Source organism: Butyrivibrio fibrisolvens (genome assembly GCF_023206215.1).
GTDB classification, from domain to species: Bacteria; Bacillota; Clostridia; order Lachnospirales; family Lachnospiraceae; genus Butyrivibrio; species Butyrivibrio fibrisolvens_C.
In genome coordinates, this window is the sequence record NZ_CP065801.1 from 1 (window position 1) to 115,343 (window position 115,343).

The following is a 115,343-nucleotide window of genomic DNA, read 5'->3' on the forward strand; positions in this document are numbered from 1 at the left end:
CAAAGCGGTTGTTTCGCGCAAAGTTACTCTAAAACGGAAAGTTGTATGAGCTTTTTCTCCATCTTTTTGGCTTTTTCTCTCCAAGTATCTTTGCAATGAAGTTTGCTGCTGATGCTAGGTAAAAGAACTTCATCTGTTTACATCCGCTCTCCTCTGAAACAAACTTCTTAAAATCTGTTAAAGCTGACTGAGCCATTCCCAGAATGTAGCACTCTCCTTTTCCCTTATCCGCTGCTCCAATGAGTCCGTCAGCCAGATTTACATCACACAGATTAAAGCTTCTTGTCAATTCCGGTGGGCATCTCACCATTGATGATATCAACCAGAGTCTTTGTGGTCTCACCATTGCAAAGTCCTCAGGTCCGAGGATTCCTGAAGGGTGAACTACACATGCATTGCCCCCTTCCTTGCAGCCTTGCACCACATTTGTTGCCATGCAGCCTTTGACAATGAGTAGCAGCCTTTGATTCTCTCAGGATCAAGTGGGATTGAACCTTCACACTCTCTTATGGTTCCTTTTTCTTCCTCAGGTATTGCTCCTGTTGATGAGCAATAGACAAGCTTTGATACTTTGTGCTCTTTGCACATCTCATGATGTTTTCTGTTCCACTGACATTTACATCCATGACTTTCTGACTGTAATCAGGATTTACTGTTACGATGCTTGCTATGTGGAGCACAATTACTTCCGTATCTTCAGGCGTCTCAAAGAATCTCTCCAGGTCATCTTTACAAGATCGTATACGGTTCTACTTCTTCCGGAAGATATGCGGCTGACTTATCACCTTCAAGGACAAATGCCCTTTACGCGTTTCTTTCAACAAGCTTTCTCAGACTGTGCTTCAAGAAATCCTGCTGCTCTGTTACCAAAGATACATCTTATTTGTTTGACTCATTTATCTTTACCTCTCTTATTTTCAATTTGTTTTCTTGCTCTCTGTTTTGAGCTTGAAGTCATTATAGAAAAATGAGCCTGCAAAAGAACAACACTTTTTACAAAATGTGTTGATTTAAGGATCCACAGGTCCCGACACGTTTGTAAAAAGTGTTGATTTATAAGTCCGATATACTGTTTTTACTGCTCTATGGCTTGATGATACACTTCTGTATAACGCTTATGATCTCATCTTTGGATCAACCTCGTACCCACTCAGTGACAACTCCGATCCTTCCAAAAGCCGTACTTCCTCCTTGAAATCATTCAGAGGACATCTTGTAAAATAATAATAGCTACCGTCTTTATGTTTCGAATTATCAAAATTAAAATCGGGTTTTATCCCTATACTGCGGATGTGCATCTGCCCAATCCTGCAGGTATCTCTTCCCCTGAGCACTCATATGTATAATCCCTGTTGAACCATATCTGGCCGTAATATCCAAAAGATGTTCCGAGTAGGGCATATACTCAAAGCGATTCATTAATTACTGCTTTCAGAGTTTCAGATGACTTCAGTAATGCCTCTTTTTCCTGCTCACTAAGTCCCCGATCGGCACAGAACCTTCAACTCCACCTCTTCCGATAATTACAGGCATGCTGAGCGCCACTCCATCAATACCGTTTTCACCATGCTGCATGCTCGATATAGGCAGAACTGATTTTTCATCACGTATTATAGCCTCACGAGATACGTCTTACACTCATGGCAATTCCATAATAGGTCGCGCCTTTTTCTCAATGATCTCATAGGCACTGTTCTTAACATTTTCAGCAATCTCTTTCATGGCTTTTTCATGTTCAGTGACCTCTCATCTCACAGAAATCATGAATTGGAATCCCTGGGAGACATTTGCACTGCTCCATGCTGCAATCTCACTGTCCCCATGCTCACCTATGATAAACGCATGCACTGAACGGCTGTCCACACTCAGGTGTTCGCCAAGAAGATATTTGAATCTTGCTGTATCAAGGACCGTTCCTGAGCCAAACACCCTGTTCTCAGGGAAACCGCTGAACTTGACTGCGGCATACGTAAAAATATCAACAGGATTCGCCACGATAAGAAGTATTCCTTCTTTGTTATACTTTGCAATCTCAGGAATAATAGACTTAAAGATACCTACATTCTTTTTAACGAGATCAAGCCTGGTCTCCCCGGTTTCTGTCCGCACCTGCCGTAACAACTACAACAGCAGCATCGCCTGCATCTTTATAATCACCGGCATATATCTGCATTGGCTTTGCAAAAGGAAGTCCATGGCTGATATCAAAGAGCTTCCCCCCTCAGCCTTCTCTTTATTTACATCTATCAGCACCATCTCGGAAAAAAGCCCGCTTTCCATAAGGGCAAATGCTGATGCTGAACCAACAAATCCACAACCTACTACTGCTACTTTTCTTTCGTTTAATGTTGCCATAGTGTGCCTCCTTATCTTTCACTATATTAAGTATAAGCTCTCTTCCCTGAGGCTTTCGCAAAAAAATGTTTATTGGGAAATTTAATCAATTACCTCACCGTTACGTGAGATAGTTACAACCTGCCAGGGAAGGAACTTTCCACTGTTCTTTATTACCTCCTCTGCGGCTCTGCAGGCCTCCGCAGCATGGAACTTCCATCCTTACTATGGTCACGCCGGCGATATCATTATTTGATATAATTTCCGTCAGTTTTTCTGTGTAATCTCCCTCATCCAGTTTTGGGCATCCTATCATTGTAACCTTACCCTTCATAAACTCTTCGTGCATGTTTGCATAGGCGTATGCTGTGCAGTCAGCTGCTATGAGGAGCTTGGCCCGTTATAAAAATCCGCCTGTGTTGGAAGTAGTTTTATCATGGCAAGGCCACTGCATCAGTCTTGAGGGATGTGAGCTCATTCTTGAAATCATGTCCTGACTGATCATTGTCTTCCTGATTGCTTCTCTTAAGCGTCATAAATTTTGACCCTGGGCATCCATGTCCAGCATGTTGTTCCATTTCATTCATCATCTTGTTCTCGCACTGATGCATATCTTTTACCATTCCTTTCTTTTCCTGCGCTTCCTTTACCCTTACTTCATCATAAGCAGGCGCTTCCCTTTCTTCAAAAGAAATCGCTCCCATAGGGCATCCCGGCAAACAGTCCCCAAATCCATCACAGAAGTTCTCTCTTACCAGTTTTGCTTTTCCATTCACAATATCAATAGCCCCTTCCGTGGCATGCACTGGCACAAATACACAGCCATTGCACTTTTCTTCGTCGATCTTTATTATCTTTCTTACCATCTTTAAACCTCTCTGTTCTTTTTGCTTTATCCTTGTTCTGATGGTGTCAGTATAATATACTATCCTCAACAAGTATGTTGTTTAAACCACATTTTGGAGAAATTATTTAAAAAATCGTAACCACGCCAGAAACGCAGCTACCCGCCATCTCAAAAATCTTTATCAATATATACTTCTCTTCAGAGTATCCGTCCGGTATATGATTTGCCGGATTATCTTTTCTCTCAAGCGGTTCCCTGATTGGTTCTCCTGCCCTCGGTGAATATCAATATCAGGCCTCCGGTTATCGTTATCTTCCCTAAAGTCATACTTATACATGAAGTTCCGCACAGCCTCATTTTCAATGAGCCAGTGGAGCTGGTTGATCTTTCTCATACTCCTACCGGCCACTCAGAGCCAGCATCTAAATCATTCTCCGTAAGCCAGTCATCTTCAACTGTCACAAAACTTCTCATTTGCATTATCCACAAAGAGTAACTGATACCTTAGGTTTCTGTCCTGGCTGTAATTCCTCGCAGCCATAATCTCCATCAAATATCCATATCTTCCACATAAGCCTCAGTCCAAATCCTCCACATCAATCATCTTTATTGAAGTTTCACTAACCATCTGCGCAAATACTCTTTTACCATCTGTAATTTTCCTATGTCTATAGGCCTTATAACGACTTAGTAAGTCTATAGTCGCAGCAATCGTCACCTTCCGCTACTGATTTTGTCCTCTTATAATTAACTCCTCTAAAGCCGTTCATGTATTCTTTATCCATACAGCAGATCATCTGGACAGCTTCCGGAGTACCAAGTTCTAAAGCCTTATCATAAAGAGGGTAGCATTACTACATCCATAAAGCACTTTTCTTTAGTAATTTCAAGATTTTTATAAAAGCGTTAATCATTTATTTTGTCTTATTATCAATAAAGGCAATCACTCGATCAAAAGCTTCTTTGGCAGTCGAATCCACTCGTTCAGCTGCAACGAAGCAGTGCTGCTTTTCTTCACCTTTTTCTGCTAAAGGATCTATCAAAACATTTTCTACAGCAACTGCATCAAACTGATCATGCATCACATTCATATCGTGACGATACTCACTTCCAAGCATAATAGCTGGAGGATAATCTGCTGTCATATATGGGATGCAGTCATATCGTTCCAACTCACTTTTTGCTCAAAGAAAATTGATCCTTTGACATAATTTCCAACCAGGATTTTGCACGCAAGTGAAAAATCTTCGTATATGAGAGGAGCATCATCTACAACTATTGCGCTAATCTGCTCTTTTTTCAGAACAGGCTCTATTCCAAGGAGTTTTGCATATTCAGGATTGCTTACCGCAGTTCCTATCTGAGAAACCATGATTGCTCCTGCAGATGATCCCATCAGAACAATTTTATCTGTATTCAAATGATACTCTTCACCATGCTCCATGATATATGCAAATGCCTGATTTGCCTGAATCAGAGGATCCGGAAAATGTCCTTCGGGAACCAACACATAATCCACATTTACTATGTTATACCCCTTTGCACAAAGATCATCGATAAGATAAGTCGCTTCACTGGCTGCAAGCGGATCACCCATGTTCTTGCTCCCTGCAAAAAAGCCTCCACCATGAAAGTAAAACAATGTTGGTCTGTCCGCTTCAAAATCATCATCCGGATAAGTTATATCTAAAAAGCTGTTAGGGTAATCGCTTCCATAATTGATCTCACTGATAAGATACTGCCCATTTTCCTTTTCCCCATTGACCGGATCATACAAGGGTTCATAAGAATTGAGAGGTTTGCCATTAACCATAGCTCCCTTCTGGATAATATCAATGACTATCTGTGTATGTGTGGCAAGATAAAAGGCTCCTCCTACGATACTAAATGCAAAAACTGCAAAAACTATCAGCAATATATTTAGCCCTTTATGCTTCTTTTGCCTTCTTCAAATCGTCCATTTATATCACCTCTTTGACTTTTGAAAACAAACATGTTACTTTATGGGTACAATTGTACCTCATGTTTTCATTCGGTCAATATCCCAATAAAAAAAGGTACAAAGGAGGACTATTTGTACCATGAAAGAATCAACCAAATATGTTATGGATAAAATCACCTTTTCCCTCATTGAGCTAATGAGGAAAACACCTCTAGGCAATATATCCATTTGTGCCATCATAGAAAATGCAGAGGTAAGCCGTAACTCATTTTACCGCCATTTTCAGGATAAAGATGATATACTCCGATATTACATTTCTTCAGAAACAGAACAGTGGCTGGAACAAACAGGTATAAATTATCTGAATGTTCCATCTCCACAGGAGTATATCGTTTTTCTTTTGAAGCATCTTTACGAATATCGGGATATCATCGATCTTCTTATCCGTGATAATAAGATGAACCTTCTGGAAGAAGAATTTGACAGGCGTTTTAATGCCATTCTATCCAGCATTACTGATCCATGGCATATAGCCTTTACTATTGGCGGCTTCTATAAGCTCTTTTGCTACTGGGCAAAAACCGGATATGAAAAAGACACCTGAAGAAATTGCAGCCTATATTAAGTAATCTTTGTTCACATGTGACAAAGCTGCTGTATAGCGCTTAGCAAAGTATAACCAATTCATGCACCCATTCCATCATTTATATATGCACTGTCAACACCTGTAATCTCCGTATCCCTATCGCATCTGATTCCATATATTTCTGTGAATTGTGATAAATCCATCTGTTTAATCTGTGTTCCTTTAATATCCAGATAGCCAAGTTCAGTGTTATTAGTTAAATCGATGTCCTTTATACCTGCACAATTGCTACATGACAGATGTCTAAGCTTACTATTTTGTGAAAAGTCTGTATCACTTATATCTGTATCTGAAATATCAAGATACATGAGATTTTTATTATTACTGACATCAATCTCGTTTATCCGGCTCCCTGCGCAAATAAACGTTTCCAGATTTGGCAAATCAGATAATTCTACCCTTGTTATGGCTGATTTACTGCAATCCAGGTATTCAATAGATTTATTTGATGAAAGATTGATTGCGCTTATTTCTGTGTTCTGAAATACGAGTTCGGTTAATTTCTTATTCTCTGACAGATTCAGTCCTGTTATTTTGGTCTCGAACACTTTAACTTCTGCAAATTGACGTTATGTGTGACAAATCAAGTTTTTCTATCGCTGTATCGTTGCAATAGAGTTTTTCAAGCAACTCATTTTTTGACAGATCAATGTCTTTGACCGACGAACCACAACAATCAAGATACTTTAATTCAGTAAGGTATTCTATCCCCGCAAGACTCGCCATATTTCTACATCCCTGGTCACAATTAATCTTATAGTCTTTCAGCAAGGCCGATCTCATCACCTGACAATATGTTATTTTTATCCATATCGAATTTTTCTTTCAGATAATTTCTGAAACACTCGTCAGGAAAGTATTCTTCATTAAGCGGAATACTTTTATGATTTTCAGAATCCACTTTTTCTGACAGATGATTATCTATCAGATCATCATCTGTCACCTTATAATCACCATAATTATCAATACTATAAGTAGTCTTATCATTATAAATAACCCAGTCCTTCAGTATCTTATCATAGATAAACCAATGCTTTTTCTTTTTGAGATCTTCTTCGGATATTCCATTGCTTTTAAACCAGTCCATTATCTCTGCTTCACTGTAGTCAATATCATTGCCATCTTCACCGTATAACACCTTACCATTTTCAATCTTATACAGATGTATTTTGTCGAATGAGAGTGTGGAATCTGCCAGATCATATCTGAAGTACATGTAATACCTGCCATTATCATATTCTTCACATAATTCAAATGATATATACCTTGGTTTTTGGTAATAATATATGACTATATCCTGATTTGGATCCAACTCATCATCTCTGTATTCGGAGGTGATTAATCCATATTCATGTAAATTGCGGTATTCTCTTTCAGGATCTTCATATTTAAATTGAGGCAACTTATCATATACAGTCTCCTCTGCTTTAAAAGTAGCAAATACAGGTTCTATTTTATGCTGTCTTTCATAGTACATTTCATCGAATATATTGCTTTTTGTTTTCTGTGCAGGCATGAACAATTTTGCTGCAAAAATAAAACATACCACTATTACTGCGGTTACAATTATGTGTATAGTCTTCCTTTGCATATCTTTCGCCTTCCTTATCCTTCAGTTTTTTCTATATGTTCATGACCTGTAAGACTTATACTTCAACATCATTAAATGAAATAAACAATAACCTCCTCATGCGTAACTTATTTTTCCCTAATGATATTGTTACAGCCTGTTATGAATTCCTGCAGATCATCATAATACTCTTTGCTGTTTGCGCCATCTGAAGTGTCATAATCCTTAAGTGTAAAGTATTTTGCATACATATCAGCTATGTTTATCGCACTAATACTGTGTTCAACGCTTAATATTGTATCACACATGCTCCATATATAAAAATAGAGGGCTGTCGCTTAGATAAGTTCTAGAGGTACTGTAAGTTGATAAGGCATTTAGAAGATTGTTGATATGTTGCCATGCAACAAAATCCGGACAATTCCTATAACAAACAAGTGTACCGGATAGTAGAAATAAAACAGCCACTTCATGCCCTTCCACTCACCACGCTTTCCGTTATATTTTGCCAAAATCGGAATCGTGAGGAAAGTAAACATCTGAAGTATTCCATAAGGCTTATCAAAAACAGAAAATATACCGAGGCATAGATTGCTGACCATAACACAATATCTCGTGCCTGTGCCTTAAAGTTTCCTCTATGAAGATACAGATAAAAAGGACACATCGCAGCTATGCTTGACCAATCTGATTAGAATTTAATCCCGTTTTTAGTCTCCATTTTTTAACCTCATGTCGCGAGCAAAGCGAGTGATTTAATGGTTCAAATTGATGGAGCTCGCGTCATCAATTTGGGTTTGAAAATGGAACATTTTCAAACTTCAGTCCTTCCAATTCGTTGGTACTATTTTTGCACCATTCAAGAAGCATAGTTTCAAAGGATTTCCAAATATTGCATCTTTACGACATTTTCATTAAAAATATAAATGCCTTGTGTGATAAATCTGCTATAGGATTATAATGGAAAATCATAATAAAACATATACCCAAGGCAATGGTATAACTAACCAATATAGGCCATATCTTATACGTTAATTTTATTTTTTATTCAATAAATCTATAATCAACGGAATAATCATTATGATTGCAAAAATAGCGCTAACTATATTATTTATTAACCTTCCCGCTTCTGTATAACATACTGCGTTCATAGTACCATCGCCAAAATCTACCGAAAGTGAAGGTTCCTGAAGATTAAATCCATAAAAAAAAGATATAAATATAAAACCATAAATAATAAATAATAATAATTTCTTTCTCATCATGTCCTCTGGCAATTTGAAGTTATCAAGCTTTTCGCTTATAGAAGAGCCCTACAAATATCGATTAAAACTTCCTTTATACTAACAGCCCCAGACTACCTACCAACTTTCTTAATGGCACGCATAGCTAAAAATGTAGGTATGCTAAGTTCATGAAGACGCCCTTCTCCGTTGGTATCTTCATACAGATCAAGAAGAGTAAATCCTGCTTCAAGCTGCCCACCAATCTGTTCTTCAAGAGAATGTGAAAAACTGCATTCCGCAATCAACTTCTTCTAACTGTTTTCTTTGCTCTTCATTGGTCAGTGGGTCAAAAGGAAGGCTGTTCACAATCTCTTTTTCCTCATCATCGACTATGTAGTTAATGTAGTGATCAACTCAGAAAGTAGTATTCCTCCTGCCTTTAAGACTCTGAAGCACTCTTTCCAAATTGGTTTTACCTCTTTAACATAACAATTAGATACAGGATGGAAAATCAGATCGAACTCCCCATCCTCAAAAGGCAATCTCTTAGTCATATCGCCTCTGATAATCCGAATGTTATAGCCTTCGCGCTGCGCCACAATTCTTTCACTTTCTATCTGCTTCTCTGAATAGTCCAATACTGTGCATTCAGCACCCAACGCTGCAAAAATAGGCATCTGCTGACCTCCGCCGCTTGCAAGTCCAAGTATTTTCTTGCCCTTTAGTTTTCCAAACCAATCGTGTGGCACAAATTTAGTTGGTGTAAGCTTAACGTCCCATTTTCCATTTATAGCATTTACATATTCTTCATGGCTAAGCGGTATTCCCCATTCCCAGCCTTCTTCAATCCATCTATCGATGGTTTCTGCATTTATATCCTGATAATTCATATATACCTCTTTCTACCTGATATTCATTTGTAAGTTTTACTGTAATAGAACCTTCTTACAAAACTCAATTATTTCTTGTTTCCTGGGTTCTACATTCTCTTTATACTCAATTGATGTTAGGCCAAGATGACCTGCGCACTCAATATGCAAATGACCATAGAAATGCTCAATGCTCTGAATAATCCTGTCGCACTCATGCATGCCTTGTTCTGTTCTAAGAGCAACTGAGTATCCCTTTTGCCTTCTTTGATTGAAGCATGCGGTTCATGTGTATCGCACCAAGGCGTGCATCTGTCGATAAATGCCTTGTACTGTCCTGGAATATCAGCCCAGTAGGAGGGTGATACAGATACGATGACATCTGCATTTCTTTGATGATACTATATTGAAGCGCAAGAAAAAAGAGGTTCTCACGAATTACTATCGTAAAAACCTCTCTGCGACTCTTTTCTGACATGAATCACGCATCAACTATGTATTATTACTTCCCAATCAGCTTAAGGAATTTCTTATCATTCATCTGCTCGTTGGTCACGTACTCGCCATCACAGAAGAAAGAATATGTTGTGATAGGAGTAGGTGCGTTCTGAGCTTCATCTCTGCTCTGGATCTTAATTGCTTTGAATGGAATGCTGTTCTTCTTGGCGGTTTCTTCCAAGACAGGAACATACTTAGCATTGAATGGACACTGGTTTGTGTAATAAAGCACATAGCCTTTTCATCTATGTGTGGATGCTTGGCACATTCCTTAAAAGCTGGCTTGCCAGCCTTCTTATCAAATGGCAGGTACCAAAGCTGAATACCATTATCAGCTTCATCGCATACTTCAAAGCCTTTATATTTCAAGAACTTAGGATCCGCAAGGAATGGCTTTTTCTTGGCTGAAGAAAGAATGCAAAGACCTTTCCTACCCTTTTCCTTACTGTCAGCAATACAGGCATCCAGAAGCTCTGTGGAATAGCCATGTCCTTTAAAAGAGCCAGAAACCCACAGGCAATCTATGTACATATAACCATCAGCCTCAATAGGGACCCATGCACTCTCAGCAGGAATGTACTCAATAAAGCACTTGCCACGCTCTGCGCTCTTAAAAAAACAAGTCCTTCGTCAAATCTGTCTGCAAGCCAGGCTTTCTTTGATGAAACCTGAACATCTTTATTATTGGATATAGCGCAGCAAATGTGCTCTTCCTCTAAATTGTCCTTGGTAACTCTAATATATTCCATGATTAACCTCATGTCGCGAGTGAAACGAGTGACTAATGGTTCAAATTGATGGAGCTCGCGTCATCAATTTGAGTTTGAAAGTGGAACACTTTCAAACTTATTCCTCCAATTTATTCTTCCATCAAGGATTATGTATTACATTTCTCTTTCCACTATTGGCAGTTCCTCTTACTTCTTCGTGGTAAAAGTAATCTACGATTGTTGATGTCCTTTCTACTCTCTCATACGGAGTTTCATTATCAACAAACCTGCAATCATACTTTTTAGCCAGCTCTTCTGCTTTCTTTTCCAGCGCTTCAAAATAGCTGCGGTTCTTTTTGTTATAAATTTCGTCATACAGCGGCACCAGATCCGGATGTTTATCGGAAATGTATTTCATGATATCTGCCTTAAAACCTCCGCGAAGATTCAGATTCTCAAGCCATACAAGGTCACACTGATCTTTTGTCCTGTCTATGATTGCTTCTATATCCGTAATCCCTGGGAACACGGGTGAAATGAAGCAAATTGTACGAATGCCTGCCGCATATACCTCTTTCATTGCAGCAAGCCTTCTTTCTATGCTTACTGCCGCATCCATATCATCTTTAAACTCTTCATCGAGAGTATTGATTGACCATGATACTGTAAGTCTGCTATTTTCATTGATCTCTTTTAGCAGATTCAGATCTCTTAGTACAAGGTCTGACTTTGTGCAGATAAGTATGTCCGCACCACTGTCCTTTAGTTCTTCCAGAAGTCTTCTTGTATTTTTATATGTTTCCTCTAGCGGATTATAACCATCCGTAACTGTTCCAATGATCACCTTCTGGCCGGCATACTTCTTTGGATTCTTTATTTCAGGCCAGTCTTTCACATCCATGAAAGTTCCCCATTCCTCCGTATGCCCTGTAAAGCGTTTCATAAAAGATGCGTAGCAGTATTTACAGGCATGGGGACACCCCACATAGGATTCACCGAATATCCTCCAATAGGAGTATTCGATTTTGTCATTACACTTTTTGTTTCTATATGATTTACTTTGATTTCTGGTTGTTCCATATCCTCTGTTCCTCCAGCACTTTGTTAAAAGCATCCGGCATTTCCTGTATCATTTCTTCTCCCATAATCGGAACAAGATCTTCTTTCCAGAATACAGGAATGTTCAGTTCATGAGCCTGTTCTGTCAATGAATAAGCCCACCGGGATCTGTTTTAACAGTCCTGCTCTTTGCACCTGTCATGGTTCCCACCACAATCCAGTCAATGCCTGTAAGATCAACCTTACCCGGATCATCGAACAAAGGCTCAAAGGTAACATGATATTTTTTTGCCTTTACATTGCTCCGCAGTGCATCAATACGCCATAACTCAGACTTTCTCGTAACTGTAACGCCAAACCATGCATTATCAAGATCTGTTTCAAAAGACAGAAGATCCGGTCGTTTGGTAAGAAAAAGAAACTGGTGCTGAGGATTCTCTGCTATCTTTTTAAAGACTTCCTCTCTCCATTCCTCATGCCAGCCCGAGAGATCGCTCATGCCGGTCAGCAGAAAATTCTGCGGCTTTTTTCTTTCCATCATACGAAGCTTTCCTTGAAAAAACTGTGGTTTTTCAAAATCATCTATGATGTGATAACGCCTCGTATTGTTTCTGGCATAGCAGTACGGACATCCAACAGTGCACCTATAACAAGATTCATGTTCTGAATCTGATCTTTAATACAGATACTCATTTGTCACTCCATTCCTCAAGGTTTACCCTGATGCGGTTAAGATACTCTTCAAACTGAAGAATCTCTTTATCCGTAAAATCACGATAATAAATATTCCCCATCTCATTGGATACGGAGTCATAAGCTTCTTTAAGTTCTTTGGCTTTATCTGTGAGGAACAGAAGAGTTTTTCTCTTATCAGCTTCATCCGTTTTGCGGCTTATCAGTCCGTTTTTTTCCATCCGCTCAAGCATGGTCGTAAGTGAAGTAATTGCAAGTCCGCTTTTCTCGGAAATAATTTTAATAGGAACACCATCTTCCTGCCATAAGACATAAAGAATCCTTCCCTGAGCTCCGTTAAATGCATCAATGTTTTTTTCTGCCAGTATCCTTTCAAATATACGATCACCCAGCTGTTTTTTATTTTTGTAACAAGAAATCCACCATTTGTCTTCATAATTAAATACTCCTATATCGTAGTTTTATACTACGATATAGGAGTATTTTTGTCAAGCACACATATCATAACTTCGGAGATAACTTACTACTGTTATCCTGGAATATAATAAAAGTTGAGAAAACTAATACTATTTCAATTTTACACTGAATGTATCGAGCATATCCTCATCTTCTTGTTAATCGTCAGAACGCCCCACGCCTTCCGGTTTGCAGGAGATGCAGGCGGAATGAATACAGCCTCGCTTATAACGCTACTCTCTACCCTGCCAAGGTTTGTTATACAATGACCGTCACGCTTTTCATAGCCAAACATCTTGCTACCGACAAATCTACCGGCCTTGCTTTCAAAACTCCCAAGAGTCGATATTGCTATGGCATCAAGAAGTTCCGGATCCATATTGAAATAACACGAGAGAACAAGCATTTCCTTATCAGGCTTACTCATGATGCTCCTGACTTCATGATCTACAGCCTTGGCAAGTTCCATGATCTCAGATCTTTTCTTCTTAACCACCACTCCGAAGGCAGTAGCATAGTTTCCAAGAGCACCTTTCTTATAGTTTTTGATTTCATTCCTTATGTCAGAAGCTATGACCACCTTATCCGTACCCTCATTTATCATCATCTTAGCAACAAGATAGTCATTGAGTGATACCCCATTTTTCCTGCATAGATCAAGGAGAGAATCAAGTTCTTCTTCGTCAATCTTCTTTATTTCGCGCTTTATATCCTGTTTTGAATCATGATCACGTTCAAACCTAAGATACTCTTCGTAGCTGACCGTATGCCCTTCACCGCGCCACTTCTTATTGGCATACTTTATAAGCACCTTGCTGATAAACCCAAGGTCGCTGCCGCTCGGAAGGTCATCAAAACTTTCCATAAGCTTCTCATCAACTGGGTGCGGCTTAACATCGTTCACATAAAGATCTGCAAACTCCTGCATCAGCTGAAGAAGTCCTCTTCCGTCACAAAGAAGATGATGAGTTATAAAAAGGACTCTCGTTCCGCTCTCTGAAGGATAAGCAAAGACCTTAAGTAGTGCTTTCTTTTGAACGTTCCACCCGGCAGAAGATACCGCCTCATAATCAGTCTGCCAGTCATCGTTTGCTTTTTTGATTGTTACCGGGATTTCAAGTTGCGATTGTTCCTCATAATATATTCTGGCGCTTCCTGCTCCTCGGCTATCAGACTTCTCATAAGCGGATGAGCTGATTTTAGAACACCAATGCTCTCGATGATCCTGTTCGCATCAAACTCTGCCCCAATCTCCGCCACGATGCCAAAGTGCATATTGGGGCACATGTAGTGCGCCCTTTCCGTATATAAATACTTCTTCTCAGCCAATATCGTCCCCTTTATGCAGATAGATTATTAAGTTCTCCTTACTCTCCCAGTATACAATCATTGAACTTCGCAAAATTCTTTAGTGTACGCTCCAACGCAGCACTAAGCTTTTTCGTCTGACGGATTCCGTCTTCCCACCATAGTCCTTTGACTCTCAAAATTCCCTCTTTGCGATCCGGTATGGCTTCAATACGCCCTACGAACTTATCTCCGTAGAGGATAGGCAATGTGTAATAGCCATATTTCCTTTTCACAGCCGGAGTATATATTTCCCAGGAATACTGAAAATCCCACAAAGCCTTTATAAGCGCTTTGTCCCACATTAGCGGATCAAGCGGAGCTATGAAAGACATTCGGGGCTTAAGATCAGCATCTCCTTGAAGCACCTGCTTCATCAGCTCTTCATCTTCTACGCGGTAATAAAATAGCGGCTTAAAGCCTTCCACAATTACCGGAACTATTTCCCCCTCAGTTGTCAGCCTATCAAGTATCCCTTTACGCTTCTCAGCATTTATGTTTATTCCAAGAAGTGCTGTACTGTTTTTATCCCACAAAAGACCTACCGCACCGATTCTGCGAAGAACACGCCACGTGATAAAATCGTCTTCATTTTTGCATGGATTATCTGCATTCAGAATTTCCTCAGATATATGACTTTTAGCCAAATCATAGTACTTTCGGCTGCCCTTTTTGTGATGTATAACAAGCTCACCGTCTGTATATAACTGCTCCAGTACAGATCTGGCAGCCTGGGACTTTTTATGCCAATTACCACTCCAGTGCATCGAGGAATGCCAGAATATCTCTCCTTCAATAGGCAGAGTATCGCTGGACACAGGACCGTTCTCTTTTATGTAGGAAATAGCCTGTTCCTCTAGTTCAGCCAGGCCTTCAAAGGTATCTCCCAGCTCATTACTACGATCCCTGTAAGAAGAAAAATACGGCCAGTCTTCCGTAGGCCATATGGATAACTCTTTGTCCGCATAGTCCACAAGTTTGCGGTCTTTATACAAAAGATCCTGCAACATAGATTTCTTAAATCCTTTGACTCTGGACTGCAAGGTCAGCTCTGCATTTTTCCTGCAAACATCCACAGGATCATACTGTATGCAGCCTGCCTGACGCACATACTCATATGCTCCATCTTTTCCTATAAACCGATATGTTCCTATCAGTCCCTGTTTTAAAAGGATAAATTGTCTTGCTTGTTCATTAGTAATTGTTTTCATCTATATTCTTTCCCGATATTTGAATCAATAAAGACCATTCGTTCCGAATCAAATTCCAGGTCCGTTCCAACCGGCAAATCATATATAGCTAAAACTGCAGGCTCTATTTAAACAAGCCTGTCAAAATCTACCTACTCCAACGATCCAATCCTCTATATACTTCGCCGATTATTCTGAAATATATTCCGGTTTACTGTTCCAACACTTTAAGATCAGATCTCTCATATTTGTTTTGACCTTTGAGGCTCTTCTTATACTTCCAGCATCTTATAGCATCATCCAGCGAAGCACCTTTGTTATCTGCAAAGAAATCCCTGATATAGGTATTATACTCGAACTGCTTTCCAATAACGGTCTGCCCCTGCTTTGCCGTTCTCTTGATTTCATAATAAGCATCAATGGCATTACCATATGTTTTCCCAGCATTCGCTTTGAGCCATTTTTGAAATGTTACATTGAAAGAAAATGACTCCCCTATTTTGCTCAGAAAAGGTTTCATACCCTTATATCTTAATAGTTGAAACAAATAAAGAAAAGCCTTGTCATCAAGGCCTTTCTATTATAAAATCCATCTTTACGTGATACCTGTACAGTTCATTACCTGGGTGCGGACCGTCAAATTGAAGGATGCGCTTGGTTTCAACATGATAATAGCCTATTCCTGATCCTCTTCCGCCCTCGAACTTTTCGCAGCCACATTGCTTCATAAGTGCCGATATTTGGTCTTCGAATACTTTTCATGTGCTGTCAAGACCATTTATCTGCTTGTTTGTGTAGATATTTGGTCTTTTGCATGATATAAAGATATTACATAGTATATCCTGATAAGGAGATTTATGCGAAGTTAAATGTACTGATTCTGCATATGTTGTGTCTGCAGATTATGAGAAAGAACTTATTAACAAAAAGTCAGTATTTAAAGATATGACAAATACAAAAAACGCGATAAAAATCACCCTTATTTCAGCAAAAGGGACTTCCGGAACAGCGCATATGGGACATATATCAGAAGTGCTTACGCTTGATGATCTCTTCTTGCCGCTATGAGTATATTAAACAGCATAGAAGAAGATAAATATACTAAGCAGCATAGAAAAGGAAAGGAGCGGCAACTCCTGTCCTTTTCGCTAATCTCAGAAAACAAGTCAGAAGATGAACTGATATCCGGCCTAAGGAACAACCAATATCAATTTATTATCCTTTCCCATCCATGCAAAGACTTTGGGGATGCCGGCCCGTCCAAGTGGGAAGTTTTAGTACTTTTAATTTTATATTCATTACGCTCCGCTCGGATAACGCTGAAAATTTTTTAACAAGTAACAGGTGTGTAGAGGCCTAATTTCTCACAGGCATTATATATTCCATTTTTATCTACATCATCTGTTACATAGTCAGCCAGTTCTTTTAATTCAGGTATTGCATTGCCCATTGCTACTTTGGTCCAATCATCTTTAAACATTGAAATATCATTTCCTGAATCGCCAAATACTACTGCATCTTTGTAATCTGCACCAAAATAATCCATTACCTTTTTATTCCAACAGATTTATATGAAGGTTCAACAAACAAGTAATTTTCATGAAATCTATACCAAGGAAGATTTTTCAAAGATTTAAGTGTTTTCTCTTCTTCTATACTGCATGCCACATATGCCTTATAAATATTCTCATAATCCTCGGGATCAAGCCCTTCTACAATTCTTTGTTTCATGTAAATATCATGTGCGACTTTCTGAAAGCGGTCATCCGGAACAGTTCTTGTAGCAGAATTATCTATCTGTATTCCCCAAGGAAATCCCTTTTCCTGGCATTCTCTAATTAGTGCCACTATCTCCTTTTTAGGAAGAGGTTTAATACCAATAAGAGAGTTGTTGATTGTTACACCGTAGCCACCATCACTAACCATATTTTCAAAGCCAAGGTCTTTCATTGTATCTATTGCAAGAGCTTGTGCTCTTCCAGTAGCAATACATAGAAAGTGTCCTGCTTTTTTTAGCTTATCTATCGCCAATTTAGCTGAATCCGGTATATAGAAATTTTCATAGCCGCCTGCAGCAAGGGTTCCGTCGATATCAAAAAACAAGTATTTTTTCTTACTCATAAAATATTCCTTTCAATAATCAATTGAAGTATATAGATAATACCACGCAAATAAACACAGTATAATGTTTTTTGATGTTTATTTTTGGCGTTTATATGGTATATTATTGTTAGATTAAACATTTATCAGAAATGTGGGTTAAGTTTGAAAATGTTTTATTTTATTTTCAAACCCAAATTGAAAACGAAAGTTTCATAAATTTGAACCATTAGTCACTCGTTTTTCTCACGACATGAGGTTATCTATGAATAACAAAAATGAACTTACAGGCATAACACGAAGAGCCCAGATCTATGAATTATTAAAAGAAACATTAACAGTAAATGTCAAAGAATTAGCTGCCAGATATGGAGTGTCCGATATGACTATAAGAAGAGACCTTCATATCATGGAAGACCAGGGAATACTAATCTCGCATTATGGGGGAGCTACACTCCGCCACCCTTCTTCCTCGGTATATGATTTCGATATTCGAAAAGAAAAGTTCTACTCTGCCAAGGTTGCTATTGCTCGCCGTGCTTGTGAACATATAAAAGAAAATGATGTGATCTACCTGGATCAAAGTACAACAGTTCTACTCATGACTCGTTTTCTTCCGGCATTACATCATACAGTAGTGACAAGTTCTCTATCTGTAATGCATGAATGCGCCCACAATCCATATGTGAATCTGTACATTGCTCCAGGTAAATATAATGAAACCACCGGCGGTGCTATGGATATTGATACCATGACATACTTATCAACATTTCATTTTAATACAGCATTTTTGGGAACAGGATTCATAGATACCAAATATGGAGTTACAAGTACAGAAATGGACAGCTCTATCAAGCAGCTCATCATGAAGAATTCTGAGAATAACATCCTTTTAGTCGACCATTCCAAATTTGGAAAACATGTTATGAAAAAATTTGGGAATATCAGAGATTTTAATACTATTATTACTGATTCGGGCATTTCTGCAAACGATGAGAAAAAAATTTTAAGTGAAAATGTCACACTTAATATATGTGATATAAAAAGTGGAATTTAACTTCCACTTTTACATCTCTATCACACTTTACATAAAAAATCATCCAGTCAGGATCAATTGTAGAAAAATATTTTTCTCATTTTCAAAAATAGTCGTTTACTATGAGCCACCATGGCACGATCAATACTTGACATCATTTTGAAAACGAGACAAGTGTTCGAAAGGAAGAATAAGCCGCCCTCTATAAAGGCCGCAGCCATCGTTGATAAGACTATTATTCACTGCGCTGAACATATTTACATCTACCTTTGACAGATCCAACTGTTGCAAAAGCATCCCTCTTTCATATGCCTCATCAAAATATATATTTTCTCCAAGCGGTATTGCATTCCTGCGGCTTCGCTCTTTTTCCTGCCGCTTCTCATATCCAAGATGGTTTGCAGGGCCTATCTCTGCATTATCATCCATCTTTTTTGTTCTTAACTGCACCTCCACGAAGCTTCTTGATTCATTATCATATAAGGTAATATGAAGCGACTGATATCCATAGGCCCCGGGATTTTCAATATAATCCTTAAAGTATGGTCTTACTGATTCACTAAGTCTTCCTGATTCAAGCTTTGCTCCCCCTGTTGAGATCTCAACGCTAAATCCCCGCCTTTCAAGAAAATCCGGAAGCATATCAGATATCTCATAAAGATACTTTATCTCTGCTTCTTCTCTTTCATTTTTATCTGCAACATGACATCTTGGCATAGACACGACAATTCTATACGCTATCAGATCCCTGAAATGATCTATACTGTTTTTTATCTCAGATGGACCTGGGTAACTTTTGCTATCTTTGTATTTTTCATAAACTATTTTCAAAATATAAGCATTAAACTTTTCTTCTGCACGAATAAGTGACTTGATCCTTCCCTTAAAAGTAAATGCCAGAAACGGATATTCATCTGTCATGTACTTATACAATTCCCTGATACGCTGCGACTGTGATGTAAGAAAGTCATTATGTATGAGGAGTTCTTCCATTCTCAGAAGAAAGTTACTATGAAAAAGATCTACCGTATTCCCTGTTTCGATAGATGATTCTTTTAGTGCTTCCGAGTACTTTTGTATTATTCTAAGAACTGTATCCCCACTATAAAGATAATCATTCAAAGTTACCATATCCACCTCCGCAAAAAGGCAGGCAAAGACGCTCAACAAAAGCGCCTTTGCCTTCATAGATAATAATAACATATTATTTTGACTTTTATCTTATACTATAAGTATTATTGCTAAATTTGTTCAAGCCATGTATTTACACACGCGTCAGACGGCATTCTTAAATCGCCTCTTGGAGATACTGCAACAGATCCAACTTTCGGGCCATCCGGAAGACAGCTGCGCTTAAACTGCTGCGAGAAGAATCTCTTATAAAAAGTCTTCTCCCATTTAAGGATAACATCTTCTGTGTACACATCAGCAAAAGCCAGTTTTGCAAGCCTGTATATCTTGGAAGGACTTTGGGATAGTCTTAGCATATGATAAAGGAAAAAGTCATGAAGCTCATATGGACCTACCAGATCCTCAGTTTTCTGCATGATCTTATCACCGTCCGGAGGCAACAATTCAGGTGATACAGGTGTATCTAAAATATCATATAGCGTCTTTTTAAGATCTAAGTTATCTGACGTATCAGCATAGTACTTCACAAGATAGCGCACCAAAGTCTTTGGAATAGAACAGTTCACCGCATACATCGACATGTGATCGCCGTTATAAGTTGCCCATCCAAGTGCTAGTTCTGATAGATCACCGGTTCCTATCACTATTCCATTTTCCTTATTGGCAATATCCATAAGTATCTGGGTTCTTTCTCTTGCCTGGCTGTTCTCATAAGTAACATCATGAACATTTTCATCCTGACCTATATCATCAAAATGCTGTCTTACCGCCTTACTGATATTCACGTCTTTAAATGAAGCTCCGATCTGCCTGATGAGCATTACTGCATTATCATATGTTCTGTCTGTAGTTCCAAAACCAGGCATAGTCACAGCAATTATACCGATGCGTTCAAGATCAAGATAATCAAAAGCCTTTGCTGTTACTAAAAGAGCCAGTGTAGAATCAAGACCGCCTGATATACCGATAACTACCTTCTTACAGCCTATATGCTCTATCCTTTTCCTAAGTCCCATCGCCTGTATAGTAAGGATCTCGTTACATCTGTATTCCCGTTCCTGTTCTATGGAAGGCACAAATGGGTTTGGATCTATATATCTTGATAGCCTGGTCTCTTCAATATTTAGCGTGAATTCGATCTTGGTATATTGACTGCTGCAATCAGGTTCAAATGTTGTCATCCGTCTTCTTTCAGATTCGATATACTCAAGGTCAATATCTGATATGGTCATGTTCTTTATAAATCGCTCAGACTCCGCTAAAATAGTCCCGTTTTCGGCTATCAGATTGTGGCCTGAAAAAACAACATCCTGAGTGGATTCTCCCGGGCCTGCAGATGCATACAGATAAGCGCATACAAGCCTTGCAGACTGAGCACTTACAAGGCTCCTTCTATATCTTCCCTTACCTATTATCTCATTGGAAGCTGACAGGTTGACTATTACTGTAGCACCGGCTTTACAGTGCTTTATACTCGGGCTTTCCGGAACCCACAAATCTTCACAAAGCTCGGATGAGACCCTAAGAGATGGCATCTGCCTGCACTCAAATATAATATCTGTGCATGCTCTTACTTCCATCTCGCCTATCCTTATCATGGTATTTAAGTCTCTTCCTGAGTGAAAGTGTCTTGTCTCATAGAACTCGTTATAACCCGGCAGATAGGTCTTTGGTACAATTCCAAGGATCTGTCCATTACATATAGCTGCAGCTACGTTGTATAGCTTTCCTTCTATAACAAGCGGTAATCCTACAAAGATAAGAGCGTCAGCGCCCTGACTGTGCTTTACTATTTTTTGAAGTCCTTCCAATGCTCTTTGCAATAACTGATTTTGGAAAAAAAGATCCTGGCAGCTGTATCCTGTTATGCAAAGCTCCGGGAATACCAGTAGCTTAACCTTTTTTGCCAGAGCTTCATCTATGCAATTACATATTTCTTTAGTATTAAACTCCACATCTGCAACTCTTACCATAGGAGTAATAGTAGCAACTTTCAAATAACCGTCCTGCATTATTTGTTCCTCATTTCTTTTTCTTTTCAAAATACAAAAAAAGCAAAGTGCGCAAACTATCTGTAAGCGCCTTTGCTTTAGCTATATGATATCACACTTTTATGAATATTGTTTTTAAATGTAATTGGAGTTTAAAGTCCCGATTCCTCACAGGCATTAAAATGGAACCACCTTACTGTTTGACTGCTCCGTCGGACACTCCGGCCACCAAAAATCTTGATAGTGCAAAGTACAGGATCACGATAGGTACTGCGATGAATATGGCACCTGCCGCAAATCTTGAAAACTCCGTTTCGCCAAGATGTGTAAGTCCTACAGCTACAGTCCACAAGTCCCTGTTCTTAAGGAGCATGTTAGGAAGTATGAAATCGCTCCAAGGCCATGCAAAAGAAGTAAGCGCTGTATATACAAGGATTGGTTTGGACAAAGGCAGCGTTACCTTAAAGAATATAGTCGGATTGGAAGCTCCATCTATTGTTGCAGCTTCATATATTGATGTACTGATCGTATCAAAATATCCTTTTTGGACCAGATATCCCATAGGTGCACCTGCTGAGTAGATCAGTATAAGGCTCCACAGATTATTGATCATATTGAAATTGATCATGATAAGGTATACTGCTGTCATCCCCATAAAGCTTGGGAACATGCTAAGTACCAGAGTTGTCTTCATAAGAGGCTTTCTCATTTTGAATTTGAATCTGCTCATGGTATAAGCAGTAAGTATCACAAGCACTGTAGAAAGTATGCATGAGCAGGCAGAAACAAAAAGAGTATTCCTAAGCCATGCCGGATAATCATACATTGCAGTATCATTAAAAAGCTTATAATAGGTTCCTGTACTAAAGCTCTTTGGGAAAAATCCATCATAATCGTATATTGACCCTGTTGCAGAAAAGGATGCCATTACAAGCCAAAGTACGGGGAAAAAGAATATGAAGGAAACGAGTATGAGAATGATGTATGTAATAACCACTTCAGATATTCTTTCTTTTCTCATCTGAATGTATCCTCCTTCTTAAATGCTGATGAATTAACATAAGTTGACAGCGATATCACTGATGTGATCACGAATATGATAAGGCTCACCGCAGCTCCTATTCCATAGTAATTATTATCAATTGAAAGATTATACAGCCAGTTGATAAGAAGATCTGTATCGCTGGCAAGGAAATAATCGTCAAGATAAAGGCCACCTCTAAGGAAATAGAACACACCGAAGTTATTAAAGTTGCCTACAAATCCTGTTATAAGCGTAGGAGTTGTTGAGAAGACAACAAATGGAAGTGTCAGTTTTGTGAACTGTTTCCATCTTCCTGCTCCGTCAAGGCTTGCTGCTTCATACAGTTCATTGTTCATATTAGAAAGGATTCCTGTTGCAAGCAGCATCGATGTGGGTACAGATATCCATGCATTTACAAGAAGGCCTATAAGCCTTGCCTTATTGCCGGCATCGATATCAAGAAAGCCAATGCTGCTCCCGCCAAGAGCCTTAATATAATAGTTGATAGGGCCGCCATAAGAGAACATGAATTTAAAACCAAGAAGGGTTATAAATCCGGGAACTGCATAAGCGATAATTGGAAATGCCCGCCAGAAGGTCTTTCCTTTGACACATCTCTTATTAAGAAGCAGCGCAAGAAACAAACCGCAAAAATAATTGATGACTGTAGCACAGACTGCCCAGACTATATTCCAGCTAAGAATCCTAAAAATGTCTCTTTGATGCCGGACATAGCGAAAATCTGCTTGAAATTATCAAATCCTACCCAGTCGATAAGCTTTGGCGGTACAATATTGCCGCCGTAGTTGGTAAAGGCTATGAGGATCATAAAGACAATTGGAAGAACATTGAATATAAGCACACCGACTACAGGAGCAAAAAGAGCTACAACATAGAATTTTTTGTCCACAAACGATTCCACCGACTTAAGAAAACCAGGCGCTCTCCTGCCGCTTTCTGCTAGCTTTTGAATATTTTTTATATCTCTGATATTGCAAAGATAAAAAATGATAACTGCTCCAAGTATCATGAATGAAAGGATGCCCTTCAACATCATAATAATTGAATCATCGCCCTTGGTCCCAAGCCAAGGATCACCCTCGATGGTTCCGAGGGTGAAGAGTCCTGTCATGTCAGAGATTCCCTGAGTAAAAAGATATATAAGATATATTGCCAGAATGCCCATATACAGTATTCCTTTGATCCTCTGACCATATAGAAACTGGCCAAGTCCCATCACTACATAAGAGCATTTGGTTTTTAGATTACTGTGTTTCATGCCGGCACCTCTTAATTAGCAAGAGTATAGATTGCGTCATAGATGCTTTGGTCAGCTTTGTCAAGGGCATCCTGTATTGCCGATGTATCTTCGTATTTGACAGTTTCTCCTTTGGACTGTCTGAAAGCATCCTTGGCAACATCGCTCAGAAGAGTCTGCATCGGGTCCCAGATCTGATCGACTGCTTTGACAGAAGGCATGAGATATATATGTCCTTCATTTAGGCTCTCAAATATCATACCTGTCACACCGCCTATTTCATCTGCTACGTCTCCCCTTGTAGGAGCTATTCCAAGGATCTGTGCTCTCTTTGTGATCATCTCATAGCTAGTAGCGAAGTTAACGAATTCTATGCAGGCATCGCGATGCTCTGTATAAGCACTGATGCCATATCCATTCACGCCGCCCATTACGATCGTGTCTGTATCTGCTGTACCGGATTCAAGATCACCGTCAGATGGCATCTTGCCGGGGAGCTCGACCATACCAAGGTTCTCGGTGGCCTTCTTGTCAGCCTCTTCTTCGCTCAAGCCTTCGCCTGTATATACTTCTTGTAACCTGTCATAGAAAAGGACGTAAGTGTCAGGGGTTGAGATTGAGCAAAAATATGATCCATCAGCAACCTTAGAATATCTGCTCTGCTTGATGGAATCGTCAAGGCACTCTTCGCTCATGATCCCGGCAAACTGTCTCATAGCCGCTATACCATTGGCTGTATCCCCGGCTGCAAAGCCGATATCTTCTGAGTTAAAGCTTCCATCTTCGTTTTGACCAAATACATATCCGCCATATGAGAATATGAACTCAGCCATCATATAAAGGTCATTGCAAGGCGCAACAAGACCGAATTTCTCGCCATTAGATGACTCATAAAGCTCTTTGGAATATGAATATAAGGAGCTCCAGTTTTCGAAGAAATCAGGAGTACCGCTTCCATCACTATCCCATGTACTCTCCCAATCTTCCGGCAGAAGATCTTTCCTGTAAAAGAGCATCGGCTCCTGAACATTAACCGGTACTCCGCAGGTGTACTTCTGACCGTCAACAGTTACGGAAAATGCATCCCAGGCTTCCTGCGGTATCTGGTCTGCGCATTCAAAATCCTCTTTGTTTATCGCCATGAGATGTTTGTCTTCTGCATAGGCCATAAGCTTATCGTTGGCCTGGTACAAAACATCAGGGCCATAGCCATAAGGGCCGTTTTCTGCAAGATTACTGTATTCTTCCATATTGGCATCAACTGCCTGAATGCCCTTGTCTTTATAGGCTTCATTAAAGGCATTTAAAAGTTCATCAAGATAGCCTTCTGATTTGGCCGTATCATTTTCGAGGATTCTGAGAGTGATAGTCTCTCCGCCTTCACCTGTCCCTGTCTGTGTCTCTTGACTTTTGCCACAGGCGCAGGTTCCAAGGGTCATAACTGTTGTCAATACAGTAGCAGTAACTTTCTGATATTTCATAATATTTCTCCTCCATCTGCAAATAGCCTGAAACTCCCGGGGGCTATCTGTAATTCGTTATAAGTACCTACCTCATCTGTCTGATTTATATAAAGCTCGGCATCTGCTCTTTGGCCATGTCTTTTCAAAATCAGTACCCTTCCATCTTGTGAAGCATTTACCAATGTACCTTCAAAAGAGAATTCACATTTTTTTCTAATTAGGGATAACTTACTAAGCAATAATACTGCCTTATTGTCCTTATTAAGAGCTGTCTCCCAGTCCATACATCTGCGGCAATCCGGATCATATCCTCCCATGGTATAGCACTCCGTACCGTAGAATATGGATGGAGCACCGGGGAAAAGATATAAAAGGCAGAGTGCAGCATAGAGTTTGTCCTTATCTCCCTTGACCTCATTTAAAAATCTGTCGGTATCGTGACTGTCCAAAAGGTTCAGCATCATATCATTAACTGTATCGGTATTTCGCATAAGTATGTCATTAAGCTTTTGTGCCGTCTTCGTGGCATCCAGTTTATTATATGCGAAATAGTCAAGGCATGCCTTGGTAAAAGCGTAATTCATGATGCTGTCATACTGATCGCCTCTAAGGTAAACCGATGCGTCGTGCCAGTTCTCCCCGATTATGGCTGCATCTTTTTTGACAGATTTAATCGCTTTTCGGAATTTCCTCCAAAAATCGTGGCTGATCTCATCAGATACGTCAAGCCTCCAGCCGTCAATATCGTACTCCTGTATGTAGTATAGGGCTATTGCGATAAGATAGTCCTGCACTGCCGGGTTGGAGGTATTCCATTTGGGCATATAATCGCAACCAGCAAAGACTTCATAATTTAGAGGATTCTTACAGGGTCTGTCACCGCGGATCACAAAGTAATCAAAATATTCAGAGTCTTTGCCTTTCTTGATGACATCCTGAAACAACTCGTTTTTTTCACTTACATGATTAAAAACCGCATCCAGAACTATTCGCATGTTACGCTTATGAAGCTGTTCCACAAGGTCCTTAAAATCTTCCTTGCTACCAAAGTGCTCATCTATATCATAGTAATCAACTATGTCGTATTTGTGATTGGAAGGCGATCTGAATATGGGCGTAAGATAAAGGGCATCGCAGCCTATACTTTTGATATAGTCAAGTTTTGAAATGATCCCTTTAATATCTCCTCCTGCAAAACTCTTTGGAGTTGGCTTATCTCCCCACTTAAGGTTGATATAGCTCTTATCTTTGTTATCATCTCCTATACAGAATCTGTCTATGAATATCTGATAGAAGCAGCTATTACATAGCCATTCAACCTTATGATGGATGTCAGCTTCGTTTATATACGGATACTGGGAAAAATTGTAATATCCCTTACTAAAATCATAATCAAGTGAAGCGCCGTCTTCTGAAAAGTAGTAATAATTCTCTCCGTCATTTAGATAAAAAACATACGCAAGCCTTGTATCATCAAGCTTTAAGCGAATAGAATAGTAATCATATATCCTGCCGGTACCTATTTTGGTCATTGGCTTTTTGTATCGGCTTTCTGCAATCTTGTACTTGCTCTCGTATATTATATAAGCATCCTTGATATCATCAGCTGCTGTTCTGAGCCTTATAACAATTTCATTGTCTGATACAGGAAAACAATATGCAGAATCTGTAATGTGCTGTAATGCTAATTGATTCATACCTAACCTCATGTTGCGCGCAAAGTAAGCCACTAATAGTTCAAAATGATGGGCTCGCAATATCAATTTGGGTTTGAAAATGAAACATTTTCAAAGTTGGATTCCTGATCAGTTTGCCCCTACCGGGTCAGAATTTCTTACAATAGTAAGCGTGTCCTGAGCCTGATTGTCAGGATTGGTTGTAAGAGTGATGGTGTAGTTGCCGTCTTCTTTAACCTGTACATTAGCTTTGTCAACTGAGTCTGCAAGGCCGCCTGCATTCTCCATCTGAGTATCATCAATCTGTGTGAACTTGCCGTAGCCTTTTTGACCATCCCATGACCAGTCAGGAATGATCTGGAACTGATCGCCTTCATAAAGATCTATTGTAAGTGAGAATTCATTAACTGCATTACCTGTAGGAACAAGCTCAAACTGGGCCTTGTCTTCATCACTAAGGTCTGCAGCCCAGTTGTTAAGTGCAAGTGATCCTGTCTTGGAAGTTCCTGCAATGTACCAGTGACGTGTATCTTCAGATACTTCTGCAGCTCTGAAATCTCCATAAAGAGTTGTATCCTTGGTAAAAGAATCTGTTTTAAGATCCTTCTTGCTGGATTCAAGATATGAAGGTGTCTCATACCATCCGTTAAATTCACCTGACTCTGCTGTCTCAAATGCTTCATATGAAGACTTATCAAGAACTTCTCCGACGTTAGCTGTTGCTGTTCCGATAGTCTCGTCCTGATTCATAAATGTTACTGTTATCGTCTCTGCAGTACTTGCAGCGCTACCGGCCTGACTGGAAGTATCTCCGCATCCTGTCAGCAATCCTGCTGTAAGAACTACTCCTGTTAAAAGAGCTGCGACTTTAGATAATACGTTATTCTTTTTCATATTTGCCTCCCTTGTTTGTATCATGTGATTTTTGCGCCGATCGTGACTTAAGTTGATCGATGTTTAAGTTGATCGTTTCTTAAATCGATCGGTGCTTAAGTTGATCGTTGTTTAAGTTGATCGTTGCTTAAATTGATCGGTGCTTAAATTGATCGGTGCTTAAGTTGATCGGTGTTTAAATTGATCAGTGCTTAAATTGATCAGCGCGTTTTGTTAACCTTGTTAACTTAACTGTTAAATTATAAATATCACTTTTGCCCAAACTTGTCAATATGGCATATTTTTGGTATTATTGGGTTAACTTGTTAACTTAACTAATGCAATCTAAAGGAAGAGCACCAGTTTGAAAGTATTCCACTTTTAAACCCAAATTGATGACGCGAGCTCCATCAATTTGAACCATCACTCGTTTCACTCGCGACGTGAGGTTAAGTTTGAAAGTGTTCCACTTTCAAACCCAAATTGGTGTCGCGAGCTCCACCAATTTGAACCATTAGTCACTCGTTTCACTCGCGACATGAGGTTAAAAAATGGCCAAAGAGAAAAAAGCCACTGTAAGAGACATAGCAAAAAAAGCAGGTGTATCCGTGGCTACTGTTTCATATGTTTTAAATGATAAAGAGGGAACCAAGATAAGTGACGCCACCAGAAAAAAGTCCTTCAGGTGGCTAATATCCTAAACTACCAGATTCCGGAAAAATATAAAAATAATGACACTACAAAAAGCAGCTATACAATTGGTATCATCTACAGCATCTTGACTGGGATAGAAGTACATCCCTGTACTTCCGGGAATTCCCTTTTACATCCTGTAATGGCAGGAACCCCTTCGCGAAATGCCCAGATCATGCAGCTTATAAATCTTCTTGCAGAACGCTTTGAACGCATGAAGTTTAACTGTGTGCTGCTTCCGCTAGAGCCTGATATCGACAGATACGAACCTGTTCAAGGGCTTGACGGGATCATTGCAATAGATCTTCACGAAAGAGATTTTAAGATCATGTCAGGCAGTTATTTTATCCCTATTATGTGCCTTGACATGATGATCAATGATTTTCTTTTCTACCAGATACATACTGATTTTGAGCAGATTGCAGATAAAGCCGCAGAAATGTTCAAAGAAGACTACTACCTTCTTACAGACAGCTGTTTCAATGAAGGATACAGCACATATATCTCGTCTGTTTTTGGCAAAGACAGAGTTCTGTTTTTTGATAAATTAACAAAAAAAGATCTCTCTTCACTAAAAAGCAAAAAGCTCCTTGTATACGGAGATTATCTTGGGATGATCATCTCCCGCTTTACAAATGACGAAAACGTAGTGGTCATCTCCGGTACGTATGGCAACATGCCTGGTATGGAAGGACTTAGGATCATCCACAATGATCTTGAAAAAAAGGCAAATCTTGCCATGAATATTATGATGAATGCTCTTGAAAAGAAATTCGATGTCAAGCATGAGTATAAAGTGCTTTGACGCCCCAGTGACGAAGTCGATGTATCATTTGATATCAAAACTGATATCTTAATCCAACCTGTAAAAAAGGTATGACCTACTATTAGGCATACCTTTTTAGTTGTGTAGATTACTAAAATATGATATATGTATATTCTTTATATTATCTATTATCCTGCCGATATTTATAGAAAGCGCCTTATCAAATGCAAAAAAATCATTTACTAAAGTTTTCCGCTTACGGATAGTATATAGATCATTGCCATACTTTTTAATCGCTTTTTTAAAGGGGACACTATGACAACAGACCAGATCAAAAAAAATCTTGAAGAAATGATAGCTCACGCAGTATTTCAGGCAGTAAGTGATCCAATAAATGCAGATATGTGGACTGCATTCAGAACAAGTCTCCAGGATGCGGAAAATCAGCTTCAGAGCATGGGAAAGCCAAAGCCCAAAGCTCCCCCAAAAGCTGATCAGCTTACTGCGCGTATGTTCTGTATATGTGTCAAAGTATCAAAAGTTGACCCGCAAAAAAGAGAGTCTCTATATCCCAATGATATGCAGGAACTTATAGGTAAGACTTTCAAGCTTGTCAAAGATTATTGCAAAGAAACTGTGGGCAGAGATCTAAACTGGTGCAAACTAAGCTTCTCTACCGGCCATGGTGATCTTATGATCATGTCCAATGGCGCCGACAAGTGGAATGAGCTTACATTTGGCGCATGGGCTTCTAAGCTTCAGAAATACAGCGTCAACAATAATAAACCCGTAGAGAGCATGTACTTCTATGTAAGATTCGCTCCTGACGAAACCTTTGATACCGACAAAAGCCCCGAAGCTCTAAATAAGTACATGGCTCTGGAGACAGGCTTTGACAGCTGGTTTGATAAAAACACTGATCATTAAACAAGTCATTAAAAAGCAGGCAACCTTCAAAAGGTTACCTGCTTTTTTAGTCGCATTTCTATAGGACATGCCCAGAAATGCATGGATGCATTTTCTATGTCGATTACAGGATGTAATCAAGATATGCCAAAAAATGCATGGATGCATTTCTATGTCGGTTACAGGATGTAACCAAGACATGTCCAGAAATGCATGGATGCATTTCTATGTCATGGGATCAATGGTGTCATCGCTCCGTCAGACAATACCGCGAGCTTACGGGTTGCTCTTGACATAGCTGTATATAAGCGGTGTTTAGAGAGCTTATCATCAGGATAGCGTGACGCATCAGCATCAGGTATCACGACACAGTCAAATTCAAGTCCTGCCGCGTGCGACAATTCTATCAAGATAGCACCTTCCTTAGGAAGCTTCTTATCTCCTGTTATAACCTGAGGCGCATCCTGTCCAAGGATATCTTTTACCGCATTAATGCTCTTCTTGTTCTGACATACTACTGCAAGAAGTCCCTCACTATCTGTATTTGTTCGTATAGTATCAAGAAGGAAATCTCTATACTCTTCACTACTGCAAGCCTTGATAAGAGGCTTGGTTCCTTCTCTTTGGACGCTCTGGGTGTTGATCCTTACTTCTTCCGGAAGAAGTGATGTGAAGAGCTGCGTGATCTCAGGCGATGATCTGTAACTTGTAAGTAGTGATATAGTGTCAGTGCTCTTTTTATCTGTTGAGAAAAGAGACTCCAGTTCCTTAAAGGTTACAGTTCCTGGTCTTATTGCCTGGAATTCATCACCAAGGAGCATGAACTTAGCTCTTGGGAAATACTTCTTAAGGATCATCATCTGAGCCTTAGTATAGTTCTGAACTTCATCCACCATACAATAACGTGCGTTACGATCACACATTCCTGTAAGTGACATCTTAAGATAGAACCATTCTATTGCAGATGGTGTATGGCCTATTAGGCGCTTTGAGATAGCATTGTAATTGAGCCATCCGCAGTTTCTGATTGTCTTTAAGGCTCCGCCAAAATCATTTTCGAGCTGATTCTCTGCAGCCTTCTCTTCTCCTTGCTGCTCCTTATTATCTCTTTTTCTGGAGCGGAATACCTTCCTTGCTCTTGTTTCAAGCTCTGTTGCTACTACCTGCACAAGGCGTACTCCCATAGGGATCGTCTCGTTATATTTCTCAACAACAGATTGGACTTCGGCCTTGGACAATATCAGCTCATCCTTTTGATATACAGGAAGGAAGTCGCCATCATCAGGTACCAATAAAGACAACATATCATCTATTGCTTCAAGGTCCCTGGCGTCTGTTGCAGCCGGGTTCTTGTCTGCCATAGGTATGCTGCAAGAGTCCATAAACTCCTGCCAGGTCAGTGTATTGGGATTGGACTCGCCAAGATCCGGAAGTACACTATCGATATATTCACGAAATACCGGATTTAAAGTGATCATATAGACCTGATCCGGGCGCAGATTCTCTCTTTGTTTGAAGAAAAGGTAAGCTATACGCTGCAGTAGTACTGATGTCTTGCCGGATCCTGCAATACCGGATACTATAAGCGCCGGAACGTCAGGATGCCTTATGACAGCATTCTGCTCTTTCTGAATAGTTGCACTTATAGACTGCATCTTGTCTGAGCGCTGTTTTGAAAGTGATCTGAGAAGAAGCGGATCCTCTATTGCGACTTGTGTGTCAAAATATGAATTAAGCTTATCTCTATCAAGATCGAACTGGCGGCGAAGCTGAAGATCAACATCTATCCTGTTGCCATTTACCTCATAAAACGTATGTCCGTTCTCCTGATTATAATAAACTTCAGCTATAGGGCTTCTCCAGTCTACAACAATAGGAGTTGCTCCGTTTTCTGACATCTCAACGTTGCCAATATAATAGCTTTCCGGCTCTTCTGAAGGGTCGAACTGAAGCGTTATCTTGGCAAAATAAGGTGCTTTTAACAGTGACTCAATACGTGTCTTCTTGTTACGAAGCGCTTCACTTTGTACGTTATAGGTATCTATATATCTATTCCATACTTCCAGCTCTCCGTATGTCTCTGCCTTTGTTTCATCATCGGCAAAATCAAGTCTTATATTGTCTCTAATGTCATTTTTTTCTTCTGTAGCCTGACTATCAAGTTTTCTGATATCTTCATCCAGCTCCTCGCTTATCTTAAGGAGCTTATTATATGTAGTTGTTAAATGTTCCTGTTCCTGTTTTAAAATATTATCTTCCAAACATCCTACCTCAATTTTTTATATCTGTTCCATGCAATGATCGCTCCTGCAAATCTGAACTCGCCGCTATCCATCATCTTATCTACTTCGTCAATACTAAGGAGTCTGTGCTCTATCACTTCCAGCGGTTCAAGATTCCTTTTTTCTTTGTTATGACAATGCGCAGCAAAAAGATGTACTATCTCATCTGAGTAACCGGGAGACGGATATATATCGCCAAGATATATAAGCTCATCCGCTATATAACCCGTTTCTTCGTATAACTCGCGTCTGGCGGCTTCTTCCTTAGAATCGCCCTCATCCATAGCCCCTCCGGGGAATTCAAGATCCCAGTCTTTAATGGGATAACGGTACTGTCTTAGTACACAGACCTTATCTCCATCTATAATTGGGAGCACATGTACTCCGGCTTTCATGGAAACATAAGAATATGGACCTGTCTTTCCATTTCTTTCAAGATGGTCCATATGAATCTTAAAGCGCCCTATTTCGGTTATATTAGAATCGATTACTTTGTACATTTTAATGCTATGTCCTATTGAAGTTTTTAAGCATGCCGGCATAATAGCTGCCAGGATCATTGCCCGAGATTTCATTATGCCGATTTAGAAAAGCCATGTCAACAAATTCATATTCGCTTCCTAAAAAGCACTGATAAATGAATTACAACATATTATAACGCTTACTTCTACATACGAGCAAAGTGCCCTACGCCTACCTCATAATATCAAATAATGAAACCTGCTCAAATGGTGAATTCTCATCAAAAGTCATATCATCATCAAGATCCGGATCCTGGTCCTCATCTTCTGTGCTTATCTCATTCTTCGTACCCATCTCATCCTCTGACCTATATCTATTATCTAAAACAGTGTTATCTAAAACTTCCTTAGTTTCTGGATATATGTCATTATTATCGTCAGATTCTTCATCCTCAATAGTATTATTTTGGGCAGAAGAATCAATTACTTTGACATTACTAGGTGGCTGTGCTCCTACGAGTACTTTTTTGACTCCCCATGAATTGCAGTAATGAAGCTCTTTAAGCATAGTCCTTATCTTCTCTATAGACGCCGGAGCTATATCTTCAAGATCAACATATAATATTCCGTTAGTATCATGCGCTCTAAAACCTTTAGTAGTAAGGATCTCAATAACCTGATTTTTATCCATAGACTCCTCCTTGCATAGACCTCTTTTCTCCTCCTATATTTTATCACTTTTTCGTGTACAATATTGCAATTGTGCTGAATTTTAATGAGCTGTTTGCCGATATACTATTGTGACTAATTGGTCAAGACTTATAAGGTGTTACTTCTTGAACATTATGTTCAAGGATTTATGATCTTGATGCGATCAATCATTATATGTAACTTATGGAGAAGATAATGAACCCGGACAAAGCTCATAAAAGCGATCTATCCAGAGTTATCATATTGGATATCATATTGATAGTGGCTTTTGCTTCCTGCATCCTCATTACTACTCTTATGTATGATAATGAGTCTGAGAAAGCTGCGCAAAAATATATTAATTCCAATGCCAGTTCACTTGAACACAATCTCGAGATATTAGATTTCGAGAATTGGGATCTTATAATAAGGGATTTCATAGACTATTACAACATGGATGTAATCGTGACCGATCCAAACGGTGACATTACATATATCTTCGCTCGCGGAGCCATGGATTCTGAGAATTCTATATACAAGACCCTTGAGATAGGTTCTACCGGGTACACTCTTATTGTCAGCGCAATTCCTTCTGATGTGACCATAATCGACAACAATACTGTATCAGTATCTCTTAATATACTTCTTGTCAATGCGTTCATAGTAATAATCCTGATCGTAACTTCTTTTATCCAGTCTTATAGAAATCAGATCGTAAGGATGGCTACAACTGACGAATTAACAGGCCTTTCTAACAGAAAATCATTTATAGAGCGTTACAACGAGATGAACCAGAAAGGTAAGCTCGAAGATGCAGTCATATTCATGATCGATGTTGATAAGTTCAAGGGCATAAATGACAATAATGGTCATGCTTCCGGTGATACTGCCCTGAAATATATAGGTCTTAAGTTAAAAGAGCTTGAAGGTTCCAATATTATAGCCGGAAGGTGGGGCGGCGATGAGTTTATAGGTATCATCAAGTCTCAAAGCGGTGATTCAGTCCAAAAGGCTAAAAGAATCCTTACAGACCTTATGAAAGATGTGAATAAAGCCCAGATAATTGAAGGGATAACTCTTTCTCTTAGTATTGGTATGGCCAGTATCATTGACAGTAGCGATATTACCAAGAATATGGAAAGAGCAGACGCAGCTTTGTATGCATCCAAAAATAACGGCAGAGGTATACTGACTGATTATAACGATCTTGCGGATAATGAAACGGATGTTTTAAGATCAGATACTTCCGGAAGTGCTGATGTTCTTTCGAACACTTCTAGTAAAGTATCTGATAGCCCTAAGAAGAGTTTTGATATTTCAAAATCTACTGCTTCAGGTAAAAAAGCATCCGGAAATGCTGATAACTTCCTGGACATCCACTACGAGGACGTATCTATCGCCCATTCAGATGCAAATATCTATGAGCAGGTCCTTGGCGGAATCGTAGATGGTGTCAATCATATGATTCCATTTGCTGTTGGCGGCGGCATTTTAATTGCTTTTGCCTTCCTTACAGATGCTGCAAGTATTGACATCAGCACTCTTGACGCAAGCCAGCTTAGCAGCTTTGGTTCTATAACAGAGTTTGCAGCTTCTTTCAAGACATTGGGAGATATGACTTTTAATTTCATGTTCACTGTGTTCTCCGCATTCCTTGCGATGTATCTGGGCGGATATGAAGCTTTTGTCGCAGGTTTCATGGGCGGATATATTGCATATGTAGGTAATGCCGGTTTTATGGGGGCATTTCTTGCAGGAATAGCTGCAGGATACAGCGTCAAGCTTATGAAGAACTTTGTCAAAGAATTGCCTTCATCATTTAATGCCTTCTCTGCTATTATCATATATCCGGTGCTAAGTCTTCTTTTGATAAGCTTTTTGATGTACTTTATGGTCATTCCGACTGCAAATATCTTTAATTCTGCACTTACAGAAATGCTTGGCGCTATTGCAAGACTTGGCAAACTTCCGCTAAGCATTGTAGGCGGTCTTATGATGGGCTGCGACATGGGCGGACCTGTCAACAAGGCTGCGTATTACTTTGGAACCACTGCTATTATGAACAAAGAATATGACGTCATGGCTTTTATCATGGCGGCAGGTATGACTCCGCCTTGCGGTATCGCACTTTCTACGATTCTTTTTGCCAACAGGTTCTCAGAGTCCGAACGCCGAAGAAGCGGCGTTACACTTATCATGGGACTTGCCTTTATCACAGAAGGTGCCATCACCTATCTTCTATCAGATATCGTAAGGGTCATGTTCTCCTGTATGATAGGCGCAAGCGTGTCTGCAACACTGTCTGAGCTCTTTGGCTGTACTCTTATGGCTCCTCATGGTGGTATTTTTGTTTTTCTTATAGTTGGCAAACCTGTTCTTTACTTCTTTTCTATCATGATCGGAAGCCTTGTAACTGCTGTTATCCTTGGTTTTATCAAAAAGATTAAAGATATGAATATCAAAAACATACTTAAGATTCCAAGCATATTTACTATGATATTGTCACTGCTTCTTCTTACGGGATGCAGAAATAATAATACCACTGATCTAAATACTTCTTCTGAAGATGACCATTATACCTTCGCATATACCTGCATGGATGGAAGCAATCCTTATTTTGCCACTATACTTGAAGAGATCACTACTCTTGTCGAAGCAAGAGGTGACAGCCTCATCGTGTATGATGGTGAAAATGATATATCCAAACAGCAGTCACAGCTTGAAGATATGGCCTTTATGGACATCGACGGCGTATTTCTCAATCCTGTAGATTCTGAAAAGGTAATAGTTCCTCTTAAGAAGATAAAAGAAGCTTATATACCTGTTGTATGTTTTGATGCACAAGTAGAAGATGTCTCCTATATCGACAGCTATATTGGTTCTGATAATTATAATGCAGGAAAAGTTGTTGGCGATGACCTTGTAAGAAGATGCCCGGATGGTGGTTCTATCATAATCCTCGATGCTCCGTCTACAAGATCTGCCAGAGACAGAGTTGACGGTTTTATAAGCGCTATCATGGGGCATGACTTTGATATATTCTCAATATATGATTGCAGCGGTGATGAAGAAAAAGCTTATGAGAATACCAAAAAGCTTCTGAATATAAAAAGTGATATTACAGCTATCTTCGCAGAAAACGATCCTACGGCACTTGGTGCTTTAAAAGCTGTAAATGAGCTGGGAATAAAGGACTGCTGTATCTACGGCGTAGATGGATCGCCCTTAATAAAGCAGGAACTTATCAAAGAAGATTCTCCTGTCAAAGGAACAGGGGCTCAGTCTCCGGTATCTATAGCACAAAAGGCTGTTGAAGTCATGTACAGCATTCTCGATGGAGAAACTGTAGAAAAAACCTATACTATAGATACCTATCTTATATCAACTGAGAATATCATTAATTTTGACGTGAAGAACTGGCAGTAATATTGCCCTTGGCGATCATCTCTTCAACCCAGAGGCGCAGTGACTCTACAGATGCAGAGATCTTGGAGAGCTGCTCCTGAATATTATGGAAGTCTTCAAGCTCATCATCGCCGATCTTGCCATCAGCTGTGATCTCAATAAGGCGTTCCTTCTCACGATTCATATTGTTGAGAGATGCAAGCATCTCTAACACGATCTGTGAAAGCTCTTTTTTAGGAATAGCAGGTACATACTGCTGTCCTATAGGGCATTCGTGTGAACAGAAATAGTTATTAATAGAAGGATTTTTATAATACTTGGCCATCATCAGTACTTCGTCCGGATGTGGCAAAGATTTCTCATTTTCGATTTTCTCAAGACGATCTGCAGAAATGCCTGTGAGCTCTGCAGCATCCTCTCTTGTAAGATCAAGTGACTCTCTACTTATCATATAAAGGTTCTTATTTGGTCTTACTGATTTCTTACCCATAGTCGTTTTTCTCCCAATTTAAATATAAACGAGTCAGCGCACCAGCTGAGGATTTCATAAGGCAATGATTTATAGTAAACGACTAAAAAAGTCACATACTGCCTTCTTATTTTTAGTGACAGCAAACCCGTATTTTTTTATCAGAAATAATAATAGCATAAAACTCTTGTAATGTGGAAACTATATAGTCAAGCCGCAAAAAATTACAGTTTTTGCAGACTTTCTGCTTGGGTAGTGCAGTATCATCAAAGGCTTTGATGATACTGCACCGTTCAAGTGGGAAATTAGAGAGGTTTTATTTCTTGAATCTATCCTCAGAAAAACTGATATCTGCGATTTACAAACTCATAATCCGGTGTTATTATGAACATGTTCATAATAACTGTTAAAAAAGGAGATTAGTTTATGCCCAAGATCATTATGCATCTTAAGGAGCAGATAATAATGCAGGCAGAAAAGCTCTTAGTGCAGGAAGGCCCTGAAAAGATCAGTATCAGAGGTGTCGCAAAGGCCTGCGGAATTGCCGTTGGTACCATATATAACTACTATCCTACCAAAGATGCACTTATTGCAGATCTCATCCTGCATAGATGGTCCAGATCCAAGGATGGTATGTACAGATCTCTTGATGGCGCATCAGACCTGATGTCCGGACTTGATATCATATATGAAGGTATTAGGCAGTTCACCAAGACCAACCAGAACATATGGCGCGCAACCGCTGTTTCTAAGCAGTTCTCATCATCTTATCCGCAGCATCATAAGAAGCTTTCAGAAGAGTTGTCATCTCTTATCTCCTATCTTCTTATTAAATTCCCGAACGAAAGAGACAGGTTGTATCTCAAATTCGGGCAGGAGGGTCTGGAAGCTTTTATCTCTGAGAATATCCTTCTGTGTTATTCCAACAAGGATATAGACATAAGATTACTAAAAATAGCATTAATGTGATACGAATCATCTTCTGTCACATCACATCATAAATATATTTATAGGAGGCTTATCATGAAAATAGTATTAGCAGGTGCATATGGCCATCTGGGAGGAGACATTCTGAAGGCTCTTGAATCCATGGGGCATGATATTATAGCTCTTGACTTAAACGAAAGGCCAATTGAGTTTACAGGTAATGGAAGCGTATCATTCAAGCGCTGTGACGTAACCAAAGCGGATATGTTATCCGGAGTTTTAAGTGGCGCAGATATGATCATATCAACTGTCGGTCTTACCAAAGCATCCAAAGATGTAAGCTGCTACAGTATCGACTTAAAAGGAAATATTAACCTTCTTGAAGAAGCTAAAAGTGCCGGCATTAAGAAGTTCATCTATATCTCGGTGATCCATGCCGACGAACATCCGGAGATTCCTCTTCTTGACGCCAAAGCTAAGTTTGAAAAAGCACTCAAAGAAAGTGGCCTTGAATACATTATCTACAGACCTACCGGTTATTTCTATGATATTGTCCATGTTCTTAAGCCAATGGTAGAAAAGGGCGCTATAAATCTTCTATCAGGAAAGCCTGGCGTAGCTAATGTAATTGCAACAGAGGATTTTGCTGACTATATAGCAAGTCATCTTGATGAAAAGAACACTACGATCTCCATAGGCGGAACTGAAACCTATAATTATGATGAGATTGCCAGGATGTGTTTCGAAGCTGCCGGCAAGCCTTGTGTTATAAAAAGAGCGCCTTCTTTTATCTTCGATATTCTTATATTTATCAATAAGATAAAAAAGACAGGAAAAGCAGACATAATCAAATTCAGTAAATTCACTCTTACAGGTAATCTAGTGGGGGATGTAAAGTATGGAAAGCAGAGCTTTTCAGAGTATATAAAAAAATCATTTTAAACTCTATGCCACCGATAAAACATGTAGTTAACAGCTCAAAAATATCATAATTTATTAAAACAGTCCGAGTTCTATATAACACTAGGGAGGAATCATCATGAATATTCAGGGATTATTAATTCTTTTTTCAATCTCGCTTGTATTCTGCAGCGTAGGTTTTTATAAATTTGTTTACTTTATGTCTGTTGGATACGGACTATCTGTCGCAGCTATAGGTACTACCCTTCTAATATACTATAACGATAAGTCTACTACAGCTACTATACTCGCTTGCCTTATAATGATGATCTATGGTATACGTCTTGCGGGTTTTCTTGTGTATAGGGAATTAAAAAACGGCGCATACAAGAAGGTTCTAAGTGATGCAACGCCTCATTCCAAGTCAATGCCCCTTCCTGCCAAAATTGGCATGTGGATCGGTATGGCTTTGTTATATGTCCTTCAGACTTCTCCGCTGTTTTTCAGAATAGACAACATGACAGGCGACAATTTATTTATCTACGCAGGCTGCGCTATTTCAGTTTTTGGTATATTATTTGAATCTCTTGCAGATATTCAGAAAAGTGCCCAGAAAAAAGTTCGAATGGATATGGTTGCAACCAAAGGTCTTTACAAGATCGTAAGATGTCCTAACTATCTGGGCGAGATCATTTTCTGGACAGGAGTATTCGTAGAAGGAATAACTGCTTATGACAGTGTATTTGAATTTATCTTTGCAGCTATCGGATATATCCTGATCCTGTATGTAATGGTTGATAGTGCAAAGAGGCTTGAATCCAAGCAGAACAAGAATTACGGAGACAAGGAAGAATACAGAGAATATGCTGATCATACACCTATACTTTTTCCATTTATTCCGCTCTATCATCTGGCAAAATCAGAAAGGTCGTAGTCTATGATTCACAACGACAAAGCTTCTTCATATTCATATGATAAATATAAGGATTTCACCCTGTCTCTGGCAATTGTTGACGCAGTACCGGTGATACTATTCTCAATCACATGTGCTGTCATCGGTTCTATTTTTAATAATATACTCTTTAGTCTGGGTGCGATACTGACTATCCTGGGAGGTATGTGCAAGGTCTTATGGAAGGTGCTCCTTGCAACCATTCACAAAGATGTTCGATTTTTGAACAGGCCTCTATTTATAGTTCTGATGCCTGCAGGTTTTGCCTTAATGCTTATTTCATTTGTCATTAAGGGGCAAGGCACTGATTGGAATAATATATCATCTGCTATTTTTTCGTTTCCTGCAGTAATATTCTTTGCCCTGGGAATTCTTGGGCTATGCGCCATGACTATTTTTTTCAAAAAGCATGACAAAACTGATGTTAAGAACAACTGGACCGAGCAGCTTACTAACTGCTTTGCCCAGGCTATGATCCTTGTAGGAGTTATAATAGCCTGCTACTAAGGATTGGGAGAGTTTTAGTTAATATGCCGATAATGTTTTTTGCATGTCATAGGGGATGTCTGCATCAAAGGACAGTTTCCTGCTTGAAACAGGATGCATGATCTCCATATGCGATGAATGAAGAGCTACCCTCTCCATTCCATACCAGCTTGGAAGATCAGCACCATACAGACCATCCCCAAGAAGGGCGTGCCCTATAGATTTCATGTGAACCCTTATCTGATGTGTCCTTCCTGTTTCAAGTCTGAGCTTTACAAGAGCAAATCCCTCTTTTTGTTCTATAACTTCATAATGTGTAAGTGAAGGGTCTCCATCCTCTCTTATCTCCCTGACCATCTTAACTCCTGGCGGAAGTCCTATAGACGCATCAACAAGTCCTTTGGGCTTATCAAAAAAGCCGCTGCAAAGTGCAAGATACTCCTTGACCTTGATGCCATTTATGCTCTGATCATTTAGGATATTGGCTGAGAATCTGTTCTTGCCAAAGACTATAAGACCCGACGTCTCTCTATCAAGCCTTCCAACAGGGCGAAGAGCGTGTCTTTCGCCGCTTTGTTCAAAGTGCCAGGCAATATAATTGGAAAGAGTGGCTACTGCGTGGCTTTTTAGAGGATGTACAAGCATGCCTGCAGGCTTATTAACTACAATGATATCTTCATCTTCATATACGATATCAAGGGTTCCTTCTATAGGCTCGATATACGATGAATCCTCAAGATTTTCGTGGATCGTGATATGGAGTAGCTCTCCACATGTTACTTTGTATAAGACATTGACATGCCTGCCATCTATAAGTATACCGTCATCGAAGGCCTTAGCATGACTTATCTCTCTGCGGGACATGTGTAGTATCTCTTTAAGGATATCTTTGACAAGCTTCCCTGTATCTTCTTGTGTAATTGTGTATTCAAGATTTCTTTCTGACAATAGTATTACCTACTTACATGTTCTCCGGCTCTTTAATAGTCTTTACACTACAAGAATTAAATCTTTTAATTCCGGATATATTTATTTTGTTTATTTCATATATTTCGGTTTTTAGCTTATTCCATTTTTGGATATATACACTAAAAGCATTTTCTAAATATATGGATTATTTCATCTTTGATAAAATATCATATGTTTCTTTATATCCCAGTTCTTCCCTCCATTTAAGGGATTCATCTGAGAAGTCAAGTGTTCCTGTATCCTTTTCTTTCTCAAGAGGAACAGAGGGAATTATCTCTATGGCTTTAGCCTCGCCGCCCAGCACAGGTATCTGCACCCTGTCCTCTGGCTTTAAATAGCTTATGATAAAAAAGTCGCATGGTATATCTTTTACGCAGCCTACAGGAATCTTATCTTCCGGTGCCGGATTCTTACAGATCTCAGGAATACAGCCGCCGTCAAGATAGCAGTCTCCTTTATAGTAAATAGCTGGTGATAGAAAAGGTATACTTCCGCTTGCTATGGTAAGAAGTCTTTGATCCTCGGGATCAAGTCCGTTAAGCTTATAATATTCGGGCTTTTGCTTCGTAAGTGAATAAACACATACTTTAACAGGTACGTCGTTTTTTAAAAGAAGTTCATCAGGGCAGATCCTTCGCATTGCTTCTATCATGTACAGATTGTCCATCTGATAATATCTTCTTGAATGAAGATACTCTTCAAGTGATACCTTGCCATCAAGGACGTCCTGCCTTGCCTTATCTATAAGCTCCATCCTTGTCTTAATATATGGATCCGCCATCTCTGCAGCAAGTGCATCTTTAAATACTTTTAAAAGATCATATATTGATTCCTTGTCTTTGATCGCATAGATCAAAGAATTCATAGCTCCTATCGATGTGCCTGCAAGGGTCAGATTCTTCTTATCAAGCCCCTCTTCTTCCAAAGCTCTTAACATTCCGATCTGATATGCGCCTTTAGCTCCGCCGCCTGACATAACAAGCGTTACTTTTTTGTCCGTGAAAATTCCCATTGATGTCTTTCCTCTTTGTTTATACTTTTTTGTATCAATGTATCTGTCGATATTATTGCTATAGTAAAAGGCTTAAGAAAACGCACTATGTCAGTCATCAAATGTCCTATATGCCATCACTGGATTACTGGCATATAATATTTTCTAAAGTCGTTTACTAATATAACCAGATTATAGCATAGCACTAGTAGAGACTTTTTTCATCATTTACAGGTGTGCCTATGCCAAAAGTTCATATTATCGCAAAAACTTTTGACATATTTTTGTTATATTTATGATCAGAAAGATTTTATTCTTTATTTATTGATTTCCTTAAGTCTATCTTATACAATATTTTATGCAATTATATTTATCTCAATTCATTATAATCTTAAGGATGGAGATTTTCATGGCAAACACTAAAAAAGAAGAATTCGATATTCAAAAGTACATGACAAATGGTGTAAAGAGAGTTGTAAATGACGCAGTAAGAGCTACTCTTTCCAATCCGAAAGAGTCTGTTTTTATGGCAAAGTTCGCTCTTGCATCCAAGAAAGCTTCTGATCACAGAAGGAAACTGGAGGATCAGGGCGAGCATATACCGCCCTTTCTTATATCCAGTATAACCAGTAGCTGCAATCTCCACTGCGCAGGCTGCTATTCAAGATCTAATCATGCCTGTAGTGACGAAGCTCCTGTAGATCAGCTTACAGGCGGTCAGTGGGGCAGTATTTTTACTGAAGCAGACGAGCTTGGAATCAGCTTCATCCTTCTTGCAGGAGGAGAGCCGCTCCTTCGCTGGGATGTAATGCAGGAAGCTACCAAGCATGAAAATATCATGTTCCCTATTTTTACAAATGGATTTTTTATCAAGGATAAGTACTTGGAGCTTTTTGATAAGCACAGGAATATGATCCCTATCATAAGTATCGAAGGGGACAAAGAAAAGACTGATCTTAGACGAGGTGAGGGTGTTTATGACAAGGTAATGCAGTCAATGAACGCTCTTCATGATAATGGTCTTATATTTGGAACATCTGTAACTGTGACTACTCAGAATCTTGATGAAGTGTACTCTGAAGAATTCATTAGCGGCATGTCAAAGCTTGGCTGCAAAGCTGTGATCTTCGTAGAATTCGTACCTGTAACTGATGACAGTACAGAGCTTGCTCCCGGAGAAGATGAACGTATTATCATGGCAGAGAATATTGCCCGTCTTCGCAAAGATCACCCTGAGATGGTATTTATTGCTTTCCCCGGAGATGAGAAGAGTTCCGGAGGATGTGTTGCTGCAGGAAGAGGTTTCTTCCATATCAACTCCCACGGCGGAGCTGAGCCATGCCCATTTTCTCCATACTCAGATACCAATGTGGCTCAGACATCTCTTAGGCAAGCGCTCAAGTCCCCTTTGTTCTATCATGTTCAGGATCAGGGGCTTCTTATAGATGACCACGCAGGGGGATGCACTTTATTCGCCAACAGGGACAAGGTTGAGTCTATTTTAAACCGCGAGCTTCCTAGTGCCTGAAACTAATGGTATATAGGATCTATTTACTTAAACATCCCACTTGGACGGGTCGGCATCCCCAAAGTCTTTACAAGGGCAGGCAATATATATATCATGCCGTGCTTTTAATAGTTTTATTAAATTCATGAGCATGATATATGGAGATTTTCATTCTGCCCGGGGTCCACATGTCTGAGCGAAGCGAGTTTGGACCCCAGAATGGAAAGCTCCAGATATCATACCATGAATTATAAAACTATTAACAGCACGGCATGATATATATACTGCCTGCCCCTGTAAAGACTTTGGGGATGCTGGCCCGTTCAATTGGGAAGCTTTAGTTGTTTATAGATAAGACTCAAAAATTAACTACTATAACTATCTTTCCTTCTATATAGTCAGCTTTGACACCGCAGTTCATACGCTCAGCAAATATCTTGACTATAGAAAGGCCAAGACCTGTTGAAGAGCTTCTGGCATTTTCTACTGTAAAAAACCTGTCGAACAATTTGCTAACATCTACACTGGAGAGATTTGGGGCAGAGTTTGCAAACCTAAGTCTGCCATCATCCGATAATGATATCTCCAGATCACCACTACTATATTTAAGTGCATTACTAAAAAGATTGTTTATGATCCTTTCTACATAAGTTGGATAAAGATTTCGAACAATCTTTTCCTCTGTAATATCTATGACAGGGGCAATTCCTCTTGCCTTCAGCGACGGATAATAGTTCATGATACAGTCTTCAAGCAGCTTGCCGATGTTGACATCCTGCTTTTCTTCTGTAATCTCACCACCTGTTACTATCGAGTATTCAAAAAGCTCTTCTGTAAGCTTTTTCATATGCTCTGTTCTGCCCTTTATTATTGAAAGATATTTGTCCATTTCAGGGCTGCAGTCCTGTCTTTGCGCAAGCTCAAGATATCCACTTATGGCTGTAAGAGGCGTCCTTAGATCATGTGAAATATTGGTTATAGCCGATTTTATCTCCTGATCACCGTGTTCATACCTGTTATAAGAATCTCTCAGCTTTACAAGTGTCTTATTAAGAGTCCTGGCAAGTTCTAAAATCTCCTTATCCCTGCTTGAAACTGTCAGAACTGTATTGGTATGAATACCGGCTCTCTCCTCATAGTTTTCTCTTAGTTCCTTGATCGATAGCTTCATTGCGATTATCTTCATGATCAATATTATTATAACTATCAGGCAGATTATAAGCAGGTATTTCATTTAGTAAAAGCTCCTTTGGCTCTTTTTAAGGTCTTTATGACATAAAAAAGGTCAAAAGAGATTTTTTGACCTTTCTTCATAATTCATTTAGTAATCAATTGGATCTATGGGTGTAACTTCATAGTAGCATATCAAAGCATCATAGCGGTCTGCAAGTATCATAGATGTTCTATGGCTGTTAAAAAGATCATTTAAAGGTGAATAGCCCTCACCGACAAGTCCTGTAAAAACGTAGCTGTGAAGCTTTTTGTATACACTACTATTTTCATCTGTTACCTTTGAGAAATCAAGGCAGTATGTGCCATTTTCAAAAAACCTGGCCTGATAAGCAAATGGATCATCAGAGACGTAGAAGTGATCCTTCCTCTCATAGTTCTCTTCATAAGTTCCGGCAGTATGGATATTTACATTTCCTTCATAGAATCCCGTACCAATGCAGAAATAGCTTCCTTCAAACAGAGCGTCTATTCTATCACCCATAGTGTCATCATCTGCAGCAGGGAGCACGCTGGATCCGCCCTTCATAACATGCGCATTATGAGCAGTTATAACTACCTGAGCATAACCACGAGCATCTTCAAGTTCAGAATAGTCTTTCAAAAGCTGTGCCATCTGAAAATCCCTGTTTTTGCCAAATTCATCTTGATCTTTATCATAATCCGGCGCATCAATGTGAAGGACTACGCACTTGGCTACAATAGATAACTGCCTTTCTTTAAGTCCTTCTTCTTTAGAAAGGCGCTGGGACAGCTTATCAAAAAAATCTCTGTCAGCTTTGTAATCATCCTTGGTTTCTGTTTTTATTGATAAGAGTTTTTCTTTTTCCTCTAGGGTAAAAAGAGTATCATTCTCATCACAAAGCTCCTGCATATAGGTGATAGCTGTCTGGGCTCCCTGAATATCGACACCATAGAACATTAAGGACTCTTCATAGGGAACTGTCATATTATAATCTCTCATCCACTTAAGAAGCTGCACCATTTCATCAGTATCATAAAGTGGATAGCTCTGCTTTCCTATCACTTGTACAAGATCGGAGCTTTTATCATGTATTGCATCATTGATCATGGCTGCATCGCCAGTAGCCATCTCAAAGCAGATGCAGCGGCCTTCGCCTTCATTTACAACTTTTTCAAGTACTGCCTTTTTAGCAAGTTGAAATTCGCGGTTTCCATGAGTAGCTTCTCCTATTCCAACTACTCTCACACCTTCCGGAATCTCAAACTCATCAAAAGTCTGTGCCACATCCTCTATTCCATCAATTTTTTTTACATCGTTAAAGGCATTTGTATATTTAAAAAATGAAAGAAGTGCGATGAAAACTACAACTACCATCGTACTTATCATGAAAACAAATCTGTATCTACGCAACTTTATAATCCTCTTTTCCGCAATCAAGACTGTATATCATAAACATATATTCTTGAATATGAAGTTTAAGAACTAATCAAATAAGCTAATTATATCGATTTAGTCGTTGGGCTATATATGTTTCCTAATAAAATGCAGGTCATTTTAAATCTCTCTTGTTAAGTCCAATACAGCCCAAAAGTATTGAAATAACAATTATCAAAACTGAAATTATAAGCTGATTTATATTCCCAGGATTTGTCTGCGGATCAGCAAATCCTGCCTGTATCAGCCATTGACCGAATACCGAAGCATTATAGATGATCCTGCCAATTGTATAAGCTGTTCCTTTTAGAATAAATGCAAGGAAGAAATTACCGATCATAACTATGTTATAGGCAAGGTTCAGAATTACAAAAGCACATATTGCCACTAATACTGTCTTTTGCACACGCATTGCTACAAACTCCATAACAGATATATATCCGCACATGGCAAAAAATAAAATAACTGTTGTTATGGCAAGCTCCGTGCTTATCTTTGCGCCGCCTATTACTCCGGCAAGGAAATAGCATACTGTCATCCCCAAAAGCGCTGTTATATGTGAAAAAAGTATACCAAGATAAACCTGCTTTTGCGAAAAGCCTGCTACGAGTTTATTTCTGATAGTGCCATCGCGATATTCCTCGTTGGTATAAAGAGGTACAAATATCGTAAAAAAGGCCATCATAGCTATATTTATAAATATCATCCTACCGGCACATCCCATTCTTTCAAATCGTCCTGTCATACCCATCAGATTGGCTGTAAATACGAGGGTTATAACGAACGCCAGAATGCATCCAAGGATAAATATGCGATTTTTTAGAATTCTATATATACCGGATATATATATGTTTTTCATTTAAGCCTCCTGCTAAGGATAATCATGTGTATTTATGACTATCGACTTGTATACCAATAATATTGTTATCTTTTTCTTTTTGATATTAGTTTCTTATGATATCAGGTTCTTTTGATAGCAAGTTCTTTTTGGTATCATTTTCTTTTTCTATATTTTTTATTTTTTTGATATCATATGTTTTTTATCAGTGTATTTCTTTCCTTTCAACAACCACTAGTCCTATTATTACCGAGATCAGTATAAGTCCTGTACATCCTGCAAGGTAGCTGGCGCTATCCCAATGCGGCTCTATTGAAAGATAAGAATACGGTATATACCTGTCGATAAATTTGTACAATAAAAGTTTTGAACCTGTTAATGTACAATTCCCTTTTTCCGGATACAGCTTATCAAGTACATGAGTATCAAGTGTCTCAAGTCCAAAAGCAATCGCAAGTCCAACTACATAAGAAAGCTTACTTCCACCAAGCACCATAATAAGTGATGCAGAAAAAGCTCCTATCGCCATACATGATAAGGTGATTATAAGCCAGTAATCTGCTATCTCAGAAACCTTATAGTTCATAAACCCTTCTGAGAATATAGGCAAAACAGCCATAGAAGATACAAATGCTATAAATGAAAGCAGCGCCCCCAGAAGCATCCCACTTATCACTACTGAAAGGAAGGCATCTCTTCTTTTTACACCCGATATAAGCTTGTTGCGGATACATCCGTCTTCAAAGTCTCCCTGCATTACCAGAAGCGTTGTTGCGGTTACTACAAATACTGCAATATTGGTAAAAGAAAAAGCTATATCATCCGATGCAACCTGACCTTTTATAAACAAAACGGTAAGCATCCAGATTATAAGACTTGCAAATATCTGGTATAACAGGATTACTATGACTCCCAGATAAAAACCTCGGCTAAAAAATATCTTTCTGGTATCAGCATACAGATTTCTGAACATTTTCTCCGCCTCCAAGTAATGATAGATAGAATGCCTCGAGGCTTTCGTCATGCTCTTCCATGGTAAATATAGAACATCCAACTTTGTCGAAGCCCTTGGCAATTTCAGAAAAGTTGATCGATGAATATACATCTGCTGTGCTGTTATCGATAACCTTGTACTCTATACCTTTTTCCTCCATGACTTTTGTAAGAAGTCCTACATCACTTACCTTCATACGTACTGACTTACGACACTCTTTTTTGAGCTCCTTGCTGCTCATCTGGCGGACTATATGCCCTTTATCAATAAAACCGTAATTAGTTGCAATCTTGGAAAGCTCATCTAAGATGTGGCTTGATATAAGGAAGGTAATTCCCCGCTCTCTGTTAAGCTTAAGAATCAATTCTCTTATCTCTATAATTCCCTGAGGATCAAGACCATTGATCGGCTCATCAAGTACGATAAAGTCAGGATCGCCGCAAAGAGCTACTGCAATTCCAAGGCGCTGACGCATTCCAAGTGAAAAGTGTCTTGCTTTCTTCTTGCCGGTACCTGAAAGTCCTACCAGGCTTAAAATCTCGTCAACACAGCTAAAATCCGGCAGCCCCAGCATCAGGCACTGCTGTATCAGATTGTCTCTTGCAGACATATCTTTATATATTGCAGGGGATTCTACAACTGCCCCCATCCTGCGTCTTGCCTTTGAAATATCTGCATCGTCTGCTGTTTTGCCAAAAAGCTCGTAAAATCCGCTGCTAGCTTTTTGAAGCCCGCACATGATCCTGATAAGTGTTGTCTTTCCTGCTCCGTTCTTTCCTACAAAACCATATATTGCACCTTTAGGTATCTCCATATTTACGTCAGAAAGAGCTGTAAACTTTCCGTATTGTTTACTTATTCCATTTGCTTTAAATACGTATTCCATAATTAACCTCATGTCGCGAGTGAAACGAGTTACTAATGGTTCAAATTGATGGAGCTCGCGTCATCACAATAAAAATACCACCCTCCGGTCAAGAAAGTGGTATAGAAAACGTCAAGATATGGTCAAGATTCGTGAAATTGAAATCCTATTCCATAAATTGCCTCAATATGATCAATATTATCAATCTGCTGGAGCTTTTTTCTAATATTACAGATATGCTGCTTTAAAGAGCGCTCCGTACAATCCGGCGTAGACTCACTTATACGATCCAGAATAGTACTGCGTCCTATCGGTCTGTTAGGATTAAGCATAAGTATATTAAGTATGGCAGATTCTGTTCTGGTAAGGCTGACTTCACTATCTCCGATTGTTACAGACATAAGATTAGTATCCAGCATAATCTCGCCGGCCTTAATAACTCCCTCATCCAGTGGCTGTGACTGATACGAATTTTCTTTCATGAGTCTTAGATGGGCTTCAATCCTTGCAAGAAGTTCAGATAGTTCAAAAGGTTTTGTAACATAATCACAGGCACCCTTTTTTAGAAGACTTATTTTGCTATCTATATCAGATTTTGCACTTAATACTATAGTAAGGATTCCATTGAACTTTGTAATAAGCTCCTCTCCTGAAAGTCCGGGTAACATCAGGTCAAGGAGTATCAGATCCGGCCTTCCTTTTTCCAAAAGCATAAGAGCTTCTGTTCCGGAGTAGGCCCTTGTAACTTCATATGATTCAAGTTTCAAATACTTCCTCAAGCATATCGCCTATATTTACGTCATCTTCTACAATCATTATTTTATAACTGCTCATAATAATCTCCTAAATCTATTCTATACATTCTATCACGAATAGCAGAAAAAGCCTATAAATAAGAAGGATAGAAACTTTTAAACATAAAAAAGACAGTACGCTTAATGTATTGAATAAATACAATAAGTATACTGCCCATAAATATATTCCATCCTATAATGTCGGTGCCAAAAGTAATATTTGCATACTCCTGACAAACTTCTTCACCTATCAAAAGCCAAATATCTAATAGTCAAAAAATTCCGTTGTGTGTTGATGCCGACTTCTTGATCATCTTTTCATTCTTGCCTAAAAGACCTACAAGGCCAGTTAATGAATGCTTCTCAGAATATGAAGAATTGTCTTCTATACAATGAATAACAATATCCTCAACCTTCCTCTCAGGCTCTATATATGGCTTAAATTCATAGTTGTCGATATTATCAACCATAAATTTCAAATATTCTATATTCATACAGATAAGCAGACATTTGTTATGCTTGAGTGCATGTGCTGCTTCGATCTGGTGATCATCAACATGTTCTCCATACTTATGAAGTCTTGGTACTACTATAACAGGTTTTCTCTTTCTAAGACCCGCCATAATTGTTCCTACTCCTCCATGAGAGATGAGCACTCTGCACTTGTCAATGCACTCCTCAAACTGAGGACGATCCATAAACATAAATGTCTTGCAATTCTTAGGGACATAGGTGCAATGCCCGTATTGTATAACAAATTCTTCCTCCGGCATCATGGCTGCAAGCATTTCTATCTGCTTCATGAGCCTGTTCATCTGGAACTTTTGAGTTCCAACTGTTACAAAAATCAAAATATACCGCCTCCAACAATTGCTTTATCATACTTCTGTGCTATCTCTGACCACTGTACAATAAAGGTATTAACATGCTTGTACAGAAGCTTGCCTGTAAGAGATAATTCATTGACTCTGGCAAAAGATTCAATGAAAATAACCTTCTTGCCCATCATCTTGGCAAGACGACAGAATGGATATGATATCAAAGCACCTGTTGAAATAACAACTTCCGGTTTCTCTTTGATCAGCACATAAAATGCTACAAAAAATAAAAGGAAAAATTTTAAAGGGAAAAGAATCTCCCTACGATTAACCTGAGGAACGTAATACTGAATCTCCTCAACCTTCCCATATTTCTGAAAATTGTTCTTTTCAGTGACCCAGCAGCAGTCATACCTTTCAGTAATGCTCTTAAGTCTTGTAAGCTCCTCCATATGACCACCTGAAGAAGCTACCAATAATAACTTTCTCATATCATCTCTCCCTTTTTTTCACCCCTCTAACTTGTATTAGTCCTCTAATACAAGTTCCGTTCGATAATAGCAGATTAACTATCATAAAAACAATCATATTTTTGATTATTTTTGTAGCGTTTCCGTTGTTTACATTTTTTCGATACACATTTAACTGTATTTACATATATATCAAATGTATATTTTTTATTCTATCCCTATATATCAACGTTTCTGGCTAAGGGGGAAAACTTTTTTCAAAACTAGTTTCCATCAATATTTCATGATTTTTCTATATATTTTAATCAGCATCGGACGCAAAGGTCTTAGTATCATCCAAATCTCATGCGCTATTTTATATGATTTTTTATCACAAGAATAGAGTTTCCCTTTTCTCACAAATTCTTCAGCATATGCAAGCATATGATCCATTGTAAGCGGTCCTTCTATATTCTTCTGGCTTTCTCCAATCAGATAAATCCCCTCTTTATCCACATGATGAACCGAATGTGTTACATATATGCCGTTATCTCTCCTGTACAGGCATATATCGCCTCGCCTAAGCTCTCTGTCTATACCTCGAAGTATCAAGCTATCCCTGCCTCCTACAAGCAGAGGATACATACTAAATCCAAAAGGAGTAAGCTTGACCTTTCTGCCTTCCTTAAGTCCCTTTAGATAGATAGGCATCCATGCATCTGTATGAATCATCTCATCACGATTCCCAGATTGTTCCATCATGATATGATTACTCCGACCTTTCTGGCACTATCTATAAAGTCTCCAAGATCTTTAGAAGCTGTCTCCATATCAATCTCATATTCATCCATTATTGCTACAAGAAGCTCATCAAATGACATATCCTTGTCTTTTAATGAATTAATGATAAATAGAGCCGTATCGTTCAGATCCATCATTTTATCTACATCCATCAGCTTCGATCCGGTAGGTACTATGAAAGACTGTCCAGATACTTCGCATACTGAAAACTCAGTATTTAATCTCATAAAAACTCCTTTTTAAATGATATATGGTGACAGTTTCCTGCCACCACATTAGTACAAACAATGATCGGTTACAGCTTATTACCATCCAATGTAAACTGTAGCTCTTCCACCGCATCTTGGCTGAGGCTGGCAAGGATAAGGCTGCCAATTACAGTTGTTGCCCTTGTTGCTGCTTGTCTCATAATCGTAGCAAGCATATACGCCTTCAAGTGTACCGTTCATTGAAGCATTAAGCTCTGGTTTAACATATGCCTTCTTCATACTCACTCTCCCCTTTCCGAATATTCTAAGAACGTTAATTATAGTAGCAACAAATAATCGATAATTCAAGAATAAACGGCGTTATTTCTTGATTTGTTGCAAGATTGTAAGAATTCGGCCAATATAAGTCCACTTTCATTACATAAAAGCTTCTGACTATGCAGAAAATATAATGATCATCATTAATATCATGACGCAAGTGAAGCGACCTGCTAATGGTCCAAATTTACAGAGCATACACCACTAATTCAGGTATTAAAATATACCATTTACATACTTATTAAAAGTGCTATTAGTCCTTAAAAATAACATCTTTCAATGTACTCACAGCTTCAGGCTCCATATTACAAGAATATTCATATATCGGAGCTTTTTCTACTATTTTCTGAGTTACACCGGCTACTCTATGCGCCATTTCATCTGTAAGAGACTCTGAAAATGTAGAAGAAAAAACATAGCTTATCTTTTCACGAATATTCGGAATCCTGACAGTATTGTCCTTGGCTTGTTTTAGAAATACCAAAGCACCAAGTTCAACCTCTTTATTTATATATTTTCCGGACGATCCACACCAGGGAAGGCCATATACATACAGCTTTCCTTCTTTTTCACGACATACAGTTACATCTCCGTCCAGCACACGGCAGCCAAGTTCTCGTTGCCATAGACCTGCCTGAGTACTTTTACCGGTTCCTGAAGAGGCAGAAAAGACAACCGCTTTATCCTTGTAGATTACTGAGGCTGAATGAATAGACATCGCATCTTCAAATAGGATCCTGTTATAGAAGATCTGCTGAAGAGCATTGAAAATAAGGCCTTGTACCATTTCAAGATACTGCTTTTGACCTACTACTTTTGCTGTATAGCCTTTATATCTGTCACTTATATATACATCAGTTTCTTTATAGTTATCTTTTCCTTTGACAAGCCTTACTTCAAGCCTTTGTTTGCTCTGATAGTACTGCTGCATCACGTTCCCATCATGGTAGAACGAAAACTCTCCTATAGGAGTCCCTTTATCAAAAAGATATCTTACAAAAAATGGTTTTCTATCAATGATGCGTATAGTCATATCCGGCTCATCACTTCCATCATAAAGAAAGTCATTGAACCTCTCATGAAGATATTTAGGTTTGCCATAAAAATGTATAACAAAATTAGCAATTCTAAGCTTAACCAATGTCTTTCACCTTAACATTTCCATCTTCCAAAACGAATTCTCTATTGCAATAATCAAGAACGCTCTTTCTATGTGTTATCAGTATACATGTAGGTCTTGGCGTCATCTCAGAGAGCTTCTTAAGAAGCTGACTTTCTGTAATCTCATCCAAAGCAGATGTCGCTTCATCAAGTACAATAAAATTTGAATTCCTGATAAGTGCTCTGGCAAGTCCAAGCCTTTGAGCTTGTCCTTCAGATAGTCCAACACCCTTCTCACCTATTACTGTATCAAGACCTTTTGGAAGCTTCTCGACAAACTCTCTGCACACTGCCATATCAAGAGCTTGCCATATTTCTTCGTCACTAGCATCCTCTTTTCCTATCAGAATATTCTTCCTGATAGTACCAGAAAACAGGGTATTACCTTGTGGAACATATGACACAAATTCTCTGACTGTAGCGCTTAGATCCATCGTATTGCCTGCATCATCATAATATCTGATACTACCTCTAGACGGAGAAATAAAGTTCATAAGAAGCCTTATGAGGGTCGTCTTACCAATACCTGATTTACCCACGATACCTACAAAATCTCCAGGCTTTATATCAAAATTTACATCAGTGAATATATAATCTTTATCATATGCAAAAGACAAATTTTGAACAGCTACGCCCATAGCTCCTTCTAAGCCGCTCTGCTCTATACGCTCCTCAAGCGGAATATCCTGAATATCCATAATTCTTCCTGCGGAAGCAAAAATAGATACTACTCCTGGAAGCTCTCTCATAAGTGAAGCAATAGGTGACTGTATTCGACCAAATAAAGTCAAAAACAAAGTCATAGTTCCGAATGTAATCTCATGACGGGATATCTGTCCTGCTGCATAAATGAATGCAAACATATATCCTAGCTGAAATGTACCACCCATTACCAGATTAGAAGCAGCAGAAAGTTTACTCTTTTTCCAGACCCAGTGAAATCTGTTGTTACGAAGAGTAGTAAGATCATCAGAGAATCTGTCTTCACTTGAGAAAGCCTTAACAATAAGTATGTTAGCAAGACTTTCCTGAATAAATGATCTGTATGCAGTCTCCGATTCCTGAACCTTGACCTGATATTTCTTTAATCTTCTTCCAAGAGCATATGCCAGAAGAATTCCTATCGGAGTAAGAAACAGCGCAGAAACAGCTAAAAATCTTGAGTTTTTGTATAAGGTAAAAAATACCAATGCAAGTTCAATCAAAAATACGATTATATTAGGAATAACATTGACCATTCCATTAGCTATATTGCCCGCATCGGAAGTCATCCTGGTCATCATGTCGCCGGTATGGAATTTCTGTGTTCCAATCCATATAGATCGTATGATCTTATCATATACCTGCTTACGTATACCAAAAGAATATCTTTCATTGAGCATGGCTGAAAACAGATTTTGTACAGATTCTCCGATAAGCATTATCATGATAAGTATCATAAATACGGCTATCGATGTCTTGGTAATATATCCCTTACCGGCCATATCTATAATCTTCTGAGACATAACAGAGTACTCAATTCCAAGATAAGTCCATGCAACACTTATTATCATAAGAACTGCTATTCGCAATAAATATGGCTTTGTATAACCCAAAAGCCATTTAAAATAGTCTCTTCCTCTCTCTTTTTGGCTTTTGTACTTTTTGTAATACTGTTTGATTTTCCCCATTTGTAACTTAACCTCATTCCTAAACACAAATAAAACTATTATCTTTTGGTTCTAATGTGATGCTAGTGTTGACTCACTCATATTTGATTAAATATGAATGAGTCAGAAAACTAATGTCAAAAGCGTTTTTAACACTTACATCATCTTATTACTTTTCAAAAAGTAGTATGCCTTAAGTGGCATGATTCCTTTATGTGACCACTTGAACTTCAATATATAAAGTCCCATGGATATTCTTTTACGGATCATACCCTTTTCATCATCATAGTAAGGCATCATAATGACTTTGTTCTTTGGAGAAATGCATTTATACCTTTCATCTGCAATTCCCCACTTGATCCCAAGATTTGCATAGTCCTCATAAATCTTCATAGGATCTTTGCTTTGATAAAAATAATCAGATGCTACACACATACCGATAGACGGAAGTATCGTTCCATCTTTGGAAAGGTCCATCTGAAGCTCAACTGTTGCTTCAAGGCTTAAGACTTCAAGCATCTGGCTTATAGTATTCTCATCTGTCACGGGTGCTCCGACAGCTTCAAGATCTTTTTGCAGCTGCCCGGGATCCTTCTTATAAAACTCTTTACACTCACCACCAAGAAGCCATGTGATCCTCATCGGTAGATTCTCTCTAGCCTCAGATACACCTTGATAATATGGTTTCCAGTATCCGGGGCTCTTATCATAGACTAAAAGAGCTCCATCTATCCTGTCTGTTTGATTGATAAGAGTCATGGTGTCAATGATTCTCTTTTTATTCTCAGAGATAGTAAAATCATCTACCATGTATGGGATGCTCCCGTACGATGGACGTTTTGTCTCACCTGCAGATACATCAAATTCAAGGCACACTTCGTTGTGCTTATCATTATCTTTTAGTAATTTTTGAAAATGTTCGAAGTATTCCTTTTTATTCCTGAGATTATCCCCAACTATATGTATCTGCTCAGGAAGCTCATCAGCATAGTATCCAACAGAAAAGTCTGTACAAGGATTTCCAATAAGCGGGAATTCCAGCCAATAAATAGGGCTTGAATCTACTATATATGAATCTCTTACAATCGTTCTGATATCTTCTGATACTTCATCCATACCGATAAGGATACGGCCTCTGTCTTCTTCGGAAAAGAGCTTCCACATCAGCTTAAAATTAGCTTCAGCATAATCAGCTGCTTTATTCAATTTTTCCCCAGATAATTCCATTCATTTCCTCCAACAGATATAATATAATTAACAAAAACCTATTTTCACAGTGAGGTACACTATGGTTTTAATGATAATTGACGACGACAGGGATATTTTAGAGATAAACAAAAACCATCTTTCAGATGAAGGATATAAAGTATATACCTATCAGACGGCTGACGATGCTATATCTGCCCTTAAGCAGATTCATCCGGACTGCATCGTTCTTGATATTATGATGCCCGGAACAGATGGCCTTAGCGCCATCAATGTTATCAAAAGATATACCGACTCCCCAATTATACTTTTGTCCGGACTGGCCTCTGAAGACAATCGTGTTGAAGGGCTCATGTCCGGTGCAGATGATTATATGATAAAGCCTTACAGCTTAAAAGAACTGTCAGCTAGAATAAGGCTTCAAATCAAAAAGAAAAACATTACAAAAGCAGCTAATACGATAACATATCCCCCTCTTCAAATCAAGCTTTTAGACCGCAAAGTTCTGTACAATGACGACACCGAGATCATACTTGCAAATAGAGAATATGAGCTTCTTTTGTTGCTCGTCCAAAATCCCGGAGTAGTCATTCCTTTTGAAACTATAGGGAAAAAAATCTGGGGTATATATCAGGAAAGTGATAGAAGAACCATAATGGTAGTTGCAAGCCGCCTCAGAAAAAAGCTGGAAAGCTATGGTGGGCTTATGAACTGCATAGAAACGGCTTATGGCAAGGGATATAAATTCATAATTCCAAGATGAACTGACCTTTATACTGTTAAAACCAAACTATCATTTATAGATTCAAGGTATCATCAAGACCGCTTTTTGTACGTGGCTTAAAATATATTCTAAGCCAAAATGAAAATCCGGCTTTTTTAAATGCCGCCAAACTTATATAAGAAGAAAGGTTGATCCTTAACTTTATGCGGATCAAATAAGGTAAGATGAAAGAGCATTCCAAAAAAAGATACGATGAACCATCTCTTGGAGTAGAAGATCTTTCGAAAGGTCTATATAAATCAAATCTTAAACTAGGAAGTATAAATCAAAAGCAAAGTGAGTATTTTTCTAATATCTCGCATGATCTTCGTTCACCCATAGCTGCTATCAGAAGTGCTATTGAGTATTTAGAAGAAACTCCCGGAATCAGTACAGATGACCGAAAAGATCTCTACAGACTGATTGATAAAAAAGCCGCTTCACTTGAATACATGATAGACGAGATATTTCTTTTGTCTAAGTTATCTTCTAACAGTACGATAGTAAGGCCTGTTCCGCTTCCATGTGGCAATTATCTTGAAGATTTCTTTTTTACTAATGAGGCGGATTCCAAATTCAAAGATGTTAATCTAGTACTTGATGTGCCTATGAGCTTTGAGTACACTATCGAGATCGATCCTAATTATTTTGACAGAGTATTGAATAATCTTTTTGATAATGCTCTCAGATATCTGGGGGAAGATGGCAGTATCACGCTAAGTGCAAGCACCGATGAATCCGAAACACATGTTATTATATCTGTATCAGATACCGGATCGGGTATCTCACCTGATAATATTGATAAGATTTTTGAAAGATCCTTTACAGGAGATATACCCAGGACTCCTTCCGGCAAATCAGGTGCCGGACTTGGTCTGTCTATCTGTAAGAAGATTGTTGAGATCCACTCAGGAACTATAACCTGTAGATCAAAAACAGGTAGTGACCATGGCACAACTTTTGCCATAACACTACCCATTCTTAAGGACTGATTCACTCATAACTGATCAGATTATCTGTATATGAATATGTAAGCATTATAATAAACTGCTGTTTTCATAATACAAATGCGTTGTATGTAACTTTGACCTGCTTCTTATACAGCTCTAAACAGAATTTAACTCTTAACTTTTTTTATAACCGCTTTAAGCATATTTTTAGTAGTCTGAGTCACTATGTAGTACATGTACTGCGCAGTGATCTCGGGCTTTTTATATATTCTAAGAGCTGCCTTGACATTGCCATTATCAAGAATTTCCTGCATCCAGAGCTTCTTTTCCTCTATACTCCATTTATAATTGGAAATAAGATCATATTTCTGCCTCAGATAAAAGACAATCCAGTACCTGTTAATAAGCTTTTCATACTTACTATAAAGACCTGCTTTATTCATCACATTAACATACGTCTCGTATATATGATTACGATTAGTCATTTCATTTTCGCAGTCAGTGATCTTTTTTTCCTTAATCCTGGAAAGTGTGTTGCTGTCCTGATAGCAGTAATATATAAGCTTATCATCTATTACATTGATCTTCTTTGCATGTAGCAGGTATTCCAGCGAAAATACAAAATCTTCTCCCAGCGTGATATCGCTCCTAAATCTTATATTGTTCTTTCGGATGATATCTGTCTTAAATATTTTATTCCAGATAACGCCAAAATAGTGATGTCCGGGATCTTTTAGAGTGTCTATAAGATACTTGTTCCTATCTATGATGCCGCTTTTTTGAAGGTTCTTTATCGGATAATGATCATTGTAAACGACGCGAAGATATTTACAGATGCACATATCTGCGTCTGCGCTTTCCAAAGCATCTACCATCTTCTCCAAAAATGTATCTTTGACGTAGTCATCTGCGTCTACGAACATTACATATTCTCCGGTTGCCTTTGAAAGGCCTAGATTTCTGACCTTAGAAACGCCTCCATGCGTAGCTTTATAGTACTTAAGTTCTCCCTTTTGCTCATATTTTTGACAGATATTAGGAGTATTATCTGTAGACCCATCATCTACGATAATTATTTCCTTAGCATCGTAAGTCTGGCCAATTAAAGACTTTATACATCTTTCTATAGTCCTGCCACTGTTATAGGCAGGCACAATTACTGAAACCTGATTCACCTTTATAACTTCCTTGATTATATTAAAGAATCTTTGAATTCTTCATCATCCTGATCCTGTATTCAGATCCGGTAATTTTATCCTTTACTCCGTATACTTTGTTTCCCTTTGTAAGTTTAAAATATATGGCCCGAAATGCCCTGTGTATCCATGCTATGGGCAACAGAAAGTGATATTTCTTGCAATAAGCATACTTATCATCAATATCTGAGACTGATGGAAATAGAGTATGAAGTATTCTGCCGCCTTTTTTATCTCCTGCATCTTTTTTGCCATTAACATACGGAGACAGTATTCCCAGGAGGCTGTAACTTGAATTATCTTCAAGGTCTCTTTTGCCGGCAAAAACAATGTCCTGCAGAAAAGCCGCTTCATCCTCCGGATAAACTCTGTCTTCTTTAGCCAGAACATTTTCATCCATTCCAAAGTATTCAATGCATTTCGTAAAATAAACAGCACAGAAATTATCAAAATTCATTTCTTTGAATACTCTGAAAAACCTCTTAAAGTCAATCTCATCCTTATATTTATTAACAAACAAAGCAATATCAATCAAATATCTGCTCTCAATACCTTCTACGATAAAATGTTTGATAATATGAAACATCTGCAGAATAAGGTGCTCTGTATGTCCCAAAGTCCACACTGCAACATCATCCGTGATAGAAACTTTAACAAGCGTACCTTCATCATCGAGTTTTTCTTTTATAAGCACATCGATATTATCACCATGATAATCTTCCCACAAGGTGTAATGTGCTTCTATCAAAAGATTACCATGCATATAAAGTTTGACATTGTTCTTGCTATCTGCCTCGTTATAAGAAAAGCCGAGCTTTTGTGTTAATAATTCATGCACCCTGTCTTTGTCTTTAGGATCAAGTTTAATGTCAAGATCGCTACTATATCTTGAAAAAATATCAGGATACAACACAGCAAGAACATACCCTTTTAAAACAACAGTTCTTATTCCTTCTTCTTGAAAGCAGCTATAAACTCTCTTAAACTCTGAGAATCTGTTATAGGAATCCAGAAATTCCTTCTTGGCTTTTTCATTCCATTTTTTAAGTACCTCTTTATCTATGTCAAAATAGTCCGGATCTTTATTTACAGCATTGTTAAGAAGAGCGCCGCATTTATTTAACCCGCCCAAAGAAATAAGCGTCTCCCAGTCACAACCGACATAAGAAATATCCGGCTTTTTGTTATCAAGTGCATATCTTTGCAACCGGATAAACTGCTTAGTCAGTAATGCTTTGTTACTATTCATATTAACCCCATGATCTATCATTATAGAATTTTAACTTGATATTTCTTTCACTATAATATAATATTGATTCGGCAGAAAATACAACTGCTAAGTGAAAATAGTTTTAGAAAATGGGGTTTGTGATGAACAAAGAAACAAAAATCAAACTGATCAAAAAAATTGATGTAACTGATATGGCCGGTGATAAGGTCATGATTGATTTTGAGAGCGGTAAATATTTCCTTCTCAGAGGAACAGCTGTAGATATCTGGGACAATATCCAAAGCGAAACAACTGTTGGAGATCTTGTAAAGACTCTCCTTACTATCTACGATGTAGATGAAGAAACATGCCTTTCAGGAACAGAAAAATTCCTTACTCAGCTTGAAGAGGCCAAATTTATTTCTTTAACCTAAACTTAAACCAGGCAGGACAATTCTATTATGAACAATACCAACGTTAAGGTCAGCATAATAGTTCCTATCTACAACGTTGAAAACTATCTTGAAAAGTGTCTCGATTCATTAACCGGCCAGTCGCTTAATGATATCGAGATACTTGCAGTTAATGACGGCTCTACAGATAGTTCGCTTGATATCCTTGAAAGATATGCCCAAAAAGATTCCAGGATCGTTGTATTAAACAAGCAAAACGGCGGACTTTCTGATGCCCGAAACTACGCTTTTCCATATATTCACGGAGAATACGTCGGATTTATTGACTCTGACGATTATGTTGATCCCAAAATGTATGAGACAATGTATAATCGCGCCATAGAAACATCTGCAGACATTGTAGAGTGTAATCTTCACCACACTTTTGACAACTACGAAGACACCGAGATAGGCAGGCATATTCATGATAAAGAAGAACTTATTATGAACGGCAGATCCGTTGTTTGGAACAAGATATACAAAACTTCATGGCTTTTAGAGACTGGAGTCAGATTTCCTAAAGGTCTAATCTATGAAGATGTAAACTTTTACTGTAAGATTGTTCCTTTTCTTAACAGGATTGAATATGTTGAAGACCCCTTTGTCCACTATGTTCAAAGAGGAACTTCCATCAATAACTTTCAGACTTTAAAGACAATGCAGATATTCGATATTCTTGATGACATATATGCATTTTATAAAGAAAAGGGATTTATGGACGAATATAAGGATGCCTTGGAATTCCTGTATACCAGGATCCTTCTTTGCAGTTCCTTATCAAGGATGTCCAGGATCAAAGATCCATCTGACAGAAAGAAAGCTATTTCAGCTAACTGGGATAAGCTTGTAAGTACTTTTCCAAACTGGAAAAGTGGTAAATATCTCAAACAATACAAAGGGAAAAATGCAGCCTTTATGAAAGCAATGAACCCGCTTACTTATTCGCTTGCAGGTTTCATTCTTCCTATAGTAAAAAAATAGCAGCTATCGATCACTTAGATCGTAGCTGCTGTTTTTTAGTCATTATTTAATAGTCCAAGTTCATCCATAAGGCTGATCCTTCTATCTCCTACGTCAATCTTCTCTCCTACACTGAAGAATTCATCTTTATGGTCTTTTCTTCTAATAAGATACTTAATAGCTCTATGAACCCATGCAATTGGAAGGAGTATGGGATGCTTTCTAGCATATAAGTATGTTTTGGGCAGCGCATCAAGGGATGGGAAAACCATAGCAAGCCTTCTTCTGATACCGGCTTTAGGTGCTTTGGCTTCGCCCGTAAAATAAGACTCCATTGCGCCCATTATCTGCCACCCTGCTCTCTTTTCTTTGGATATTCCAACATTAAGAAGGTCTGTTTTAAGATCTTCTACGCTGTGATCAAGTGTTATTGTATGGTTTTCAAAGACCTTGTCATTCATTTTGAGCTCATCAATACATATCTTGAAAAAAGCTTCTACAAACTTAGTATATCCAAGCATTTCTATATGTTTCCAGAAAAGATTGAAATCTATATCTTTAAAATACCTGTTTACAAAAAGTGTTGTATCTATAAGGTATCTGATTCCGATTCCTTCAAGGCTAAAATGCTTGATGATATGAAAAAGCTGATACACAAGATGCTTTTCATGACCAAGGGTATTTACTTCTATACCACATGCTGTAATCCTTATATCAGTCTCCGGGCAGCTAAGCTTCATCTTGTCTAGTATATCTATTCTAGGCCCTGTATAGTCCTCCCAAAGCCTTGTATGAAGCTCTACTGTATGACTTAGTTTCTCATTGTAGTACACCTGAACATGATTTTTTGAATGCTCAAGATTCTTCTCATATCCAGACTCAATCAAAAGCTGTTCGGCAGCCTCTTTTTGTTCTTCGCTTACAAGAATATCACTATCGGCACTGGTTCTTTCTGCATATTGAGGATAAAGGTCTGCAAGAATGATGCCTTTAAAGAAAACCAGTCTTATTCCTCTAGACTCAGCTTCTGTACAGAGTTTTTTAATTCCATAGTTTTTGGATAATTCTCTAAACATGACAGCCTGTATGTAGCTGCCATAATCTGACATCACCTCATCTTGTATGGTCTTTTTCTGATCATTATATTCCTTTAATGGTTTATACAAAAATGCAGATAATGAATTCTCCTGAATCATCTTCTTGAGTGTTTCAAAATCAATCTCATCTTCATAGTTCCCACTATCAGGTCTATCTGTACCATACAGGTGAGCTCTGCAAAGCATAAATAGGTTATCGATTGTTGTTATCATAAATAATACCCCTAACAAAATTCTTACAATTATGTATGTTTTCTTTACTTAGATAAGTAGTTTTAATATACTTATAAATGTCGAACGGAAGTTCACAAATAATACAAAGGAGGACGTATGAAATGAAGGTTTGGAATGCACCAGTTATGGAGTCTCTTGAGATCAATGAGACAGCTAAGGGCGGTAGGAAAGTTTCTGAGCACGATGGTTTCATTAACTATTCTCACAATGGTTTACCAGCAGAAGAGTATGCTAGCGGCCCAGTTGCTAAATAATTCTCGTCAAGTTAAGAAGGAGATTTAATCTCCTTCTTTTTTTGCGCTGTACTTACTCAAAAACACACCAAATGAAACAATCTTAGCCTTCCAGTCAATATTATCCTCATCGTTCGGTTCATCTATCTCAGCTTTTACTAGATTTAAATCGTAATACTTACCCAGACTATCAGATACCAATTCTGAGAGCTTTTTTACTTTTTTGACTCCATACAAGTCTAGTCGAAAAACAGCATCTGCACTTTGCCTTCCTCTAAATCTGGTATTGAGTCTGATCTCATCAGGTACAAAATCTTTTAGATATTCTCTAACTAGTCTTCTTTCAACTCCATTCCACGCAAAGCATTTGTACGGCAACGAAAGGCACAGCTCCAACATTCGCTTGTCCATTGAAGGATCTCTCATCACTACTCCATAATACAGACCATCTTTAGTATTTACGATTCCTGTCAATTGCAATATTCCGGTTGCAAATACTGAATTTTGATATGCATCTCTTGTCCTTATATTACCGGTCATTCCTCTAAAGAGTTTATCCCATTCAGATTCTATATCGTATTTATTAAGATATTCTTTTTTGTATCCTCTTTCATCGAAGATCACCTCTTGTTTTCTAAAACTCGAAATGAATTCTTTCAAAAAGCGCTTGAAATACCTTTTCTTGATAATTCCCTCTTTCTTAGTAAATGTCATAAACTGCTTGTATGCCTCGATAAAATGAAAGCCCTTTATAAGCCTTGCAAGTGTATTCTCCATATATCCAAACGATATAGTGTCATTCCCATAAGCACCACTAAGAATAACTTTAACGCCTTGCTTCCTGGCCATTATAAAACTGTCGCGAAGCCATACATAATTTATCAATGACTTAAATGGCAATTCCAGATAATCACACAGTTCATCTACATGGGTCAAACAGTTTTCACCATCACATGATAGAAACTCCGGCTTTATATTTGGAAAATGATTGCAAAACATCATAACATCTTTTGATTCGTCTTCAATCTTATAGCCATTGGTTCTGCCATTTTCATCGACATATTTTTTAAGCGGAACCGAAGTATATGAGTAAAGATTCTTGTTTTCTTTTTCAAGATATTTTGCTGCTACACTTCCAACTGCCGTAGAATCCAGACCGCCGCTCAATAATATTCCGCAGTCACCGTCTGTTCTTATCGCATCTCTTACACATTTAAAGAATGTTGTTCTAAATCCCTCTTTACATTTTTCATCATCGTATTTTTTATTTTCTTTAATCTTCGAAAGAGGGTCATAATATCTGACTTTTTCTACTTCTATGCCTCTTTCATTCTTTTTAACAACAATTCCTGTACCATAAGGTAGTATTTTTATACCTTCAAATGGCGTAAGTCCATCAAAAAGAAAACAATAAGCAAGATCCATTGACAAAGACGTTCTTATCCACTTATCGCAAATGTCTATTTCAGAAACTGCATCCGTTATAGATGACGTCAAAGTTGAGAAGTATACTTTACTCCCACTTTCATAATAGTGTATACATCTTGAAGATAAATGATCAGTATATAATCTGAATTCATTTTTTTCTTTTATCATATATTGCAAATGAATAAAGCCCCAAAACATGATCACCAAACTTTTCTCCCCACCGTTTCCAGGCGTTGAAAAGAAGTTCACCATCAGACGATGATTCTTGAGACAAAGTCTCCTTGATCAGTTCCTCACGGTTATCCAAAAGCACATCTGCTGTAAAAAATATATCGTCCTGTACTATTGGTAGCCTCTCATATTGCGATTCCTTAGTAATGTACTGTAATCCACATGCCATATATACATTTTCAAATAGAACGCTTTGGCTCTGATCGATTCTGTATTTTTTTGTACATTCGCTCATTTTATCAGGGATATCTGGATCTACAAAAGTTCCTGATAAATCAACGCATCCCCATATAGCCGACATCTTGTTTTACTCCGTCACACATTACTCTCTATATAATCAAGTATTTCTTTAATCGTATCCTGAGTTTTGTTCCTGCAAATTTTATGTACGGCTATCTGGTTGGATAATCCTATGCATCTGAACATATCATCAGGTTCTAACCTGAAAGTATCATTAAATAACCAATTGATGTAGATACAATCTGTAATAATCTTAAGCTTTTCTGCTCCGGTAATTTCTTCTTTTGTAAGAGCAGAAACATCTTGAACTTCTACTCTGAATAAAGCATCTACCTTTGCAGGAATGTCATAAAAATCATCTTTTCTAGATACTTCAAATTTATTAAGATCATATACTACCTGCTTTAAATTGGATGTATCAAGGCCATTTTTCTCTACCTGATCTTCACAGAGCTTTTGGGCCGGAAAAGCAGGGAAGGAGATAAACTGACCATCTTTTAAAGCTATACCTGTTACGTCATCAGCCATAAGCAAAGCTCCTCTTTTTATTAGTTCAGTAGTAAGAGTGGATTTGCCAGCTCCGCTATTACCTGCTACTATTACGGTCTTGTCTTTCATCCTAAGGCAGGCACCATGTATCATTATCATCTTCCTATACCATAAAAGAACTGCCAGGCACAAACCAGGAAGAAAAACAGCTGCATCATCAATAGTACCCTTGTTATATTCAATAAAATTGATCTTATTATTGTCATGAATATAGAATAGACCGGCACTGTTGTAAAACCACATCTCATCTTTTTTGATTCCTTTATAAAAACCTTCATCTATCTGGGGTTTTATGAAATCCGGTATTCCGCCATAAATAATTTCTATATCAGGTGCCTCAACTTTTTCTTCTAATCTGATAAAGTGTGGAAATTCATAGTCCGATGCAAGTGTAAGTCCATATATTTTGTAATAATATTTTTTGTCCATCATTATAGTCCTTTACTTTTTAATAAGTAGCAAACTTAGCTACAGTTGTATATCCATCGCCGCTTCCACCTGAAGCCCAAAGATTACCGCACCGTAGCCAGGCGTGAGCTTCAAGCTTACCTTCCTGTGTAGTGACGCCAAGGTATATCGTACATGGGATATGTTTTTTTATTAAGAATCTCCTTAATGTCATAGCTCTTACAAGGCACTTCTCCTCCCAAGGAAGCCTTTGCGTAATACGATTTATATGAAAAGCGTATAGCTTGACCATAGAAATCTTTTCCCTGCTTTCTTCAAAAGGAGTCTCTTCGCCTCGTTTTCCAAGTCTTTCTTCAAGTTTTTTGGTCGATGTATGTTTAACAATAAAGCGGTAGTAAAAAGAATAAATATACGCCTGTATTGTTACTGTTTTTTCTTTGTTCTCAAATAAAAAAGATCTTACATTTATCATATGAACACCTATCAATATAATTGAACCAAATCAAATTGTGATAAAAACAGTCTGTAAACTAATCAAATAACAAACTCGCTACTTTTTCACTATAATTGTTCAATTCATTTTAAATTCAAAATAATTGTCTGTTACACAAGTGGAAAAGGGTTTCTTTAGAATTTCAAGTACCCTGTTAGAAGTTATTATTCCCCCAAAACCAATCGCCCCAAATATTGCAGACATATTCTTGCTCCAAATAAAAACAATCCTCCAAAAACGGTGTAATTTTAGCATAAATAATATACTCCGTCAATGAAAGATTGTAGTAAACTAGCGTGTTAGAACACGTTTCCTTTTTTAGTTTCCATCTTTAAGCGCATCTGCTATTTCAGGAAAATACCACTTAAGGTTTTTCCTATCCATTATTGCAAAGTTTTTAATATCAGATGCTTTTTTGGCATTAGATCCGTCATCCCATAAAATAGGGCATGCTCCTATTTCTGCAGCTTTTTTTGCATAATCGGAAGTATAAGCAGCTCTGTCAACCTTACTCTGCCCTGATGAGCCAAACTCACTTATAACTATTGCATATCCTCTATCGTATAGTTTCTTTATGGATTCAAATCCGCTGTCAAGCTTATCATAGCCTATATATCCATGAACACCGACCAAAATTCTGTCTTCCACTGTATCTTTTGGAAGTTCAAAATATTCAATATTCCTATCGTCACAGGATGCTGCATATGTATTGACCAAGAGGAATCTTGTTGCATTATTGGAACCTGTACTTCTTACAAGATCTACAAATATCTGATTCCAGCTATTAAATACTTTTAAAGAATCAGCCGGAACATTCTCCCATCTGTTCTTATCATCGACCATTTCATTAAAGCCTTCGAGGATCAGGTGGTCATCGTAGTCTTTGAAGTAAGTTGCAATCTGCACGATCATATTGGCAACACGCTCATGATTGTCATTATAGCTTTTATTGGAAGCCTTGATCCAGCCGTCATTGCCTGTATCATGATGGATATCTATAATACAGTACATATCGTTATCTATTACCATATCGACAACTTCAGATACCCTCCCCAGCCAGTTAGGGTCAACATTACCTTCTGCATCTATATGATTCATATATGTTACAGGGATTCTGATAGTTCCGTATCCTTCATCGGCAATCATTTTGATAAGGCCTTCTGTAATAGACACATTCCCCCAGGTTGTTTCATAATTTTCTGCGTCTGATGCAATTTTAAACTTTTTATTCCAATCGCATACATCAAGGGAGTTACCTATGTTAATTCCTACTCCCATTTTTTCAACGAACTGTCTTGTCTCAGATACTTTTGTAGTATTTTCCTGCTTAGATGTCTGTGTAATATTAGTGCTGCTATTTCTTACAGAACTATAGGTATTATCTACTGTATCAGCATTTCTTGTAATTTCTGAAGCCTGAGCTGTCTCAGCAACAACTTTCTGCCAGGGAAAGCCAATATATGCTACTAATATAGCTATAAAAGCTATACTGATTATAGCTACACATGCCATTACAATTCCAATTTTCTTCTTCACGCCATTCTCCCAACTAGTCTTTTTTATTTCAATAGCCAATAAAGCTTTTGATCTATAGCATTACAGATATACAAGTGTGTACTCGTACATATTTGATCAAATAACAAAGGATATAGATTTATATACATGAACTAAAGTCAAAAAGCATTGTAATCATTGTCAAGATTTTATGACAATCCGGATAAATTCATAGGCAAGTAATTTGATCTATATAAATGAGTCAGTATACTAAATATAATCCTTAAGAATCTATCATCTTTGAAATATAATTATCACATGTCTTATGATATACTTTTCCTTGTTATTCATAAAAACAACCGTTTATATATTATACACAGTTATAATCATTTTTTCTACATATATTACAGAATTGTTACTTTAATTCACATATTTGAGTTTCGTTTTTGCTTTATATAGAAAGCTAAAATCCCGACTCTTAATAATCGTTATCTAATTAGCGGAGAAATTATGTCAAAAAAATACAAATTCGAGCATACCTCAATAACAATTTCGGAGACGATCTTTTTGTTAAATTGATATGTGACAGATACCCAAACGAGAAGTTTATCGTGCTTGGAGATTCAGGAAATGATCGCAATCTCAAAGATATAGCCAACCTTAACTATATCAAAACAGATAGTTTATTTTTTAAGGTTATTAATTCCATTTGTATTAAATGGCAAAAACTCACTAATACTTATAAAGGAAATTATAGAAACCTGTTCTTTATAAATCTTTTCAGCAGATTTTGTAAAGATAATATTTTTATAGTAGGTTCATTTTTCGTAGAGACTGATAGATGGGATCACATGTTTGATGAGCCATGGTATAAGTCTCACCCTTACATAATAGACTGTAATTTTGGTCCTTATACATCAGAAGAATATTACAAGGAACACAAAAGATGCTTTTCTATGTGCAAACAGGTTTCCTTCAGAGATATTAAATCCTATAATCTATTTAGTGATCTGCCTTGTGCCTTATATGCTCCCGATGTTGTATATAACTTAGATTCATCTGATCTGCAGGATGATGGATACTATCTGATATCAGTAATGGATTTTGCAAATACTGCAAAGTCCAAGGAAGCAAATTCTTATCATGATTCATACAAAGCCAAACTTCTTGAGGTTGTTTCAAAACTAGTTGGCATGCAGAAACAAGTTAAGCTCCTTGCTCTTTGCGAAGAACAAGGAGACTATAAAATCGCAAAAGAAATTGAAGACAGCTTGAATTCTCCTTACATAGAGAGCATTAATTACAAAGATATAGGGCTAGATGCCACTATAAAACTGTTTAAAAATAGTCACTATATTATCGGTACAAGATTTCATTCAATTGTTCTGGCTATATTATTCAAGAAAGATTTCTATCCGATAATTTACAGCAATAAAACTGAAAATATGCTTGCTGACATTGAATTTACCGGAAAATCATCACACCTTTCCCAGGTTAGTAACACGCTTGCTGATGATATGCTTAGTAATAGTTTTAATATACCTTGTGACAAACTTTCTGAATATATTAAGGCTTCCAGTCTTCACTTTACAAAACTGGATGAAGAGCTCAACCTGATAAAATAAAACACTAAAACTTCCCACTTGGACGGGACGGCATCCAAGTGGGAAGTTTTAGTAAAATATTGAAAACGGATTCCAATGAAGCTCCTAGCCTCATAAGAATCCGTTTTTTGATAATTTCTCTTATGACATACTATCATTATATATTTTCATGATGAGTTAAGAGGTAGCGTTTAGCTACCTTTTTTAATGTGTTTTCTGTAAAAATTAAATGAAGAATCAACCGCAGTATATATTGCCTTATGCCTAGTTATCTTATCGTTCATGATATCTAAATACTTTTGGTTCACTACATGTGGCAATTTCCCATTATGATTACTTGGCATATCTATAAAGATATTTTTTTGATTTATATCCTCAACCAGATCGCACTTTCGAAGGAAGTTCTCATATTTATCAAATAATTCAGGGAACTTTTGATTAAATCGAGAGTAGTCCAGTTTCTCATATATATCATAAATATCTTTCTCTCTACTAAGTTCATCATCAGTAATAGTGGGAATGTTATAATACTCTGCTATCTCTCTGGTCCTACAATCACAGATATGTACCATTGCTGGTATTCCCGATAGAATTGATGTTATATTACCGTGAATACGAGCTCCAAACGAGAAATTATAATCACTATTCTGTAAATACTTTATCCAATTTGGTATATCTGCAAAAAGAAGAAGCCTTTTATCTGATACCAGTTCAAGCCCTAAAAGCCCTTTATCCTTGATTCTCTTTATCATCTCTTTGGTTGCAAAAGAAGAATTATCAAAATAATCAGGCTGATACAGATATCTGTAATAATGATCCTGGTCTATATATATGCTGCCTTTATATTCATCAAATATACTTTTATAAAATTTTGTATTCAAATGATAGTTCTGACTATTGACTACTGCTTTGAATTTAGTACGTTCTACTTCTGATTTGTTAACTATAATATTTCTTCCCATCTGATATAATGATGGGCATCCTGCTACAACAGCCTGAGGAAAACCTAGTTTGTCAAAAAACTCTTTAGTAATATAACCTCTTAAGCAGAACTCTCCACCTGTCTTATAAACAGTATCAATGAATCTTGCTGAAACTTTTTGGATTTTGGAGACAAGAGCATCCATGTTCTCCATTTTATCAAGCTGCAAACCACAAGATATGACATATACAGGTACTTTCAGCTTATCAAACACCTTTGTAAGTCTTACCATCTCATCCATAAATTCAACAGAGAAAATGTTAGCACAAGGCATAAGAACGCCATCAAATCTGTTATTTATTTCTTCAGGTGTCATTTCTGTGTTTTTAAATTCGTATTCTATATATGGTGTGCTGATTTCGGATACTATTCCCTCAAACCATACCTTATTGCCCCAGTTAGGGCAATTACCATTTCTCTCCTTCAAAAGAAGGTCATACAGTATAGAATAGTCTGTATTATCAAATATTCCATACTCAATCTCGTTTATATCAACGTATATCAATATTTTTCTAGGCACTAAAAATCTCTCCAGTTTCTATCTTTTTTCAAACTTAAACTTCCCTACTTGACTGTTATCATCCCTCATAATAGAACTGCAAAATATGGTTTTCGTTTTAATAAGACGTGCTATTTAATTGCCGTTTATAATCAGATCAACAAGTTCTTCATTGGGCCATGACAGTGTTTTTCTGTCAAATATTGCCATCTCTTTGATATGGCCGTTATCCCACCATATTGCCGGTATCCCCAGAGCTTTCACATACTCCATATACATACTGGCACCTTCAATTCTGTTATCTCCATCTTTAGAGATCCAAAATGCCCATTCTCCGATTATGACATTATACTTTTTGGTAAAATCTGTCATTACTGCAAAGTTTTGATCCATATTGTCATTGTTAAAATAGCAGTGAAGTCCAACCAGTATCTTGTTATTCGCAGTATCAGAAGGAAGCACAAATGCATCAAGGACCTTCTTGGTTGGCATTGCAGCATATGTATTAACAAGAAGATATCTATCTGCATTATTACCTTCTGTAGTTCTAACTGTATCAACAAAGAGCTGATTCCATCTGTTCATAACGCTTAGATCTTTGTCAGGAATATAGTCATCCCACTGACACTTATCATTGACCATCTCATTGAAACCTTCAAGGATCAGATGATTGTCTTTGTCTTTAAACTTTTCTGCGATCTGTCTGACCATATATTCAACTTTTGTCTTGTTGTTTTTATAGTTAGACTCGGAAGCTTTGATCCATCCGTCATTACCGGTATCATGCTGAATACTCATGATTACATACATATCATACTTTAAAGCCCAGTCAACTACTTCTTCTACCCTGTCAAGAAAGGCGGGATCTATAGTTCCTTCATCAGACATATGGTTAAAATATGTAACAGGTATTCTTATGGTCTTAAAACCTCTGTCACTGATTGCCTTGATCATATCTTCTGTAGCAACAGGATTGCCCCAATATGTTTCGAGCTTGGATATCTCTGAACTTACATCATAATAAAAGTCCTCTAGCTTAAGGTCTATCTCAATCTTTCCACCTATGACGTCTCCTGTAGTCTTTACGCCGTCAAATGTTGACATAGGCTGATACAAATACTGCGTAACATCATTTTTGATCGTAAGCTGATGAGTTCCTACCAGACTACTCATGGTATATTTGGCACCAGTTGCTGTTGTAAAGGTTGCATTCGTTATACTGCATGTAAAAGCTTTATTTTGAGCATTACTTTCATGAGATACAATCTGAATTGCAAAGCTATCACAGATAGTGTTGTTCTCTGAATTAAGCGATTCAATATTCCATACAAAATGGAGTGATCCGTCATATGAAAAATACTGATATGATGATGCATTCCATGTACTGTAGGGATTTGTAGTATATATTGCCGCAGCCTGATAACCTATAGCCTTATTAGAACCTATCGCGTCCCAATCACATACATCCAGATCATTACCAAGGCTCATACCATTGCCCATATCCTTGTATAATTCTTCTACAGACATATCTTCACTGGCATATACGATGCTGGGATTCTGAGTGGTGGCAACAACCTTATCTGTTTCAGTATTTTCTGTATCTACAGTCAGATTGTTAACATTTCTTCCGCAGGCAAGAATAGAGCATGATACTGCTATCATCACCAGCATATATATTCCTTTTGATAAAAAATCTGTTTTGATCCTACTCATATTTACCTCATGTCACGAGTCATTACGATATATTTTAAAACATTGTATTTCTAAAATGATAAACTAAATGATAGCATCTAAGTTTGAACAACATATAAAACATTTTCTGCCTTGGCCGTAAAAGCTTTGTCCTTATTTCTTTTAATGTCTTTACAGCAAAAGGATCTTTACGGATCGCTCTTAGCTCTTTAACGCATTCTGTTACATTTCCATGTAGATAAGAATTTGTAACAGATACATAAATTGCATAAAATGCTGACGCAATAAGGCGGTCATTATCTTTTATATTATGAGTTTTAAAGTACTCTTCAACCATCTGGTGACGCTTTTTAAGCATATCCCACATCCCATTTCTGTATCTTCTTGTAAGAGACTTTACATTATCTCTGTAGTATACCAGTTTATCCTTAATAAAGACAATTTTATTAACGTTTTCACATACATACATCTGGAAGATATCATCCTCTGTATATACTTCTCTTTCAGAGACAAAACATTTATCTGTTATACATTCTCTTTTATAGAGCTTACCCCATACATATCCGGGAAAATTCTCATAACCGGGAGCATATATTTTACCAATGATTGGCAGAATATAATCGTTCGTAATATTACCATCAAGTATCCTATCAGAAATAGGGTATGTGTTTTCTATAATCTTTCCGTCTTCATCTCTATAATGACCGCAGATACTCATATCAGCACCAGCATCTGTAAGTGCCTTAAAGAGCTTTTCTACATAATCCTTCGTTACATAGTCATCACTATCAATAAAAGTGATATATTCTCCCTTTGAAACATCAAAACCGGCTTTTCTGGCACTTGTTAATCCTCCGTTAGGTTTATGAATAACCTTTACGCGCTTGTCCTTTTTGTATTCATCGCACAAAGCGGGGCTATTATCGGTAGACCCATCATCAACAATAATACATTCCACATTTCCGTAAGTTCCGGTCAATACCGTGTCTATGCATTTATCTAAATATTTCTCCTGATTGTATACAGGAATTATCACACTAACAAGTTCCATACTAAACCTTTTTATACTCTCCCAATAACGCATGTTATCAATTGCTATTTATGCCGCTTCTAAGACTTCACCGCGGCAACATGTTCTTAACAATCACAACAACCACTTTTTTGAATTACTAGTATTTATGATCATCACTTTTTTAATAATACATATATGCTAGGCATATAATAAAAAAATGTGAAGAATTTCTCTTTTTCATACCACGACTTTCTGTATAACTGTCTATATTTAAGATAAAGACTTCTCATTTTCCCACAAGAGATAAAGCCGCCTGTTTTTTTACAAAGGTCAACAATCCAGTACATATATGTTCGTCTTGGATAATCGCCAAGCTCAGGATGCCTGTCATCGATATATTCTATCTCCTTATCCAAAACCCAGAATACATCATCATAGAACTTCTTATTGATACTGTACGTAGAACTTGAAACATTGCCTCTATAATAATAATAAAGCTTCTCATCGCTAAATACTGAGATTTTCGCCTTATCGTAGATCCTGTACAGAACATGCAGATCTTCACAGATCCTTCCTTCTGGAAACTGTATTCCTTCAAAAAGCTCTTTTTTGAATAGTTTGCCCCACATGACAACATACAGTTCATCTTTTACCATATGTATATTTTTAATCATGTCAGTATTACTATACGAAAAGATATCAGGAGCAGAATCTGCTACTACGTCAGCTTGTTCACCAGTGAATGAACTATAACCGACAAAAGATATATCTGCATCTTTCTCTACTATCAGGCTATATAATCTTTCAAGCAGATTATCAGCTACGTAGTCATCCGAATCTATAAAGCAGTAATAATCCCCTGTAGCAATTTTGAGCGCATTATTTCTTGCAGCCGACTGTCCGGAATTCTTTTGATGGATTACTTTTATTCTATTATCATTACGAGCATATTCATCGCAGATATCTCCTGCATTATCAGGCGAACCATCATCTACAAGAATAAGCTCAAAATTCTGATAACTCTGTCCCAAAATGCTTTGTATACACCTATCAATATAATCCTGGGTCTTATATACCGGAACGACTATGCTGATCTTTGCATTTACTTCTTTTTTCATATCCCCTTTTATCTTTCCTGTATTTACTAATCTTCACTTAATAGTCTGTTTTCAAATATGCTATATAATACATTTTTAATAGCTTCTTTAATGGATAGTCCTTTGACACCTTTAAATACCTGATCTTATTTCTGAAAATCCTGATATATGTTTTGATCAGTTCTTTATAATCTTTGATACCTTCCTTTTTCATAATATCTATATTTCTCCAAAGGAAATACAAATATCCGTCTATTGCGATATCCGTAAGCCTCTGTTTACCAAGGCCATGATAAAAATCAATTCGATCTATTACTGCGCCCATGGAATCTTCCAGCTCTTTAATCTTAAAACCGCTATTAGTAATAGAATTCTTTCGAAGACGATAATAGTATAAAATATCAGATATATATACTACCTTTTGAACTTCATGCAACATGTGGTGATACACATAAGCATCTTCATGGATTTTACCAACAGGGTATTTTATTATGTCAAAAATACATCTTTTATACATCTTATTGATAGGTATAACCATTTTGACAGTATATTCCGCGGCGAAAGCTTCATCTTCCATTTCTTTTTCTGTAATAACCAAAGTTTCATGAGTTCCATTCCAAATATCTTCCGGAATTACATCCCCGTCATTAAAAGAATAATAATTACAAGCTACAAGATCTGCTCCGCTTTCAATCATTGTTTCATACAACTTCTGCAGGTAAGTTGGAGCCAGCATGTCATCAGGATCCACAAAGCAGATATAATTCCCCTTTGCAACCGGAATAGCTATATTTCTGGCATCTGATACACCGCCGTTTTCTTTATGGATTACAGAGATTCTTGAATCTTTCTGAACATATTCATCACATATTGTTCCACTTTCATCTGTTGATCCGTCATCAACTAAAATAAGTTCAAAATTCCTGTATGTCTGATTTATTACACTGTCAACACAAGCCGAAATATACTCTTTGACATTGTAAACAGGCATAATTATTGTTATAAGTTCATCTCTTTTTCCCATATATACCTCATGTTACAAATAAATCAACTATCGAAGATGTCTTTTGTAAATGCCTTATAACAGTTGTCTTATTCTGATATATCAAGCATTTATCGACTGACTATTTACATTTTCCTAAGTTGTTTACTATAACATATTGTCATATTTTGTTGGTACTTACTGTATCAGTCTTAATTCTTTAACCAAGTTTCAGTTTAAGATACAATTTCTGTATATCAGGATTTATTCTATATAGGCAATACTTTAACTTTTGAGTATTACTTATATTTTTATTGTCAAATACATTTTTGTAGCTCTGTCTATAAAGCTTCCAGACTTTACTCCTAAGATTTTTATATTGTCTTTTGTCGGTTTGCCTCAGAATTCCCAATATTGTATTAAGATATGCAATATATGCCATATCCATAAGATCTTTTTCGTTTTTTTCTTTATAAAAATCTATCTTATCTATTTCAGTGTTTAAGCCATCTATTAGTTTTGTAGTATTTATTCCGCTTCTTGTTACAGAGTTTTCAGAATAGTAATAGTTATATAGTTTTAAATCGGACACTATTACTTTCCCGGCTTTATAGATGACCTTAAATGTTGTTGCTCCGTCTTCAAAGTAATGATAAGCTTCATTAAATCTAACGTCCTTCCACAAAGAAGACTTAAAAAGCTTGCCCCATACCATAAGATACATTATCCTTAGGTCTTCTCTTAGAAGAAGGTCATGTCCTGTAATAGAGAATATTTTCTCCTTATCACAGTCTATTTCAGGGAAAACAAGTTTTTCTTTTTCAAAGGTATTATTAACTGAAACCCATGAAAAATCAGCATCACTATCTTTTAATAGATTAACAAGATGCTCAAAATACCTAGGCTCAATATAATCATCAGCATCAATAAATGCTATATATCCTTGTTTAAGATCAGCATGCTCAAGTCCAACATTTCTAGCATGTGCCGGTCCGGAGTTTTTCAATAGAGATATTACTTTAAACCTCGCATCTTCCTGTGAAATCTTGCGACAGATTTCAAGGCTATTATCAGGTGATGCATCATTGATCAAATAAACTATAAAATTAGTATATGTCTGATTCTTAATACTTATAAGACATCTATACAAAAATTCTTGTGCTTTATAGATCGGTATTATAACTTGTATGAGATCTTTCATAATATAACGATCTCCCTTATATAATAAGTAAATCTTTTTGTCTAACAGGCCGAGTGTATCATTATGCCTTGCATGAAGTAAGTATCAATAGTCACTTAAGACATCTACTTCACTATACTAGTTATTCTGTCTCATTTCTTTTTTAGTTTCAATTTTTTTGCTATAACCTCTTTAGCCATAATCCTTTCTGCTTTATTCAAAACAATATAGTAATTAACAGTATATCCGATCACTCCACAGACAATAGCAGCAACTACAAGCATAAGCCATGAATTAACCGTCATAACATTAAGCACCCCATAAAAAATAACTACTGTTATCGCAGATGATAATGCTCCTCTAAAAAGCGGGCCATAGAATGTCCACCATTTTAAGTTAAGAGTATATGACGCATATATAGGCGCGAAGAAAAATACTCTCGCAGTAAGCAGTACAGAGCTTACTATCTGGATTGCATATACTCCAAGGTCTGTATAAACGCAAAGGAGTATGGAACCAATGATATTGGCAACACCTATTCCCAGTGATACGAGAACAGGAATCCTAAGTCTGGTAGTAATCTGGTTAACCGTATACAAAGGATATATATATACATCAAATATTGTCTGCGCAAGGATAAGTATAGACAATATCTGCACTGTCGTAACTTCTCCCGATGTCAGGGTAGGAAGCCATAAATGGAAAAACTTGGTTCCAAAAGTTATAAATCCAAGTATCGGAACTGAGCATATAAAGCCGCACACTTTTATTGCACTCTTTACATATTTTTCAAAAGCTTTCATATCTCCCTTGCTATACAGAAGAGTCATCTCAGGACCAAATGATCCGGAAACTATACCAATTATAGACATAAGATAGTTTGGTACAGTCTTGGCAAATCCCATAAGTGTCATAGATGCAGCGTCTATATAAATATTAGTGATCAGCATGTCACATCCATTAATTAGAATTGTAGAAAGCTGCTGGACTGAATTCCAGATTCCAACTTTTACAAGATCCGCTACAGCCTTAAACTTAATTGACAATTTATTAAATCTTAGCTGAGGAACAAGTGTTCTTGTATAGTATATATTGGTCACTATGATCCAGAAACCGCATATAAACTTGGTAAATCCTACATACCATACTCTTGGTGCAAATATAGAGAACATGAGTATAAGTGATACTGCTCTTATAATAGTATTCTCAGTATTACGTCTAGCTGCCAGATCAAGTCTGTTACTTGCATATGTAGCAACGCCATAGCAGTTAGTACAAAGTGACAACAAAAAATCTATCACTATAAACATCCACAGTATCTTAACATCAGTAGTATACTGCATTGGTATCTGTAGCCATCTGTCCAGATAAAGGATCGCAAATACCGAAGGAATCACAAGAGCAAGTGATATGATAAGATTTGCAACTATTACCGAAGAAAAATACATATTGGCATTTTTATAATCTTTTTTGCCAAGATTGATCGTTATATATCTTCCTACCATGGCATTAAGCGCTGATGTAAAAATAGTTACATACCCTGTTGTCTGAAAAGCCAGATTTACAAAACCGTAAACCTCTTTACCAACGTGCTTGGTTATGTATGGTGTTAATACAAAATTGATCGAAACATTTATGATAAATGTTATAAACTGTGCGATCATATTTATAGCTATTCTTTTCTTACTACCCATTGTCTAGCAAACCTCTTATAACTTCTTTTCTATATACATATCCGGAAATAGTGCCAGATAAATGTATCCTAACTTTTTCTTAATACTGATGTTTGTTTTTAAAATATTCTTTAGGACACTTTTCTTGTAAGTCTTAAAGTATTCTTTTAATATATCTATATCCATTTTTTGCTTTTTAACAGCTTTATAATATCTGACATAGAATATCCTATAAAGAAACAAGTTCTTTTCATACCAATCATATTTGCCTAAGGACAGATAATGATCCATTCTTTCAGATATTGCATCAAGTCTATGAAGTCTTTTAAGACTAAACTCTTCTCCCATAATACTTGAACTTCGACTGACATAATAATAAAGAGGAACATCTATATATGCAATCTTCTTGGCAAGTTCCAAAAGTTTATATGTCGTAAACTCATCTTCATGAATTTTACCTTTTGGATACTTTATTTCTTTAAAAAAAGATGCAGGATATATCTTGTTCCAGGCCACAGTAAATTCTGTATATTTATCACCATAAAAATATGAAAGCCTATCTATGTCTTCACTAATAAGCTTATAGGATCCTGTATTTATCCTTGAATGATTATCTATTTTGTCATCTTCTTTGACATTTCCGAAACTGCACACAGCTATGTCAGAACCTGTAGAAACAACGCCTTCTACCAGGATTTCAATCATACATTCATGTATATAATCATCAGAGTCAATAAATATATAATAACATCCGCTTGCAATGCTTATCCCAGCATTCCTGGCATCTGACAGTCCACCGTTTTCTTTATGGATTACTTTGATCCTACTGTCCTTCTTTTTATAGTTTTCGCAGATCTGACCACAACTATCCGGTGACCCGTCATCAACAAGTATTATCTCGATATTCTTATATGTTTGGCATATTATGCTATCTATACATTTAGGAAGGTACTTCTCTACATTATAGATAGGCACTATTACTGATACCAATATATCATTCATATTTTAACCTCATGTCACGAGTAAAGCGAGTGGCTAATAGTTCAAATTGATGGAGCTTGCTTCATCAATTTGGGTTTGAAAATGAAACCTTTTCAAGCTTAACATCATGCTGCGAGCAAAGGAAGTAGCTAATAGTTCGCTCCTAATGGAGCTCGCGACACCAATTCAATTTTATATTTGTAACAATTTCAAATTATGTTATTTAGAAGATTTAAAGCCTTTTAAAAGTCTTTTTAGTCTCTTCTTCATTATCACTTTCTTAATTCTCTTACCAATGGCGGTTTTGTATGAAGCTTTAATAAAGTCCCCTTTAAACGCTTCTACAAACACATTTCTATCAGCAGGGAAATCAGACGGGTGCGAAAGCTGCTCGTTATGATCTATAGCCACTTTAAGACTAGCCTGTTCTGTATGGAGATAATCTCCTGCCTTATCAAGAAGTGCTTTTCCCTTAGCTGTATTAACAAGTATCTCTGATACCCTTCCCAGATAAGGCTTGTGCAATGAAGACTTATCAAGCCCCCAATAATCTCCTATTGTAAGATCCGAAACACGGTCTATCTTAGCATATCTACATGAATAGCAATTATCTCTATATGAAACACTTCTCAAAAAGGATTCGTAATACAAATCAAAGTATGATTTTTCATAATAGACTTTCTCATTATTACTAGTCGCAGAAAAATAAAACTCATTTTCGCCTCTAAATGAAATATCATCTATTTTGTTTATTCTATATGTCTTTTAAGAAAAGCTATGTATTGCTTAAGATACTCTATTGGTGGAACTCCATGACAGATTATATCTATGGTATAAAGCTTTTCATATTCTTTTTTCAAAAAGTGAAGGAGTCCATCTATCTGACATGGAGTAGCTATATATAGTACTTCCAGATCCTGTTCCAGATACTCTTTAACCTTTTTATAAGAATCTCCGGTACTGCTTTGGACATATTTAGACTTCTTGAATCTCTCAATATCATCTAAAGACTCTGCCGGTCTGATAGTCAGATTAAAATCATCGTCAAAATCACATCCAAAAACCTTGCCACCATTTTGAAAGACAAGCTTAGAAAGTGCTGTCGCTATTCCACCAGAGGAACAAGTCTTCTGGTCCTCTTTATCACAAGTCCAGGCAGCAAGGCATACATCTGCCTTAGAGTATTTTGACTCATTTAAAACTGGGCACGCCTTCTTGCACATCCCGCAATTTACACATTTTGTATTGTCAATTACCGGAATAGTCTTTAGAAGTTTATCATGTCCCATAGATATAGCTTCTTTAGGACACGCATTCATACATGCCCTACACCCGGTACATTTATTCGTATCACACAGTTCCATCTGTTCTCCTATGCAAGTACTATATATTCTTGAATATGATATTCAAGGATTCATCTAATTAAGATTCAAGAATACTTTTTAAATAGTTCTTCCCCTTTAATACTTCATTATCTATAGTAGTGTTAACATTATCATAATCAATTTCTCTATCTAGTATTGATTCAAGATCCCTGGCATTTTGTACAGATCTGTCTGAAAGTCCAAATGTTGCAAGAAGATCATTAAGCTTTTCATTATTGCCCGAGGCACCAGTGTTTCTGACAAATGTCGCAAATCTTTTGTTATACTTGATTGAAAACACACTTCCGTGGAATGTGTCTGTTATCACATAATCAGCATGCTTAACATATGCAAGGATTTCAAATGGCTTTAGCGCTTTGTATCCCTCTATATATTCCTGAGGAGCACACAGACATATTATTTTTTTGTTGTGTTTTTTTGCAAACCTTATTATATTTGCAGATTCTTTTTGGGAGAATCTTTTAGCATATGCATATACTACGATGTAGTTATCCTCTTCAACTTTGATATTGTCTACTTCATCATGGTAATCATATAGAAAAACAGGATCCACATTCTTGCAGATATAGCCATCATACATCTTATTTAAAATATCGTATGTATTTTTATCCCTGGCAGATAGTGCATCAAATCTGCCAATCATAGATTTCACTTCATCATAAATACCATAGTCTCTAAGGCCGTCTTCTGTGGTATTCCCAAACGAAGCAGCATATGTGCAGAGCTTTTGAGCCCTGTTATCATATCCAAACAATTCTTTTGAATATCCTACATCAGGATTGGCCTGAAGACAGTTGAAAACTTCATCACTGCCTATAACAAGCGCATCAAGCTCTGGTTTATAATTCTTCTCTTTTGTCACACCAAGAAGAGGTAATACATCACTATAGAATGATGAATCAAGCTTTTGATAATCTCTCCAATAAGAGTTCATTAACTCATTATTATTTTTTCTTGGAAAAAGCACATGTGATCTTACTTTATTTAGTATTTTACTAAGCTTCCCATCTTTTCCCTCGTTTTTAGATACCAGAACTTCACCTGGTACATAATCTACAAATGTAGTTTCTGCACCTAAAGCTTCAAAATTCTTCTTTAAACTATATGATTGTAAAAACGAACCATAGTTTATGATCCGCTGCATTGACATTATACCGACTTTCATCCTTAACCTCTTGTCCCTCTCCCAATCCGGCTTTGTATTTTTATTTCATCAATTTCTTCAAAATAATATATCTTACTCTACTACCTTTATAATAGTAACCACTCAATAGATTGTATTTGACACCTCTTAGCAGACCCATATTTTTTATGTAATCGAGCATTTTAAACCTTGACTTTCCAAGTTGCCCTAACAGAAAAGATCTATCATCAACCTTATCTAATTCTTTTTTCATATCAAGTAGTTCCATATTCATAAGTTCATGATATAAAAGCAAAACATGAATCATATCATAATTGCGTTCAAAATATTTATTGGAACAATCCTTAACATATTGATTAAAAATACGGCTTACCATATTGTACTGATTAATTCTGACAAGGCCTCTGTCAGCTCCCATGGAAGAATCATCTCTGATCAGATAATAGTACAATCTATTATTGGTAACTTCTACATTTTGTGCATACATCATATAGAACAGATTAAAGCACAAGTCTTCTGCAATTACCGGCTTATATATTGGAAACCTGATATTATTTGACTTAATTATTTCTGCCTTATATAGACGGTTCCATACTTCAAAACCGCAGCCATAATTTAATAGTATATTGGTATAAAACTTAAGTCTTTTCTTATCATCACTAAGATCATATAGTCCCTTGGCAAAAGCCCTTTCTTCTATATCTCTTCTTTTATTGCTTTTTATATAAGTCTTATAATAATTGAATATATAAAGGTCTGTGTTTTTTCCTTCAATCCCTTCTACACATGTCCTTATAAGCTGAGGATCCATCTCATCATCACTATCTGCAAAATAGATATATGTTCCATGGCATGCAGCTATTCCGACATTTCTTGAATCAGACTGACCGGAGTTGTCTTTGTCTATAACAACTATTCTGGAATCCTTCTTTTTATATGCATTGCATATATCAAGGCTAGAATCAGTTGAACCGTCATTTATCAGGATTATCTCGAGATTTTGATACGACTGATTTATGATACATTCAATTGTACCTTCTAAATATTTAGAAGCATTGTAAATTGGTATTATTACACTTACCACTTCTTCTTTCATACATTCCTCAAATTATTACTTCCAGTCAAAGAGAAACTATTCTTTAGTATTAGCTCTTTTTATACTTATTCCATACCTGGTAGTACAAACTTGAACTAATTTTGAATAGTCTGATTTCCACTTTCTGGCACTTGCTAAGCTTTTTATATGCAGAACGATTATTACGTATCACCTTCAACAGATCTTTTCTGTAAGTTCCAAAAATATCTGCATTCGATGAATCCAATTCTTTATTGCATGACTTCAAATAACATATCATATGAAGACAATGCATCACTGCCTTACACCAAAGTTCATCTTCATTTTCTTTATTATAAAATTCAATTCTCTGCAAATATCCATCTACAACTTTGGCATTTCTTTTGCCATTCATAACCCCGATAATACTATCATTCCTTTGAAGATAATAATACAAAGGAAGGTTAACTAAGCAAATATTCTTGCTTCTATAAAGAGCCTTATAAGTTGTAAACTCATCCTCAAATATTTTCCCTTTGGGATAACGTAGATCACTAAATAATTCCTTTTTATAAAGCTTATTCCACGCTACTGTTAACTCCAGCTTTTTATCATCACTATAATAGCTATACTGCGCCTGAATTCCGGACATTGTTTCTATAGAATAATCTTCTTCATACGTAATATCCTGCTCATCCGGCTTACCATCATACACATATTTGTAGGTAGACATGCTTACATCAGAATCTGATTTAATTAATTCTTTCATAAGTATTCTATACATGTCCCTATGTATATAATCATCAGAATCTACAAATGCCAAATATTCACCCTTAGCAATATCTATGCCCACATTTCTGGCGTCTGAAAGGCCGCCATTTTCCTTATGGATAACAACTATCCTGTTGTCTTTCCTGGCATATTCATCGCAGATGTCAGGACATCCATCATCAGAGCCATCATCTACAAGTATTATTTCCAGATTTTTATATGTTTGACCGATAATGCTGTCAATACATCTACGAAGATATTGTTCTACATGATAGATTGGAACTATTACACTTATCAGCGGTTCATTTTTTATTGTCATCATGTCTCCAGTTCTTATAAGTTTTCTTTATCTAGCTCATCTAACAGGTCTTTGGATATATCACTTCTTACCTTTCTGCAAAAAAGGTCCGGTACACTAAGCAGCTTCTGGTAATCTTTCATCGTCATCACACTGACTTCTTTTGGAAATTCAAAGTATGTAAGATTCCTCCAGTTTACAAGCCACCTTGCAATGGGTTCATCATACTTAAAACAACTTGTTTTAAATTTCGAATTATGTACAACAGTATGAAAATATTCTTCATCAGGAAACTGCATTATTTTCATCTTACGGTTAAACTTTGGATGTGTTTTCTCAAAATTGTCTAAATATCTGGCACATTCATCCGTAACTGCCCACTGGGCACAGCCATAATAAAGATCAAACCTTTGACCTTTTTCATGAATAGTGCCGTTACAGCTTATTGTTGTAATGCTCATGATCATCTGAGCTATTGTTATTAATAGTTTTATTGGATTAGTATTGGATGCTTTTCCATATGGATTATCCTTCATATAGAAAAGTCTGTATTTTCTTGAAAACTCCCAATCGCTTGTCCCTGCAATAGGACATCCCCGTATAAATTCTTTGCCCTTGTTATCTACAAAATACTTTTTGATTTCATCATTACTTTTTATAGGATAATCAAGGTTCTGCATCATGACATAATAGTCATAATGAACACCACTATTTAAAGCACTTCTAAGAAGTTCAAAGCTTGCATGAATGGCATTATATCCGCCCCAGTACACTTTATGGCGGTTAGGCGTAAAGTAAACACCGCGTATCCCCTTCAATGCTTCTTTAAATGGCTCTATATCCTGTTTTGCATCTACATGCACATACATATCAAAATCCGGATCTTTGCAAAGCCTTCGAGCGCACCTTGCAACAAGTTCCGGATCTGTATGGCACAGATTTAAAAATGCTATTTTCATTTTCAAACTTCCCACTGCTTTTTTCATTAACAGCCAATATTATGACGTAAGGGTCAAAAGTCATTTCGATTCGAGCTTGCTCGAAATCGAATATGAATTTATGACCCGCCAAACATGAGCAAAGTAGCACGTAGTGCGGATTTGCGAATGTTTGAGGATTGTGAGAGTTTCGAAGAAACGGAACAATCCGGTAGTCATATGGTGTCAAAAGGAACTTTTGACACCTTCCTCATATTATATAGCGGCTATCATAATAAATGATTTGATAATTACATGATTTAGTCCATTATCTCTTAAACTGATATCCGATCATATGTAACATCGTAGTCGCCAAAAACAAAAGTCGAAACCATCTCTTTTTCAAAAAAATAAACGGTATCCGCTTAACTAATGATCCGTTCTCTATACTAAAATCATTGATCAGTTTAAGTACTCTTGGATCTTCTACAAAACTTTTGTATCCTTCATAGCGCTTCTTCCTGCTTGCCTTTGCATTCTTGCCGGAAAGCTGAAATGCCATCTCAACTGCGGACATTACAATAGTTCCTGCAAATGTATAGGTTATATCAACACCTGTACGCTTTTTTACTCTTTCTACAAGCCTCTGCCTTGCATCATTTAACTTTTTCTTACCTTCAAGTTTAGAGAAAGGCTCTCGCTCATATCTGTATATTGCAGATGTTTCGCGCGTAACCAGATAATAATAACACTTCTGCTGTACGTACACTTTATTGCAGCAGCTAAGGTACTCAGAAATAAAACAAGTATCTTCGCCAACTTTAAGAGTTTCATCGAATTTAAGGTTATTATCTATGATAATGCTTCTCTTACAAAGAATCCTCCAAAGCGCCGGATTCTCTACATACAATGAATCCGGAACTCCCTTGATCCAATTATTAACATCTTCATTAGATAATCCGATAAAAGCAGGCATTACATCTTTTATTACTTCTTCACCTTCATATATATCTTTTGAAAATCTTGGAAGAGAAGTTTCATATACCTTGCCGTCTTCATATCTGTAATAGCCATAAATCACTGCATCAGCGTTCTGATTCTGAATGATATCTACCAGCTCACTACAGGTATATTTTTCCTGAAAATCATCTCCATCGAAAAAGAAGATATATTCTCCGGTAGAAGCCTTGATTCCATCATTTCTTGCTGCTGAAACACCGCCATTTGGCTTATGTATTACTTTAATGTTGCTATTGCATTCTGCGTATCTGTCCAGAACTTCTGCTGTTCCATCTGTAGATCCATCATCAACAACTATTATTTCCAGATTTTCTTTGTTATAATCCTGCTCAAGTACACTATTTAAGCTTTTTTCTATATAATCCCTGATATTATAAGCAGGAATTATCACACTAACTTTAGCTTTCATTAACAACTCTTCCCTTTAAAAGAATTCTTTTCATACCTGCCGATATTGCCGGCTCCCTTTTCCCGGTAAAATACATTCCCAAAATAAGTAGTGGAAAGCAAATAGCTGCATTCATAACATATGCTTCCATGATTGTATAAAGTGAATAAAGAATAATAAATATCCTGTCTCTGGTATCCATCCTAGAATTAAATACAATTGCACCAAGTGATATCAGAACAAGGTATGCTATTCCATAACTAACCATCATCCAAATATAGCAATTATCAAAGATCATTCCATCAATCCAATATCCATTCCAGTAAAGTTTTGGATCAAAAGTTACATTTTTTCCAAATATAGAAAGGCCTTTTAGATCATATGCTACAGCACCATACAATAATCTTCCTGTAAACATCTCATTGAGAGTATCAAACATGCTTGTAAATAGTCCGTTTACAAATCCGATTATGATAGTTACAAAGAAAATCGATAAAAAACCATATAAATATTTCGAAAAGAATTTTACGAGTAACTCATAATATTTGATAAAATCTCTCTTTATCAAAGAAATATAAATCAAAATACAAGCTATCGTAACTATGGTCAGCGCTGTATTAGAATCACAAAAAAGATAGAAGAAATAATTAATAAGCCATAGTAATACCAGCTTAATTGGATTTAATTTCTTGTAGTTGGAATACAGATACTCCATAGAAATCCAGCATACATACATTGAAAATGTATTAGCATGTCCCTGATAGAAAGTCATTCGCTGTACGCCATTTCTATATGAATATGGAACACTATAAGGGTTTGAAATAAAGTCCTTGGTATAAGTAAACACATGAATAGCTATTAGGAATGCTTTAAATTTCCAAACTATATTAAGCGCCTTCTCAAGATCAACATCCTGTATTCCTATAAAGAGAAGCGCTGTAAAGTAAAGATAAAAGTAATAACATTTAATACATGTATATACACACAAACAAAACAAAGCAATTGAAAAAATAAACTTCGGATATGTGTATCTCTGAGTTATGATCTTTACTCCTATGATACCGGTAAATATTATGATAATGATATTATCTAATAAATCAGTTTTTCTGATTATTACCGAAGAGTCTGTTATATTCTTAAAGGCTAGTATCAAAAGAGCACATGTATATAACAACTGTATGAAGTTTTGTCTGTTCTTTATATTTCTTTCAACCAGTGATACGGAACCCATAAATAACCTCATGTCTCAAAAAGAGACCGCGTTTTGAAAATATATATCAAAACTATATTTTTAACTACTATGCCCTTGCCTTTAATCCATAATAAAAAGCTGACAAACTTACCATCTTATACTTCATAAGAAGATACTCATGCACTTTATATGTAGGAATCATCTTCAGTTTAAGCTTCTTCATAATTTTATTTGAAACTTCCGAAGTATAGATTCTCCTTATACTTTCATTTCTACTATTTGATGAGGCAAACTCTCTGCAAAGATTCGTCAGAACTCTAAAATAATATATATCTGCTTTGTAACTAAGTTCAGAATCATTTATCTTATTTAAATAATCCTGCCCACAGTTATAAAGCATATCTGTAATCTTTATCCTGTCATCAGTCAGACTTTTTCTCATAGCACTTTCTTCATGCTGTCTGTACATTAAAAGACAACTGTTAACAAGCTCAAAACTATTGCATTTTTCAAAATAAGAATAGACAAACAAAAGATCTTCACCTATTTTTATTCCCGCCGGGAACCTAAGGCCATACTTATCTATTATTTCCTTTTTATAGATTTTGCCCCAGCACTCATTAAAAGAAGATGATGCATACATAAGTTCGTATATAAAGCGCTTATCAGAGCATCTATCTTCTTTAATGTCAAAAAATACATCTTTGATCCTTCCATTTGGATATAAGATTTTCTTGGAATATGCCGTAAAATCCGGCATTTCCTCCAAGATATCCTCTAAAAGTTCATCAAAGACTTTATTATCTACAAAGTCATCAGCATCAAGGAACATGATATATCTGCCTTTTGCGTTATCAAGTCCCATATTTCTAGCGGCAGATACACCACTGTTATTCTGATAGATATATTGTATCCTATTGTCCTTACGGACATATTCTTCGATTACATCTTTGGAATTGTCTGAACTCCCGTCATCGATCACAAGCACTTCAATATCATCACAGCCATTTTTTATAATACTATCAAGGCATTCCGGTATATACCTCTCTGCATTATATGCAGGGATGATGACTGAAAGGTTAATCTTATTATTTACCATTTTTAGAATCAGCCTCAGGTATTATTCCAAGGATAAAGTCATTTTCATCAACAGCGAACTGCTCTGCAAGTCTTGCCTTATTTGAGAAAAGTTCTCTTACAAATATTACTCCTGCTACAAGAACAAATCCTGCAGCAAAAAAGATTGCACGCTTTTTCCACAGATTTACAAAACCATTGTAAGTTCTTTTTGAATTGCTGGCAGAGTCAAGAATCTGAACTGCATTAGAACCAGTAATATTTCTCATCTCTATAACGAATGATTCTGCAACGGCATTTGCCACATCTTCTGCAACGATAGGGTCAATATAAGATGCTTCTATCGTAATAGCAACCTTATCAGAAGCCGATACCTCAAGAAGGTCTGCTATCTCTGCAGCACTAAATCCGTACTGAGGAAGGGATGATGCAGCTCTTTCACACACCTTAGAGCTCTTTACTACATCTGCATAACTGTTCATTACCTCTGTAACGCTATATGACTCTTCAACATTGCCATAACTGTTACTATATATACTTACAGTTGATGAATAATAGTTACTAACATCAGCATTCCATGTAAGGATAATACCTATTGCAAACATTAAAAGAGCGCCGGCAATGCAGACTACCTTCTTACTCCATACAGTTTTAAAACTAATGATAAAGTCTTCAAACCTTATATCTTCATTTATATTCATATTAAACCTCATACAATGTAGCGGTTTTTTATAACAAAACTGCTACTTAAGTTCGATCTTATACTCTTTTACTACTGTTACTCTTTGCTCTGTAGATAAATACAAGAATTCCTGAAATAAGTAATGCTACAACACACAAAATAATACTACCTATCTGATTGATCCTATAAATATCTGTGACAGATACATTCTCAATTTCATTGGCCTGCGGCGCTGATACATTGAATGTATACGTCTGTGTTGCTGTCTGATGCTCTATTCCATCTGAATCTACGTATGTAAAATAGAAATCAACACTTTGAGTACCTGCAACTGTGAAGATAAGGTACACATCGGCTGTTTCTACAGCATTACTTGTAAGTGCACCAAGTTCCTGATACTGAGGAACAATAGTACTTCCTGACATGTGAAGTACTATATCACCAATAGATGTGTTACCGGAGTTATGGTATGTTACACCGATTCTGTTACCGGAACCTGTTGTAGCCTGTGTTGTAGCATCATAGTTATCAACAACGACAATACCACTATCAGATACAGGGATCATAACCTGGTTAATACTCTCATTGTGTGTATTAAAAGCATCTGCGTATGTAAGTTTAAGATATGCAAGAACTTCTGTAGCATTTATAGCTTCTGATGCTATAAGTCTTATAGATATATGCTTCTCTTCATTTTCTTTAAAATATCCAAGGTATCCAACTCCTGTCTTACCATATTCAACATAGATAAGATCTTCAGGCTGAGAAAATTCAACGGATGCATTACCTACTCGCTGAGTATAACTAGTATTCTTAACTGTGATATTTAAAGTAAAAACTTCTCCGGGAGTAACATACTCTTCTCCGTCTATGCTATATGAAGTTATCACTAATGTAGCATTATCAAGCGGCTCTGGTTCTATTGCCTTAGCATTTACACCTGCTACTGCAAATGAAACCACAAAGATCACAACAGCTGTCAGGAAAGTAATTACAGTCTTTTTTAAATCAATTGCCTTCATTATCTGTTTTCACCTTCCTTTGTTCCATTTTTGTTCTGAGTAAGAAGATCTATATCATTCTGAGTAAGATTGAAGTTCTTAGGAGTAGACTTGAATTTTCTTCTACGTCTTACTGTCTTTCTAAGATTCTTCTCCTCAAAGTAGTTATAATCCTTAACATTCTTTCTATACTGATATTTGTCCATTCTGTTGGCAATTATTCCGCCATTCTTATTGGCATAATCGACTAAAGCCAGCTTTGCATCAAATATCTGCTTCTTAGTAGATATATTGATACCGCCAACAAGAACATATCTGTCTACAGAAGGTATAAGAACCTTTGCATCATTTACAATACTTATAGATGGGAGATCATATATGACAAAATCATAAGATGACTTGAAATCATCGCAAAGAGCTTCCATTTTCTCACTGCAAAGAAGTCTTACGGGTGTATTATATCTTTCACCTGATGCAATGTAGCTCAGATTCTCATATGTAGTATTACAAATAATATCTGATTCCTTTACATTATCTTCAGTAAGATATGTTGCAAGATCCATACCTGCAGGAGCGCTTATTCTTTTGAACTCATTTCCTTTTCTAAAATCGCAATCTACGAAAAGAGTCTTCCAGCCAGCTTCTGATAAAGCTATAGCTATTCCAAGTGCTACAGTAGTAGTACCTACTCCGCTTCCAATACCTGTAAAAAGAAATGAACTTGCCTTATATTCACGCTTCATCTCATAGATGCCAACAACTATACGGTCAATAGCTTCATTTACGGCATAAGTTTCATTCCCGTACAACTCTAAAACTTTTTCTTCCATGCTTTTCCTTCCCCTGTGAGCTAAACGTTTATAGCCCACAATATTTCCATGTTACAACAAACCTTATCTAATATATACAAATCTATTATTATGGTCAAGAAATCTTACAATGTTGAAAGCCAATTGACCAAAAAAATAACCGGCAGAGAAAATCTGCCGGTTATACAAAATCAAAATTATTATGATTAAAAAATTCCCAATAAAACCTGCTAACAAATGTCAATAGAGAAACGGCTTATTTTTAAGTGTTTTCAATTTCACCATTTTAAGCATCACAAAAGGGCTGGATGAATAGTCCAGCCTTCTTATAACCTGTGGATACTTATTTGTAGACCGCGGTTACTCTCGCATAATATATACGTAGAAATTTATTCAATCCCGCTATTTTAGCGTGTTTTTTGCACTTTCCCTCATTTTCTTTCTTGATTATATAATTATATACAGCAGCATCTTTGGGTGCCGGATGACTCTTAAGTACCCTCATTACTTCATATCCTACTTTTCGTAAAGTTGATGACCCTCTCTTTGTCATCCTTCGATTTGTGCCCACAAATTGTCCTGACTCGTAAGGTGGTGGATCTATACCGGCACAGGCAATGAGAGCTTTTGCACTATGAAGTTTTCTTACATCTCCTATTTCTGCAATTAGTTTTGGTGCTAGCACATCCCCAACACCACCCATTTCTCTAACTGTAGAGTATTCTGGTAAGGACTTAGCAAGAAGCTGCATTCGTGCTAATATAGTAGCCAAGGAGCTATCTATAGCCCTTAATACTGATACTGCTTCCTGTACTAACATTTTGGTCGATGGGGTACTGGAAGATAGTGTAGGAATACCACCGGATGCTAATTCATAGACTTCTTCAGCTTTGGATCTGCTCCGGTGATATTTCTTTTCTTTTGCCCAGAGAAGGTACTCATCTGTGAACTTTTCAAGACTCATGGAAGTAATTACATCATAATGCCAGAACTTTTCCACAAAATCGCTTAACTTGTCCTTGTTGTTTGATTCGTTCCAGCTATTAAACTTTTTCTTGATTCCAGGCATGACATAATCGAGGATATGAGTTAATTCTTGTAAAGCCTTAACATGGAGTTCCATATAGTACCTATATCTGCGCCCTAGCAGCTTCAACTCAGCATATACCTCTTCGGCACCTTCATACTTTTGGAGCTTAAACCACTTTTCAATTCCATAATTAGCAATCATGATCGAATCAAGTTTGTCAGTTTTTACACCCCTAAAGTTGTTATCCTTTGCGAATGACTTCATCACAAAAGGATTTACTACAGATACGAAATAGCCTTTCTCTGTAAGATAAGTCAATACTGGCAAGTGATAGACGCCCGTTGCTTCCATGACTATACGTATTTCACCATCTAACTTCTGGAGAATACTATCGAGTCCATCTAGCTCCTTCTCTACATGTTGCATTTCAAAAGGACTGCACACTATTTCTCCATACGGCTTAAGTATGCAGACAGTGCTTTTTCCTTTTGATACATCAATTCCAACACTAATCATTCTGAACCTCCTCCAACTGTAAATAGTAATTGTTCCAGCCACACTTATTACCATTCAGTTTAGTTGGTTACACGGGTGTTTCTCCCTACCTGCTTAAGCGAATGCTTATAATAAGGGGTTGGTTAACGGTTTTATTGACGGATGCAATGATCCAAAAAAGCACACGTCAGACCAATTACTCCCCTTATTATAAAAAAATAAGTGCAGATGTCAGAGTTAATTACTCTCTAACAACTACACTTTTATGGTACTAAATAAATCCCCTCTTTAAATGCATAGTGTCTCCCAAACACTACATCTCAACAATATGATATCCCTCCGAACTAAATGCAAGCACCAATTCCTGAATAAGCTCATCATCACTTTCATATTTAGCAAGAGCTTTGTTCGACGGAGGATATATTTTTTTATTTCTCTTAAAATCATGCAAGCTAAGTAAATGGCTGATAACAAATCTGTCTTTTCTGATATAACGTACAAAAAAATAAATATCATGAGATATCAACCATCTGTACATTTCTTCTTTTGTGCTAATTTCCTTTTTGACATTTCTTTCAAAAAAAGCTAACAGCTTCTCATCATCCTCATTACAGAGAATAACGTTAAATAAGGTGTTACCATATAAATACTTCTTGTTATACGACTCGTTCAATACGCACACACCCTTTCTGCGGGTATTACCACGAATTTTTCTAACGTCCTTATTTTACCAAAAAAAGCATTTATTAAAAATGTACAAATTAGACAATTTTAAAATATTAATATAGCACAAAAGCCTCTTGATTTTTTAGTTTGAGCATGAACGTTATTGCGATTTCTTAAGTATAATGCATGAAAACAGTTATATCTTCAGCATTTATCACTGCTTAGAGCAATTAGCATATTTGCCCACTTTCTTTTGGTCATTTTTAACCTCATGTCGCGAGCAAAGCGAGTGACTAATGGTTCAAATTGGTGGAGCTCGCGACACCAATTTGGGTTTGAAAGTGGAACACTTTCAAACTTAACTTAACGTCATAAGAAAAACAATTTGCCAGTAGTTCCAAATTAATTGAACTCGTGATATCAATTTAGCTTTAAATAAGTATTTTCAAATTCAACCTCTTGTCACAAGCAAAATATGCGGCTAATAAGTTCCAATTGTAAACAAGCTAAAAATAATATCTGGCCGTGATATGTTATTGCAGATAACATTTATTGTATTTTTAAAATTATAATTGCACTTTTTATAATATAATGTTATTGTAAATTATGTAATTTATATCAGCGATTGTTATTTATGATAACATCTGATAAAAATTACAAGAATTTTCAAATTTATTATCAAAACTATTGAACAAGTTTAGTGGAGCTAATGTATATTTTAAATCATATGACTTATCTTTGAATAAGTCAGTAACACTTATAAGCTCCCCGAATTGGAGTAGCGAGCTCTGCCAATATCAAACAATAAAACACTCGCAGAAAGATGTGAAATAATTATGAAGAAAATATCACAAGAAAATCTTGCAAACACAATCATTACCAGCCGTAAGTCACTTAACATGACTCAGGCACAGCTTTCAGAAGCCACAGGCATCAACCGCACAATGCTAAGCCACCTTGAATCCGGTGAATACATGCCTTCTATACCTCAGCTTGAAGCACTTTCTGAAACACTCAAATTCGATATTACAGATCTTTTCGAAGAAACAGATGACACAAACTCTCTTCCAAAAGCATCTCCCAAGAATATCGCAGTTGCAGGAACTGGATATGTAGGCCTTTCACTTGCCACTCTTCTGGCTCAGCACAACCACGTAACAGCTGTAGATATCATTCCTGAGAAAGTCGAGATGCTCAACAACAAGAAATCCCCTATCCAGGACGATTATATCGAGAAATATCTTGCAGAAAAAGAGCTTGATCTTACAGCTACAACAGATGGCGCTGCAGCTTACAAGGATGCTGATTTTGTCATAATCGCAGCACCAACCAACTATGATGCAAAGAAGAACTATTTTGACACGTCAGCTGTTGAGTCTGTAATCGAACTCGTAATGAGCGTAAATCCTAATGCTGTAATGGTGATCAAATCCACCATTCCTGTTGGTTACACAGTGTCTGTCAGAAAGAAATACAACACAGATAAGATCATATTCAGCCCTGAGTTCCTTCGTGAATCCAAAGCTTTGTACGATAATCTCTATCCTTCACGTATTATCGTAAGTACAGATTCTAATAACGCATCTCTTGATAAGGCAGCCCACGAATTTGCAGCACTCCTTCAGGAAGGCGCTATCAAAAAGAATATCGATACATTGTTCATGGGCTTTACAGAAGCAGAAGCTGTAAAACTTTTTGCTAATACATATCTTGCACTTAGAGTATCTTATTTCAACGAGCTTGATACCTATGCTGAATCCAAGGATCTCAATACAAAACAGATAATAAGCGGCGTATGCCTTGATCCTCGTATCGGAACTCATTATAACAATCCATCCTTTGGCTATGGTGGATATTGCCTCCCTAAGGATACCAAGCAGCTTCTTGCAAACTATCAGGACGTTCCTGAAAACCTTATAGAAGCTATCGTAGAATCAAACCGCACAAGAAAAGACTTCATCGCAGACAGAGTTCTCGATATCGCTGGAGCTTATGGTAACTCTGAGTCATTCTCAAAATCAAAAGAACATGAAGTAGTAGTTGGTGTATACAGACTTACAATGAAGTCTAATTCTGACAACTTCCGCCAGTCATCTATTCAGGGAATCATGAAGAGAATCAAGGCAAAAGGCGCTAAGGTTGTGATCTACGAACCGACTCTTGAAGATGGATCAACATTCTTTGGTAGTGAGGTTGTCAACGATCTTGATAAATTCAAGAAGATAAGCCATTCTATCATCGCTAATCGCTATAACAGCTGCCTTGATGATGTTAAAGAAAAGGTTTATACAAGAGATTTGTTCCAGAGAGACTGATAATTATCGATAAAAAGCCTTGGCTACGGTAGCCAAGGCTTTTTATATATACTGCAACATACAAACTTACTTACTTCTCAGATAAAGAGCTATCGACAAAAGTCCTACAGTCTGCAGAGCATGGAATATAACGGATGTCCATACTATCCCCATAGTCCTGCCTGCAAGAGTTATAGTATTCATCTGCATTACTGCAAATGCCAGAACAAATGCTCCCATTAGAACAAGCGCAACTACCTTAAGATTTCTGTCCTTTATAAATATACCTGTAGCAAATATAGCAATTATTATCGCCATCGTCATACCCATATATTTAAAACCATGTGTTACGTTATAAATAGCGATAAAATCAGCAGATGCCATATCTAATGTCGATAGGGACAACATAGTGATAAAACGCTGATACATGGCACCGCCCATCTCCTGTAACAGGCTCATTCCAACAAGAACAAAAGCCCATATCTGAAGAAGCTGGAATGTTGAATATGATGATAGAATAGATACCCCGCCTGGATTAAACTCTTCTTGAAGCTTGGCCATCTCCAGATAGTCATCTTTGGAAACAACAGACCTTGCTCTGTTGAGCCTTCCATAAGCATTCGCAAATACAAGAAATGTAAGAAAAATCCTAATGCCTGCAACAATATTACCAGAGACAGCTATATCCCTATTTAACATATCCGGAGATCCCACTATCAACTTACCAAGTATAAGCCGTACAATGCCCATTATCAAAGCTTCTGCAAAATTGACTATCGCAGTCTGTATCAAAGCATCCGTTAAAACATGGTTCTTCTTGCTTATGTACACAGTTATATCCCCCATACGTCCTTATGTCTTATAATCTATTATAATACGTTATTATGTCATGAAGAAATCGTTATCCGGTAAAACCACAATAAAAAAATTCATTCCCGAAAATTAATTCAGAAATGAATTTTATCGCCATCACCTTATCCAGTGTACTGTCTCATTCACGTTTAACCAGATTACTGGTCGATGAACTTATCTTCATCGCCAAAATTTTTGACAATGACTAGCAGATCCTTGGAAGTCCTTCTCCTTGTAAAATGTCTAAAGAACGCTTTCCGCCTATCTTTGTTTTTAATATAACTTGCCCGGGAGCGTCTTCTTTTACTTCACCTATGATAGCAGCATCTTGACCGTATTTACTGTTTTTTATAACTTCCAGAGCTCTATCTGCATCCTCTCTATCAACAATAGCGATAAGTTTACCTTCATTGCCCATATATATAGGATCAAGTCCAAGAAGACCACAAAAGTCCCTGACAACCTGCTTTACAGGAATATCTTCATCCTTAACATAGAAAGTCTTGCCTGATGCAGTTGCAAGCTCCTTCATAACAGTTCCAAGGCCGCCTCTGGTAATATCTCGTAGCGTATGCACTTTAATATTCTCTATCAAAAGATTCCTGACCATCTCTACTAGTGGAGCATTATCACTGGTGACGTTGGTGTCAATTTCCATTCTTTCTGAAAGTATAGCCGCATGATGATCCCCCATTGTACCGGATACAATAATGACATCTCCGTCACATGCGTTAGATGCCTTTATATCAACATTGTCAGAAACAATTCCTACTCCTGCAGTATTAATATAAAACTCTCCATCACCATTGACCACCTTGGTATCGCCTGCTACAATCTGTACTCCTGCTTCTCTTGCTGTCTCTGCCATAGAGTGAACAATCCTTTTTAGAAGGTCGATCTTAACTCCTTCTTCAAGAATAAATCCGCATGTGATGTACTTAGGGACTGCCCCTCTCATGAGAAGATCATTGACAGTTCCGCATATACATAATCTGCCAATATCTCCGCCTTTAAACTCAGGAGGTGTTACGACAAAGCTGTCAGTAGTAATAGCAATCCTGCCACCCCCAGTCACAACCGCGCTATCTTCCATCTGGTCAAGCGTATCATTTCTAAATTCACTGGCAAATATTTCATTTATAAGTTCTGAAGTGGCACTTCCGCCGCTTCCATGTACCATTGTGATCACATCCTGTTGCATTTCACTTCCTCTTTTTTATTTAAAAATTTGACTACTGAATCATTGTCTCACAGAATCTACAGCTAGTGCAGATTTTGGAAGGTACATACAATAAGGCACTACTAATTTTCAGTCATGTCTATTATTAGCATAGTAAGTAAAACATCCACCTTCTGTAGATACCATGCAGGCCCCCTGTGGCGTCATTGGAGTACAAACCTTACCATAAAGGGGGCATTCGTATGGCTTCTTTAAACCCATGAGTACCTTATCACAGCTGCACGCAGGGTTGATCTTCTTATCACTTACAAGATCATAACTTCCTGCATCAAAACTCATATACTCTTTTTTTAGAACCATTCCTGAATTCTCAACAATCCCCATTCCGCGCCAGATAGCGTCTTTTTTCTCAAAAAAAGTATTAATAAGTTCCTGTGCCTTGAGATTCCCTTCTTCCTTAACAACTGACGGATAGAAATTCATGACTTTGCCCTGACCATATGCATTAACAATACCATACAAAGCTATTAGAATCTGTTCGCCGGAAAAACCTGCAACGCCAAAAGGAATCTGGTATTTAGATGCTATATTTTCAAAACAGTGTATTCCTGTTACGACAGATACATGCCCAGGTGCCAGAAAACCGTTAATAGGCGCTCCTTTATCACAAAGCCAGGTGATTACTTCCGGCATAGTCTTAAGAGCCGTAAGCAGTTTAACATTATCTATATGCTCTTCAATAAGAGTCTGCATTAGAAGTGCATAAACCGGCATAGTCGTTTCAAATCCAACAGCTGCAAATATAAAAGTGGTCTCCGGTTCACTTTGGGCCATCGCGACAATATCCATGGGACTATATACCATGGCAACTCTCCCGCCCTGTCCCTTGATAACAGACAGACTCTTACTAGATCCCGGAACTCTGATAAGATCACCAAATGTTACAACACAGGTACCCGGCTCCATAGCCAGTTCCAATAAACGGTCCACATACGAAGATGGTGTAACACATACAGGGCATCCTGGCCCTGATATCAGATGTATATTAGGAGAAAGAAGTCCCGGTATCCCATTTTTGGCAATTGCACCGGTATGGCTTCCGCATACTTCCATGATATTCATTTCAGGCCCGTCATAGGATCCCAGATAGTCAATAATCTTGTTTAAATCCATGATCAGATAGCTTCCAATTCCTTAAATAATCTCTCTATTTCTTCCGCTTCAGATTCAGATACCTTCTGCATTATGCATCCCGCATGAACCAGGACCCTGTCTCCTTTTTGTACATCAACAAGTCCTGTACGGGCATTAACTGTATTTCCATTAAAATCCACAGTCGCATCTTTATCTCTTACCTCAATTACTGTTCCCGGTAATGCTACGCACATATATGATCACTCCTTTAATCCTTTATTTCCAGCTTGCATCCTGATAGATACAGCTGTCCCAAAGCCAGTCCTCCATCGCCTGGCGGTACCAGCGAATTCTGATACAATGTATACTCTTTATCATTGCATATCATCTGTAAATCCTTATTAAGTATCCTATTTAAAAATGTGCCTCCGCCAATAGCTATATTTTTATTCTCATAGCCGTAAAATCTTCCTATATTCTCTGCTACTTCTACAGCGGCCTTTGATAACGACTTATGAAACCCAAGAGAAAGATCCATAATATCTTCTCCCTCAAGAAGTTTATTACATATATCAGCTATCAGTCTGACACCATCCATGTAGAATATACCATTTTTTATAATATCAATAGAAAGAGGCGTCGCCATCTTAGCACCAGCAGCACATATTTCAAGTTTGGATGCACACTCGCCTTCGTAGCTATTATAACAGCATACACCAAGAAGAGCACATACCGCATCAAACAAACGCCCCATCGAAGTTGACTCTATAGTATTAATATTATGGTCTAGAGCTGCGTCCAACAATTTAATATCAGGTGCACGGTGGTCCTTAAATACACTTTCTAGACGTTTGGCTAAGTCATCTATAATACCAGAATCAATATATCCTCTTAACTTTGCTTCATGAAGATAACAATACAAAGATTTGAGAGCATCTCTTGAACCATCATCGCCGCCTATCATCTTTACTGGAAGCAAGCTTCCTGAATGTCTTATTTTTACATTCCGCCTATGATCGCTGCCAGAATCCTTAGTGATATCACACCACCAAAATTCGCTTCCCCATATGCTATTGTCTTCTCCATATCCGGTGCCGTCAAATGCTATTCCCACAAATCTTCCGGTCATATCATGCTCAGCTGCAACAGCCATAACATGTGACAAGTGATGCTGGTAATGTCTTATTCTATCTTTGTCACCAGATAACTTAACAGCTTTTTTTGAAGATATATATGCAGGATGCTTGTCACAAACATACATTGTGGGCTTTATATCCAGCAAAGCTTCCATATGACCAATTGCATGATCATAGGAAGCAGCTGCTTCATAATCATCCAGATCTCCAAAATGTGCTGACAGATATGCTTTATCACCCTTCCCCAGCGCAAATACAGACTTAAGATCTCCTCCAGCAGCAAAAGTCTCTTGTCTCAGTTCAAAAGGAAGATCCACCGGCCATGGCACAAGCCCTCTTGCACGCCTGATGATCTGGACTACGCCTGAATTGACCTGATATATAGAGTCATCAAGAGGTGTTAATATCTTCCTTTCATGAGTCAGCATAAAATCAGGTCCACCAGTTCCAAGATATGACTTCATGATATCAGGATCAGTGACTATTGGCTCACCGCCCCTGTTACCGCTTGTCATTACAAGAGGCCCTGTCTCTTGTAGTAAAAGAATCTGAAGAGGACTACAAGGAAGCATTGCTCCTACTCTGTCGCTTCCTGCCAGAACTTCGTCAGCAAATTCAGAAATCCCATCACACACCTTTCTTTTATTAAGAAGCACGATCGGCCTTGGATTAGATTTTAAAAGTTCTTCTTCTTTTGGCGATACTTTGCAGTATTTTTTGATAGAATCAATATCAGGGAACATTACTGCAAATGGCTTAGCTTCACGGTTCTTCCATATCCTAAGCTTCTTAACCGGTTCCTTTAAAAAAGGTGAAAAAGTAAAATGAAATCCGCCGATATCAAGAACTGCACCAATCTTACCTTCTTTGATTCTTTCTATTGCTTTATATATGGCTTTATCATTAGAATATATTTCTTTATAATCAGAATATGTTTCATTATAATTAAAAGACCTCTCTGATATACCTTTATGCTTATCATGAAACATACTATTCGAATATAAATCATTACCAATAGTATGATCATAAGATTCTATGTTGCTTTCTAAATCATATTCAACATACTTAAGCTGAGGACCGCACCTATGACAAGATATAGTCTGTGCATGCCTTCTAATATTTCCCTTTTGTGTATACTCATAAGAACAATCCGGGCACATCCTAAATATATCCATTGTTGTAGTATCTCTGTCATAAGGAACAGTATGCATTATTGAAAATCTAGGGCCGCATGAAGTGCAGCTTATAAATGGATACCTGTATCGCCTGTTGTCCGGATCCAGAAGCTCTTTAGTACATGTATCACATATAGCAAGATCCGGCGGAAGAAGTCTTTCTGTGTCTATATGACTCCCGCTATCAGCGATCCTGAATGAACAATCACCGCTTATATAACCTTTGCACTCTATTTCAAACTCCGCTGCAGACATATCTTCAGTTACTATGCTGCTAATAACTGCACCTGCCGGAGCATTTATCTCTATACTTTTAGTAAACATATCTAAGCTATCATTATCAGCACTTGCTACAATGATAACTATACCACCACAGTTTTTTACTATACCGCTTATATTAAGTTCTTCTGCGCATTCTGCAATAAATGGTCTAAATCCTATTCCTTGTACAAGGCCCTTTACTGTGATACGTACACATTTTTTTTCAACCATATCAATTAAAATCATGGGGAATGGCAAGGCCATTCCCCAGTAGTATAATCACATTGTTAACCTCATGTCACGAGCAAAGAAAGTGACTGATTGTTCACTTTGCAGTATTAGCTGTATTATTAGCTTGTGTAGCTACAACCGGCTTTTCAGGTTCCGGTGGTCTGTCATAATGTGCTACATTTTTCTCAGGTCCGGGTGTCTGATAACCAGCTTCCATATGGAGACATTTCTTAGGGCACTTCTGAGTACAATATCCGCACTGGATGCAGTCAAATCTGTTGATCTCCCATGTACGTGCTACTCTGTCAACCTTTATTGCACCTGAAGGACAGTTGATCGCACACAGTGTACATGATATACACTTCTCGATTTCAATTTCTATATGTCCGCGGCTTCCTTCCGGATATACCGCAGGCTCAAATGGATACTTGGTAGTAACCGGCTTTTTGAAGAGGTTACTAAGCATCGATTTTTTAAAAGTCATAATACTCATTATGTAAATCCTCCTTCAATCAGCGTTCTGTACAAGAGATACATGGATCAATACTTACTACAAGAGGGCCAACATCAGAATAATCTGCGCCCTTAAGCATCTCACAAAGAGGTGCGATATTAGCAAAGGTGGGGGTGCGGATTCTCATTCGATCAAGAATCTTAGTACCATTACCTTTGACATAATATATTGCCTCTCCTCTTGGCTGCTCTATTCTCATGAAATATTCGCCCTTAGGGAATCCTACAACCTTTGTTTCAAGCTCTCCCTCAGGAATCTTGGCAAAAGCCTGACGAATTAGATCAATACTCTGAAACAGCTCATTTATACGAACTTCAAGTCTTGCATAGCAGTCGCAATCATTGGACACGATAGGCTCAAAATCAAGATCACCATATGCACTATATCCTGTAAGACGGATATCATTCTTGATACCGCATGCTCTTGCAAACGGTCCTACTGCACCAAGGTCATGTGCTCTCTGCGTTGTAAGAACACCTACGCCCTTTGATCTGGACTGCACCGAATAGTCGTTTAAGAATACTTTTGCTATATTTTTAATTTCTTTTTCAACAACATTCATCTGATCAAGGATGAATTTCTGCTGATCAGCATTTATGTCACGAAGAACGCCGCCGACCTTATTAACTGAGAAAATAAGTCTTCCGCCACATGTCATCTCATGAATATCAAGGATCTTCTCACGGATTCTCCATGCTTCATAGAAAAGTGACTCAAATCCAAATGCATCTGCAGCAAGTCCAAGCCATAATAGATGTGAATGAAGTCTCCCAAGCTCTGCCCATATTGTACGAAGGTACTTAGCCCTTGGCGGAACTTCTACATTCATGATATGTTCTACTGCTTCAACATAACCAAGACCATGTCCAAATGAGCAGATACCGCAGGTACGCTCTGCAATATACATCATTTCATTAAAATCTTTTTTCTCAGCAAGTCCTTCAAGACCTCTGTGAATAAATCCTATATTTGGTATAGCCTCTTCAACTACTTCATCTTCGATAACAAGATCAAGGTGAAGTGGCTCCGGAAGTACCGGATGCTGGGGGCCAAATGGAACTACACTTTTCTTACCCATTATTTCTGACCTCCTTCATTATTATTGGCAGGAGCATTTGCAGCTGCAGCCTTGGCAGCAAGGGCCTTGGCTTTTGCCTCTGCTATTGCTCTTGCTTTAGCTTCCTCGGCAGCTTTTGCCTCCTCTTCTGCCTTTCTGGCAGCTTCTATGGCAGCTTTTTTCTCTTCTTCTATACGCTTTTTCTCTTCTTCCTCAGCCTTTTCCTTCTTTTCAAGAGCGCCCGGAGGAAGCATGGGAGCTTCTTTCTCAATACGATAGAACTTACCATGATAATTAACATCGATCATCTCGATATTAACGTCAAAAAGCTCTGCCATCTCATTTTCATAGAAAACAGCATATGGATAGATCTTACAGATACTTGGTACCTGTTCAAAAACTTCTATAACTACGCGAAGTATTGAGTACTGATATGTATCATCATCTGCAAAAGTATAGCTAAGCTCATACTTTTCATTAACATAAGCAACACAGATCTGTGACAGACGAAGACCTGCCTCTTTTTTCTTCATAACCTCGAACAGGAGCTTATCTACAGGGATAGTCTCATGAATCTGTTCTGGATTCATAACATTGATCATATGTTTGCTCCCTTCTGATTTTTAACAAGTTCATCATGTTCATCGGAACGCTTCTGGAACAGGGCTACAGCCTGTATGATTCCGTCTATAATAGACTGTGGTCTTGCAGCGCATCCCGGAACATAAATATCTACAGGAATAACAGTATCTGCGCCGCCCAGAATATTGTATGTATCTTTGAATACACCACCTGTACATGCACATACACCAACTGCTACGACTACCTTAGGTCGTGGCATCTGATCGTAGAGCTGCTTAACAACAGGTGCATTCTGCGCATTAATACCTCCTGTGATAAGGAAAATATCTGCCTGCATAGGATCACCTGTATTCACAACACCAAGTCTCTCCGCATCATATACAGGTGTCAGCGAAGCCAGAACTTCTATATCACATCCATTACAGCTCGATCCATCATAGTGGAGGAGCCAAGGGGATCTTTTTATATTCATCTCATGTGTCCTTTCTTACATCAGCCGATCAGCATCAGAACCATCAGATTAACGCCACCGGCCAGAAGAGTTACAAACCAGCTAAGTTTCAACATATCCTGCCACTTCATACGTGCAGACGAATTGTCTATAAGGATCTCAAGAAAATAAGTTGCAAGTATTACTACTACAGCTACCAGATAGCTGATAGGATTCTTGTTGATTATAAACAGAGCTTCTACAGACAGCATAAGAATAGTCTCATACCACTCTGTGATCTGGAAGTAGGCAAGATTCTTAGCACCCATTTCTGTAGTAAGACCCTTAACCAGTTCCTGATGCGGGTGGTGAGATTGTGCGCTGTCAAAAGGGGACTTACGCATCTTAATTGTAAGAATAAATACAAAAGCCACAAAAAATCCCGGCATTTTAATAATTGCACTAGTATCCTGATTTATAATCTCATCAATCTCGAAAGATCCGGTTGTAAGATAAAAACCTACAGCTGCAAGGAGAACAGCAGGCTCATATGCCATATCCTGTACAAGCTCGCGAAGACCTCCCATAGTACTCATAGGAGATCCTGTAACTGTAGCTGCAAAGTATATAAATATTGCAGCAGACGACAGTACGAAGAAGATCATAAGAAGATCAACACCAGCATAGAACATACAGCCAGTCATTATAGTAAGAAGAAGATATGACATTATCAAAAATGACTGTGATCTGTCTACAACGATTATCTGCTTTTTGAAAAGCTTGATCACATCAAATAAAGGCTGTCTTATTGGAGGTCCCACACGTCTTTGCATTCTAGCAGAGATCTTGCGGTCAAATCCTTCAAGGATCGCACCGATAAACGGAGCCACTATTATATAACAAAGAACAGGTATTATTTTTGTCATAAGATTGCACCTCCGAGTGTACGGGAAATTATCATACTAAGCATAATGATAAGCACTGCCGCTGTAATAGCCATACTCGGTATCATAAGCTTACGCTGTCCGCATACATTCTTAAAATAAAGATTAGAAAGAACAAGTTCTCTGTCTGCTCCCATAGAACCAACAAATGCATCATTTTTGCCTGTATTGATACCATTCATATAAGAAAGCTTTTGATTTGCACGAAGCTTCTTATCATGAATATATGCCAGAATAGGAACTGCAAAGAAAAAGCATATTAATATAATAAGTATATAAAGAACATTGTTGCCTATAACCTGTTTGGATTCACCGAACATCTCAACAAGAAGAGGATCCACATATGTTGATGAAAGAAGCGGGAATAACACGCAAAGGGCTATCATAAGAATTGCATGTATTGTAAGTGAGATCATCTCATTTTTCTTGGTGATATCTCTTACTACAGGCTTGTTTGTATGTGCTATAAGCTTACCAAGCCACTTGGTCCAGTAAAAAGATGTTGTAGCAGAACCAAAGCAGATAAAGAATACCAGCATGATATTTCTTTCATCTACAGATGCCTTAAGAGCAGCCCATTTGGAGATTAGCATACCAAACGGTGCAAGGAACATACCACATATTCCTATGAACATGAAAACTGCAAGTACAGGAAGTCTGTATAAAAGACCATGCATATTCTCTACATCACGGCTATGAAGAGAGTTCTCTGTAGCACCTATATCCTGGAACAGAAGTGACTTTGATATAGCATGGAATATCATAAGAAAGCATCCTGCCCATATAGTCTCAGGTCTTCCTACACCAGCGCAGGCAACCATAAGACCAAGGTTAGAAATTGTAGACATGGCAAGAACCTTCTTACCGTCACTTTGCGCAATTGCCATTATTGATGCTGAAAGGAATGTAAAACCACCAATAAATGAGATCATAGTTCCTGTCAGTGTTCCTGACATCGCAGGAGCAAGACGGAAAAGAACATAAATTCCGGCTTTAACCATTGTTGCTGAGTGAAGAAGTGCAGATGAAGGTGTAGGTGCAACCATGGCTCCCAAAAGCCATTTTGAAAATGGAAGCTGAGCAGCTTTAGTAAGAGCTGCAAACGCAATAAGAGCAACACCTATTATCGCTGCCTTGGAATATGAATCTCCGTGTACCTGCGCAAGCTCTACCATAGCCTTAAGAGATACAGTATGCTCCTCAATAGCAAAATATATAATTCCAACAGTAAGTGCACATCCACCTAACAGGTTGATCCACAATGCTCTAAAAGAATTAAATATCGCTTCCTCTTCCTGCGTATATCCAATAAGAAGGAAGGAACATATACTTGTTGTCTCCCAGAACATTTCGATCCACATAAGGCTTTGTGATAAAACAAATCCAAACATAGCTCCCAAGAAGATAAACAGTATCATAAAGAAATAGTATCTTCTGTCCGGGATATTCGTGTGATAATGCTGATAACCATGCATATATCCAACAGCATAGATTATGATTAGTGAACCTATGATTCCGATGATTATACACATAAGGATTGATAGATGATCTACGCGAATATGCGCGATTCCATCTACATCAAACTTCGGCCCGAAGAACTCAAGCCATATGATTGCAAATGTCGGAATTATTGACATAAGACTGATCCATGGACGCTTGTACTTAAAACTAAGAAAAGTAGCTACGCACATGAGAACCAGATCAGCAGTAAATATCAGCTTGTCAACATCCCTGGTATGTACATAAAATTCCTGCGGTTCAAATCCAGAAAGCCCCCATTGAACAACAAGAAGTCCTACCGTGATCATTATGATAACGGCACTTACATAGGCAATTGCATTTCTTATCTTATTAATTCTGATACAATACATGAAAACAGAGATAATAAGCGGAAAGCAAATAAGAAATGGTATTTCCCACATATTTGTAAATTCCTCCTGATATTATGATTGCATAAAAAAAGCGCAAGAATATAAGTACATATCGGCTGAGCCAATGCCTAAATCGTCTCATAAGCTACGCCTTTAAATAAGCCACATTATAATATACATCGAAACTCGTTCCAATTCTAGTTAAAAGTTTCACAAAATATATGGCAAATCTCTATGATATGTGCTAAAGTTAGTTCGATTATTTAGCTATTTTTACTTAGTCGAATTTACTAATGTTTTAGGTCGCAAGACATCCGGGGGATGTCTGCTTTGCGCCGACCGAAGTGGAACGTAGATGTGAGAGTTTCGAAGAAACAGACAATCCATTAGTCATAAGGGTCAAAAAGAACTTTTGACACCTACCTCATTAATATATGGAGCTTTCATACTCCGGAAAGAATACTATCATGCATGAAATGAGTTATATAATGCGCCTTGCCAAAATGGCGATAGATACTGCTACTAGCAATAATGCTAAATCTGTAGAATCAGTCTCTATACAAGTCGGCGAAATGACAGGCCTTATTCCTGAATATCTAAAACGTTATTATCCTAAAGCTGTCCAGGGAACTATACTTGAAGGTTCTATGCTCCAAATAGAGTATCTTCCGGTACTCGTTAGATGCAGAAACTGCAGTTGTGAATATCATCCAGACAGAAGCAATGAATATCTGTGCCCTTCCTGCCGTGGTAGCGGATGTGATCTTCTAAAAGGCAGAGAATTTCTTATCAAAAATATTGTTATAAATGACTAAATTAACATGCAGCAATTAATGAGCCTTAAAATATTATATCTAAAGCATTTTCTGCCAACAAACCCATTACAAAATTAATGTCAATTATTAAAAAAGCATAAATTCACCATATTAACTCCAGCCCTTCAAAGTGCTAAAGTCTATATTATATTTAATCAAAGAAATAGCACAAATATTATATATTTTGGGATAACAGATTCTTAAAAGCATAATATTTCTTATTTATAAATCGTTAGGGTGCAAGGGAGCATATATGGGAACAAATGCATATCTCGACGAGGTCTTAAGAAGATATTCAAGTTCTTTTGATCTTTACAGAGATTATTCCATTTACGGCGAAAAGTATCCGGCATACGGATACTTTTTTTCATTAGGAGAAAAATACGTTCTGAAAAAAGAGGCTAATCTCTGGTCCATTCGGGCTTATGAGCATGTCCTTTTCTGTCAGACAGATACTCTTACCACAGAATACATAGATCATCTTCATAAAGTAATGGAGGATCATATGGAGCCTGAACTTGTAAGAAAAGGCCGGAAATATCCTGAAAAAGATCATATGATCTCATACCTGACAATAGTTGTGATATCTAAAAACACTCCAGACAAAGAGACTATCAAAAATATAAGAAAGTTTCGTTTTGATAAAGGTTATCTTTTTAATTTCAGGGGCCATAGCGAAGGCGGTTTTTTATGTGCATGTCTTGATTCCAAAGAAGTATATACCAATTACAGTGGACGAAGACTAAGGAAAATGTTTGAAGACGTTTTTAAATTCCTTGAAAAAAAGGCTTCCTAAGGCCTACATATCTTTTTTGCATAAAGATGGTCTTATAGCCGGATGGGCCAAAACAGATCATAAACAAAAACAGCTTATTAAACCACTCTTACTGCAGACTGGTTTATATACAGTATCAGGTTAGTCTATGATTTCTTCCTGATACCAATTCAATCAAAATCATAAGGAGGAGATAGTATTATGAATGCAGCAGTATTATTAATTGTCAGCATAGCTATTCTTGCATGTGGATATGTATTCTACGGCGGATGGCTTGCTAAGCAGTGGGGCGTTGATCCTAAGAGGAAGACTCCTGCTCACGAATTTGAGGATGGTATGGATTATGTTCCTGCCAAAACCCCGGTTCTTATGGGACATCACTTTTCTTCTATAGCAGGAGCAGGTCCTATCAACGGACCTATTCAGGCCGCAGTATTTGGCTGGGTTCCTGTTCTTTTATGGGTACTCATCGGAGGTATTTTCTTTGGCGGAGTTCATGATTTCGGAGCTTTGTTTGCATCCCTTCGAAACAAGGGTCAGTCTATCGGCGAGATCATCGACAACTCTATGGGCAAGAAGTCCAAGAGGCTTTTCCTTACATTTGGATATCTTACACTTCTTTTAGTAGTAGCAGCATTTGCTTCTATCGTAGCAAGTACTTTTGGTACAACAACAGCAGCCGGAGCAGCTGTAGAAGGTGCAACTCTTGCAGCTAATGAATCTACTGCAATGATTTCATTCCTTTTCATCGCTCTTGCAATTGTATTTGGATTCTTCGTTTACAGAAAAAATGCACCAATCGGTATCGCATCAGTTTTTGGTGTACTTGGAATAGTAGCTATAGTTGCTATAGGTCTTAAGTTCCATCCTATCGCACTGTCCTACAACACATGGATGATCGTTATCGGAGCTTATATCCTTGTTGCTTCTGTAACACCTGTATGGATCCTTCTTCAGCCAAGAGATTACCTTAGCTCATTCCTTCTCTACTTCATGATAGCTGCAGGTGTTGTCGCAGTAATCGGCGCAGTAATTACAGGTAATGGTAATTTCTCAGTTCCTGCATTTGGCGATGCCGCCCTTAAAGGAACAGGCGTATTTACTACAGGTACCATGTTCCCTGCACTTTTTGTTACAATCGCCTGCGGTGCTATTTCAGGATTCCATTCACTTGTTTCTTCAGGAACAACAGCCAAGCAGCTTGATAATGAAAAAGATGCAAGGCCTGTAGCTTTCGGTTCTATGCTTATTGAATGTGTTGTAGCAGTTATCTCTCTTTGCGCAATAGGTTTTGTATGGGTATCTGCATCAGATGGTACATATGCATCTCCTACACAGGTATTTGCAGGCGGTCTTTCAGCTATGATCGGATCTTTTGCAGGTGAGGGCGCACAGAATGTTATGTATCAGATGCTCATCCTTGCAGTTTCTGTATTCTGCCTTACATCACTTGATACAGCAACAAGACTTGCAAGATATATGCTTCAGGAATTCGTACTTGAAAACGGACAGAGCTACAAGGATGCCAAGGGTGTAGGTCGTATCGTTGGTAATCCTATCGTTGCAACAGCTATCACAGTAGTACTTGGCGTAGCACTTGGTCTTACAGGATATACCAAGATCTGGCCACTTTTTGGAGCAGCTAACCAGCTTCTTGCAGCACTTGGACTTATCGCAGTATGCACATGGCTTGGACAGGTTGGCAAGAACAACAAGATGTTCTTTGTACCTATGGTATTCATGCTTGTTGTAACTATCGTATCTCTTGTTCAGACTATCATCGCTAAGATAAATGCATTTTCACAGACACAGGATGTTTGGACTATAATCCAGGCTACTATCGCAGTTCTTCTTGTAGTTCTTTCACTGGTACTTGCAAAGACAGCCTTCACAACGCTTATGGCTCAGAGAAAGAATAAAGCTAAAAAAGATAATGCAGCATGATATATCCGTGTATATAATATGATCCATCCTTAAAATATAAGCCGCCCGTAGTTTATTATAGCTTCGGGCGGCTTATATATTATCTAACAAAACTTCCCACTTTGACGGTTCAGTATGAATTATCTAATCAATCCTTATACACATCATAGTCAGATCATCAAATTGCTTTTCATCACCGACAAAGGCATTTACATCTTCTATAACATGTCCGATCAGAGCTTTCGGATCTAGGTTCGGCTCTTTGTTCAATGATTCAAGAAGTCTTTTGCTTCCAAACATTTTCTTATCTTTATCAGTTGCTTCCACAACTCCGTCTGTATATACAAGGATCGTATCGCCTTTTTCAAGTTCTATCTCATAATCCTTATACTTGACGCCTTCCATTCCTCCCAGGATTATTCCATGCGGATCCTTGAATATATCGAATCTGTCACCTTTTTTAATGAAGGGGTATTCATGACCTGCGCTTGAAGCTACTATCTTTTTTTCTCTAATCGAGAGTATTCCAAACCATACTGTTACGAACATTCCTTCTTTATTATTGGCACATATCTGTTCGTTGGCCTTCATAAGGGTCTTAGAAGGGCTAAGGCCCGCTATGGCAAGGTTCTTGATTATTATCTTACATGCCATCATGAATAGGGCTGCAGGGACTCCCTTACCTGATACATCCGCGATCACAAGTCCCAAGTGATCTTCATCTATAAGGAAGAAATCATAGAAATCACCGCCAACTTCCTTAGCCGCTTTGGCTGATGCATATATCTCGAATTCATCTCTGCCTGGGAAAGGATCTGTAGCATCCGGAAGCATCGCTGCCTGTATAGCAGAAGCAGTATCCAGCTCTATCCTTATCCTTTCCTGCTCTCTTGTTACTGTATCAAGATTTTTAATATAGCTGTTTATTTCTAGCTCCATCTTCTGCATTGACGATAGCAGATCATTGGCTTCTGTAATCCTGGAACATGGTATATTCCCAAACACAAGCTTTACATTATCTTCATGCTTTAGAGATCTTTCTTCATAGCCTTCTGCGTACTTTTCTGCAAGATCAGATATATGCATTATGGGCTTTACCATATTTTTTTTGATAAAATATGCTATTAGTAAACATACAACTATAGCCAGAATAATGGCTGCAAGGGTGCTACTTATGATAAAGCTTATGAACCTGTCATTAATCTTACTTGTCGGAATATCTGCCGTAAGATATGCGTACACCCCGGCAGACTTGTCAGCATATATAAGCACCCCATCTGTTCGAAGCATACCAAAATATTTCGAACGGGAATAAAAGCCTTTAAACAGTTTGGTCTTTTTGTCAAAATTCTTGGAAGAGACCTCAAACATCTCACCGCAAGGAATAGCCGTCACATCTCTGGCATCCATGACATAAATTCCGTATTCCCTTTCAGGATACATTATAACAAAGTCAATCTCAGTAGCTTCAGTCCCTTTTCTTAAATCTTCCAGGAATTTCTGCATCTTGATGTAGTCTTCTTCTTCAGGAACCGCCTTGTAGTGCTTAAGATATGAATCAAGGTCATTGTTGTAAGCATTAAGCGGGTCATCTACGCTACTTAAGATACTGTCGCATTCATCAACAAACCTCTTTATAAGCTCGGTGTCAAGCTGGGTAGCCGCTTCTCCCGTGATAGCTCTTGCCACATCATCGTATACCTCTGTGATCTGACGATAAAAAAACAAATAGCTAACTGCAAGGATAAGCCCGCCCAGAATGATAGCGTTAAAAGCTATCATCTTCACAACAAAATTCGTAAGTCTTACACTTCTTATCTTCTTATCACCCATGTCAGTCTTCATATCACCAATAATATCCCTTAAAAGTGATAGGCCACTAGAACAAGCCTTCCTGTAAATTTTATCACGTTTATATATTATCAGTAAATTAGCAAAATAACCCCTGATGACTAAGGCAATGGGTTATTTTGAAAACAATAAAACTAAAACCTGTAGCAGGTAAGTTAAGGATCATTTGCCCGCTACAGGTTCATATGTTGGATTTAATATGTTATTCTCCGGCGCCGGATACTGTTACATTTTCAAGTCTTGTGATCTTAGGAAGCTTGTAGTTGTCATACTGAACCTGTTCTTTGGTCATCGACATATTCTTTATAAAATCAGACATATTACCTGATACTGATCCGCCTGACACAGCAGTTACCTTATCTGTGCCATCTACATCCTCATGCAGATATCCAAGACGGATCTCACCAAAGATATCACCAGTCATAGGATGTACCTGAAAATCAGAAAACTCTACAATCTCAAGATACTTACCTTTTCTTATCTCTTCTTCAGTCTTAGTGCCACCTGAAAATTCGCTGTTGGTGATCATGAATGTATCCTTCTCATCCAGATAATAACCAAATTTGGTTGATCCCCAGAATGATACAGGAACATCCTCTTTCATAAGTGTCATATCTCTTACGGGAGTTCCTTCAGCGTCATAGTCGAAATTAGTCGATGAATTCTCAAGGTATTTGACAGCCTTTACTGTAACCTTGTCTCCCTTGATATCCTTAGATATAGGTGTACCTTTTTGCCACTTACTAGTCTTCCTATAGATGTTTCCCGTGTTAAGGTTACTTATAAAGTATCTGTATATCTCTTTTGAATCACTTGTTGTAAAAAGACATGGAATCTGAGCAAGGGCAGGTGTCTTAGTTGTACATAGCCTGTCTTTTCCATATTTCATAGCTTTATCAAGAGTATCTTTTATATTCTTTTCGTCACATGTTCCAAGATTGAAAGCTCTGTAAAGCTCGATTTCATGATCTTTTTCCTTGGTTCTTGCATTAACTACTGCTTCAAGCATTGAAGAAGGATACGTCTGAGTTACATCTATTCCCTTACTTGTAATGATCCTCTTTGTGATATGAGAAGTGAATATCTCATAGCTGTTAATATCCTCTGTTTCTGTTTCATTCACAGAATCCATCGTTCTTATGAACTCCTTCGATATATCTGCAAGAGGTGCAAGTTCTTTTGAAATAGTCTCATTAGCCTTCTTGGGCACTTTAAGATCGAAATATCTGTCTTTAACATATTCTGACTGAGCTACAAGATCAGCAACTGTTTTTTTGATATACTCATCTGTCTCGCTTGGATTTATAGTAGCAGCCGCAAGACCTGTGTACTGATCATTGTCATAATTCTTGTAAACAATGATCTCAATAGTCTTTACATCTGTTACTCTATTTTGGTCAAGCTCATGCTTTATATAATAAAATTCCCAGCCATGCTTAACAGTCTCTATTATCTTCCAGTTATCTGCGCCGCTTTCGTTAAGTACTTTCTTAAGTTCTTCTATCTTCATCCCAGTATTCCTTTCGTCTTAAGATATGGGCCGCCATCTGAAACCTTTACCCACTCTTTGTAGCCTTTGCCGCATCCTCCGGCACCAAATGTCTGCCTGTCTTTGGAACACATAGTGATATTACCAAGTAGATCAGGAACATAACCTGTCATAATGATAGGGGCA

111 protein-coding genes and 8 pseudogenes (1 of these 119 running past the window's edge) are annotated in these 115,343 nt (G+C 37.6%); 21 read left to right on the forward strand and 98 right to left on the reverse strand.

Annotated features, from left to right (window positions below; translation table 11 throughout):
* Nucleotides 1-28 precede the first annotated feature (28 nt).
* The 7 genes and pseudogenes from I7804_RS17275 to I7804_RS17310 all read right to left on the reverse strand — a co-directional run bounded on the left by I7804_RS17275 (nt 29) and on the right by I7804_RS17310 (nt 5,096).
* Nucleotides 29-436, reverse strand: coding sequence for a hypothetical protein (locus I7804_RS17275; RefSeq protein ID WP_248406122.1), 408 nt, complete (start codon nt 434-436; stop codon nt 29-31).
* Nucleotides 385-680 (reverse strand): annotated as a pseudogene (locus I7804_RS17280) (NAD-dependent epimerase/dehydratase family protein). Before I7804_RS17280 ends, I7804_RS17275 begins: the two are co-directional and overlap by 52 nt.
* A gap of 725 nt (nt 681-1,405) precedes the next feature.
* Nucleotides 1,406-2,355: pseudogene (locus tag I7804_RS19315) on the reverse strand (L-lactate dehydrogenase).
* 81 nt (nt 2,356-2,436) lie between these two features.
* A pseudogene (locus I7804_RS19445) lies at nt 2,437-3,200 on the reverse strand (ATP-binding protein).
* Nucleotides 3,201-3,858: 658 nt separating this feature from the next.
* A pseudogene (locus I7804_RS17300) lies at nt 3,859-3,999 on the reverse strand (L-2-amino-thiazoline-4-carboxylic acid hydrolase); the annotation flags it as partial.
* A gap of 96 nt (nt 4,000-4,095) precedes the next feature.
* Nucleotides 4,096-4,326 carry a hypothetical protein gene (locus tag I7804_RS17305; protein ID WP_248406126.1) on the reverse strand — a complete coding sequence of 77 codons (231 nt, stop codon included), beginning with the start codon at nt 4,324-4,326 and terminating at the stop codon, nt 4,096-4,098.
* On the reverse strand, nt 4,323-5,096 hold the full coding sequence (locus tag I7804_RS17310) for an alpha/beta hydrolase (protein WP_248406127.1): 774 nt from the start codon (nt 5,094-5,096) through the stop codon (nt 4,323-4,325). Before I7804_RS17310 ends, I7804_RS17305 begins: the two co-directional genes overlap by 4 nt.
* Nucleotides 5,097-5,262: 166 nt before the next feature.
* On the opposite strand from I7804_RS17310, the gene I7804_RS17315 reads away from it, so the two are divergent.
* Nucleotides 5,263-5,727, forward strand: a complete 465-nt coding sequence (locus I7804_RS17315) for a TetR/AcrR family transcriptional regulator (protein ID WP_248406128.1) — start codon at nt 5,263-5,265, stop codon at nt 5,725-5,727.
* Between the two features lie 80 nt (nt 5,728-5,807).
* Here I7804_RS17315 and I7804_RS17320 read toward each other — a convergent pair whose 3' ends face one another.
* From I7804_RS17320 to I7804_RS17395, 19 genes and pseudogenes are all read right to left on the reverse strand, one after another.
* Entirely contained in the window at nt 5,808-6,317 is a 510-nt protein-coding gene (locus I7804_RS17320; RefSeq protein ID WP_248406129.1) for a hypothetical protein, read from the reverse strand.
* Nucleotides 6,318-6,523: 206 nt separating this feature from the next.
* Nucleotides 6,524-7,360: a TipC family immunity protein gene (locus I7804_RS17325; protein ID WP_248406130.1), complete on the reverse strand. Its 837-nt coding sequence runs from the start codon at nt 7,358-7,360 to the stop codon at nt 6,524-6,526.
* 107 nt (nt 7,361-7,467) lie between these two features.
* The gene (locus I7804_RS18995) at nt 7,468-7,590 is read right to left on the reverse strand and encodes a hypothetical protein (RefSeq protein ID WP_282570537.1); all 123 of its coding nucleotides are present in this window, start codon (nt 7,588-7,590) and stop codon (nt 7,468-7,470) included.
* A gap of 126 nt (nt 7,591-7,716) precedes the next feature.
* A complete protein-coding gene (locus I7804_RS19320; RefSeq protein ID WP_334303708.1) occupies nt 7,717-7,941 on the reverse strand; it encodes a TraX family protein in 225 nt (74 codons plus the stop codon).
* 435 nt (nt 7,942-8,376) lie between these two features.
* On the reverse strand, nt 8,377-8,601 hold the full coding sequence (locus tag I7804_RS17335) for a hypothetical protein (protein WP_248406131.1): 225 nt from the start codon (nt 8,599-8,601) through the stop codon (nt 8,377-8,379).
* A 95-nt stretch (nt 8,602-8,696) separates the two neighbouring features.
* The gene (locus I7804_RS19450; RefSeq protein WP_331477906.1) at nt 8,697-8,870 is read right to left on the reverse strand and encodes a hypothetical protein; all 174 of its coding nucleotides are present in this window, start codon (nt 8,868-8,870) and stop codon (nt 8,697-8,699) included.
* An 84-nt stretch (nt 8,871-8,954) separates the two neighbouring features.
* On the reverse strand, nt 8,955-9,455 hold the full coding sequence (locus I7804_RS17340) for a class I SAM-dependent methyltransferase (RefSeq protein WP_331477907.1): 501 nt from the start codon (nt 9,453-9,455) through the stop codon (nt 8,955-8,957).
* 116 nt (nt 9,456-9,571) lie between these two features.
* On the reverse strand, nt 9,572-9,811 hold the full coding sequence (locus tag I7804_RS19325) for a hypothetical protein (RefSeq protein ID WP_334303709.1): 240 nt from the start codon (nt 9,809-9,811) through the stop codon (nt 9,572-9,574).
* Between the two features lie 125 nt (nt 9,812-9,936).
* Nucleotides 9,937-10,681: pseudogene (locus tag I7804_RS17350) on the reverse strand (GNAT family N-acetyltransferase).
* Between the two features lie 121 nt (nt 10,682-10,802).
* A pseudogene (locus I7804_RS17355) lies at nt 10,803-11,722 on the reverse strand (radical SAM mobile pair protein B).
* Nucleotides 11,698-12,394: pseudogene (locus I7804_RS19330) on the reverse strand (radical SAM mobile pair protein A). The pseudogenes I7804_RS17355 and I7804_RS19330 overlap by 25 nt, the downstream one beginning before the upstream one ends.
* A pseudogene (locus I7804_RS17365) lies at nt 12,391-12,830 on the reverse strand (radical SAM mobile pair system MarR family transcriptional regulator). Before I7804_RS17365 ends, I7804_RS19330 begins: the two co-directional pseudogenes overlap by 4 nt.
* Nucleotides 12,831-12,971: 141 nt before the next feature.
* Nucleotides 12,972-13,778, reverse strand: a complete 807-nt coding sequence (locus I7804_RS17370) for a hypothetical protein (RefSeq protein ID WP_248406132.1) — start codon at nt 13,776-13,778, stop codon at nt 12,972-12,974.
* Between the two features lie 176 nt (nt 13,779-13,954).
* Complete coding sequence (locus tag I7804_RS17375; protein ID WP_248406133.1) at nt 13,955-14,179, reverse strand: hypothetical protein; 225 nt, start codon at nt 14,177-14,179, stop codon at nt 13,955-13,957.
* 38 nt (nt 14,180-14,217) lie between these two features.
* Nucleotides 14,218-15,408: a winged helix-turn-helix domain-containing protein gene (locus I7804_RS17380; RefSeq protein WP_248406134.1), complete on the reverse strand. Its 1,191-nt coding sequence runs from the start codon at nt 15,406-15,408 to the stop codon at nt 14,218-14,220.
* Between the two features lie 190 nt (nt 15,409-15,598).
* Nucleotides 15,599-15,907 (reverse strand): DUF6434 domain-containing protein, encoded by a 309-nt coding sequence (locus I7804_RS17385; RefSeq protein ID WP_022759445.1) that lies wholly within the window; start codon nt 15,905-15,907, stop codon nt 15,599-15,601.
* A gap of 46 nt (nt 15,908-15,953) precedes the next feature.
* A complete protein-coding gene (locus I7804_RS17390; RefSeq protein ID WP_248406107.1) occupies nt 15,954-16,115 on the reverse strand; it encodes a hypothetical protein in 162 nt (53 codons plus the stop codon).
* Nucleotides 16,116-16,717: 602 nt separating this feature from the next.
* Nucleotides 16,718-16,933, reverse strand: a complete 216-nt coding sequence (locus I7804_RS19000) for an HAD family hydrolase (RefSeq protein ID WP_282570539.1) — start codon at nt 16,931-16,933, stop codon at nt 16,718-16,720.
* Entirely contained in the window at nt 16,933-17,508 is a 576-nt protein-coding gene (locus I7804_RS17395) for an HAD hydrolase family protein (protein ID WP_282570540.1), read from the reverse strand. Before I7804_RS17395 ends, I7804_RS19000 begins: the two co-directional genes overlap by 1 nt.
* A 232-nt stretch (nt 17,509-17,740) precedes the next feature.
* Between I7804_RS17395 and I7804_RS17400 the strand changes: the two genes are divergently transcribed.
* Nucleotides 17,741-18,544: a DeoR/GlpR family DNA-binding transcription regulator gene (locus tag I7804_RS17400; protein ID WP_248406109.1), complete on the forward strand. Its 804-nt coding sequence runs from the start codon at nt 17,741-17,743 to the stop codon at nt 18,542-18,544.
* Nucleotides 18,545-18,664: 120 nt separating this feature from the next.
* On the opposite strand, the gene I7804_RS17405 is transcribed toward I7804_RS17400, so the two are convergent.
* The 8 genes from I7804_RS17405 to I7804_RS17440 form a co-directional block, all read right to left on the reverse strand.
* On the reverse strand, nt 18,665-19,654 hold the full coding sequence (locus I7804_RS17405; protein ID WP_027217119.1) for a guanosine polyphosphate pyrophosphohydrolase: 990 nt from the start codon (nt 19,652-19,654) through the stop codon (nt 18,665-18,667).
* A 110-nt stretch (nt 19,655-19,764) separates the two neighbouring features.
* Entirely contained in the window at nt 19,765-21,666 is a 1,902-nt protein-coding gene (locus tag I7804_RS17410; RefSeq protein ID WP_248406135.1) for an NAD(+) synthase, read from the reverse strand.
* Between the two features lie 172 nt (nt 21,667-21,838).
* Nucleotides 21,839-22,666: a sugar ABC transporter permease gene (locus I7804_RS17415; RefSeq protein WP_027203912.1), complete on the reverse strand. Its 828-nt coding sequence runs from the start codon at nt 22,664-22,666 to the stop codon at nt 21,839-21,841.
* Complete coding sequence (locus I7804_RS17420) at nt 22,663-23,313, reverse strand: carbohydrate ABC transporter permease (protein WP_248406136.1); 651 nt, start codon at nt 23,311-23,313, stop codon at nt 22,663-22,665. Before I7804_RS17420 ends, I7804_RS17415 begins: the two co-directional genes overlap by 4 nt.
* Before the next feature lie 41 nt (nt 23,314-23,354).
* A complete protein-coding gene (locus tag I7804_RS17425) occupies nt 23,355-23,948 on the reverse strand; it encodes a hypothetical protein (RefSeq protein WP_248406137.1) in 594 nt (197 codons plus the stop codon).
* Between the two features lie 11 nt (nt 23,949-23,959).
* Entirely contained in the window at nt 23,960-25,408 is a 1,449-nt protein-coding gene (locus tag I7804_RS17430; protein WP_248406138.1) for a sugar ABC transporter substrate-binding protein, read from the reverse strand.
* Entirely contained in the window at nt 25,405-27,087 is a 1,683-nt protein-coding gene (locus I7804_RS17435) for a glycoside hydrolase family 13 protein (RefSeq protein ID WP_248406139.1), read from the reverse strand. Before I7804_RS17435 ends, I7804_RS17430 begins: the two co-directional genes overlap by 4 nt.
* 108 nt (nt 27,088-27,195) lie before the next feature.
* On the reverse strand, nt 27,196-27,960 hold the full coding sequence (locus I7804_RS17440) for a hypothetical protein (RefSeq protein WP_248406140.1): 765 nt from the start codon (nt 27,958-27,960) through the stop codon (nt 27,196-27,198).
* Nucleotides 27,961-28,490: 530 nt separating this feature from the next.
* On the opposite strand from I7804_RS17440, the gene I7804_RS17445 reads away from it, so the two are divergent.
* The 3 genes from I7804_RS17445 to I7804_RS17455 all read left to right on the forward strand — a co-directional run bounded on the left by I7804_RS17445 (nt 28,491) and on the right by I7804_RS17455 (nt 30,325).
* Entirely contained in the window at nt 28,491-28,640 is a 150-nt protein-coding gene (locus I7804_RS17445) for a LacI family DNA-binding transcriptional regulator (RefSeq protein ID WP_248406141.1), read from the forward strand.
* Nucleotides 28,625-29,437: a hypothetical protein gene (locus I7804_RS17450; protein WP_248406142.1), complete on the forward strand. Its 813-nt coding sequence runs from the start codon at nt 28,625-28,627 to the stop codon at nt 29,435-29,437. Before I7804_RS17445 ends, I7804_RS17450 begins: the two co-directional genes overlap by 16 nt.
* A 276-nt stretch (nt 29,438-29,713) precedes the next feature.
* Nucleotides 29,714-30,325, forward strand: a complete 612-nt coding sequence (locus I7804_RS17455; protein ID WP_022755181.1) for a hypothetical protein — start codon at nt 29,714-29,716, stop codon at nt 30,323-30,325.
* Nucleotides 30,326-30,534: 209 nt separating this feature from the next.
* On the opposite strand, the gene I7804_RS17460 is transcribed toward I7804_RS17455, so the two are convergent.
* From I7804_RS17460 to I7804_RS17470, 3 genes are all read right to left on the reverse strand, one after another.
* On the reverse strand, nt 30,535-32,565 hold the full coding sequence (locus tag I7804_RS17460) for a HelD family protein (protein ID WP_248406143.1): 2,031 nt from the start codon (nt 32,563-32,565) through the stop codon (nt 30,535-30,537).
* 5 nt (nt 32,566-32,570) lie between these two features.
* Complete coding sequence (locus I7804_RS17465) at nt 32,571-33,086, reverse strand: NUDIX hydrolase (protein WP_248406144.1); 516 nt, start codon at nt 33,084-33,086, stop codon at nt 32,571-32,573.
* A gap of 193 nt (nt 33,087-33,279) precedes the next feature.
* Complete coding sequence (locus tag I7804_RS17470; RefSeq protein WP_248406145.1) at nt 33,280-33,738, reverse strand: hypothetical protein; 459 nt, start codon at nt 33,736-33,738, stop codon at nt 33,280-33,282.
* Between the two features lie 215 nt (nt 33,739-33,953).
* Here I7804_RS17470 and I7804_RS17475 point away from each other — a divergent pair, with 215 nt between their 5' ends.
* A complete protein-coding gene (locus I7804_RS17475) occupies nt 33,954-37,163 on the forward strand; it encodes a fructose-specific PTS transporter subunit EIIC (RefSeq protein ID WP_248406146.1) in 3,210 nt (1,069 codons plus the stop codon).
* Here I7804_RS17475 and I7804_RS17480 read toward each other — a convergent pair.
* Complete coding sequence (locus I7804_RS17480; protein WP_022755185.1) at nt 37,135-37,632, reverse strand: helix-turn-helix domain-containing protein; 498 nt, start codon at nt 37,630-37,632, stop codon at nt 37,135-37,137. The two genes, I7804_RS17475 and I7804_RS17480, sit on opposite strands and share 29 nt — an antisense overlap.
* Before the next feature lie 405 nt (nt 37,633-38,037).
* On the opposite strand from I7804_RS17480, the gene I7804_RS17485 reads away from it, so the two are divergent.
* The 4 genes from I7804_RS17485 to I7804_RS17500 all read left to right on the forward strand — a co-directional run bounded on the left by I7804_RS17485 (nt 38,038) and on the right by I7804_RS17500 (nt 40,897).
* Complete coding sequence (locus tag I7804_RS17485) at nt 38,038-38,580, forward strand: TetR/AcrR family transcriptional regulator (RefSeq protein WP_022755186.1); 543 nt, start codon at nt 38,038-38,040, stop codon at nt 38,578-38,580.
* A 54-nt stretch (nt 38,581-38,634) separates the two neighbouring features.
* A complete protein-coding gene (locus I7804_RS17490) occupies nt 38,635-39,480 on the forward strand; it encodes an SDR family oxidoreductase (RefSeq protein ID WP_248406147.1) in 846 nt (281 codons plus the stop codon).
* 97 nt (nt 39,481-39,577) lie between these two features.
* Complete coding sequence (locus I7804_RS17495; protein WP_248406148.1) at nt 39,578-40,372, forward strand: DUF1295 domain-containing protein; 795 nt, start codon at nt 39,578-39,580, stop codon at nt 40,370-40,372.
* A gap of 3 nt (nt 40,373-40,375) precedes the next feature.
* Entirely contained in the window at nt 40,376-40,897 is a 522-nt protein-coding gene (locus I7804_RS17500; protein WP_092045846.1) for a hypothetical protein, read from the forward strand.
* Nucleotides 40,898-40,915: 18 nt separating this feature from the next.
* On the opposite strand, the gene I7804_RS17505 is transcribed toward I7804_RS17500, so the two are convergent.
* Complete coding sequence (locus I7804_RS17505; RefSeq protein ID WP_248406149.1) at nt 40,916-41,824, reverse strand: RluA family pseudouridine synthase; 909 nt, start codon at nt 41,822-41,824, stop codon at nt 40,916-40,918.
* A gap of 166 nt (nt 41,825-41,990) precedes the next feature.
* Nucleotides 41,991-42,857, reverse strand: a complete 867-nt coding sequence (locus I7804_RS17510; RefSeq protein WP_248406150.1) for a patatin-like phospholipase family protein — start codon at nt 42,855-42,857, stop codon at nt 41,991-41,993.
* A gap of 388 nt (nt 42,858-43,245) precedes the next feature.
* Here I7804_RS17510 and I7804_RS17515 point away from each other — a divergent pair, with 388 nt between their 5' ends.
* Entirely contained in the window at nt 43,246-44,364 is a 1,119-nt protein-coding gene (locus tag I7804_RS17515; protein WP_248406151.1) for a radical SAM/SPASM domain-containing protein, read from the forward strand.
* A 337-nt stretch (nt 44,365-44,701) separates the two neighbouring features.
* Here the strand turns inward: I7804_RS17515 and I7804_RS17520 are convergent, their stop codons facing one another.
* From I7804_RS17520 to I7804_RS17585, 14 genes are all read right to left on the reverse strand, one after another.
* Entirely contained in the window at nt 44,702-45,577 is an 876-nt protein-coding gene (locus I7804_RS17520) for a sensor histidine kinase (protein WP_248406152.1), read from the reverse strand.
* 87 nt (nt 45,578-45,664) lie between these two features.
* Complete coding sequence (locus I7804_RS17525; protein WP_248406153.1) at nt 45,665-46,948, reverse strand: erythromycin esterase family protein; 1,284 nt, start codon at nt 46,946-46,948, stop codon at nt 45,665-45,667.
* A 139-nt stretch (nt 46,949-47,087) separates the two neighbouring features.
* Nucleotides 47,088-47,831 carry a hypothetical protein gene (locus I7804_RS17530; protein WP_248406154.1) on the reverse strand — a complete coding sequence of 248 codons (744 nt, stop codon included), beginning with the start codon at nt 47,829-47,831 and terminating at the stop codon, nt 47,088-47,090.
* A gap of 184 nt (nt 47,832-48,015) precedes the next feature.
* Entirely contained in the window at nt 48,016-48,783 is a 768-nt protein-coding gene (locus I7804_RS17535) for an ABC transporter permease (RefSeq protein WP_027203896.1), read from the reverse strand.
* Entirely contained in the window at nt 48,761-49,690 is a 930-nt protein-coding gene (locus I7804_RS17540) for an ATP-binding cassette domain-containing protein (protein ID WP_248406222.1), read from the reverse strand. Before I7804_RS17540 ends, I7804_RS17535 begins: the two co-directional genes overlap by 23 nt.
* Nucleotides 49,691-49,812: 122 nt before the next feature.
* A complete protein-coding gene (locus tag I7804_RS17545) occupies nt 49,813-50,436 on the reverse strand; it encodes a response regulator transcription factor (RefSeq protein WP_331477912.1) in 624 nt (207 codons plus the stop codon).
* 299 nt (nt 50,437-50,735) lie between these two features.
* Nucleotides 50,736-51,314, reverse strand: coding sequence for a PssE/Cps14G family polysaccharide biosynthesis glycosyltransferase (gene pssE, locus I7804_RS17550; protein ID WP_248406155.1), 579 nt, complete (start codon nt 51,312-51,314; stop codon nt 50,736-50,738).
* Nucleotides 51,311-51,772, reverse strand: coding sequence for a PssD/Cps14F family polysaccharide biosynthesis glycosyltransferase (gene pssD, locus I7804_RS17555; protein ID WP_027217054.1), 462 nt, complete (start codon nt 51,770-51,772; stop codon nt 51,311-51,313). Before pssD ends, pssE begins: the two co-directional genes overlap by 4 nt.
* A gap of 252 nt (nt 51,773-52,024) precedes the next feature.
* Nucleotides 52,025-52,492, reverse strand: coding sequence for a hypothetical protein (locus I7804_RS17560; protein ID WP_248406156.1), 468 nt, complete (start codon nt 52,490-52,492; stop codon nt 52,025-52,027).
* Nucleotides 52,489-52,758, reverse strand: coding sequence for a PqqD family protein (locus tag I7804_RS17565; protein WP_022757287.1), 270 nt, complete (start codon nt 52,756-52,758; stop codon nt 52,489-52,491). Before I7804_RS17565 ends, I7804_RS17560 begins: the two co-directional genes overlap by 4 nt.
* A gap of 78 nt (nt 52,759-52,836) precedes the next feature.
* A complete protein-coding gene (locus I7804_RS17570; protein ID WP_027217053.1) occupies nt 52,837-53,019 on the reverse strand; it encodes a hypothetical protein in 183 nt (60 codons plus the stop codon).
* Nucleotides 53,020-53,311: 292 nt separating this feature from the next.
* Nucleotides 53,312-54,199: a hypothetical protein gene (locus I7804_RS17575; RefSeq protein WP_248406157.1), complete on the reverse strand. Its 888-nt coding sequence runs from the start codon at nt 54,197-54,199 to the stop codon at nt 53,312-53,314.
* Nucleotides 54,192-55,889 carry an ABC transporter ATP-binding protein gene (locus I7804_RS17580; RefSeq protein ID WP_248406158.1) on the reverse strand — a complete coding sequence of 566 codons (1,698 nt, stop codon included), beginning with the start codon at nt 55,887-55,889 and terminating at the stop codon, nt 54,192-54,194. Before I7804_RS17580 ends, I7804_RS17575 begins: the two co-directional genes overlap by 8 nt.
* Before the next feature lie 135 nt (nt 55,890-56,024).
* A complete protein-coding gene (locus I7804_RS17585; RefSeq protein ID WP_248406159.1) occupies nt 56,025-57,095 on the reverse strand; it encodes a hypothetical protein in 1,071 nt (356 codons plus the stop codon).
* A gap of 61 nt (nt 57,096-57,156) precedes the next feature.
* Between I7804_RS17585 and I7804_RS17590 the strand changes: the two genes are divergently transcribed.
* Entirely contained in the window at nt 57,157-57,837 is a 681-nt protein-coding gene (locus I7804_RS17590) for a response regulator transcription factor (RefSeq protein WP_092045820.1), read from the forward strand.
* A gap of 185 nt (nt 57,838-58,022) precedes the next feature.
* Nucleotides 58,023-58,829: a sensor histidine kinase gene (locus I7804_RS17595; protein WP_248406160.1), complete on the forward strand. Its 807-nt coding sequence runs from the start codon at nt 58,023-58,025 to the stop codon at nt 58,827-58,829.
* Between the two features lie 125 nt (nt 58,830-58,954).
* On the opposite strand, the gene I7804_RS17600 is transcribed toward I7804_RS17595, so the two are convergent.
* Nucleotides 58,955-59,962: a glycosyltransferase family 2 protein gene (locus tag I7804_RS17600; protein WP_248406161.1), complete on the reverse strand. Its 1,008-nt coding sequence runs from the start codon at nt 59,960-59,962 to the stop codon at nt 58,955-58,957.
* Between the two features lie 22 nt (nt 59,963-59,984).
* Complete coding sequence (locus I7804_RS17605; protein ID WP_248406162.1) at nt 59,985-61,232, reverse strand: nucleotidyltransferase family protein; 1,248 nt, start codon at nt 61,230-61,232, stop codon at nt 59,985-59,987.
* A 122-nt stretch (nt 61,233-61,354) separates the two neighbouring features.
* Between I7804_RS17605 and I7804_RS17610 the strand changes: the two genes are divergently transcribed.
* Nucleotides 61,355-61,627, forward strand: a complete 273-nt coding sequence (locus I7804_RS17610; RefSeq protein ID WP_022757278.1) for a PqqD family peptide modification chaperone — start codon at nt 61,355-61,357, stop codon at nt 61,625-61,627.
* A 27-nt stretch (nt 61,628-61,654) separates the two neighbouring features.
* A complete protein-coding gene (locus I7804_RS17615; RefSeq protein WP_248406163.1) occupies nt 61,655-62,626 on the forward strand; it encodes a glycosyltransferase in 972 nt (323 codons plus the stop codon).
* A gap of 35 nt (nt 62,627-62,661) precedes the next feature.
* Here I7804_RS17615 and I7804_RS17620 read toward each other — a convergent pair whose 3' ends face one another.
* Nucleotides 62,662-63,915, reverse strand: a complete 1,254-nt coding sequence (locus I7804_RS17620; RefSeq protein ID WP_248406164.1) for a nucleotidyltransferase family protein — start codon at nt 63,913-63,915, stop codon at nt 62,662-62,664.
* A 122-nt stretch (nt 63,916-64,037) separates the two neighbouring features.
* Here I7804_RS17620 and I7804_RS17625 point away from each other — a divergent pair, with 122 nt between their 5' ends.
* Nucleotides 64,038-64,190 (forward strand): hypothetical protein, encoded by a 153-nt coding sequence (locus I7804_RS17625; RefSeq protein ID WP_248406165.1) that lies wholly within the window; start codon nt 64,038-64,040, stop codon nt 64,188-64,190.
* 24 nt (nt 64,191-64,214) lie between these two features.
* Here I7804_RS17625 and I7804_RS17630 read toward each other — a convergent pair whose 3' ends face one another.
* The 6 genes from I7804_RS17630 to I7804_RS17650 form a co-directional block, all read right to left on the reverse strand.
* Nucleotides 64,215-65,849, reverse strand: coding sequence for an asparagine synthase C-terminal domain-containing protein (locus tag I7804_RS17630; protein ID WP_248406166.1), 1,635 nt, complete (start codon nt 65,847-65,849; stop codon nt 64,215-64,217).
* Nucleotides 65,746-66,129 (reverse strand): hypothetical protein, encoded by a 384-nt coding sequence (locus I7804_RS17635; protein ID WP_248406167.1) that lies wholly within the window; start codon nt 66,127-66,129, stop codon nt 65,746-65,748. The genes I7804_RS17630 and I7804_RS17635 overlap by 104 nt, the downstream gene beginning before the upstream one ends.
* A 14-nt stretch (nt 66,130-66,143) precedes the next feature.
* Nucleotides 66,144-67,049, reverse strand: coding sequence for a hypothetical protein (locus tag I7804_RS17640; protein ID WP_248406168.1), 906 nt, complete (start codon nt 67,047-67,049; stop codon nt 66,144-66,146).
* Between the two features lie 16 nt (nt 67,050-67,065).
* On the reverse strand, nt 67,066-67,497 hold the full coding sequence (locus I7804_RS17645; RefSeq protein WP_248406169.1) for a lasso peptide biosynthesis B2 protein: 432 nt from the start codon (nt 67,495-67,497) through the stop codon (nt 67,066-67,068).
* A 99-nt stretch (nt 67,498-67,596) separates the two neighbouring features.
* Nucleotides 67,597-67,722: a hypothetical protein gene (locus I7804_RS19005; protein WP_282570545.1), complete on the reverse strand. Its 126-nt coding sequence runs from the start codon at nt 67,720-67,722 to the stop codon at nt 67,597-67,599.
* Between the two features lie 114 nt (nt 67,723-67,836).
* Entirely contained in the window at nt 67,837-69,054 is a 1,218-nt protein-coding gene (locus I7804_RS17650) for a glycoside hydrolase family 5 protein (RefSeq protein WP_248406170.1), read from the reverse strand.
* Nucleotides 69,055-69,539: 485 nt separating this feature from the next.
* Here I7804_RS17650 and I7804_RS17655 point away from each other — a divergent pair, with 485 nt between their 5' ends.
* Nucleotides 69,540-70,637, forward strand: a complete 1,098-nt coding sequence (locus I7804_RS17655) for a polysaccharide pyruvyl transferase family protein (RefSeq protein ID WP_282570548.1) — start codon at nt 69,540-69,542, stop codon at nt 70,635-70,637.
* 170 nt (nt 70,638-70,807) lie between these two features.
* On the opposite strand, the gene I7804_RS17660 is transcribed toward I7804_RS17655, so the two are convergent.
* The 21 genes from I7804_RS17660 to I7804_RS17755 form a co-directional block, all read right to left on the reverse strand.
* Nucleotides 70,808-72,118 (reverse strand): polysaccharide pyruvyl transferase family protein, encoded by a 1,311-nt coding sequence (locus I7804_RS17660; RefSeq protein WP_248406172.1) that lies wholly within the window; start codon nt 72,116-72,118, stop codon nt 70,808-70,810.
* A gap of 114 nt (nt 72,119-72,232) precedes the next feature.
* Nucleotides 72,233-73,810 (reverse strand): glycoside hydrolase family 5 protein, encoded by a 1,578-nt coding sequence (locus tag I7804_RS17665; protein WP_248406173.1) that lies wholly within the window; start codon nt 73,808-73,810, stop codon nt 72,233-72,235.
* A gap of 34 nt (nt 73,811-73,844) precedes the next feature.
* Nucleotides 73,845-74,840 (reverse strand): glycosyltransferase family 2 protein, encoded by a 996-nt coding sequence (locus tag I7804_RS17670; RefSeq protein ID WP_248406174.1) that lies wholly within the window; start codon nt 74,838-74,840, stop codon nt 73,845-73,847.
* A gap of 134 nt (nt 74,841-74,974) precedes the next feature.
* Entirely contained in the window at nt 74,975-75,919 is a 945-nt protein-coding gene (locus I7804_RS17675) for a glycosyltransferase family 2 protein (protein WP_248406175.1), read from the reverse strand.
* Between the two features lie 37 nt (nt 75,920-75,956).
* Nucleotides 75,957-76,922, reverse strand: a complete 966-nt coding sequence (locus tag I7804_RS17680) for a glycosyltransferase family 2 protein (RefSeq protein ID WP_248406176.1) — start codon at nt 76,920-76,922, stop codon at nt 75,957-75,959.
* A 178-nt stretch (nt 76,923-77,100) separates the two neighbouring features.
* A complete protein-coding gene (locus I7804_RS17685) occupies nt 77,101-78,081 on the reverse strand; it encodes a glycosyltransferase family 2 protein (protein ID WP_248406177.1) in 981 nt (326 codons plus the stop codon).
* Between the two features lie 131 nt (nt 78,082-78,212).
* Entirely contained in the window at nt 78,213-79,754 is a 1,542-nt protein-coding gene (locus I7804_RS17690; protein ID WP_248406178.1) for a lipopolysaccharide biosynthesis protein, read from the reverse strand.
* Between the two features lie 15 nt (nt 79,755-79,769).
* Complete coding sequence (locus tag I7804_RS17695; RefSeq protein ID WP_248406179.1) at nt 79,770-80,735, reverse strand: glycosyltransferase family 2 protein; 966 nt, start codon at nt 80,733-80,735, stop codon at nt 79,770-79,772.
* 198 nt (nt 80,736-80,933) lie between these two features.
* Nucleotides 80,934-81,467: a Coenzyme F420 hydrogenase/dehydrogenase, beta subunit C-terminal domain gene (locus tag I7804_RS19010; RefSeq protein WP_331477918.1), complete on the reverse strand. Its 534-nt coding sequence runs from the start codon at nt 81,465-81,467 to the stop codon at nt 80,934-80,936.
* Nucleotides 81,464-82,078 (reverse strand): 4Fe-4S binding protein, encoded by a 615-nt coding sequence (locus I7804_RS19015; protein ID WP_282570546.1) that lies wholly within the window; start codon nt 82,076-82,078, stop codon nt 81,464-81,466. Before I7804_RS19015 ends, I7804_RS19010 begins: the two co-directional genes overlap by 4 nt.
* Nucleotides 82,079-82,136: 58 nt before the next feature.
* On the reverse strand, nt 82,137-83,264 hold the full coding sequence (locus I7804_RS17705; RefSeq protein WP_248406180.1) for a polysaccharide pyruvyl transferase family protein: 1,128 nt from the start codon (nt 83,262-83,264) through the stop codon (nt 82,137-82,139).
* Between the two features lie 40 nt (nt 83,265-83,304).
* A complete protein-coding gene (locus tag I7804_RS17710) occupies nt 83,305-84,339 on the reverse strand; it encodes a glycosyltransferase family 2 protein (RefSeq protein ID WP_248406181.1) in 1,035 nt (344 codons plus the stop codon).
* 49 nt (nt 84,340-84,388) lie between these two features.
* Nucleotides 84,389-85,390 carry a glycosyltransferase family 2 protein gene (locus I7804_RS17715; protein ID WP_248406182.1) on the reverse strand — a complete coding sequence of 334 codons (1,002 nt, stop codon included), beginning with the start codon at nt 85,388-85,390 and terminating at the stop codon, nt 84,389-84,391.
* An 11-nt stretch (nt 85,391-85,401) separates the two neighbouring features.
* Nucleotides 85,402-86,325: a beta-1,6-N-acetylglucosaminyltransferase gene (locus I7804_RS17720; protein WP_248406183.1), complete on the reverse strand. Its 924-nt coding sequence runs from the start codon at nt 86,323-86,325 to the stop codon at nt 85,402-85,404.
* Between the two features lie 286 nt (nt 86,326-86,611).
* On the reverse strand, nt 86,612-87,712 hold the full coding sequence (locus tag I7804_RS17725; protein WP_248406184.1) for a glycosyltransferase family 2 protein: 1,101 nt from the start codon (nt 87,710-87,712) through the stop codon (nt 86,612-86,614).
* A complete protein-coding gene (locus I7804_RS17730; RefSeq protein WP_248406185.1) occupies nt 87,702-88,922 on the reverse strand; it encodes a hypothetical protein in 1,221 nt (406 codons plus the stop codon). Before I7804_RS17730 ends, I7804_RS17725 begins: the two co-directional genes overlap by 11 nt.
* A gap of 67 nt (nt 88,923-88,989) precedes the next feature.
* Entirely contained in the window at nt 88,990-89,982 is a 993-nt protein-coding gene (locus I7804_RS17735; protein ID WP_248406186.1) for a glycosyltransferase family 2 protein, read from the reverse strand.
* Nucleotides 89,972-90,661: a YveK family protein gene (locus I7804_RS17740; protein ID WP_092044673.1), complete on the reverse strand. Its 690-nt coding sequence runs from the start codon at nt 90,659-90,661 to the stop codon at nt 89,972-89,974. The genes I7804_RS17735 and I7804_RS17740 overlap by 11 nt, the downstream gene beginning before the upstream one ends.
* Before the next feature lie 58 nt (nt 90,662-90,719).
* Nucleotides 90,720-91,664, reverse strand: coding sequence for a hypothetical protein (locus I7804_RS17745; RefSeq protein WP_248406187.1), 945 nt, complete (start codon nt 91,662-91,664; stop codon nt 90,720-90,722).
* Nucleotides 91,664-92,473: a CpsD/CapB family tyrosine-protein kinase gene (locus tag I7804_RS17750; RefSeq protein ID WP_092044678.1), complete on the reverse strand. Its 810-nt coding sequence runs from the start codon at nt 92,471-92,473 to the stop codon at nt 91,664-91,666. Before I7804_RS17750 ends, I7804_RS17745 begins: the two co-directional genes overlap by 1 nt.
* A 322-nt stretch (nt 92,474-92,795) precedes the next feature.
* Complete coding sequence (locus I7804_RS17755; protein WP_248405439.1) at nt 92,796-93,998, reverse strand: IS110 family transposase; 1,203 nt, start codon at nt 93,996-93,998, stop codon at nt 92,796-92,798.
* 1,481 nt (nt 93,999-95,479) lie between these two features.
* On the opposite strand from I7804_RS17755, the gene I7804_RS17760 reads away from it, so the two are divergent.
* Nucleotides 95,480-96,958 (forward strand): nucleotide sugar dehydrogenase, encoded by a 1,479-nt coding sequence (locus tag I7804_RS17760; protein WP_110074455.1) that lies wholly within the window; start codon nt 95,480-95,482, stop codon nt 96,956-96,958.
* Between the two features lie 66 nt (nt 96,959-97,024).
* On the opposite strand, the gene I7804_RS17765 is transcribed toward I7804_RS17760, so the two are convergent.
* The 11 genes from I7804_RS17765 to I7804_RS17815 all read right to left on the reverse strand — a co-directional run bounded on the left by I7804_RS17765 (nt 97,025) and on the right by I7804_RS17815 (nt 108,355).
* Nucleotides 97,025-97,783 (reverse strand): hypothetical protein, encoded by a 759-nt coding sequence (locus I7804_RS17765; RefSeq protein WP_248406188.1) that lies wholly within the window; start codon nt 97,781-97,783, stop codon nt 97,025-97,027.
* A 211-nt stretch (nt 97,784-97,994) separates the two neighbouring features.
* Nucleotides 97,995-98,990 carry a hydrogenase expression/formation protein HypE gene (hypE, locus tag I7804_RS17770; protein WP_248406189.1) on the reverse strand — a complete coding sequence of 332 codons (996 nt, stop codon included), beginning with the start codon at nt 98,988-98,990 and terminating at the stop codon, nt 97,995-97,997.
* Between the two features lie 108 nt (nt 98,991-99,098).
* The gene (hypD, locus tag I7804_RS17775) at nt 99,099-100,142 is read right to left on the reverse strand and encodes a hydrogenase formation protein HypD (RefSeq protein ID WP_248406190.1); all 1,044 of its coding nucleotides are present in this window, start codon (nt 100,140-100,142) and stop codon (nt 99,099-99,101) included.
* Nucleotides 100,143-100,144: 2 nt separating this feature from the next.
* Nucleotides 100,145-100,357, reverse strand: a complete 213-nt coding sequence (locus I7804_RS17780; protein WP_022755638.1) for a HypC/HybG/HupF family hydrogenase formation chaperone — start codon at nt 100,355-100,357, stop codon at nt 100,145-100,147.
* A gap of 14 nt (nt 100,358-100,371) precedes the next feature.
* Nucleotides 100,372-102,906: a carbamoyltransferase HypF gene (locus tag I7804_RS17785; RefSeq protein ID WP_248406191.1), complete on the reverse strand. Its 2,535-nt coding sequence runs from the start codon at nt 102,904-102,906 to the stop codon at nt 100,372-100,374.
* Nucleotides 102,907-103,000: 94 nt separating this feature from the next.
* Complete coding sequence (locus I7804_RS17790; RefSeq protein WP_022757573.1) at nt 103,001-103,399, reverse strand: 4Fe-4S dicluster domain-containing protein; 399 nt, start codon at nt 103,397-103,399, stop codon at nt 103,001-103,003.
* A gap of 19 nt (nt 103,400-103,418) precedes the next feature.
* Complete coding sequence (locus tag I7804_RS17795) at nt 103,419-104,498, reverse strand: nickel-dependent hydrogenase large subunit (RefSeq protein WP_248406192.1); 1,080 nt, start codon at nt 104,496-104,498, stop codon at nt 103,419-103,421.
* Nucleotides 104,498-105,079 carry an NADH-quinone oxidoreductase subunit C gene (locus I7804_RS17800; protein ID WP_022757575.1) on the reverse strand — a complete coding sequence of 194 codons (582 nt, stop codon included), beginning with the start codon at nt 105,077-105,079 and terminating at the stop codon, nt 104,498-104,500. The genes I7804_RS17795 and I7804_RS17800 overlap by 1 nt, the downstream gene beginning before the upstream one ends.
* A complete protein-coding gene (locus tag I7804_RS17805) occupies nt 105,076-105,531 on the reverse strand; it encodes an NADH-quinone oxidoreductase subunit B family protein (RefSeq protein ID WP_027206262.1) in 456 nt (151 codons plus the stop codon). Before I7804_RS17805 ends, I7804_RS17800 begins: the two co-directional genes overlap by 4 nt.
* 20 nt (nt 105,532-105,551) lie before the next feature.
* Nucleotides 105,552-106,415, reverse strand: coding sequence for a respiratory chain complex I subunit 1 family protein (locus I7804_RS17810; RefSeq protein ID WP_248406193.1), 864 nt, complete (start codon nt 106,413-106,415; stop codon nt 105,552-105,554).
* Nucleotides 106,412-108,355, reverse strand: a complete 1,944-nt coding sequence (locus I7804_RS17815; protein WP_022755631.1) for an NADH-quinone oxidoreductase subunit L — start codon at nt 108,353-108,355, stop codon at nt 106,412-106,414. The genes I7804_RS17810 and I7804_RS17815 overlap by 4 nt, the downstream gene beginning before the upstream one ends.
* Before the next feature lie 383 nt (nt 108,356-108,738).
* Between I7804_RS17815 and I7804_RS17820 the strand changes: the two genes are divergently transcribed.
* The 3 genes from I7804_RS17820 to I7804_RS17830 all read left to right on the forward strand — a co-directional run bounded on the left by I7804_RS17820 (nt 108,739) and on the right by I7804_RS17830 (nt 111,838).
* Complete coding sequence (locus I7804_RS17820) at nt 108,739-109,119, forward strand: hydrogenase maturation nickel metallochaperone HypA (RefSeq protein WP_248406194.1); 381 nt, start codon at nt 108,739-108,741, stop codon at nt 109,117-109,119.
* 253 nt (nt 109,120-109,372) lie between these two features.
* The gene (locus I7804_RS17825) at nt 109,373-109,915 is read left to right on the forward strand and encodes a hypothetical protein (RefSeq protein WP_248406195.1); all 543 of its coding nucleotides are present in this window, start codon (nt 109,373-109,375) and stop codon (nt 109,913-109,915) included.
* Nucleotides 109,916-110,095: 180 nt separating this feature from the next.
* On the forward strand, nt 110,096-111,838 hold the full coding sequence (locus tag I7804_RS17830; protein ID WP_248406196.1) for a carbon starvation protein A: 1,743 nt from the start codon (nt 110,096-110,098) through the stop codon (nt 111,836-111,838).
* 123 nt (nt 111,839-111,961) lie between these two features.
* On the opposite strand, the gene I7804_RS17835 is transcribed toward I7804_RS17830, so the two are convergent.
* The 3 genes from I7804_RS17835 to I7804_RS17845 form a co-directional block, all read right to left on the reverse strand.
* Nucleotides 111,962-113,662 carry a PP2C family protein-serine/threonine phosphatase gene (locus I7804_RS17835; RefSeq protein ID WP_248406197.1) on the reverse strand — a complete coding sequence of 567 codons (1,701 nt, stop codon included), beginning with the start codon at nt 113,660-113,662 and terminating at the stop codon, nt 111,962-111,964.
* Between the two features lie 208 nt (nt 113,663-113,870).
* Nucleotides 113,871-115,178 (reverse strand): metallopeptidase TldD-related protein, encoded by a 1,308-nt coding sequence (locus I7804_RS17840; protein WP_248406198.1) that lies wholly within the window; start codon nt 115,176-115,178, stop codon nt 113,871-113,873.
* Nucleotides 115,175-115,343, reverse strand: partial view of a TldD/PmbA family protein gene (locus tag I7804_RS17845; protein WP_110074464.1) — the 3' portion only. It continues 1,265 nt past the right edge of the window; only the last 169 of its 1,434 coding nucleotides appear in the window; its start codon lies beyond the right edge, outside the window; its stop codon occupies nt 115,175-115,177. The genes I7804_RS17840 and I7804_RS17845 overlap by 4 nt, the downstream gene beginning before the upstream one ends.

What these genes read in the sequence shown, in the direction of transcription:
- I7804_RS17275 (WP_248406122.1), bottom strand. Translation starts at nt 436, where the DNA reads ATGGCAACAAATGTGGTGCAAGGCTGCAAGGAAGGGGGCAATGCATGT.
- I7804_RS17305 (WP_248406126.1), bottom strand. Translation starts at nt 4,326, where the DNA reads ATGACAGCAGATTATCCTCCAGCTATTATGCTTGGAAGTGAGTATCGT.
- I7804_RS17315 (WP_248406128.1), top strand. Translation starts at nt 5,263, where the DNA reads ATGAAAGAATCAACCAAATATGTTATGGATAAAATCACCTTTTCCCTC.
- I7804_RS17325 (WP_248406130.1), bottom strand. Translation starts at nt 7,360, where the DNA reads ATGCAAAGGAAGACTATACACATAATTGTAACCGCAGTAATAGTGGTA.
- I7804_RS18995 (WP_282570537.1), bottom strand. Translation starts at nt 7,590, where the DNA reads ATGTATGCAAAATACTTTACACTTAAGGATTATGACACTTCAGATGGC.
- I7804_RS19320 (WP_334303708.1), bottom strand. Translation starts at nt 7,941, where the DNA reads ATGGTCAGCAATCTATGCCTCGGTATATTTTCTGTTTTTGATAAGCCT.
- I7804_RS17335 (WP_248406131.1), bottom strand. Translation starts at nt 8,601, where the DNA reads ATGAGAAAGAAATTATTATTATTTATTATTTATGGTTTTATATTTATA.
- I7804_RS17340 (WP_331477907.1), bottom strand. Translation starts at nt 9,455, where the DNA reads ATGAATTATCAGGATATAAATGCAGAAACCATCGATAGATGGATTGAA.
- I7804_RS17370 (WP_248406132.1), bottom strand. Translation starts at nt 13,778, where the DNA reads ATGCAGGAGTTTGCAGATCTTTATGTGAACGATGTTAAGCCGCACCCA.
- I7804_RS17380 (WP_248406134.1), bottom strand. Translation starts at nt 15,408, where the DNA reads ATGAAAACAATTACTAATGAACAAGCAAGACAATTTATCCTTTTAAAA.
- I7804_RS17385 (WP_022759445.1), bottom strand. Translation starts at nt 15,907, where the DNA reads ATGAAACCTTTTCTGAGCAAAATAGGGGAGTCATTTTCTTTCAATGTA.
- I7804_RS17390 (WP_248406107.1), bottom strand. Translation starts at nt 16,115, where the DNA reads ATGAAGCAATGTGGCTGCGAAAAGTTCGAGGGCGGAAGAGGATCAGGA.
- I7804_RS19000 (WP_282570539.1), bottom strand. Translation starts at nt 16,933, where the DNA reads ATGGATTATTTTGGTGCAGATTACAAAGATGCAGTAGTATTTGGCGAT.
- I7804_RS17395 (WP_282570540.1), bottom strand. Translation starts at nt 17,508, where the DNA reads ATGAGTAAGAAAAAATACTTGTTTTTTGATATCGACGGAACCCTTGCT.
- I7804_RS17400 (WP_248406109.1), top strand. Translation starts at nt 17,741, where the DNA reads ATGAGGTTATCTATGAATAACAAAAATGAACTTACAGGCATAACACGA.
- I7804_RS17405 (WP_027217119.1), bottom strand. Translation starts at nt 19,654, where the DNA reads ATGGTAACTTTGAATGATTATCTTTATAGTGGGGATACAGTTCTTAGA.
- I7804_RS17410 (WP_248406135.1), bottom strand. Translation starts at nt 21,666, where the DNA reads ATGCAGGACGGTTATTTGAAAGTTGCTACTATTACTCCTATGGTAAGA.
- I7804_RS17415 (WP_027203912.1), bottom strand. Translation starts at nt 22,666, where the DNA reads ATGAGAAAAGAAAGAATATCTGAAGTGGTTATTACATACATCATTCTC.
- I7804_RS17425 (WP_248406137.1), bottom strand. Translation starts at nt 23,948, where the DNA reads ATGAAACACAGTAATCTAAAAACCAAATGCTCTTATGTAGTGATGGGA.
- I7804_RS17430 (WP_248406138.1), bottom strand. Translation starts at nt 25,408, where the DNA reads ATGAAATATCAGAAAGTTACTGCTACTGTATTGACAACAGTTATGACC.
- I7804_RS17435 (WP_248406139.1), bottom strand. Translation starts at nt 27,087, where the DNA reads ATGAATCAATTAGCATTACAGCACATTACAGATTCTGCATATTGTTTT.
- I7804_RS17440 (WP_248406140.1), bottom strand. Translation starts at nt 27,960, where the DNA reads ATGAAAAAGAATAACGTATTATCTAAAGTCGCAGCTCTTTTAACAGGA.
- I7804_RS17445 (WP_248406141.1), top strand. Translation starts at nt 28,491, where the DNA reads ATGGCCAAAGAGAAAAAAGCCACTGTAAGAGACATAGCAAAAAAAGCA.
- I7804_RS17455 (WP_022755181.1), top strand. Translation starts at nt 29,714, where the DNA reads ATGACAACAGACCAGATCAAAAAAAATCTTGAAGAAATGATAGCTCAC.
- I7804_RS17465 (WP_248406144.1), bottom strand. Translation starts at nt 33,086, where the DNA reads ATGTACAAAGTAATCGATTCTAATATAACCGAAATAGGGCGCTTTAAG.
- I7804_RS17470 (WP_248406145.1), bottom strand. Translation starts at nt 33,738, where the DNA reads ATGGATAAAAATCAGGTTATTGAGATCCTTACTACTAAAGGTTTTAGA.
- I7804_RS17475 (WP_248406146.1), top strand. Translation starts at nt 33,954, where the DNA reads ATGAACCCGGACAAAGCTCATAAAAGCGATCTATCCAGAGTTATCATA.
- I7804_RS17480 (WP_022755185.1), bottom strand. Translation starts at nt 37,632, where the DNA reads ATGGGTAAGAAATCAGTAAGACCAAATAAGAACCTTTATATGATAAGT.
- I7804_RS17485 (WP_022755186.1), top strand. Translation starts at nt 38,038, where the DNA reads ATGCCCAAGATCATTATGCATCTTAAGGAGCAGATAATAATGCAGGCA.
- I7804_RS17490 (WP_248406147.1), top strand. Translation starts at nt 38,635, where the DNA reads ATGAAAATAGTATTAGCAGGTGCATATGGCCATCTGGGAGGAGACATT.
- I7804_RS17495 (WP_248406148.1), top strand. Translation starts at nt 39,578, where the DNA reads ATGAATATTCAGGGATTATTAATTCTTTTTTCAATCTCGCTTGTATTC.
- I7804_RS17500 (WP_092045846.1), top strand. Translation starts at nt 40,376, where the DNA reads ATGATTCACAACGACAAAGCTTCTTCATATTCATATGATAAATATAAG.
- I7804_RS17510 (WP_248406150.1), bottom strand. Translation starts at nt 42,857, where the DNA reads ATGGGAATTTTCACGGACAAAAAAGTAACGCTTGTTATGTCAGGCGGC.
- I7804_RS17515 (WP_248406151.1), top strand. Translation starts at nt 43,246, where the DNA reads ATGGCAAACACTAAAAAAGAAGAATTCGATATTCAAAAGTACATGACA.
- I7804_RS17520 (WP_248406152.1), bottom strand. Translation starts at nt 45,577, where the DNA reads ATGAAATACCTGCTTATAATCTGCCTGATAGTTATAATAATATTGATC.
- I7804_RS17530 (WP_248406154.1), bottom strand. Translation starts at nt 47,831, where the DNA reads ATGAAAAACATATATATATCCGGTATATATAGAATTCTAAAAAATCGC.
- I7804_RS17535 (WP_027203896.1), bottom strand. Translation starts at nt 48,783, where the DNA reads ATGTTCAGAAATCTGTATGCTGATACCAGAAAGATATTTTTTAGCCGA.
- I7804_RS17540 (WP_248406222.1), bottom strand. Translation starts at nt 49,690, where the DNA reads ATGGAATACGTATTTAAAGCAAATGGAATAAGTAAACAATACGGAAAG.
- pssD (WP_027217054.1), bottom strand. Translation starts at nt 51,772, where the DNA reads ATGAGAAAGTTATTATTGGTAGCTTCTTCAGGTGGTCATATGGAGGAG.
- I7804_RS17560 (WP_248406156.1), bottom strand. Translation starts at nt 52,492, where the DNA reads ATGATGGAACAATCTGGGAATCGTGATGAGATGATTCATACAGATGCA.
- I7804_RS17565 (WP_022757287.1), bottom strand. Translation starts at nt 52,758, where the DNA reads ATGAGATTAAATACTGAGTTTTCAGTATGCGAAGTATCTGGACAGTCT.
- I7804_RS17570 (WP_027217053.1), bottom strand. Translation starts at nt 53,019, where the DNA reads ATGAAGAAGGCATATGTTAAACCAGAGCTTAATGCTTCAATGAACGGT.
- I7804_RS17580 (WP_248406158.1), bottom strand. Translation starts at nt 55,889, where the DNA reads ATGGGGAAAATCAAACAGTATTACAAAAAGTACAAAAGCCAAAAAGAG.
- I7804_RS17585 (WP_248406159.1), bottom strand. Translation starts at nt 57,095, where the DNA reads ATGGAATTATCTGGGGAAAAATTGAATAAAGCAGCTGATTATGCTGAA.
- I7804_RS17590 (WP_092045820.1), top strand. Translation starts at nt 57,157, where the DNA reads ATGGTTTTAATGATAATTGACGACGACAGGGATATTTTAGAGATAAAC.
- I7804_RS17595 (WP_248406160.1), top strand. Translation starts at nt 58,023, where the DNA reads ATGAAAGAGCATTCCAAAAAAAGATACGATGAACCATCTCTTGGAGTA.
- I7804_RS17605 (WP_248406162.1), bottom strand. Translation starts at nt 61,232, where the DNA reads ATGAATAGTAACAAAGCATTACTGACTAAGCAGTTTATCCGGTTGCAA.
- I7804_RS17610 (WP_022757278.1), top strand. Translation starts at nt 61,355, where the DNA reads ATGAACAAAGAAACAAAAATCAAACTGATCAAAAAAATTGATGTAACT.
- I7804_RS17615 (WP_248406163.1), top strand. Translation starts at nt 61,655, where the DNA reads ATGAACAATACCAACGTTAAGGTCAGCATAATAGTTCCTATCTACAAC.
- I7804_RS17620 (WP_248406164.1), bottom strand. Translation starts at nt 63,915, where the DNA reads ATGATAACAACAATCGATAACCTATTTATGCTTTGCAGAGCTCACCTG.
- I7804_RS17625 (WP_248406165.1), top strand. Translation starts at nt 64,038, where the DNA reads ATGAAGGTTTGGAATGCACCAGTTATGGAGTCTCTTGAGATCAATGAG.
- I7804_RS17630 (WP_248406166.1), bottom strand. Translation starts at nt 65,849, where the DNA reads ATGGTGAACTTCTTTTCAACGCCTGGAAACGGTGGGGAGAAAAGTTTG.
- I7804_RS17635 (WP_248406167.1), bottom strand. Translation starts at nt 66,129, where the DNA reads ATGTCGGCTATATGGGGATGCGTTGATTTATCAGGAACTTTTGTAGAT.
- I7804_RS17640 (WP_248406168.1), bottom strand. Translation starts at nt 67,049, where the DNA reads ATGATGGACAAAAAATATTATTACAAAATATATGGACTTACACTTGCA.
- I7804_RS17645 (WP_248406169.1), bottom strand. Translation starts at nt 67,497, where the DNA reads ATGATAAATGTAAGATCTTTTTTATTTGAGAACAAAGAAAAAACAGTA.
- I7804_RS19005 (WP_282570545.1), bottom strand. Translation starts at nt 67,722, where the DNA reads ATGTCTGCAATATTTGGGGCGATTGGTTTTGGGGGAATAATAACTTCT.
- I7804_RS17665 (WP_248406173.1), bottom strand. Translation starts at nt 73,810, where the DNA reads ATGAGTAGGATCAAAACAGATTTTTTATCAAAAGGAATATATATGCTG.
- I7804_RS17670 (WP_248406174.1), bottom strand. Translation starts at nt 74,840, where the DNA reads ATGGAACTTGTTAGTGTGATAATTCCTGTATACAATCAGGAGAAATAT.
- I7804_RS17675 (WP_248406175.1), bottom strand. Translation starts at nt 75,919, where the DNA reads ATGAAAAAAGAAGTAAATGCAAAGATCAGCATAGTCGTTCCGGTATAT.
- I7804_RS17680 (WP_248406176.1), bottom strand. Translation starts at nt 76,922, where the DNA reads ATGGGAAAAAGAGATGAACTTATAACAATAATTATGCCTGTTTACAAT.
- I7804_RS17685 (WP_248406177.1), bottom strand. Translation starts at nt 78,081, where the DNA reads ATGAAAGATCTCATACAAGTTATAATACCGATCTATAAAGCACAAGAA.
- I7804_RS17690 (WP_248406178.1), bottom strand. Translation starts at nt 79,754, where the DNA reads ATGGGTAGTAAGAAAAGAATAGCTATAAATATGATCGCACAGTTTATA.
- I7804_RS17695 (WP_248406179.1), bottom strand. Translation starts at nt 80,735, where the DNA reads ATGAATGATATATTGGTATCAGTAATAGTGCCTATCTATAATGTAGAG.
- I7804_RS19015 (WP_282570546.1), bottom strand. Translation starts at nt 82,078, where the DNA reads ATGGAACTGTGTGATACGAATAAATGTACCGGGTGTAGGGCATGTATG.
- I7804_RS17705 (WP_248406180.1), bottom strand. Translation starts at nt 83,264, where the DNA reads ATGAAAGTCGGTATAATGTCAATGCAGCGGATCATAAACTATGGTTCG.
- I7804_RS17710 (WP_248406181.1), bottom strand. Translation starts at nt 84,339, where the DNA reads ATGAAAGAAGAAGTGGTAAGTGTAATAATACCAATTTACAATGCTTCT.
- I7804_RS17715 (WP_248406182.1), bottom strand. Translation starts at nt 85,390, where the DNA reads ATGATGACAATAAAAAATGAACCGCTGATAAGTGTAATAGTTCCAATC.
- I7804_RS17720 (WP_248406183.1), bottom strand. Translation starts at nt 86,325, where the DNA reads ATGAAAATAGCATTTTTAAATCTGTGCCATACAGATCCGGAACTTGTT.
- I7804_RS17725 (WP_248406184.1), bottom strand. Translation starts at nt 87,712, where the DNA reads ATGAAAGCTAAAGTTAGTGTGATAATTCCTGCTTATAATATCAGGGAT.
- I7804_RS17730 (WP_248406185.1), bottom strand. Translation starts at nt 88,922, where the DNA reads ATGGGTTCCGTATCACTGGTTGAAAGAAATATAAAGAACAGACAAAAC.
- I7804_RS17735 (WP_248406186.1), bottom strand. Translation starts at nt 89,982, where the DNA reads ATGGTAAATAATAAGATTAACCTTTCAGTCATCATCCCTGCATATAAT.
- I7804_RS17740 (WP_092044673.1), bottom strand. Translation starts at nt 90,661, where the DNA reads ATGAATATAAATGAAGATATAAGGTTTGAAGACTTTATCATTAGTTTT.
- I7804_RS17745 (WP_248406187.1), bottom strand. Translation starts at nt 91,664, where the DNA reads ATGAAGGCAATTGATTTAAAAAAGACTGTAATTACTTTCCTGACAGCT.
- I7804_RS17750 (WP_092044678.1), bottom strand. Translation starts at nt 92,473, where the DNA reads ATGGAAGAAAAAGTTTTAGAGTTGTACGGGAATGAAACTTATGCCGTA.
- I7804_RS17755 (WP_248405439.1), bottom strand. Translation starts at nt 93,998, where the DNA reads ATGATTAGTGTTGGAATTGATGTATCAAAAGGAAAAAGCACTGTCTGC.
- I7804_RS17760 (WP_110074455.1), top strand. Translation starts at nt 95,480, where the DNA reads ATGAAGAAAATATCACAAGAAAATCTTGCAAACACAATCATTACCAGC.
- I7804_RS17765 (WP_248406188.1), bottom strand. Translation starts at nt 97,783, where the DNA reads ATGGGGGATATAACTGTGTACATAAGCAAGAAGAACCATGTTTTAACG.
- hypE (WP_248406189.1), bottom strand. Translation starts at nt 98,990, where the DNA reads ATGCAACAGGATGTGATCACAATGGTACATGGAAGCGGCGGAAGTGCC.
- hypD (WP_248406190.1), bottom strand. Translation starts at nt 100,142, where the DNA reads ATGGATTTAAACAAGATTATTGACTATCTGGGATCCTATGACGGGCCT.
- I7804_RS17780 (WP_022755638.1), bottom strand. Translation starts at nt 100,357, where the DNA reads ATGTGCGTAGCATTACCGGGAACAGTAATTGAGGTAAGAGATAAAGAT.
- I7804_RS17785 (WP_248406191.1), bottom strand. Translation starts at nt 102,906, where the DNA reads ATGGTTGAAAAAAAATGTGTACGTATCACAGTAAAGGGCCTTGTACAA.
- I7804_RS17790 (WP_022757573.1), bottom strand. Translation starts at nt 103,399, where the DNA reads ATGAGTATTATGACTTTTAAAAAATCGATGCTTAGTAACCTCTTCAAA.
- I7804_RS17795 (WP_248406192.1), bottom strand. Translation starts at nt 104,498, where the DNA reads ATGGGTAAGAAAAGTGTAGTTCCATTTGGCCCCCAGCATCCGGTACTT.
- I7804_RS17800 (WP_022757575.1), bottom strand. Translation starts at nt 105,079, where the DNA reads ATGATCAATGTTATGAATCCAGAACAGATTCATGAGACTATCCCTGTA.
- I7804_RS17805 (WP_027206262.1), bottom strand. Translation starts at nt 105,531, where the DNA reads ATGAATATAAAAAGATCCCCTTGGCTCCTCCACTATGATGGATCGAGC.
- I7804_RS17810 (WP_248406193.1), bottom strand. Translation starts at nt 106,415, where the DNA reads ATGACAAAAATAATACCTGTTCTTTGTTATATAATAGTGGCTCCGTTT.
- I7804_RS17815 (WP_022755631.1), bottom strand. Translation starts at nt 108,355, where the DNA reads ATGTGGGAAATACCATTTCTTATTTGCTTTCCGCTTATTATCTCTGTT.
- I7804_RS17820 (WP_248406194.1), top strand. Translation starts at nt 108,739, where the DNA reads ATGGAGCTTTCATACTCCGGAAAGAATACTATCATGCATGAAATGAGT.
- I7804_RS17825 (WP_248406195.1), top strand. Translation starts at nt 109,373, where the DNA reads ATGGGAACAAATGCATATCTCGACGAGGTCTTAAGAAGATATTCAAGT.
- I7804_RS17830 (WP_248406196.1), top strand. Translation starts at nt 110,096, where the DNA reads ATGAATGCAGCAGTATTATTAATTGTCAGCATAGCTATTCTTGCATGT.
- I7804_RS17835 (WP_248406197.1), bottom strand. Translation starts at nt 113,662, where the DNA reads ATGAAGACTGACATGGGTGATAAGAAGATAAGAAGTGTAAGACTTACG.
- I7804_RS17840 (WP_248406198.1), bottom strand. Translation starts at nt 115,178, where the DNA reads ATGAAGATAGAAGAACTTAAGAAAGTACTTAACGAAAGCGGCGCAGAT.